Genomic DNA, 113628 nt, shown 5'->3' with positions numbered 1-113628 from the left:
CTGAAGACGGCAGCGTCGATCGTCGCCGCACAGGCGGTGTAGGCGGCTGGATTGATGGTGTTGATCTTTCGATCGGATCTTTGGCCGGCGTTTGGGCCGAAGAAAACACGCGCGCGTCTATCTGGGACGCAATGAAACGGCGTGAGACCTTTGCCACGTCGGGGCCGCGCATCAAAGTGCGAATGTTTGGGGGCGTTGGGTTAGGCGCGACAGACCCCCGCGAGATGGTTGAAGAGGGGTACACCAATGGCGTTCCCATGGGAGGTGTTCTGCCGCATTCGGACAAAGCTCCGACATTTACTGTCTATGCAGAAAAAGACGCTTTGGGTGCCAACCTGGATCGAATCCAGATCATCAAAGGGTGGGTGGACGCGGCCGGCGAAGTCCATGAAAAGATTATCGACGTGACATGGTCGGGTGATCGTTCTCCTGGAGAAGACGGAAAGCTGCCACCGATTGGAAACACTGTCGATCTGGAAACGGCTCTCTACACCAACGAAATTGGTGCCACGTCTCTTTTTGGTCGTTGGACTGACGCGGAATTTGAACCTGAAAATGGTGCATTCTATTATGCACGGGCAATTGAAATTCCGACACCTCGTTGGACAACTTATGATGCCGTTCGCAACAACTTGCCTCTTTTGAACGAGGTCGCACCAGTTATCCAAGAACGTGCGTGGGGTTCACCCATTTGGGTGTCGCCCAAGTCATAAATAGACCAATTTTGAAGGGGCCGCCCTGTGTTCACAAAGATTAGGATCACATTAGCAGCATTGTCTTTTGCAACATTTGGCTCGCCTTCGCTCGCTGTCGAAGGGGGGGCAGGTGCATATTTGTTGGGGTCACGAGAGGGGTTTGCGGGCATTGTGCCGGGGCCCGGTACGTATGTTGGCATTGATCTTGTGCATTCCGAAGGAGTGGTCGAGGGGCTCTCGCTGGCAGGCTTACCGATCAAGGCGGAATCCGATCTCAAAGTGTCTTTTGCCAAGCTGAGTGTGACACAAGTTTTAGACACCCAATTATGGGGCGGCACTCCGGCGCTCAATATAAACGTGCCCTTCGTCTTGGATGCCAAGCTTTCCTTTATAGGGCAAACACCCCCCCTCGTCGGTATTCCAGTTGAGGACACAACATCAGGCATTGGAGATATTACTCTCACGTCCTTGGTTGGCTGGCACCGCGGCAACTTGCACTACAGCGCGGCCTTTTCCGTTTTTGCACCCACGGGCAGCTACAATACCGCCTCGATTGATGTGCCAAACCGAACTATTAATGCGCTCAACACCGGCAAGAATATCTGGTCATTTCAACCCGTGTTTGCCGCCACGTATTTCGATCCATCCCGAGGTTTAGAGTTCTCAGGAGCCGCGAGCCTGTTGTTCAGCACACGCAACTCAGCCACGGATTATCAGAATGCTCCTGCTTTGAACCTTGAGGCAGCGGTTGTGCAACACACCAAGTCTGGATGGGCATTGGGACTGGCAGGTTATGCTTATGCGCAAATTGGCGATGATTCAGGTTCGGGTGCTGACGCGACTCGTGCGTTTCTTGGTGCTGACAGCCTCCGGGCCCAAGTGTTCGGAGCCGGGCCAGTCATCAACTATTCCGGGGCCACGATGTTTGGCAAAGACGTAACATTCAAGGTTAAGTACTTTACCGAGTTTGGCGCAAAACGTCGGTTTGAAAGTGATACTCTCTGGTTCAACGCAGCATTCACCTTCTAAGGGGTTGGCTAATTTTTTGAAGGGGCCCATCACCACCCAAGTCTCTGAGAAACAGCCACAGCTCACGTTTGTAATTGATCACAAACCCCGTTTTGGTCTAATCGCGGTCTTATGGATCACTTTCTGTATCGCGACGGCGCGCTGTACGCCGAGGATGTCCCCATCTCCGAGATCGCCGCGGCGGTGGGTACTCCGTTTTATGCATATTCAACTGCAACGCTTCAAAGGCACTTCAAGCTGTTTGATGATGCGCTCGAAGGTATGGATCACCTTGTCTGCTACGCGATGAAAGCGGCCAGCAATCAGGCCATCTTACGCACATTGGCGCAGGTCGGGGCTGGGATGGATGTAGTGTCCGAAGGGGAATATCTGCGCGCCAAGGCGGCCGGTGTGCCTGGCGAGAAAATCGTATTCTCAGGTGTCGGCAAAACCGCACGCGAAATCCGCACCGCGCTGTCCGGGGGTATTCGCCAGTTCAATGTCGAATCCGAACCCGAGATGGAAGTGATCAACGCTGTCGCTCTAGAATTGGGCGTAGTTGCACCGATCACCGTGCGGGTGAACCCGGATGTGGATGCAAAAACACATGCTAAAATCGCAACTGGGAAATCCGAAAACAAATTTGGCATCCCGATTGCCCGCGCATCCGAGGTTTACGCCCGCGCCGCTGCGTTGCCGGGGCTAGATGTCATTGGCATCGACGTACATATCGGGTCACAATTGACCGAGCTGGAGCCGTTCGAGCTTGCCTATCAAAAGGTTGCGGAACTGACTGAACAGCTGCGCAATGAGGGCCACAATATCCGCCGTCTCGATCTGGGCGGCGGCTTGGGTATTCCTTACACCCGCTCGAACGAGGCGCCACCATTGCCGGTGGAATATGGTGCGCTGATCAAAAAAACCCTTGGTCATCTGGGCTGCGAAATTGAAATCGAACCCGGTCGCCTGATCGCTGGGAACGCCGGCATTCTGGTATCGGACGTGATTTATGTGAAATCGGGCGAAGGTCGTGATTTCTTAATCGTAGATGCGGCGATGAATGACCTGATCCGCCCCGCGATGTATGAAGCACATCATGACATCGTGGCGGTAAACGAGCCGGCTCCGGGTACCGAGATGCAAGCCTATGATATCGTCGGTCCCGTTTGCGAGTCTGGCGATACCTTTGCCAAGCAACGCAACATGCCACCGCTGGCGTCGGGTGATTTGATCGCCTTTCGCAGTGCGGGAGCCTACGGTGCGGTCATGTCCAGCGAATACAACACGCGCCCCCTGATCCCCGAAGTTCTGGTCAATGGGGATCAATTTGCGGTTATTCGCCCACGTCCCACCTTTGACGAAATGATAAACCGCGATACCATACCTGAGTGGCTCTGACGCGATCCCCGCGTCTGACCAACCCGGAGTGACGCTTTGACCGCCAAACCACCCGTGCCTTCGCAAATTCCGCGCCTGTCCTTTTGGCTGACCGGCGCGGGCATTGTCGCTGAACGGGTATTGCGCAGCTTTTGGCTATTTTTTTCCGTTGTGATGCTCGTGCTTGCGGCCCTGATGTTAGGTCTGCAGGATCTCATAGCTGTTGAATTTGTTTGGGGCCTTGCCGGTCTCAGTGCTCTGGCCGGGCTGGCAACACTTGCCTTTGGCGCGCGCAACATGCGCTTTCCCACGCGTACTGATGTTCTGATCCGTTTGGATGCATCATTGCCGGGACGCCCCATTCAGGCGTTGATCGATACGCAAACTGTGGGTGCTCAGGATGCCGCATCGGTGGCGCTTTGGCAGGCGCATCAGGCGCGGATGGCACAGCGGGTGGCCGAAGCGAGCCCAGTTGAACCTGACCTGAAGCTGTCCACGCGAGATCCATATGCCGTGCGCTATATGGCTCTTTTGGCTTTTGTCGTGGCTGTGGTGTTTGGTTCGATTTCACGCGTCGAAACCGTCGCAGGTCTGGCACCAGGCGTGGGTGCAGGGGCGGGGGGGCCAACATGGGAAGGGTGGATCGAGCCACCACGTTATACCGGCTTGCCGACGCTGTATTTGAATGACCAGGCCCTCGAGACGCTGACCTTGCCCGTAAACAGCCGCATTTCCTTGCGGTTTTATGGCGAAGTGGGCGCCTTGACACTGAATGAAACGATCTCAGGGCAAGTGATCCCGGACCCGAGTGCGCCAGAGCAGTCTCTTGTAGTCACCAAAGCCGGATCACTGTCCATCGCAGGGCCCAATGGCCAGTCGTGGCTGGTGCAAATCCTACAAGATATGCCCCCGCAGATCTCAGTCAGCGGTCTTGCAGAAACGCGGGCTGAAGGGCGTATGGCGCTGCCTTTCACGGCGCAGGATGACTATGGTATTTCTGGTGGGCAGGTGACGGTTGAACTGGATCTCCTTGCGGTCGACCGCCGTCATGGTCTGAGCGTAGCCCCTGATTCACGTGCCGCTCTTGTTCTGGATTTGCCCATTCCGATTACGGGTGACCGAAGCGATTTTGTCGAAACCCTGATTGAGGATTTTTCACAACATCCCTGGGCGCACTTGCCGGTCAGGATTACGCTGACCGCAAACGATGCCGCCGGCCAAACCGGGGAGGCAGCCCCGTTTGGAACGGCGTTACTTGCCCGCGGTTTCTTTGACCCCTTGGCGGCGGCGATTGTCGAGCAGCGTCGCGACCTGTTGTGGGCCCGAGCCAATGCAGCGCGCGTGGCCCAGTTTATGCGCGCCATCTCTCACCGGCCTGAGGATCTGTTCCGTTCGTCAACTGGATACCTGCGCTACCGGATCATTTTGCGGCGTCTCGAAGTGTACACTCAGGCAGGTTTGACGCCGGAGTGGCAGACCGAAATTGCAGCCGCTCTATGGGATCTGGCGATCCTGCTCGAAGACGGAAATCTGGGCGACGCCCTGGAACGGTTGCGCCGGGCGCAGGAACGCTTGAGTGAGGCGATGAAGAACGGCGCGACGGACGAAGAAATCGCGGAGCTGATGCAAGATCTCCGCGAAGCAACCGAGGATTATTTACGCCAACTGTCCCGCCAAGCCCAACAAGAGGGGGGTGATCAGCCTCAGGGGCAAAGTGGCGAGTCGATGCAGATGACACAGGATGATCTGCAAAAGATGATGGACAAAATTCAAGAGCTGATGGAGCAGGGCCGTATGGCCGAGGCTCAGCAGGCGCTGGATGAGCTCCAGCAAATGATGGAAAACATGCGCGTAACTCAAGGCCAACAGGGGCAGTCCGAAGGTCAGCGCGCGATGGAAGGGTTGGCAGATACGCTGCGCAATCAACAAGGTCTTTCGGATCAGGCGTTCCGGGACTTGCAGGAGCAATTCAATCCCGGCGCACAGGCGGGAGAGAGCCAAGAAAACCAAGGGCGTGATGGTGGGCAAGGCCGTGGGCAAAGTCATAGTGGCCAAGGTGGCACCGGTGCAGGCGACGGGGAAGACGGTCAGCAAGGTGCGGGGTCGCTGGCAGACCGGCAGCAAGCTTTGCGCGAAGAACTCCGCCGCCAGCAAGAGAACATGCCAGGTGCAGGCACACCCGAGGGGGATGCCACCCGTGAGTCGCTAGATCGGGCTGGGCGCGCGATGGAGGGGGCAGAACAGGCGCTCAGGGAAAACGACATGGCAGAGGCCTTGGATCAGCAATCTTCGGCAATGGAGGCCTTGCGTGAAGGAATGCGTTCCCTTGGCGAGGCTATGGCCCAAGAACAGCAAAACCAACCGGGCCAAGGCACGCAAGAGGGTGACGCACAGGCGCAGAACCGTGATCCGTTGGGCCGTCAGCCCGGATCACAGGGGTCGATCGGAACAGACGAAAATCTGTTGCAGGGGCAGGATGTTTACCGCCGCGCGCGGGAATTGCTTGATGAAATCCGCCGCCGCTCTGGTGAGGGTGAGCGTCCAGAGATCGAGCTGGACTACTTAAAGCGCCTGCTCGATCGGTTCTGAAACATGGTGGCAGAGCTTTGAAAGGGGTTTACTGCCCCACAAAGCCTGCAGCCTGAGCATCCAGCCACAGCCGGGCCTGATCGACCAACGCGACATAAGCGCTGAGCATCGGGTCGGCTTGCGGAACGCTTTGGGCGATAGTCGGGGCGTTGATATACAAACCAGCCAAGATCACCCCAATAATCACAATCACCGAGAATCCGCGCAGGAACCCTCCGGATTTGCGGGGTTTTGCGGGCCCCGGTTGTGGTAAATTGGCTCCCTGATCGGCGGCTTTATCTGTCGAGTTGCGCAGGGTGGAATTGATCTCTTCGATGTCGGGCAACAATCCACGGCGTGATCCGGCATCTTGTGTGGCAACTTCGGTTGATGGTGTTTCGCCGCGAATACGCGCCATCCGATTTTGGGCTTCGCGGGCCCGCCGTTCTGGTTCTTCATTGCCATGCGCGTCCAATCCCAGTTCGGGTTGGCTTTCCAAACTCTGGGTTTCAGTAGCCCGCAAATCGGCTTCGCGTGACGCCTCTTCGCGCAAAATTTCCGACACGTCCGGGGACAGATCACGGCGCACAGGTTCCGGGTCTTCGGTTATCGTTGTGTCAACTGCGGGTTCTGGCGAAGCCTCTTGCGGGGCAGGGTCCGGTTCGGTTTGGGGAATGTCCTGCCCAGTGACTGCGGCTCGCAGACCGTCATCATCAGGGATGGATGCAACAGGGTCCGGCGTGCTGTGTGTCTCTTCAGAGATCACTTTATCTGGATGCTCCTGAAACCACGTGTCACCGCAGTTGGAACACTGAACGTCCCGGCCATCTTGCGGGATCACTTCTATTGGCACTTCGTATTGAGCACCGCAATTAGGACATGTCAGACGCATTCGGCCTCCCGGTGTTTTGTTCTGCCTGAATATTATTTTTTAATGACCATAGGCTGTTAAGCCCCACACGAAAAGAGAGTTTTATCTGACCCAGCGATAAGTGGTGTATCAGGATCGTCTCGAGGCATTGAAACTATATCCATGCTGAGGCAAGAAGACAGTCAAAGCGACAGGGGATACAACTGTGATCGAGCTGGATAACGTGGGCTATAGCTATGGCGGTGGGGAATTGTTGAGCAATTTGTCAGTACGCCTGACGCCTGGTTCCTTTCATTTCCTGACCGGCCCGTCCGGGGCGGGCAAGACAACGTTGCTGAAACTGTGCTACGGGGCCCTGCATCCGACGGCGGGACAGGTGCGCGCCTTTGAAACGGACATGCGCAAGCTCGACCGGGATCAAACTGCGCTGCTGCGTCGCCGAATTGGCGTTGTGCATCAGGATTGCCGGTTCTTGGATCATTTAACTTTAACCGAAAACGTTGCTCTGCCTTTGCTGGTTTCGGGGCGTGACCTGTCCTCTGAGACGGACAACCTGAATGAATTGATGCAGTGGGTTGGCCTGTCTGGTCGGGCAGACGCACGGCCACCCGAATTATCGGGCGGGGAACGTCAACGGGCCGCTCTTGCGCGGGCTGTTATCATGTCTCCTGATGTCGTCATCGCGGACGAGCCAACCGGTAACGTGGATTGGGAAATGTCACAGCGCCTGTTGCAACTGTTGGTCGAATTGAACCGCATGGGCAAAACCGTGCTGATCGCAACCCACGATCTTAGCTTGATCCGGGCCGCCAAAAGTCAGGTGCAGGCTCGCGTTCTGCGCATTGCCAACCGCCAACTGCAAACAGCGGGGGCGGACCTATGAATACAGCCAACCTGCGCACCTTGTTGATGGGGGACAAACAAGCCGATCGTGTTGTCCCGCCCACTGGATTTACCGCCCAGTTGACGTTGTTTGTTTCTGGCGCCATGGGGTTTCTGGCCGTGTTTGCCTTGGCTTTGTCTTTAGCATCCGGACGCTTGGCGGATCGCTGGGCAGATGAACTGGCACGCTCTGCGACCTTGCGGATCAATGCGCCAACAGATCAACGCGCGGACCAGACTAAAGCAGCCCTGGATATTCTGGCACAGACGCCCGGCGTTGCCTCTGCGCGCGCGCTGTCTGTCGAAGAGCAGGTTGCTCTGCTGACCCCATGGTTTGGCCCGGATCTGCCATTGGACACCCTGCCGATCCCACAGCTGATCGAGGTCATTGCGGGCGAGCCCGGATACGATCTGGCCGGGTTGCGCTTGCGTCTGGTGGCCGAGGTCCCGGGCGCGGTGTTTGACGACCATACCCGCTGGCGCGAGCCGCTTGTTGATGCGGCCAATTCGCTGCGTCGGCTAGCACTGGTTTCGACCCTTTTGATCGGTGGTGCACTGGCTGGCATGATTACACTGGCCGCCAACGCGGCCTTGGCCGCAAATGCGCAGGTGATTGAAGTTTTGCGGTTGGTTGGGGCGCGGGACCGCTATATCGCTGGAGCGTTTGTACGCCGGTTTACGATGCGCGCGCTCATTGGGTCGGCCATTGGTGTTGGCATCGGGATGGGCGGTGTCATGCTGCTCCCCGAGGCCTCAAACGAGGGCGGCTTTTTAACCGGCCTTGGCTTTCAGGGCCTTGGCTGGGGCGTGCCCCTTTTGCTACCGCTGCTCAGCGGCGTCGTCGCCTTTTTTGCCACCTGGAACGCCGCGCGGCGCACGCTAAAGGAACTCACGTAATGGCCAACGCAATTCAATGGCTCCGTTCACTGGTGTTTGTGGTTGTCATCTATGCTTGGATGGCGATCCTGGGTATTTTGTTCTTCCCCTATGCCCTGTTGACGAAACGCGGCGCCCTCAGCGCGTGCAAGCTCTATGCCCGATCGGTGATCTGGATGGCCGGTTGGATGGTCGGCATCAAAGGCGAAGTGCGCGGCATCGTTCCCAAAGATGAGGTGATGATCGCGGCCAAACATCAGTCCTTTTTTGATATCCTGTTGATCTTTAACGCCATTCCCCATGGTAAGTTCATCATGAAGCGAGAGCTGCTGTGGACGCCCGTTATTGGCCTTTACGCCAAGCGCCTTGGCTGTATTCCAGTAGATCGCGGCAGAAAGGGAACCGCGATTGCCAAAATGGTCAAAGACGTCGCGACTGAATTCTCTGAGCCAGGCCAATTGGTGATCTATCCGCAGGGTACGCGGGTCGCGCCAGGGGCCAAGAAACCTTACAAGGTTGGCAGTGCCATTTTGTATGATGGCTTGGGCATGCCCTGTGTCCCTGTGGCCGCAAATGTTGGCGTGTTCTGGCCGCGGACTGGTATTATGCGAAAGCCCGGTCGGGCTGTTGTTGAGTTCCTTGACCCGATTGCCCCCGGAGTGCCCCGGTCTGACTTCATGGCCCAACTCGAACAGGCGATTGAAAGCCAGTCAAATTTGTTGATGAAAGAAGCAGGGTTTGATCCCAGCTAACCCATCAAGAGGCGTGTTGGAGGATATGGCTAGATCTGACGTTACCTATTCAGATCGGTATCTTTCCAATATTTCGTACCGGTGGCGTTTGCATTCACGCGCCACCCTTTTTTGTCGAGCACAAAGAACGATCGACCATCGATAAATTGGACGGCTTCTGTGGTTCGGCTATCCCCTGTCATCGCTCCAGCGTTGGCAGAGGCATCGTAGCCATATTCAGTGAACGCATCAAAGTCGGCTTGGGTTTCGAACATGATCACAAACTGGCTTTCGAACCCGCCAATCCCAAACGCCGCCCCAACTCCGCCCGTTCCCATCTGCATATAGGTCCGTGCGCCGGCCTCTGTAGAAATGGCAACGCCACGACCATACCCGGCAGATAGCGGGAAAATGGTCAGGCTGCGAGTGTCAAAGGCAGCGTATCCCGCGCTGATGTCATACATATTGTTGGCATCTGGGTTTTCCGCGCGCAGGCGAGATATCACACCGTCAGCCATCGTATCCAATTTGGCACGCATAGCCTCGGGCGTCTCTTCCTCGCGCAACAGCTCGTTGGTAGATTTAATCGACTGATCGACCGCGTCCACGCCTTTGCCAACTGCATCTCCGACACTGTTCGCCCCGCGTTCAGCTGCGCTGACAGCACTATCCGCACCGCGCTTCACCTTGTCGAACAACCCCTCGGCAAAGGTGGGGCTGGCGAAACTAACGACAGCAGTCAGGATGAGGATGCGTTTCAATTCTCTTGCTCCCAGTGGTGTATGGCCTGTGCAGCGAACCGATGACACGCCGTATTGGCGATTGGCTATCAGCTCAAAAATCGCGTTAATCTGGATAAGACATATCAAGCTTTCCCAAAAAAAGAAGAGGCGACCAATTGGCCGCCTCTCATGAACCCGCGTAAAGGAGGGCGCTTTAGCTGTGAATTGCGCCATCACCACAGGCCAGAGCGGCCTCACGGACCGCCTCAGAATAGGTGGGGTGGGCGTGGCAGGTTAGCGCGATATCTTCGGCTGAGGCGCCGAATTCCATGGCAACACAGATTTCGTGGATTATGTCACCGGCACCCGGGCCGATGATGGAACAGCCCAGAATGCGATCTGTTTCCGCATCTACGACCAGTTTCACAAAGCCATCGCCCTGATGAACCGCTTTGGCGCGTGCGTTGCCCATGAACATAAACTTGCCGACCTTGATCTTACGACCCTCAGCCTTCAGCGCATCCTCGGTCTGACCAACCGTAGCGACCTCTGGGGCGGTGTAGACCACGCCGGGGATCACGCCATAGTTCACGTGCCCATGCTTGCCCGCGATGACTTCAGCGACGGCCATGCCTTCGTCTTCGGCCTTGTGCGCCAGCATCGGACCTTCGATTGCATCACCGATGGCGTAGATGCCCGGAATATTGGTCGCCCAATGTGCGTCGGTTGCAACCTGACCACGCTCGGTCATCTTAACACCCAACGCATCCAGACCCAGCCCATCAACATAGGGTTTACGGCCGGTTGCAACCAAGACCACATCGGCGTCGATGGTTTCGGCGTCGCCACCCTTTTTCAACTGATAGGTCACTTTGGCTTTGTTTTTGGCGGTTTCAACGCCCTGAACAGCCGCGCCCATGATGAATTTCAGGCCCTGCTTTTCCAAGATCCGCTTGAACGTGCGTTGTACGTCTTTGTCCATGCCGGGGCATACCGCATCCATGTATTCGACCACGGTCACTTCGGACCCAAGGCGCGCGTAAACCGACCCGAGTTCCAGACCGATAACACCGGCCCCGATCACAACCATCCGCTTGGGCACCTTGGGTAATTCCAAACCGCCGGTCGAGGTCACCACGATTTTTTCGTCCACCTCAACACCGGGCAACGACGACGATACCGACCCCGATGCAATCACGATATTCTTGGCCTCGTGCACATCGTCGCCAACCTGCACCTTGCCCGCTGCCGGGATCGAGGCCCAGCCTTTGATCCATTCGATCTTGTTCTTCTTGAACAGGAATTCGATACCGCCAGTGTTCTGGCTGATCACGTCGTCCTTATAGGCCTTCATCTGTGGCCAATCGACGGACGGGGTTTTCCCCTTCAGGCCCATGTCGGCAAAGTTATGCTCGGCTTCGTGCAGCATATGGCTGGCGTGCAGCAATGCCTTGGATGGGATACAGCCCACGTTCAGGCAGGTGCCGCCCAATGTTTCGCGGCCTTCGACCACGGCTGTTTTCAGACCCAGCTGTGCGCAGCGGATGGCTGATACATAGCCGCCAGGGCCTGCGCCGATGATGATGACGTCATATTGAGCCATTTCGGTCTCCTGTTTTTGGTCAGACATGTCAGCGTGACATGTATTAAAAGTCAGTGGATGGGCGTGGCGTCGTCCGTTGCCGCGCTTTTTCGGCAGACAAATAGCGTATCGTCCCACAACCCATGGGTTTCAATCTCTTCGGGTTTGAACAGGTCAGAGGGCGTCATGAGGGTGACATGCAGCCCATTGTTTGCGAGACGATCTGCCAGATCGCGGCCATAAACGCGCACGTGATCGAACTGTCCAAACCGCTTTTCTCGCTCCGCCGGATCCGTAACACTCGGGTCCTCGTCGGTTTCAGCGCTTTCCCGCTTGTAGGGGACCTGAACAAGGGCCGTTCCATTGGCGGACAAACTGCGCGACAGCTCTGCAATCGCCGCTTTGTCATCTGGAACGTGCTCCAAAACGTGCGAGCACATGATCAAATCAAACGATTCATCTGCACATGGGAGCGCGGTGATATCCCAGTGAAAATCAACCTTTGGCGCGCTGTAATCCGTTGTCGTCACATCAAGGGATGGCTGAGCATCCAACAACTGCAAGGTCGAAAAGTCAGGAGCAAACAACAGCGCTTTTGCCCGCTGCCCCGGAGCGGTTGGATAGGTTCGAAGGTATCTTGCCAAGATGCGCTGACGCGCGAGCGAGCCACAATACGGACAGGCATCACCACTGTCCTTTCGCCACGCAGAAAAGCTCTTGCCGCAACAGTCACATCGAACTGCGTTGCCAGAATACTGAACCAAACTCACCAGTCGGCGCAGGGATCGGTACATCTCTGACAGGACTGGAATGTGGCGATAGGGTGTAGACATTAGGTTGTCCTTATCAGCGATCGAAAAACAGGTGCGGTGTCCTGATCAGACCCCGCACCATTGTCGCTTACAGGTCCATCAACAGACGGCGTGGATCTTCCAGAGCTTCTTTGACACGCACCAAGAAGGTAACAGCGCCCTTACCGTCAACAATACGGTGATCGTAGCTCAGCGCCAGATACATCATCGGGCGGATCACAACCTGTCCATTGATTGCCATAGGGCGATCCTGGATCTTGTGCATGCCAAGGATGCCTGACTGTGGTGGGTTCAGGATCGGTGAAGACATCAACGACCCATACACACCGCCGTTCGAGATGGTGAATGTGCCGCCCTGCATTTCTGCCATCGACAGTTTGCCATCACGGGCGCGCTTGCCCTTTTCCGAGATCGCTTTTTCGATACCTGCAAAAGACATCGCATCGGCATCCCGGATCACTGGAACAACCAGACCTGATGGCGTACCCGCCGCAACACCCATGTGTACAAAGTTTTTATACACAACATCGGTGCCGTCGATCTCGGCGTTGACTTCAGGCACTTCTTTTAGGGCGTGACAGCAGGCTTTGGTGAAGAAGGACATAAAGCCCAAGCGGACGCCATGCTTTTTCTCAAACTGGTCTTTGTACTGATTCCGCAGCGCCATAACCTCGGTCATATCGACCTCGTTATAAGTGGTCAGCATCGCGGCAGTGTTCTGGCTGTCCTTCAGGCGCTTGGCAATGGTTTGACGCAGGCGGGTCATCTTCACCCGCTCTTCGCGCGCAGCATCATCTGCCGATACCGGGCCACGTGGGGCTTGGGCAACAGGGGCAGCGGGGGCCACAGCCACGGCGGCGGCACTGCCGGCTGCAACCGCGCGGGCCACATCGTCCTTCATGATCCGACCATCACGACCGGTGCCTGTTACGTTGGCGGCACTGATACCGGCCTCGGCCATTGCTTTTTCAGCCGAAGGGGCGTTCGCAACATCTCTACCAGATGCAGCAGCCGCTGCCGCAGGGGCAGCCACAGCAGGTGCTGCAGCAGCGCCAGAACCGGAAATCACACCGAGCTTGGCAGTTGCATCGACGGTTGCGCCTTCGGCAGCGGTGATTTCTGCCAGAACGCCAGCAACAGGGGCGGGCACTTCGACCGACACCTTGTCTGTTTCCAACTCACACAGCATTTCATCTTGTGCGACGGTATCACCTACGGCCTTGAACCAGGTCGAAACCGTGGCTTCGGTGACCGATTCACCTAAAGTGGGCACCATCACATCGGTGCTGCCACCCGCGGCTGCGGGTGCTTCGCTTGACGCGGCCGCAGGCGCTGGGGCAGGTGCGGCGCCTTCACCGGCAAGGATTGTTGCCAACAGAGCGTCAACACCTACGGTTTCACCTTCGGCGGCAACGATTTCACCCATGACACCAGCAGACGGTGAGGGGACCTCAACTGTTACCTTGTCAGTTTCCAGTTCACACAGCATTTCATCCACTGCCACTGCATCGCCGGGTTTCTTGAACCAGGTGGCAACCGTGGCTTCGGTCACGGATTCGCCAAGCGTGGGGACACGAACTTCGATTGTCATGTTTTAGTTTCCTTCGATGCTCAGCGCTTCGTTCACGAGCGCCGCTTGTTGTGCTTTGTGTTGGCTGGCCAGACCCGTTGCGGGCGAGGCAGAGGTGGCGCGTCCCACATAACGGGGACGCGAGTGTTTTGCGTCAATACGGCTCAGGACCCACTCGATGTTAGGTTCGATGAAGTGCCATGCGCCTTGGTTCTTGGGCTCTTCCTGACACCAGATGACTTCGGCGCCTTTGAACCGCTCAAGCTCGTTGATCAACGAGTGGGCCGGGAAGGGGTAGAACTGTTCGACACGCAGCAGATAGACGTCGTCAATGCCACGGGCATCGCGCTCTTCCAGCAGGTCATAGTAGACCTTGCCGGAACACATCACGACGCGCTTGATCTTGTCATCCGTAACCAGTTGCGTGTCAGAATTGCCTTTTTGCGCATCATCCCACAGAACTCGGTGGAAACTGGAACCGGTGGTGAAATCCTCGGCTGTGCTGACGGCCATCTTGTGACGCAGCAGGGACTTAGGTGTGACCAAGATCAGCGGCTTGCGGAAGGTCCGGTGCAACTGACGGCGCAAAATGTGGAAGTAGTTCGCAGGCGTTGTACAGTTTGCCACGATCCAGTTGTCCTGACCACACATCTGCAGGAACCGCTCCAGACGCGCGGACGAGTGTTCGGGGCCTTGGCCTTCGAACCCGTGCGGCAACAGACAGACCAAACCGGACATCCGCAACCATTTGCTTTCGCCCGAGCTGATGAACTGATCGAACATGATCTGCGCGCCGTTGGCGAAATCGCCAAACTGGGCTTCCCACAGAGTCAGGGCGTTAGGCTCAGCCAGTGAATAGCCATACTCAAAACCCAACACAGCATATTCAGACAGCATCGAGTCGATGACGTCATACTGCGACTGACCCGCGCGGATATTGTTCAGAGGGTAATAGCGTTCTTCGGTTTCCTGATTGATCAGTCCCGAATGACGCTGGCTAAATGTACCCCGTGTGGCGTCCTGCCCAGACAAACGTACCGGGTAGCCTTCGGTTAACAACGAGCCAAAGGCGAGCGCCTCGCCCGTGGCCCAGTCAAACCCTTTGCCTTCTTCAAACATCTTGCCGCGGGTTGCCAAAAGCCGGCCCACGGTTTTGTGCAGGGCAAACCCATCCGGTGCCCGGCTCAATGAGGTACCGATTTCTGTCAGAGTATCGGGCGAAATAGCGGTTTCGCCACGCACGTATTCTTCTTTGTTTTTGTCCAGGTGCGACCAGCGCCCATCCAGCCAGTCGGCTTTGTTGGGCTTATAGTCTTTTCCAGCTTCAAACTCATCGTTCAGATGGGCTTGGAATGCGGCCTTCATGTCCTCGATCTCGCCCTCGGGGATGAGGCCATCTTTGACCAGACGCTCGGTGTACAGCGACAGCGTGGTTTTGTGGGTCTTGATCCTTTTGTACATGATCGGGTTGGTGAACATGGGCTCGTCGCCCTCGTTGTGTCCAAACCGACGGTAGCAAAAGATGTCGATGACCACGTCTTTGTGGAACTTCTGACGGAATTCAGTGGCCACCTTGGCCGCATGAACAACCGCTTCGGGGTCATCACCGTTCACGTGGAAAATCGGCGCTTCGACCATCAGCGCGATATCTGTGGGATAAGGGCTCGACCGGCTGAAATGCGGCGCGGTGGTAAAGCCAATCTGGTTGTTGACCACGATGTGCATGGTACCGCCGGTTTTATGTCCTTTCAGACCCGACAGGCCAAAACCTTCGGCCACAACACCCTGACCCGCAAAGGCCGCATCACCATGCAACAGGATCGGCAGAACCTGCGTGCGATCCGTATCACCCAGTTGGTCCTGCTTGGCGCGGGCCTTGCCCAGAACCACAGGGTTTACCGCCTCAAGGTGGCTGGGGTTGGCAGTCAGCGAAAGGTGGACCGAGTTGTTGTCGAATTCACGATCGCTGGACGCGCCGAGGTGATATTTCACATCGCCTGATCCATCCACATCTTCGGGCTTAAAGCTGCCGCCCTGGAATTCGTTGAAAATGGCGCGATATGGTTTGCGCATCACGTTCGCCAGAACGCTTAGACGCCCACGGTGCGGCATGCCGATGATGATGTCGCGCACACCCAGATTGCCACCGCGTTTGATGATCTGCTCCATCGCGGGGATCAGGCTTTCGCCGCCATCCAGACCAAAACGTTTGGTGCCCATGTATTTCACATGCAGGAACTTTTCGAACCCTTCGGCCTCGACCATCTTGTTCAGGATCGCCTTGCGGCCCTCACGGGTGAACGAGATTTCTTTGCCGAACCCCTCGATTCGCTCTTTCAGCCAAGCAGCCTCTTCCGGGTTGGAAATATGCATGTACTGCAACGCAAAGGTGCCACAATAGGTGCGTTTTACGATCTCAACGATCTGCCGCATCGAGGCAACCTGCAGTCCCAGCACGTTGTCGATAAAGATCGGGCGATCCATGTCCGCTTCGGTAAAGCCATATGTCTTGGGGTCCAGCTCAGGATGCTTGGACCCTTCGCGCATGCCCAGTGGGTCCAGATCAGCAGCCAAATGGCCCCGGATCCTGTAGGCCCGGATGATCATAAGCGCGCGGATCGAATCCAGAACGGCCCGTTTGATGGCCTCATCGCTGACCTCAACACCTTTGCTTGCGGCTTTGTCGGCGATCTTTTTGCCAGCTGCTTTGGTCTCACCCGCAGGCCATTCGCCCGTCAGTGCAGCTGTCAGATCATCGCCCGGAACCGGTGGCCAGTCATTGCGCGCCCAAGAGGGGCCACTTGCCTCGGCCTTCACGTCCAGTTCTGCGTCTCCCATTTGTCTGAAAAACTCAGCCCAGGCGGCATCCACCGCATTTGGATCACCGGCGTATTGAGCATACAGTTGCTCAAGATACTCGGCGTTATGCCCTTGCATAAAGCTGGAGGCGTGGAACACGTCGTTGGGCGAATGTTCGGTCATGATTGTACCTCATATGGGTTGGGACCGTATTGGTTAGTACCCGGCTGGCTGGGGCGGGTGAGCCACCACAAAACCAACAGGGGAGAGACGATAAGAACGATCATCGTCGGGATCATCACAAGCAGCGTGGCCCGTGTGAACAAAAGATCCAGCGATCCGCCGGGGGCGAAGCTGGAGGCGACGCCAATGCCAAATACCATGACAAGGCCCGCACCAACCATCAGCAGGATCGGGAACAGGGCATAAAACCCGCTACGACCTGTGTCCTGCATGCGTCGCCATGCGACGGCCAGATGGGGAAAGAAAACGATAAGACCAACCAGACTTTGCACCGGTTGAGAAGACGTGGCTGTGATGGATTTCACGCCATTCGCCTCGGTCTCTACAACCTGTGTGAACAGCTGCCAGTCGATGAGACCAGCCAACGCATTCCACAGCACGATGAACAGGAAGAAAAACCAGTACTCAGAACGAGAGGCCCGCCCTGAAAACGAAAGGAATTTTGAGAAACACGTTCTGACGGCTTGCGAAAAGGTCATGTGATTCGATCTCCTCAAAAAAGTGCCCCGGACATCACGCCCGGGGCTCGGGTGTATTACCCGATCGCTTTCAGCACAGCTTCGCCCAGACCGGCGGGGCTTTCGGCCACGACGATACCAGCGGCTTGCATGGCTTCGATCTTATCTTCGGCGCCACCTTTGCCGCCGGCGACGATTGCGCCCGCGTGACCCATGCGACGGCCCGGAGGGGCGGTGCGGCCTGCGATGAAACCAGCCGTGGGCTTCCAACGGCCTTTTTTCTTTTCATCGGCTAGGAACTGTGCCGCTTCTTCTTCGGCCGAGCCACCGATTTCACCGATCATGATGATGGATTCGGTTTCGTCGTCCGCGAGGAACCACTCCAGCACGTCGATGTGCTCGGTGCCCTTGATCGGGTCGCCGCCAATGCCCACACAGGTGGACTGGCCCAGTCCTACGTCAGTTGTCTGTTTCACAGCTTCGTATGTAAGCGTACCTGAGCGTGAAACGACACCCACGCTCCCGCGTTTGTGAATGTGACCGGGCATAATGCCGATTTTGCAGGCGTCAGGCGTGATCACGCCGGGGCAGTTGGGGCCGATCAAACGCGATTTGGAACCTTCCAGTGCGCGCTGCACTTTCATCATGTCCAGAACCGGGATGCCTTCGGTGATACAAACGATCACTTCCATCTCGGCGTCAATCGCTTCGAGGATCGAATCCGCCGCAAAGGGGGGCGGAACATAGATGACGGACGCGTTCGCTTCGGTCACGTGCTTGGCTTCGTGGACCGAGTTGAAAACCGGCAGGTTCAGGTGGGTCATGCCACCTTTGCCGGGGGTCACACCACCAACCATCTTGGTGCCATAGGCGATGGCCTGTTCGGTGTGGAATGTACCCTGCGAGCCGGTCAGGCCCTGACAGATAACTTTGGTATTTTCGTCGATGAGGACTGCCATTTGGCGTTCTCCTTAATAAGTCTTCATGGGGGAAGGTGGGTAGTCACCCACCCCAGGATTAGCCTTTGACGGCCTTAACGATCTTTTCGGCACCATCTTTCAGGTTGTCCGCCGCGATCACATCCAGACCAGAGTTGTTGATGATGGCCTTGCCCTGCTCAACGTTGGTACCTTCTAGGCGCACAACCAGCGGAACTTTCAGACCAACCTCTTTCACTGCGGCAACAACGCCCTCGGCGATGACGTCACAGCGCATGATGCCACCAAAGATGTTGACTAAGATGCCTTTGACCTTGGAATCCGAGGTGATGATCTTGAACGCTTCGGTGACTTTTTCTTTGGTCGCGCCGCCACCTACGTCAAGGAAGTTGGCAGGCTCGGCACCGTACAGCTTGATGATGTCCATGGTGGCCATCGCCAGACCCGCACCGTTCACCATGCAGCCGATTTCACCGTCAAGCGTGATGTAGTTCAAATCGTATTTACTGGCTTCCAGCTCGTTTGGGTCTTCTTCGGTTTCGTCGCGCAGTTCCGCGATGTCCGCATGGCGGTACAGCGCGTTGCCGTCGAATGATACCTTGGCGTCCAGCACCTTGAGATCGCCGCCGTCGGTGACGATCAGCGGGTTGATCTCCAGCATTTCCATGTCTTTTTCCAGGAACGCTTTGTACAGGATGCCCATCAGCGCAACGCACTGCTTGACCAGCTTGCCTTCGAGACCCAGCGCAAATGCGATGCGGCGGCCGTGGAATGCCTGATACCCGGATGCAGGATCAACGCTGAAGCTCAGGATCTTTTCGGGGGTTGCGGCTGCAACCTCTTCAATATCCATGCCACCCTCGGTCGAGCATACGAAAGATACGCGGCTGGTTTGACGATCAACAAGCAGAGCCAGATACATTTCTGTCTCGATGCCGGAACCGTCTTCGATGTAGATGCGGTTGACCTGCTTGCCGACTGGGCCGGTCTGATGCGTGACCAATGTACGGCCCAGCATCTTCTTGGCTTCTTCGGCGGCTTCTTCTACCGACTTGGCAAGGCGGACACCGCCTTTTTCACCAGCGTCGGCTTCTTTGAAAGAACCTTTGCCCCGGCCACCTGCGTGGATCTGCGCTTTGACAACCCACAGTGGGCCGTCCATTTCACCAGCTGCGGTTTTTGCGTCTTCGGCCTTGAGAACGATGCGGCCGTCCGACACGGGCGCCCCATAGCTGCGAAGAAGCGCTTTGGCCTGGTATTCGTGGATGTTCATTGAAACTGTCCCGTCTGACTACGATTGCACCGATATAGGCGTGTCTAGGGCCAATCCTTAAAGGTTTTTTTGACGCAGTTGGGGAATTACACAGAGAATTGTCCATTTTGTGATCACACATTTTTAACGTGTGATCACAAAATGGAAAAATTCCAAAGTCTGGTGATTCGTTGAAACCCAACAGTCTTGCAATCGAAATACCGTGGGATGTTCACGTCAAATCATGTGCCGGGTGCGACTTTGACCTTCCGTAACGTCAGATATGTCACCGAGAAACAGTTACAACTTTATGACCCAGACACGAAAAAAGCCGCCGGGCGCGCCGACGGCTTTCTCTCAATCTCGTGGTTAGCGGCTTAGACCAGCGAGGGGTCGATCGCCTGACACGCTTCGATCAGGCCTTTGACAGCGTTGACCGAGTTGTCAAAGCCAGCCTGCTCTTCTTTGTTCAGTTTGATGTCGACAACACGCTCGACGCCACCGGCACCGATCACCGTTGGAACACCAACGTACATGCCTTTAACACCCAGCTCGCCGTCGCAATATGCGGCACAAGGCAAAACGCGCTTCTGGTCTTTCAGATAGGCTTCGGCCATTTCGATTGCCGATGTGGCAGGCGCGTAGAACGCGGAACCGGTTTTCAGCAGGCCAACGATTTCGGCGCCGCCATCACGGGTGCGTTGAACGATTGCGTCCAGTTTGTCCTGTGTGGTCCAGCCCATGTCGACCAGATCAGGCAATGGAATGCCTGCAACGGTCGAATAACGAACCGAAGGAACCATGGTGTCGCCGTGGCCGCCCAGAACAAACGCGGTAACGTCGCGCATGGACACGTTGAACTCTTCCGACAGGAAGTGTGCGAAACGTGCGGAATCCAGAACGCCAGCCATGCCGCAGACTTTGTGGTGGGGCAGGCCCGAGAACTCGCGCAGAGCCCAAACCATCGCGTCCAGCGGGTTGGTGATGCAGATAACAAATGCGTCGGGTGCGTGGGCTGCAATGCCTTCGCCAACCGATTTCATGACCTTAAGGTTGATGCCCAGCAGGTCATCACGGCTCATGCCGGGTTTGCGTGCAACACCTGCGGTTACGATGCAAACGTCTGCGCCGGCAATGTCAGCGTAATCGCTGGTGCCGGACATGTTGGCATCAAAGCCTTCGGACGGGCCGGATTCTGCGATATCCAGCGCCTTGCCCTGAGGCAGACCGTCTGCAATGTCGAACAGGACAACATCGCCCAATTCTTTTACAGCAGCGAGATGTGCAAGCGTGCCACCGATGTTACCTGCGCCGATAAGGGCGATCTTGGGTCTGGCCATTGGAAAGTACTCCGATCCGATGAAAATTTGCGCGTTTGCTAGTCGCTAATGCGTCATCGTGCAAGTCTTCTGCGACGCGGCATAGTTGCTTAGGTGTGCAGGTTGGGGTTGGTTGGTTGCGCTAAAGGCGTTAAGAATAAGGGTGTTACAGGGTGAGTGGATGCTAGAACTCAACTTATTGTTTTTCGCAGTTGCGATCCCCGCGACGGTTTTTGCGGGCGTTTCCAAGGGTGGGTTCGGCTCCGGAGCGGCGTTTGCATCCTCTGCGATTCTGGCAATTTTTCTTGAACCGGGGCAAGCGCTTGCTGTGATGTTGCCAGTTTTGATGATGATCGACGCGGCAACCCTGAAACCCTATTGGCGCAAATGGAGTTGGCCGGACGCGCGCTTGTTAATCTTGGGCGGACTGCCCGGTGTAGCTGCCGGAGCGTGGCTTTTTCGCGCGACAGATGCGGACCTGCTGCGGCTGCTGATCGGCGGAATTTCGGTGGCTTTTGTGGCGTGGCATCTGGCGCAATCTCGGGGCTGGATTAAACGTGTCACGCATCAACTGCCCGCCTGGGCCGGGCTGTTGGCCGGGGTTGTGACTGGCTTCACCAGTTTTGTCAGCCATGCAGGTGGCCCCCCGGCGGCGGTCTATCTGTTGTCGCAGGGGCTGGATAAATCGCGCTTTCAAGCCACCACCGTGATCACCTTTTGGGCGATCAATATTGCGAAATTCATTCCTTACGCGTTTCTCGGCATGTTTACCTTGCAAACCGCTTGGGCCAACGTGCTGCTTGCTCCTTTTGCGGTGCTTGGGGCCTGGCTGGGGGTCCGGGCGCATCGGTTGATGTCGGAACGGGTCTTTTTTGCCATCGCACACAGCTTGCTCACCCTGACGGGCCTTAAACTGATTTGGGATGCTTTGACATGATCCTCCGGCAGGCAACACAGTCCGATTATGCTAGGCTGCACGCGCTTTTTTCAGAACTGGTCGGAACGATTCCGGTGATTGACGGCCCACAAGGGCAGGCGCGGTTTGCCGAAATCCTCAACCATCCCGGCACGGAAATCATCGTGGCTGACGTTGCTGGTCAACCCGTTTCGACTGCCACGCTGCATGTAATGCCTAATATGACCTTTGGCGGACGCCCCTATGCGCTGATCGAAAATGTCGTCACACTAAAGGCCCATCAGGGCAGGGGGCTTGGACAGGCGGTCATGAAGCATGCCGCCGACCAGGCATGGGCCGCCAATTGCTATAAAATCATGCTTCTCACTGGTACGGCCCTAGGTGCACGCGGCTTTTACGAGAAGCTAGGATATGACGGCGACAGCAAACACGCCATGATCCTGCGCCGGGCACCGCAACGCCAACCGCTGCTTTGATCCCAAAAACCGCCCGCTCCCTTGGTATGAGGGAGGCGGGCAATCGCGCGCGGGGTCACTGCTCGACAGGCCTCACACGTCTTTACCGCCGGCTGGCAACAATTCGGCCAGTGTTTCAAAGGATTGCCCAGCAGCAATCAAGCACGACATGCCGTTGGGCAATGTCACGATAATGGTCCAGCTGCCCGTATCCGCCGAGGCAAAGACCTCCACAACCGACCCCTGTGCCGCCAACCCAATGCTCTGCCGGGTCTCGCCAAATTGATCGGTCAGTTTCGCCAAAACCGCCGGTCGTGGCGCGCAATTTTGTTCCTGTGCCTGTAGCTGCTGTGCCATCAGCAGACCAAACCCTAGGCTCAAGGCCATCGTATGTAGTGTCTTCATCATGGGTCTTACCCCTTTGCCCCTAGGCTGAGCGTACCCGGTCAGGCCCTCCAGACTTGCTCTGGTGCGCCGGGGAGACAGCCGATGTTGATCGTGTTAGCGGTTGGGTGAGTATCGGAGGGCCTTGCGCCGCGACCACCTGTCCAAATCTGACCCTTAGTAGCTTGCCCGCGTGACCCTGAAATGAGGTTAACCCGCCGTTCGGTGACCCCGCACCAGTCATCCTATGCACCCAAATGCTGCGTCGCGGCGATTTACCCTTGAACTTTCCGGCTAAAAATGCCCCTTTCTGCGCAACTTTATTACACGCAAGGAAATCGCCATGGACCCGCGCCAACGCCCGTACCGCTCTGTTCTCTACATCCCCGGCTCCAAGGAACGCGCCCTTGAAAAGGCGAAAACCCTGCCTGTGGACGCGATCATCTTTGATCTCGAAGACGCGGTTTCCGTCGATGAAAAAGAGAACGCCCGCGAAACGCTCAAGGCAGCGTTGGCGGCGGGTGGCTATGGCGACCGGATCAAGATCGTGCGCATCAACGGCTTTGACACCCCATGGGGCAAGGACGACGCAGCGGCCGTGTGTGAGATGGACGCCGACGTTGTTCTGTTGCCCAAGGTTGGCTCGACCGATGATTTGGACGCGCTCGCGGCCATCACAGGCGACCTGCCTATCTGGGCGATGATGGAAACGCCACGCGGCATGCTGAACGCGCCTTCGATTGCGGCACATCCCCTGATGGCTGGTTTTGTCATGGGCACCAATGATTTGGCGAAAGAGCTGCAAACCCGATTCCGCCCTGATCGTCTGCCACTCCAGACCTCACTGGGTCTCTGCCTGCTCGCCGCCAAAGCCGAGGGCCTGATCATCGTTGATGGCGTTTATAACGCCTTCAAAGACGACGAAGGTCTGCGCGCTGAATGTGAACAGGGCCGCGATATGGGCTTTGACGGCAAAACCCTGATCCATCCGGCACAGGTTGCCGTCACCAACGACGCCTTCGCTCCGTCCGACGCGGAAATCGATCTCGCCCGCCGCCAGATCGTGGCGTTCGAAGAAACCGAAGCCGCCGGTCAGGGCGTTGCGGTGGTCGACGGAAAGATCGTTGAAAACCTACACGTTGCCACCGCACGTGAAATTCTGGCAAAAGCAGAGGCAATATCAGCTTTGCAAGCGGGGTAAGCCAGCATGGGCTTTGGTCTTCTGATTCTCGGTGTGGTCCTATGGTGGGCCGCACATTTCTTTAAACGCGTCGCACCGGCGCAACGCGCTGCCATGGGCAATGCCGGCAAGGGCGCCGTCACGGCCGTTCTGCTGGTGTCCATCGTCCTGATGATCGTGGGCTATCGCGCCACGGATTTCATCCACATCTGGTCACCGCCCAGCTTTATGGTTCACATCAACAATCTGTTGGTGCTGATCGCGATCTGGATGATGAGCCCAGCCGCCAAAAAGGGCCTGCTGCTGAACAAGGTGCGCCATCCTATGCTGGCCGGGTTCAAGGCATGGGCCACCGCCCACCTGTTGGTGAATGGGGATCTGGCCTCGATCATCCTGTTTGGCGGATTGCTGGGCTGGGCCGTTGTGCAAGTTATCGTGATCAACAAATCAGAACCCAACTGGACCCCCGGCAAACCGGGAACCTTGGCCAAAGACGGCATGTTCTTTGTCGCCTCTATCGTTTTGATGGCGATAATCGGCTACATCCACGGGCTGGTCGGTCCGTCTCCATTCCCGATGTAAGGACAGCGTTATGCCCAAACTCTATCGCCTCCTCACCGAGGAAGACACATCCGCCTTCTGTCACAAAGTCAGCGAGGCGCTTTCTAAAGGCTGGGATCTCTACGGAGACCCCACCTATGCCTTTGACGGTATCAACAACGTCATGCGTTGCGGTCAGGCGGTCACCAAAGAGGTCGACGCCGAGTACACGCCGGACATGAAATTAGGACAACAGTAATGGCTAAAACCAACTCCGGCCGGTTTTTTGAAGACTACTCTATCGGTCAAATCCTGACTCATGCGGTGCCTCGTACCGTATCGGGCGGCGAACGTGCGCTTTATCACGCGCTGTATCCGGCCCGTCACGCGCTTTATTCTTCGAACAGCTTTGCACAGGCCTCGGGCCTGCCTGCCAGCCCGATTGATGATCTGGCCGCGTTCCATGTTGTCTTTGGTAAAACCGTCCCTGATGTGTCGTTGAACGCGGTTGCCAATCTTGGTTATGCCGAAGGGCGCTGGTTGCTGCCCGTCTACCCCGGCGACACGCTGCGCTCTGAATCCGAGGTGATTGGCCTCAAGCAGAATTCCAACGGCAAAACCGGTGTGGTCTATGTCCGCACTCGCGGGCTGAATCAGCGCGACGAAGTCGTGATGGAATACGTGCGCTGGGTGATGGTGCGCAAAAACAATCTGGATTCGCCTGCGCCTGAAACCGTTGTGCCAGATCTGAACAAAGTGGTTCCCGTGGACCAGCTGGCCATTCCTGCAGGCCTAGATTTCAGCAACTACAACTTTGATCTGGCCGGTGATCCGCACCGCTGGGGCGATTACGAGATCGGTGAACAGATCGACCACGTCGATGGCGTCACCATCGAAGAAGCCGAACACATGATCGCTACGCGCTTGTGGCAGAACACCGCCAAGGTGCATTTCGACCTGACCTTCCGCCCCGACGGGCGCCTGATCTATGGCGGTCACGTGATTTCCATGGCGCGCGCACTGTCCTTTAACGGTCTGGCCAATGCGCAGATGATCGTGGGCCTGAACGGCGGCGCCCATGCGAACCCGTGTTTCGCTGGCACCACGATCAAAGCTTGGACCGAAGTTCTGGACAAAGCAGACACCGACGCTCCCGGCGTTGGCGCGATTCGCCTGCGTTTGGTCGCGACCAAAGGCGGTGCACCGTTTGAATTGAAAGACGAAAATGGCAAATACAAACCTGATGTCTTGCTTGATCTCGACTATTGGGCACTGATGCCACAATAATCAGACTGGGCCGGATCGATCATGATCCGGCCCATTTTTTATGGACGTTCACCATGCCGTTACGCCTCGCCACACTGTCTGATGCCCCCGGCTTGGCGGCCCTTTCCATCGAAGTTTGGCTGGGCACCTACATCAAAGACGGAGTCACCCCGTTTTTCGCCAGCTATGCGCTTGATGCTTTCACGGCCGAGCGGTTCACAAAGGTTTTGCAAGATCCCGACGAGCATATCCTTGTTTCTGAACGGGGGCAGGGGATTGATGGCTTTGTCCGCATCACCCAGAACAAACCGGCACCCGCACCGGGGTGTTCGGATGTCGAAATCTCCACACTTTATGTGCAGCCGCGCCACCACGGACACGGCACTGGTTTGGCCCTTCTTGATGCTGGTTTGCGGATCTGTGCCACCCTTGGGGCCACGTCCCCTTGGTTAACGACAAACTCTGAAAATACACCAGCGCTGGGCTTTTATCGGGCGCAAGGGTTCGAAACCATCGGGCAAACCCACTTTCGGATCGAGGATCAAGCCTACTTAAACGACGTCCTGACCCGGAAACTGACCCTTTCGTGAGGTGACATTAAGCAATCAGACGATACTCTGGTTGAATGTTACGGTCCCTGTTCCTCTCCGCGCTCTTTGTCCTCAGCGCTCCATTAGCCAAAGCCTGCGATCTGGCTCTGGCCTTGGCCGTCGATGTATCCGGCTCTGTTGATGCCAAAGAATTCCGCATTCAGATGGATGGACTGGCCGAAGGGCTGCGTGACCCCCTCGTGTCCGAGGCTTTGGTGCGCGGCAAAGCTCATCTGATGCTGGTGCAATGGACCGGCACATCGCGCCAACAGATCTCGCTCCCGTGGACCGGCATCACCTCCTTTTCCGACATTGATCGCTTCGCCGATCAAGTAGCCACAAGCCCCCGTGTTTGGCGCAACTTTTCCACCGCCATAGGCGAGGCGCTGTTGGTTACCATGGATGCTTTTGCGGACGCACCAGACTGCACCCGCAATCTCATTGACTTGTCCGGTGACGGTTTTTCCAATGAAGGGGTGGAACCGATCCGCCTCCACCCTGCGCTGCGTGCCAAAGGGATCACCGTCAACGCCATCGCGATTGAAGAGAGCGAACCGGAATTGACCGCCTACTTTTTTGAAAACGTCATCGTGGGTGAGGGGGCATTTGTCGTCTCTGCGACAGGTTTTGCAGATTACCCGTCACGAATCCGCAAAAAACTGCTGCGCGAAGTCACGCAACAGACAGCTGCATTGCAATGAGGCCAAGATTCGTGATCACAGGTCTCACCGAATGAAAGGCAGGGGTTTGGCGATCTATCGCTATTTTTGTGATCACAGCAAACAAAAGTGTGATCACATTTGATGCCAAACTGCCCTACCGCGCCAAAAAACCGCGCTTTTTAACCGTTGGGACAGGTGACACACCGAAAAAAAGCGGTAAAACCAAGCGCAGCCAACCGCAAAGGAGCCACCATGGCCGATGTTAATCGGGGCAACCGCCCACTTTCGCCGCACCTATCGATCTACCGTCCGCAAATGACGTCTTTCTCATCGATTATGGTCCGTCTTACCGGAATTGCGGCTCTGTTTTTGTTCGTACTGGTGGTTTGGTGGTTGCTTGCCGCCGCAACGTCCGAAAGCGCGTTCAACTTTATCGATGGTCTGCTGACCAGCTGGGTGGGCACCGTTGTGATGCTCGGCGCGGCTTGGGCGCTGTTCTATCACATGCTGGGGCGCTTGCGTCACCTCGTCTGGGATCTGGGCTACTGCCTGAATGTCGAAACGGCTGAGAAGCTGGGCGTTGGCATGTTCGTTATGGCCACGGTCCTGACCGTCGTCGCGGCACTTGTGGTATAAGGAGCGAAACCATGAAATATCTCACAGATCGCAAACGTGCCCAAGGTTTGGGTGCTGGGCGTCAGGGAACGCATCACCACTGGCAGATGATGGTCAGCTCGGCTGCGCTGGTTATCCTTGTTCCTCTTTTTGTCCTAACATTCGGCTACGGCTTGGGTGGCACCTACGAAGAAGTGCTCGCCTATTACAGCCAGCCCTTTCCGGCAATCGTATCGGGCCTGACCCTGATTGTGGTTGTCCTCCACCTCATGCACGAAGCGCAGGTCGCAATCGAAGATTACGTGCACGGTGTCGCAGAAAAACTGACCCTCATGGGAGTGGCCGGATTTTCCTACACGTTGATTGCCGTGGGTCTCTTCGCCCTCGCTAAGCTCGCCCTGTAATATGCGCGGTAAGGAATAAAACGATGACAGCTGCATATGAATATGAAACCCACGAATATGATGTCGTGGTTGTCGGGGCTGGCGGCGCAGGTTTGCGCGCCACACTCGGTATGGCGGAACAGGGCCTGCGCACTGCCTGCGTAACCAAAGTGTTCCCAACCCGCTCGCACACAGTTGCGGCACAGGGTGGCATTGCCGCCTCGCTGTCCAACATGGGTCCGGATCACTGGCAGTGGCACATGTATGACACCGTCAAAGGCTCTGACTGGTTGGGTGACACCGATGCGATGGAATACCTAGCGCGCGAAGCCCCCAAAGCGGTTTATGAACTGGAACACTACGGCGTGCCATTCTCGCGCACCGAAGAAGGCAAAATTTACCAGCGCCCCTTTGGTGGTCACACCACCGAATTTGGTGAAGGTCCCGCAGTACAGCGAACCTGTGCCGCTGCGGACCGGACCGGCCACGCGATCCTGCACACGCTTTATGGGCAGTCGCTCAAGAACAACGCTGAATTTTACGTTGAATATTTCGCTATCGACCTGATCATGTCCGAAGACGGCCAGTGTCAGGGTGTTGTCTGCTGGAAACTCGACGACGGCACCATGCACGTGTTCAACGCCAAGATGGTCGTTCTGGCCACCGGCGGTTACGGACGTGCCTATTTCTCGGCAACCTCGGCTCACACCTGCACCGGCGATGGTGGCGGTATGGTGGCGCGCGCAGGTCTCGCCCTGCAGGATATGGAGTTTGTTCAGTTCCACCCCACCGGCATCTACGGGTCAGGCTGCCTGATCACCGAAGGTGCACGCGGTGAGGGCGGCTATCTGACCAACTCCGAAGGCGAACGGTTCATGGAGCGTTACGCGCCCCAGTACAAAGACCTTGCGCCGCGTGACTACGTTTCACGCTCCATGACAATGGAAATCCGCGAAGGTCGCGGTGTTGGCAAAGACGGGGATCACATCCACCTGAACCTGTCACACCTGCCACCCGAAGCTCTGGCAGAACGCCTGCCGGGCATTTCGGAAAGCGCTAAGATCTTTGCCGGCGTTGACGTCAACAAAGAGCCGATCCCGGTTATCCCGACCGTGCACTACAACATGGGCGGCATTCCAACCAACTATTGGGGCGAAGTGATGAACCCCACCGCCGAAGACCAGAACAAAACCGTTCCCGGTCTGATGGCTGTTGGTGAAGCAGGCTGTGCCTCTGTGCATGGTGCCAACCGTCTGGGCTCGAACTCGCTGATCGATCTTGTGGTCTTTGGCCGCGCCGCTGCAATCCGCGCGGGCAAGGTTGTGGACGCCGAGGCGCCCAACCCTGTGCTGAACCAAGCCTCCGTAGATGCTGCGTTCGACCGGTTCGACAACCTGCGCAATGCCAATGGCAACGTGGCGACTGCCGAACTGCGCCTTGAGATGCAGAAAACCATGCAGGCAGACGCGGCCGTTTTCCGCACCGCCAAAACCATGGCCGAAGGCGTCGAAAAGATGACCGCAATCGCTGCCAAAATGGACGATCTCAAAGTCACCGACCGCTCGCTGGTCTGGAACAGTGATCTGATGGAAACACTGGAACTCGACAACCTGATGCCCAACGCCTTGGCCACCATCCACGGCGCCGAAGCACGCAAGGAATCTCGCGGGGCCCACGCCCACGAAGATTTCTCGACACGGGACGACGAAAACTGGCGGGTCCACACCATCAGCCGCGTCGACGGCAACAAGGTCGAACTGACCCACCGCCCCGTCGTGGTTGATCCCCTCACCACAGAAGAGCAAGGCGGCATCGCCCTAGCCAAAATCGCGCCCAAAGCGCGGACTTTCTAAGGAGAGAGAGCATGGTACAACTGACCCTCCCCAAGAACAGCCGCATCAAGGTTGGCAAAACCTGGCCTAAGCCGGAAGGTGCGACCAACATCCGTAAGTTCAGCATCTACCGCTGGAACCCGGATGACGGCAAAAACCCATCGGTCGACACGTATTTCCTCGATATGGATGCGTGCGGCCCGATGGTTCTGGATGCGCTGATCAAGATCAAGAACGAGATCGACCCGACGCTGACCTTCCGCCGGTCCTGCCGCGAAGGCATCTGTGGATCCTGCGCGATGAACATCGATGGCATCAACACGCTGGCCTGTATCTACGGCATGGATGAAATCAAGGGCGATGTGAAAATCTATCCGTTGCCCCACATGGAAGTTGTCAAGGATCTGATCCCTGACCTGACCCACTTCTATGCGCAGCATGCGTCGATCATGCCGTGGTTGGAAACCAAAACCAACCGCCCGGCCAAAGAGTGGAAGCAGTCGATTGAGGACCGCAAGAAACTGGATGGCCTGTATGAATGCGTGATGTGTGCGTCCTGCTCAACATCCTGCCCCAGCTACTGGTGGAACAGCGATCGCTACCTCGGCCCCGCGGCCCTGTTGCACGCTTACCGCTGGATCATCGACTCGCGCGATGAAGCAACAGGGGAGCGTCTGGACGAGCTCGAAGATCCCTTCAAGCTCTATCGCTGTCACACCATCATGAACTGCGCCAAAACCTGCCCCAAGGGTCTGAACCCGGCCAAGGCAATCGCTGAAATCAAACAAATGATGGTTGAACGCACAGTTTGAGTTAAATAGGGTCGGCACATCTTTAGATAGTAATAAGCTGTTTCCGTGCCGGCCCTTTCCGACCTAAAATCCATCTCTTCTCTGGCGAGCCGTGGTCTTGTTCTTGCGGGTCCCCAAAATGCGCCACTGTCCGACGGGTGCCAAGTTGCGATATGGGAAACAACTTCTAATAAAGTCAGGTTCAAGCTTCTCGAAGCTGATGGGTCTTTAGCAGGTTCAGCGCGTACTGTTGCCTCTTCAAGTGGCACCATTGGCGAGGCTGATGTGGCCGTGTTGTCGGATGGTGGCTTCATTATTTCCTATGTGCACGTGGAAAGCGGCAACAGCGAAATTCGCGCCATTCGTTATTCTGACACAGGCGCGCAGCTCGGGTCGGAAATGCGTCTGTTCACCCCTGCTTTGAAGAAAATGTTCTCCCCTCAAGTGGCGACGCTTGAAGATGGTGGTTTCGCTGTTGTTGCCAGGATGTACCAATCGAGTGGCGCAGAGCATTCTACCGTTCTTAAAACCTTTGATCTAGACGGCACGCCACGCGGAATTTTGGTTCAATTGGAGCAAAACACTGCAGGCATTCAGAAATTCCCAATGGTTCAAGCCCTTGAGAATGGAAACCTTATCGCAGTCCGGAGATGGCTCCGGAAATGCTCTGATGTCGCGGGTTTTCAACGCCAGTGGCGTCCCGCAAGGGAATGAAATTCGCATAAATCAATTCACGCGCGGCAATCAGGAAGAGGTGGCGATTACACGTCTAGGAGACGGCAGCCTGATCACCGTGTGGATGTCAGAAGGTCAAGATGGCAGCGAAGAAGGGATTGTAGCTCGTCAGTTGACAGCTGAGGGCGTTCCTCAGGGGAATGAGTTTGTCGTGAACGTGACCAGAGTCGGTGAGCAAAATCTCCCCTCGGTTGCGGCACTGAAGGACGGCGGCTTCATTGTTGCTTGGTCAAATGTTGACCCGAATCCAGATACAATGGCTCGCGAATACGATGCAGACCTGAATCTTGTCACTGGGGAAGTGCAGCTGACACCGAACAGCAGTACGGGGTTTCTCGGGCCAGAGCTCGTTTCGTTATCCAATGAGGGCGTTGGTGCGGTTTGGATGACGCTTCGTGTCTTGGGCTTTTTCCCGACGGTGGGGGCTGAAGTCCGAACCACAAGATCGGAGGTTCCTGTTTCGACAGACAACAACGACACTCTTACTTATGAGGGCGAAAGCTCTAACATCCTAGCACTCGGCGGCAACGACTGGATCACTCCGGGGGGCGGGTCCGACACGATCGACGGTGGCACTGGATTTGACATGGTTAGCTTTATCAACCAGTCGCAAGCCGTGCGTGTCGATCTGTCCACGGGGCGAGCGACCTCAGGAAATGGTGTTAATCTGCTCTCAAACATTGAAGGCATCACAGGGTCCTCGTTCGGCGATTACATCGTCGGAGACGACGGCAACAACCGCCTGCGTGGAGCCGGAAGCTATGACTGGTTTGTTGGATCCGAAGGGGCCGACTTCTATGATGGTGGCACTGGGCGTGACATGATCAGCTATGTCTCGTCTGACAGCGCTGTTCAGGTCAATCTGGAACGTGGTCGTGGCGGTGCAGGGCAAGCAGATGGCGACCGGTATCAAAACATCGAACGTGTCACTGGCTCTTCCTATCAGGACCATCTGACGGGCGATGCAGGGGACAATGATCTGCGAGGGTTGGGCAGCTATGACTGGCTTGTCGGCTCTGCTGGGCGCGACCGATATGATGGCGGGTCGGGTTTGGACATGATCAGCTATTCGGCGTCAACCTCAGCTGTATCGGTCTTCCTATCACAGGGGCGCGGTACTCAAGGCGACGCCGCGCGCAACAGCTACACCAGTGTAGAGCGCGTTACCGGCTAGTAGCTACGACGATACTCTGCACGGCGATGAAGGGAGAAATGTTCTTCGTGGCCTTTACGGCGAAGACACCCTGAGAGGAAACGGTGGGGTGGATCGCTTGGCCGGCGGCGGGTCAGATGACTTTCTGGATGGCGGTGCAGGCTGGGGTTACGCGATTTTCCAAGGCAACCGAGACGATTACAAGGTATCGACCCAAGGCGATCAGACAAGGGTGGAGCGCGTAACTTCCGGGAACGAAGGAACAGACACGCTGGTCAATATCGAAGTCATCCAATTCGCAGACGACTTCCTGTTCCTGTACGCCTTTTAGAACGCAACCTACGCCTCATCGCTTACGGTTTATTAAAATGAGAAATGGCAAGAAGCGCGTCATTTTTCCCCCTTGTCAATATCGACACAAAAGGCGAACACGCAGCATGACACGTCTGATTTGCGCGCAAGCGTGAATGCAGCGTGACCAAAAGCAGATCCCATCGCCACGGATCCCTCGTACGGGGCGGTGGGATCTCGCCCTTAACTTCCTTTCCCTTCCTCAATCCGCCTGACGATTGTCTAATGCCAGACAGCTGTATGAGCGAACGCCTCTTGCATCCGTGATCCCGCTCGTGCCCTGTGTGGGCAAAGAGGAGAAACGCGCATGATTTCACAATCAAACCCACCCGCCGACGCTGCAGAGCGGCGCGCCATTCAACCTGTTATTTGTTATCCCAACGACACGCTGCCCCCGGCAGATCTGGCGCTCTATCGCGCGGCTCGTGCAACGGCCACCAAAACGGACGAGATTCTTGTCCCCGCTCGGGACGCTCGGTGCTTTACTGTCCCCGCCGGACACTTCTTTCGTATCAGTTCAGTCGAGGGGCCGCAGGTGGGTGACCTCAACCTTTGGAACACAGATGACCTGACCGAGCGTTTCTATTCCGGGAAAACCCGTGCGCTGCATGGTACCCACATCACCACGGGCGAGCGGATGTGGAGCAGCTTCCCACATCTGCGACCCATGGCGACGATCATCGAAGACACGCTTGGATGGTATGGGATGGATGCCTTTGGCGGATCGGTGCACGATGTCATCGGGACCCGCTGCGATCCCTACACGGGCAATCTGCTCGCTGCTGGGACACAGTATCACTATTGCTGCCATTCCAACCTGACGCGCGCTTTGGCTGATCATATGGGGGTTCCATTGGCTGAGGCGGAGCCGCTGGTTCATGATGTCTTGAACGTCTTCATGTGCACAGGGTTCACCCGTGACACGGGGCAGTACTTTATGAAAGCTTCGCCTGTCCGTCCCGGTGATTATCTGGAGTTCTTTGCTGAGATCAACGTGACTGGCGGGCTCAGCGCGTGCCCGGGTGGGGATTGCTCCTCCGAGCACACCAGTGATGTGGCGTCTTGCCATCCGCTCTTAGTCGAAGTCTTCGCCCCCGCTGAGGGAGCATTGGGGAATTGGCAGACGCCCGGGGTAAATGGGTATGATCGCAGCCACGGGCGGTAACCTGCAACGCTCGGTATAGGTAGGGTAAATAAAACGGGCGGAGGATTAACCTCCGCCCGTTTTATTGTGAGTTTTATAAGTCGGTGCCGGGGGGTGCACAGGGGGTGCACAAAAGGTGCACGGACGTCACTCCCGGAAAGCTACCGGTCAGAATCGGTTAATCCTGATCGGCAAAGGCCGCTTCCAATGCGATTTCAACCATGTCACCAAAGCTGGATTCGCGTTGATCACTCGGAAGAGCTTCGCCGGTTAACAAATGATCCGAGACGGTTAACACCGCCAATGCCCGGCATTTGTAACGGGCCGCAAGAATGTAAAGCTCTGCCGCTTCCATCTCGACGCCCAAAATGCCGTGCCGCACCATTTGTTCGTTCAGATCAGGTCTCTCGTCATAAAACACATCCGAGGAATAGATCCCGCCCACATGAGTCGGGGTCCCTTTGGCTTGCGCGGCGTGAAATGCCTTGTGCAACAAACCATAGTCGGCGCTAGGGGCAAAATTCAATTCTTTGAATATTCCGCGTGACGGCGTGCTAAGGGTGCTTGCTGTCATTGCCAGGATAATATCCCGAACGCCGACATTCTCTTGCATTCCGCCACATGATCCAATTCGGATCAGCGTTTTCGCGCCATATTCTTTGATCAGCTCGTTTACATAGATAGAGAGTGAGGGCATCCCCATTCCGCTACCTTGAATTGTAACGCGGTGACCGTTCCAAAATCCGGTAAACCCAAGCATTCCCCGAACGTTGTTGACTTGCTGAACCTCGGTGAGAAAGGTTTCGGCAGCCCATTTCGCTCTATAGGGATCGCCCGGCAGCAGAACTGTTTCTGCGATTTGTCCGGTTTCTGCTCCGATGTGAATTGTCATTTTGAGACTTAATTCCGATTAGATTTCGAGATCGGTGATATCGGCGCCTGCGGCCAATGAATCGTGGATCCACTGTGGCTTGCGCCCGCGACCGGTCCAGGTCTGCTCAGGGTTGGCCGGATTGCGATATTTCGCAGCGGCTTTTGTACCCTTCGTGCTTTTTCTGTTGTCACCGGACAAATCAGCCAGGCTAAACCCATATTCGGCTGCCGCTTTTTCAACGGCTGCCAGGGCCTCCTGACGCTCACGCACTTCAGCCGCTTTCAACGCGTCTTCAACGCCTATTTGCAGTTCAAGTAACTCTTTGCGAGACATCTCGCTTAGATTCATACCCATCTTTTACTCCATTCTTTATCACAAACGCCAATTAATGCAGCGCTGATCGCGCTACATTAACGAAGTTTGAGACGCTTTTCAGCACCAATTTTCATTAGTGCACGGAGTTATTACTTATACTTCGGCTTTTTCCGCAACAAGTGAGACAATATCTTTCATTATTGCATTCAATTCAAAATCTTTTGGGGTATATACTTTTGCGATGCCCATGTTTTTTAGTTTTTCGGCGTCGTCATCGGGAATAATGCCACCTACGATAATTGGAATATGAGATAACCCGGCATTCTTCATTCTAATTGCGACATCTTCCACCAAAGGCAAATGGCTACCAGAAAGAATAGACAGCCCAACTACATGCGCTTCGTCTTCAACTGCGGCGTTCACAATTTCCTCGGGAGTCAGGCGGATACCCTCATAGGCGATATCCATGCCGCAATCCCGTGCTCGGAATGCAATTTGTTCAGCCCCATTCGAGTGGCCATCCAACCCTGGCTTACCAACAAGGAACTTCAGGCGCCGACCCAGTTTGTCGCTGACGGCATCCACGGAACCACGAATATCGTCGAGTCCTTCAGTTTTATTTGAAACGGACCCTGAAACACCCGTTGGTCCACGATATGTGCCATAGGCTTTGCGCATCTCTTCAGCCCACTCGCCAGTGGTCACACCTGCTTTTGCGGCTTTTATCGACGGTTGCATGATGTTCGTGCCGGTTTTGGCAGCATTACGAAGCGCGACCAGTGCAGCAGCGACTGCTGCGTCATCACGGGCAGCACGCCATTCGTTCAGGCGATCAATCTGCTCTTTTTCAGCGGCGGGATCGACGACCATGATGCCCCCGTCCTCGGTTTGCAGGGGAGACGCTTCGCCTTCTGTCCAGCGGTTTACACCAACGACCACAGTTTCATTCCGCTCAATACGATTCAGGCGTTCAGCGTTTGAATCGACGAGCCGGGACTTCATGTATTCGATCGATGCGACCGCACCACCCATGCCGTCTAGGTTGGCCAGCTCAGCGCGTGCGCCCTCTTTCAACTCTTCAACTTTGGCATCGACAGCTGGATTGCCATCAAACAGGTCGCCAAACTCAAGCAAGTCGGTTTCATAGGCCAGAATTTGCTGCATCCGCATCGACCACTGCTGATCCCAAGGGCGTGGCAAACCAAGTGCTTCGTTCCAAGCGGGCAGCTGAACCGCCCGTGCCCGTGCTTTTTTCGACAGGGTCACGGCCAGCATTTCAATCAAAATGCGATAAACATTATTTTCCGGCTGCTGTTCGGTCAAACCAAGCGAGTTCACCTGAACCCCATACCGGAACCGGCGCATTTTCGCATCGGTGATTCCATAGCGGGTCTCGCAGATCTCATCCCAAAGATCGACAAATGCGCGCATTTTGCACATTTCGGTGACAAAGCGGATGCCCGCATTCACAAAGAATGAGATCCGACCAACCAGCGTTGGGAAATCTTCGGCAGGAACGCGAGGACGCAGTTCATCCAGTACGGCCTGGGCCGTCGCCAAAGCAAAGGCCAATTCCTGTTCCGGTGTCGCTCCTGCCTCTTGCAGGTGATAGGAACAGACGTTCATCGGATTCCACTTAGGCACATTCGTATAGCAGAACTCGGCCACATCCGCGATCATCTTAAGCGATGGTTTGGGGGGGCAAATATAAGTGCCGCGAGACAGATATTCTTTGATCAGGTCGTTTTGCACGGTGCCCTGAAGCTTGGACACATCGGCACCCTGCTCTTCGGCAACGGCAATATACAGCGACAACAGCCAAGGCGCGGTCGCGTTGATTGTCATCGATGTGTTCATTTGCTCAAGCGGGATTTCGTCGAACAAGGCCCGCATGTCGCCCAGGTGAGATACAGGAACCCCAACTTTTCCCACTTCACCACGTGCCAATGTGTGGTCGCTGTCGTACCCGGTTTGAGTTGGCAGGTCGAAAGCCACTGAAAGGCCGGTTTGCCCTTTGGCCAAATTGCCACGGTAAAGAGCGTTAGACGCCTTGGCAGTAGAGTGACCGGCATATGTCCGGATCAACCAAGGGCGGTCTTTTTGCGACTGTGTCATGTTGGGCCTCGCGAGTCAGGGTGAGCAACAATATTTCAATGAGGGGTTCTAAAGCGCAATTTTCAGCGCGTGTCAATTCGCTGCGTTGCGGCAAATTCTGTCAGATGTGAATGGATTGTGGCTGACGGTGTTTGATGGCAGTTTGCGGCCATGTCGCAGACTATTGAACTTCCTCTCTGGCTCTTTGTTTTGATCGTGCTGTTTGCGACGGTCACTTTTGCGTCGCATTTTCTGTTCCCTTCTGTGCGATGGTTCTTTCGCCGCCGTTTAGAGCGTGCCGTGGCACGATTGAACACGCGTTTGGAGCGTCCGATCCAGCCATTCAAGTTGGCGCGACGCCACGACATGATCCAACGATTGATCTACGATCCACAGGTTGGGCATGCGGTGCAGGCGCACGCGCAATCAGAAGGTGTGCCAGAAGCCGTCGCCTTTGAAGAGGCCAAGCGGTACGCCCGTGAAATCGTTCCTTCATTTTCGGCGTTTGCATATTTCAGCTTTGCTATCCGGCTCGCGCGTTTTCTAAGCAATGCGTTTTATCATGTCCGCCTGAGCCACTTGGATGAGAATACGCTGCGCAATATTGACCCTAATGCCACCGTGGTTTTTGTCATGAACCACCGCAGCAATATGGATTATGTTCTGATCACCTACTTGGCGGCCCAACGATCGGCGCTGTCTTATGCGGTTGGGGAATGGGCGCGTGTCTGGCCACTTAGCCGGTTGATCCGGGCAATGGGGGCCTATTTTATTCGGCGTAAGTCTGGCAGCGAGCTCTACCGCCAAGTTTTGGCCAGTTACGTGCGCCATGCAACGGATGCCGGCGTGACACAGGCGATGTTCCCAGAGGGTGGGCTTAGTCTAACAGGGGCTTTGGGGCGGCCAAAATTGGGTCTGTTAAAATATATTGTGGATGGTGCTGATCCCGACGGGCGTGATGTGGTTTTTGTTCCTGTGGCCTTGAACTATGATCGGGTCTTGGAAGACACGACTTTGACGGCGGCTGCACATCGAAATGAACGTCGATTTAGGGCCCGTATCGGTGTTGTTATGCTTTGGATCGTCAAACAGTTGTTTCGGCGGATCGTTGGTCGCTATCACCGTCTTGGATACGCGGCAGTAAGTTTCGGAGATCCAGTATCTCTAAAGGGGTTTCGTGCTGAAAATGAGGGGGATGTCACTATTCCTCTGGCGCGTCATCTGATGGCAAATATCGGGGAGATCATCCCTGTTCTACCGATACCGCTAATCGCGTGGCTTGTGCTGCGGGATAATATGGCTATTTCGCGTAATGCCTTAGAGCGCCAAATGGAAGCTGTAGCGGCTGGGCTGGCTTCGAATGGGATCCACTTGTCCGCTGATGCGTTTATCGAGGCGCTGGACAGCAGCCTGATGCAGTTAAAACAGCGTGAAGTCCTGATCGAAGAGCAGGACATGTTCCGCGCAAACCCACAGCGCGTTGACTTGCTAAGGTATTACGCCGAGTCGGTCGATGATACTTTGAAGCAAATCACCTGAGAATTGCTGCGACAGCGAAGTATCTTTCTGCGACTGCTGGGTCATAAAGTTTCAAAAAAGAGATAAATGATGTTGCAATGTTGCGCGACAGTTCATATTCCATCCTCAGCGCCGCGATTCTGCATTGCGGCAAGAAACCTAGACATAGGAGGCTGACATGGCTTTGGACACCAACGGCGGTATCGCGTCGTACGAGGCACCTGAAAAAGATCTGTACGAGATGGGTGAAATCCCCCCAATGGGTTATGTCCCTAAGCAGATGTATGCTTGGGCTATCCGTAGAGAGCGCCACGGCGAACCAGATACTGCAATGTTGCAGGAAGTGGTGGATGTTCCTGTCTTGGACAGCCACGAAGTTCTCGTTCTGGTGATGGCTGCAGGCGTTAACTATAACGGTGTCTGGGCTGGCTTGGGTAAGCCGATTTCTCCGTTTGATGGCCACAAGGCTCCTTACCATATCGCAGGTTCGGATGCTGCCGGTATCGTTTGGGCCGTTGGATCCAAAGTGACCCGTTGGAAAGTTGGCGATGAAGTTGTCATTCACTGTAATCAGGATGATGGCGACGATGAAGAGTGCAACGGTGGCGATCCGATGTTCTCGACCAGCCAGCGGATTTGGGGGTATGAAACTCCTGATGGGTCCTTTGCGCAGTTCACCAATGTTCAGGCACAGCAGTTGATGCCACGTCCCAAGCACCTGACTTGGGAAGAAGCGGCCTGCTACACGCTGACACTTGCCACGGCATACCGGATGCTTTTCGGCCACGAGCCGCATGACCTGAAACCTGGTCAGAACGTTCTGGTTTGGGGCGCGTCGGGTGGTCTGGGATCTTATGCGATCCAGCTGATCAACACTGCAGGTGCAAACGCGATCGGTGTGATTTCGGACGAAAGCAAGCGTGACTTTGTTATGGGTCTAGGGGCCAAAGGCGTCTTGAACCGTAAGGATTTCAATTGCTGGGGGCAAATGCCCACCGTGAACACGCCGGAATACGGCGCCTGGTTCAAGGAAGCGCGTAAGTTCGGCGCAGCGATCTGGGAAATCACCGGCAAAGGCGTGAACGTCGACATGGTGTTCGAACACCCAGGTGAATCAACTTTCCCTGTGTCGACATTTGTCTGCAAAAAGGGTGGCATGGTTGTAATCTGCGCCGGGACCACCGGCTTTAACCTGACACTGGACGTGCGCTACATGTGGATGCACCAGAAGCGGTTGCAGGGCTCGCACTTTGCGCACCTCAAGCAAGCGGCATCCGCTAACAAGCTGATGCTAGAACGTCGTCTTGATCCTTGCATGTCCGAAGTATTTGCTTGGAACGATCTGCCCGAAGCACACATGAAAATGCTGCGGAACGAGCACAAACCCGGCAACATGTCCGTTCTGGTACAGGCGCCTAAGACTGGTCTGCGGACACTCGAAGAAGTTCTGGACGCACGCGGTTAACCATAACCGAAGTTTCTAGCTGACAAATACGCCCGCGAATCACCAATGTGGTTCGCGGGCGTTTTCGTTGGAACCGGGGCTTCTAGAGGTATCAATCAGTTAGAAATGCTGCCCTCACTGTTTATGGGGAGGGGAAAGAAGTGAATATTCGCAACCAATGGATGCATGCTATAGTTATGTTAACCTTTCGTTAACTGTTTCGGAGAGACTCTGATGCCACAAAATGAGTGGATACTGGACGTTCTGGCTGACCTCAAAACCTTCGCCTCGACGAATGGAATGAGGGTGCTCGCAGAGCAGCTTGATGACACCAAGCTGATTGCGGCCGCCGAGATAGCGTCCCAGAAAGAAGAGGCGCGTTCGCTGGGGCATGGGGAATCAAGTCAATTTGGAAAGCATACTGGAGGACTTGGACGCCACCAGCGCGCTTGAAGACCTTCAGGAGATCTCGGTTGCGTTACGGGACACCCTAAAGATAAACCACATTGTTTATCATTGGGTGGACAGCGCCGGGGATCAATACGGGTGTGGGACCTATTCAGACGACTGGGTTGAGCGATATGTAGAGCAAAACTACCATCGTACAGATCCGGTTATCTTGGGGTGTTTTCAACGTTTCCATCCTGTGGACTGGAAACGTATGGATTGGTCCACCAAAGCTGCCAAGGTGTTTTTAAAAGATGCATTGGATCACGGCGTTGGCAATCAAGGCTACTCGATCCCGATTCGGGGGCCCAAAGGGCAATTTGCACTGTTTACCGCGAACCATGTTTGTTCTGATGAAGAATGGGCAGAATTTACTCAGGCCTTTGGTCGCGATCTGATTTTGATCGCGCACTATTTCAACCGTAAGGCGTTAGAGTTTGAAACGAATCGACAGCCCGAACAATCCCGGTCTCTGTCACCTCGCGAAGTGGATGCTATGACCTTGTTGGCATTGGGCTATAACCGTGCTCAAATCGCTCACTCTTTATCGATTTCAGAGCACACGTTGCGCGTCTACATCGAAAGCGCCCGTTTCAAGCTTGGGGCTCTCAATACAACCCATGCGATTGCACGCGCTCTAAGCAGAGGTTTGATAGTGGTTTAAGGGGCGAACGCTGTCCTGACTAAAAATTAACCAATGTGCCGTACTCCTTTTGTTCTATCGCTGGACGACAAGGGGACACATTATGTTGCGTTACATTTATGCTGATGAACTGCACCAATATCCGGAACTGGCCAAGGCTATGTTTCAGGACCGCGCCGATCAATTCAAGACGCGTCTGGGGTGGGAAGTTTCTGTTGATGAGAATGGGGAAGAGCGGGATCAGTACGATGCGCTCAATCCGCTTTATGTGATTTGGGAAGAAGCAGACGGCAGCCACGGCGGATCGATGCGGTTCTTGCCGACGACTGGGCCGGTTATGGTCAATGAAATCTTCGGGCACCTCACGGGGGGATCGCCGATTTCCAGCCCGCTGATTTGGGAATGCACTCGATTTTGCCTAGCACGTGGTGCAGGATCACATGTCGCCGCTGCGCTGATGTTGGGGGGCGGTGAAATTATGACCGCGTTTGGCATTCGTCACTTTGCCGGTGTCTTTGATGCGCGCATGGTGCGTATCTACAAGGCGATTGGATCATCGCCTGAAATCCTGGGATCCGAGGGAACGGGACGTGATCGCATTTCTGTTGGATTGTGGGAATTCAGCCAAGAGGCACGTGATAAAGTGGCTGCCCGGGCAGGGGTATCACAAGAGCTGTCGCGCCTATGGTTCAACCGGGCTTTTGGCAGTGCCAGAGACAACCGCTTTGCAATGACCGGGTAAGACGAGAAAAGACACCTAGCTCTCTGGCAGTGTCCGGCGTGCCCCTGTAGGGTCGCGCCATGACCAATTCTCCTGTAGTTTTTTCCGATGATCAGGCCACTGCGTTTGACAGTGTCACTGAGATGCTTCGATTTGCCGGTGTGCATTTGGACGACGATGCGCTGCTTACGCCCCCTGCGGGCAGTAAGTCGGGCGTCATGGCCGTTATTGGGAAAGCGGGGTCTGGCAAAACCTTGCTTCTGGCTGAATTGTACAAGGCGCTGGAAGGGGCTGGTGTACAGATCGTTTCTGGGGACTACGAAAGCCGAAAAAAAAAAGATCGCAGGACGTTAGCGATTCTCGCTCCAACCAACAAAGCGGCTAGCGTCCTCAGGTTGCGTGGTGTACCCGCTACTACGATCCACCGAATTCTCTATACGCCAGTGTACGACCCGGAATATGAGCGGATCGCAGAATGGTTGGCAGGAAATGGTGACCGCCCTGAGATAGAGGGCCTTACTGACGAGGCATTAGATCGCGCTGCCGCCTTTTACGAAGGCAATAAGTCGATCCCGGGTGCACTCGCGATTGCCGGTCTGAGGGGGTCTGATTTCATCACAGGGTGGAAACGGCGGGACGAGCCGTTGGATATCGGTTTTGTTGATGAATCGTCGATGCTGGATGACCGCCAGTTTGATGATCTGAAAGAGATTTTCCCGACCCTTGTTGTGTTCGGAGATCCTGCTCAGCTAGCGCCGGTGAACCAGTCTGGATCAATGGTCTTTGATGACCTAGAGCCACCGCGTAAAATCGAGCTCAAGCGTATCCATCGGCAAGAGGCAGATAACCCGATTCTGGATTTGGCCCATGCACTTGCTGATCCTCAATTGGAGTTCCATCACTTCGAGAGGATGATTGAAGACACGGCCAAGCGTGACGACCGTGTCGTTTGGGGCCAAAGGGTCGAGGTCGACCTCATGGCGCGCAGTCCGGTCCTGGTTTGGCGCAACGCGACTCGTATTCGATTGATCAATGCCTTTCGCTCTGTTCACGGCGCACCAGCCGAAGAGCTGCTAGAAGGGGAACCCTTGATCTGTGACGGTATCGAATTGCCACTCAAGCATCGCAAGAAAAGGTTGGATCTAGAAGCCCGCGGCCTGATCAAAGGGGCACAGGTGGTCTATTTAGGACCGGGGCGCAAACCAGGGTTTTCTCGCTTGCATGTCATGGGCGCCGAAGATCCGCAGGTGAGCGCGGCCTCGATCGTCAAAATCGAAATGCCCGACGAAGAAGAACCTTTTATTCCCTTTGCTGCGCGCATGGGGGCGACCTTTTTGCATGGCGCCGCGGTGACAATTCACAAGGCGCAGGGCTCTCAATGGAATACGGTACAGGTCTTTGCCCCGGATATCTATGTAGCGGCCAAAATGGGGCGCGTAGAGGCGGGGCAGCCGCTGTGGAAACGTTTGGCCTATGTTGCAATCACGCGTGCACAAGAGCGGCTTATTTGGGTCGTGCGCAATCGCTTGTCCAAACCAACATATGGCTTGCAGGTTGATGATTTGAAGCAAGCCCCAGCCGCCGTGTTGACGTTGGAAGGAGAACAGGCATGAAAAGCATCATTGTGACTGGTGCCAGTTCCGGTATTGGGCGCGCAACCGCCGATTTGTTTCTGAAAGAGGGATGGGTCGTCGGCTTGTTGGCACGCCGCCAAAAGGTGTTGGAAGATATCGCCGTAGGCCATTCTAGGGCCGTGCCCTTGGTTGCTGACGTTACAGATCCAGAGGCGGTCACCAATGCGTTCTCATTGTTTCAGAGCCATGCAGGCCATCTGGATGTTTTGTTTAATAACGCGGGGATTTTTGCCCCGGGTGGAACGATTGATGAAATCGCGCTGGATGATTGGTTTCAGACCGTCAATGTGAACCTGAATGGTATGTTTCTGTCGGCCCGCGCTGCGTTTGGCATTATGCGGCGACAGACGCCTCAGGGCGGACGGATCATCAATAACGGCTCAATCGCGGCCCATGTGCCTCGCCCAAGCTCAATACACTATACCACAACCAAACACGCCATAACTGGCCTGACACGCAGCCTGTCGTTGGACGGTCGCCCCTTCAATGTCGCATGTGGGCAGATTGATATTGGGAATGCACGCACGCCAATGGTCGAAGGATTAAACGCTTCCGCCATTGCGCAAGGCGAAGAGCCGCAGCCGTCGATGGCGGTTGAGGATGCCGCGCGGTCCGTTCTTCACATGGCAAACCTACCGCTTGAGGCGAACGTGCAATTCATGACCGTTATGGCGACAACTATGCCGTATATCGGGCGGGGTTAGACCCCACCCAAATCAATCTTAGTTGCGGCGCAGCGCGCTGAAGACCGCAGAAGCCCCCCAGCCCGCAAAAATAGCGATGGCGAGAGACATCAGGCCATACCAGATAGGCTGTTGGCGAGACATGTTAAACAGGAACCGTTCCAACCCGACCTTGCGCACATCAATTGTCGTTTCATAGTTCGACACAATTTTGCCGTTCCGGGTGAGGAAAATACGGGTCAGGTAGTCGCCCTCGGTCAGATCTGCAGGCATGTCGATCCGGGTGCGAAACAGGGTTTGTTGATCCAGTGCAACTTGCCCTTCGAGCAATTGGTACAGATTCTTTTCTTGGCGGATCCGAATAACCGCTTCGGTAAAGCGACCCGCATCGATGATTCCTGCAGGGGCCCCAACTGAACGAATGGCCCGGTCAATTGTCACTTTTTCGCGCAGATCTTCGGTCTCGCTCAGGACCTGAGCGATGGGACCCGTGGTTGCAACCGCGTAAAAGCTGGGCGCGGAATCGACTTCCAATGCTTCGGTGTTGACCCAAATGCCAAACTTTTTCTCTTTGCTGCGTACAACAACTGGTTCGGATGGGCCGGCGATGGTCATCACCACCTCCAGGGGTTCAGCGGTGTTGATCGCTTCTTCGCGCTTTACCGCCCCAAAAATGAGGATCTCAGAGCCATCAAAGCTTGTCGTAATGGCAACGTTATCCTTGCTAAGGCCCAGAACAACTTCTTCACTCTGGGCTGCAACGGGCGCGGTGAGCATCATAAGTGCACAAATCAAACGGCGCATGATCAGTGTCCCCCAGCGGCGCCAAGCGAATAGAGCTCGGCGGGTTGCAACAACAGATCAAGGGCAAGTTTGCCGCAGACGGCGAGGACCATCAGGGCCAATAGGACGCGCAATTGCTCGGCCTTAAGTTTGACACCAATTCTAGTGCCGATCTGAGCGCCAATAACGCCGCCGACAAGCAACAGCACAGCCAGAACCACATCGACTGTAAAGTTCGTGGTGGCGTGCAACATGGTGGTGAACGCGGTGACAAAAATGATCTGGAACAGCGATGTCCCAACAACCACTTTGGTTGGCATGCCCAGGATATAGATCATTGCTGGCACCATCACAAAGCCGCCGCCGACACCCATGATCGCGGCCAATACACCAACGACAAGTCCAACGATGATTGGTGGCAGGACCGAGATGTACAAGCCCGAGGTGCGAAAGCGCATTTTGAATGGCAGGGCGTGTACCCAGCTGCGCTGACGCCGCTTTGCGGGGGCACCACCAGCCGCGCCGCGTGACTTGCGAATTGCGTTGACGCTTTCGATGAACATAAGCCCACCGATGACACCAAGGAAGCCAACATAGCAAAGTTTGACCAGCAGATCGACCTGGCCAAGGCTTTTCAAGTGGTTAAAGACGACAACACCAAGGGCGGCCCCGGCGAGACCGCCGATAAGAAGGACAAACCCCATCCTGAAATCAACGGTTTTTCGTCGAAAATGCGCAAGCACGCCGGAAAACGAAGATGCAACAATCTGGTTGGCTTCGGTGGCAACAGCGACAGCGGGCGGAATGCCGATGAAGAACAGGAGGGGCGTCATAAGAAACCCCCCGCCGACACCAAACATGCCCGAAAGGATCCCGACCAACCCGCCAAGTCCTAACAAAAGGAACGCATTGACGGAGACTTCAGCTATGGGGAGGTAAATTTGCATAGTCTCTGTTAGACCGTAGCGGCACCCAAAATCAACTCTGGATGCCGCTCTGCAGAAATCAGGACTGACTTCTGGGTCTAAACTGGACTTATTATCGTTCTTTCACGTAGGGATCGCCGCCTGCGCGTGGTGGAATTGCCTTGCCGACAAAGCCCGCAAGGATCACCACGGTCAGGATATAAGGCAGCGCATCCATCACCTGCACGGGAATCACCACGCCACCCAGATCGATATTCTGGAACCGCAACGCGACGGCCTGCAACAAGCCAAACAGCAGGCAGGCCCACATGGCCTGCCACGGGCGCCATTTGGCAAAGATCAATGCCGCAAGTGCGATGAAGCCACGCCCAGCTGTCATGTCTTTGACAAAACCTGCTTGCAACGCAGTGGCCAGATAAGCCCCGGCAATGCCACAGAGCAGTCCACAGATCGCTACCGCAGCATAGCGCAGTCCAACGACGGAAACGCCAGCTGTGTCGACAGCTGCCGGATTTTCGCCAACGGCGCGCAACCGCAGCCCAAACCGGGTTCGATACAAGATCCACCATGTTGCGGGGACGGCCAGAAAGGCAAAATAGACCAAGATCGAATGCCCAGATAGCAGTTCCGAATAAATCGGCCCCAAGACGGGCACCTCTGCCAGGCTTTCAGCAAACGGAAGGGTGATCGCGTTAAAGCGCCCTCCACCCATCAACGACGGCGTTCTGCCGCCTTGCTGAAACCAGTCTTGCGCGATCAGGACAGTTAAACCCGCCGCCAAAAAGTTGATCGCGACGCCTGAGATCAATTGATTGCCCCTAAAGGTGATCGAGGCCAACCCGTGCAGTCCGCTCAGAGCCAATGAGGACGCGATTCCTGCGAGCAGGCCCAGCCAGACCGACCCTGTCACAGCGGCGACCGCGGCTGAGAAAAATGCCGCCATCAACATCTTGCCCTCAAGGCCGATGTCAAAGATGCCCGCTCGCTCGGAATAGAGTCCAGCTAGACAGGCAAGCAGCAGTGGGGTTGCGAGGCGTACGGTGCTGTCCAGCACTTGGATTAGGGTCAGGAAATCCATCATGCTTTTCCTTTCCGCAGCACCAGAAAGATTTTTTCAAGCGGCATTCGAACCATATTGTCCAGCGCACCTGTGAACAGGATGACCAAGGCTTGGATCACAACGATCAACTCACGTGGGATCTTGGTCCACAGAGCCAGTTCGGCGCCCCCTTGGTACAGAAATCCAAACAAAAGCGCGGCCAGAAATACACCAAACGGATGATTGCGCCCCATCAGCGCCACAGCGATTCCGATAAACCCAGCGCCCTCGGTCGAGTTCAGAACCAACCGCTCTGCTTCACCCATCACGTTATTGGTCGCCATCATTCCGGCCAAAGCACCAGAAATCAGCATCGCAACGACGATGATTTTGACAGAGGAGATACCAGCGTAGCGTGCCGCGGGTTCTGATTTGCCAAAAGCACGAATTTCATAGCCTAGGGACGTGCGCCAGATCAGGGCCCAGATCACCACACAAGCACCGATCGCAACCAACAAGCTCACGTTTGCAGGCGCTGCTTTGGAAAAGCTGATACCGATTGGGGCCAACAACTCGTGCAGGTTGGGCAGGTGCACCGCCTCCGGGAACCGTGCTGATGCAGGGTCCATAGACCCTTTGGGCCGGAGCACATTGACCAATACGTAGTTGAGCACAGCTGCTGCGATAAAGTTGAACATGATCGTCGTGATCACGATATGGCTGCCGCGTTTAGCTTGCAGATATGCTGGTATAAGGGCCCAGGCCGCGCCGAACAAACCTGCCCCAAGGGCGGCAAAGATCAAAGCCAAAGACCAATGTGGCCAGGGGATCAGCAAACAGATCAGCGCGACACCCAAGCCACCCAACATGGCTTGGCCTTCACCACCGATGTTGAACAATCCGGCATGGGCGGCGACGGCGACGGCCAAGCCCGTGAACATAAAGTTGGTGGCATAATAAAGGGTATAACCCCATCCATACGTGGACCCCAAAGCGCCAGATACCATCAATTTGACGGCAGCAATCGGGTCTTCTCCGATGGCTAGAATCACAAGCGCGGATAAGGCGGCGGCCAGAATAAGGCTGATCACTGGGATCAGGATTACATCGGCCCATTTTGGCATTTTTTCCATGGCTTAGGCGACCTCCCCGGTAACTCCGGCCATCATCAAGCCTAGTTCTTTTTCGTTCGTTTCTTGGGGCAATCGTTCGCCCATGATATGTCCATCAAACATCACCGCGATCCGATCCGAGAGTGAAAATATCTCCTCCAATTCGACCGAAACCAATAGGATGGCTTTGCCTTGATCCCTCAGGGCGACGATTTGCTTGTGGATGAATTCAATGGCGCCAATGTCGACACCACGTGTCGGTTGTCCTACGAGCAGCAGATTTGGATTGCGCTCAATTTCACGGGCCACCACGATCTTTTGCTGGTTCCCGCCTGAGAAGTTCTTGGCGGCAAGCCAACCATCTGCCGGGCGCACATCGAATTTCTCGATTTTGCGTTCGGTGTCTGCACGCAGGGCTGCGTTGTTCATGAACAGGCCGTTCCGATAAGCCGGGTCATGATGATAGCCAAAGGCGACGTTTTCCCAAGCGTGAAAATCCATGATCAGACCTTCGCGCTGGCGGTCTTCGGGGACGTGGGCCACGTGTTGGGCCCGCCGCGCTTGTCCATCCGATCCCGGACCGCTCAGCGCCAGAGGCTCGCCATTTAGCTTGATCAGCCCTGCGCCAGTGCGCATGCCACCCAGAACTTCAAGCAATTCGGATTGCCCATTGCCTGCAACGCCCGCAATGCCAACGATTTCGCCCGCATTTACCGTCAGGTCGATGCCTTTGACGCGTTCTACACCTTGTTCATCAACAACCCTTAGGTTTTCGATTTCAAGCACGGGCTTGCCGGGTTTTGCCGGAACTTTGTCGACCTGCAACAGAACCTTACGACCCACCATCAGCTCTGCTAGATGCTGGGGGCTGGTTTCAGCAGTCTTGACCGTCGCAGTCATCTGGCCGCGCCGCATGACAGAAACGGTGTCCGTGGCTTCCATGATCTCACGCAGTTTGTGCGTGATCAGGATGATCGTTTTACCCTCTTCGCGCAGTCGATGCAGGATGCGGAACAACTGGTCGGCCTCGGCGGGGGTCAAAACGCCGGTGGGTTCGTCGAGGATTAGAATATCAGCCTGACGATACAAGGCCTTTAGAATCTCAACACGCTGCTGCATGCCAACACCGATTTGATCGATTTGGGCATCAGGGTCCACGTTGAGCTCGTATTCTTTGGCCAGTTCTTTCAGGATCTTTCGGGCCTTGCCAAGGGATGGCTTGAGCAATGCACCATCTTCGGCACCTAGGATAATATTTTCCAGAACTGTAAAGTTTTCAACCAGCTTGAAATGCTGAAACACCATCCCGATACCCGCAGTGATGGCCGCTTGGCTGTCAGGGATTTCGGTTTTGGTGCCGTTGATCCAGATCTCACCTTTATCGGCTTTGTAGAAACCGTAAAGGATACTCATCAGCGTGGATTTGCCCGCGCCGTTTTCACCGATGATCCCATGGATGGTCCCGGGGGCGACGCTGATAGAGATGTCTTTGTTTGCTTGTACTGGCCCAAAGGATTTGGAAATCCCTTTAAGCTCAATTGCGGGGATGGTCATGTTTAGTCCTCAATAACCGAGAGGGGCGCATCAGCTTGTTTGAAATCTGCCAATAGTTGGTCCAACAGGCTGACGAAAATGCGCAGGTAGTGTACAAGGACGCCCTTTGGGACGCCCTTGTACAGGGATTAAATCAGAACTTCACCGCTGGGCAGCTATCGTTTTCATAGTAGCTGACAACTTTCAGATCACCGCTGATGATTTTTTCACGCGCCGCGTCAACTGCCGCTTTCATGTCGGCCGAAACCAATGCAGCGTTGTTGTCGTCCAGAGCGTAGCCAACACCGTCTTCTGCCAGACCCATCGTGAATACACCTGTTTCCACCTCTGTGCCTGCCTTCATGGCGTCATAGACCGCGACATCAACACGCTTGAGCATCGAAGTCAGAACTTTGCCCGGGTGCAGGTGGTTCTGGTTGCTGTCAACGCCGATGGACAGGATGCCTTCGTCAGCGGCGGTTTGCAAAACGCCAACGCCCGTGCCGCCCGCCGCAGCAAAGACAACATCAGCGCCTTGGCTGATCTGTGCTTTTGTCAGCTCAGAGCCCTTTACCGGGTCATTCCACGCCGCAGGGGTCGTGCCTGTCATGTTCGCAACGATATTGATGTCAGGATTGACCGCTTTGGCACCTTGCGCATAGCCACAGCCAAAATGGCGGATCAGAGGGATGTCCATGCCGCCGACAAAGCCGACCGTACCGGATTTCGAAGCCGCAGCAGCCATCATGCCGACAAGGTAAGACCCTTCGTGCTCAGCAAAGGCGATTTGGCGAATGTTGGGTGTGTCCAACCAATTCACGTCCACCGCGACAAATTTGGTGTCCGGATAATCTGGCGCAACGGCGCTGAGCGGATCAGCCATCGCAAAACCCATGGTGATCACGGGGTTGGCACCAGCTTCGGCAAAACGGCGCAGCGCCTGTTCGCGCTGTGCTTCGGATTGCAGTTCGATCTCGCGGAAGGTGCCGCCGGTTTCTTCGGCCCAACGTGTGGCGCCGCCAAATGCCGCTTCGTTAAACGATTTGTCGAATTTCCCACCCAGATCAAAGATCAGCGCGGGTTCGGCCAGAGCAGCACCAGCTGTCAGTGCAACAGAGGCTGCGGCACCCATCAGGGATTTCATGAGGGTCATTGTCGTCTCCCATAGATTTTTTATATTGGCCCGGCCGTCCAAAGGGGTATACCACCATAGATACGGGCAGAGCAGTTTAGATGCTGGCAATTAAGGCCGGAGCCAGTGCAAAGCGTCAACCGCTTTTTTGACCGAATGGTCCGAGTTTTCCAAGTTTGCCCTTAGGGTAACCTACGTTCCAAGACGATTGCGTCCACTGGGTCAGCGCCCTGACGCTGATAGTAGCCGCGCCGTTGACCGCACGGCGTGTATCCCTGGTTTTCATAAAGGGCGATGGCCGCAGGATTATCCGCAGCAACTTCAAGGAACGCCCGAGTCGCCCCTCGCTTCACAGCTTCACCCTGCCAGATGTCCATACAGTGACGCGCCAAGCCTTTGCGTTGATGTGCCGGTTGTGTCGCGATGGTCAAAAGTTCAGCTTCGCCTGCAATTGTCTGCACCAAGGCAAAGCATCGGGAATCACCGCAAGCGAACGTGAATGCATTGGCCAGAAGATCTGCGAACTCTTCTGCGCTCCAAGGACGGGATTGGTCAAAGGCGGCCGCGTGACAGGCCGCCATGTCCTCTGGTGTCATGCGTCAAGCAATGTTGGGGGCACATCTCGCGACGGTGCTGCATCTGCAGGACGCACATAAAGCGGGGCAGGGGCCTCGTCTGTGTCTTCCCACGAAACAGCGGCAATGCGGGCGATTGCCTGGATCATGTCCGGTGCGGATTCGGTGAAATACAGTGATCCCAGGGCTTCTGCCTCGGCGCGGGGCATCAATGCTGGGTCCTGATCCGGGGCCTCGACATAGACTTGGTCGCGCGGTGCAGGAATTGCGGGCAATTGATCATCCTCGGCTCCAAGAGCCGCAACCTCAAACCCACTGACACCCACTGCCGGGATCTCTAACCCTAAGGCTAGTCCACGTGCCGCAGAAACGGAAATGCGTATGCCGGTAAAATTCCCCGGCCCGATGCCAACACCCAGTGCTGTCAAATCTTTCCACTTTAGATCGGCTTCAGTCAGAATCTCTTCGAGAAGGGGCATCAGGCGTTCGGCCTGCCCTATGGACATTTCTTCGACGCGCGTGGTGACAATCTCATCTCCGCGTAACAAAGCGGCCGCGCAATGCGCGGCCGATGTGTCGAATGCCAGAATGATTTGATCAGACTGCAACGGGACGCACCTCGGTCACTTCGGGGATGTAGTGACGCAACAGGTTTTCAATTCCCATTTTCAACGTCAGGGTCGAAGACGGACAGCCTGCGCAAGCACCTTGCATGTGCAGGTAGACGACGCCGCGATCAAAGCCGTGAAAGGTAATGTCGCCGCCGTCTTGGGCCACGGCAGGACGCACGCGGCTGTCCAGAAGTTCTTTGATTTGGCCAACGATTTCAGCATCTTCACCAGTATGTTCAGCATGTCCGGAACTAGTTTCCGCATCATCCGCCATCAAGGCCTGACCGGATTGGTAATGCTCCATGACGGCGCCCAATATCGCAGGCTTGATATGGTCCCATTCAACGGTGTCTGTTTTGGTCACGGTTACAAAGTCATTGCCAAAGAACACGCCAGCAACGCCGTTTACCGCAAAGATGCGAGTCGCCAGCGGGGATGCCGCAGCCGCGTCTGAGGTTGGGAAATCAGCAGTTCCAACTTCCATGACAGTCTGTCCGGGCAGGAATTTCAAAGTTGCTGGGTTTGGCGTAGATTCGGTCTGGATGAACATGTGAGTCTCCGTGATGCTTGGTATTGATATGCGGCCAAGACCTCAGGAAGTCAATAATTGGAACGGTTCTAAATTGACGCCGCCCAGTTCAAGGCCTCATCGAGGCGGTCATCACCCCAAAACAATTCCCCACCTGCGACAAAGCTGGGCGCGCCGAACAGATCCAGCGCCTGTGCCTTTGCGGTTTGTTCAAACAGGGCGGTTTTGATTGCTGGAGCAGTGGCTCGGGTCATCAGATCGGGTGACAAACCAGCCTCAGCCCAACATTGGGCCAATACAGCTGAATCAGAGATATCCTGACCTAAACAAAACTCCGAAACATAAACTGATCTCACAAATGCCGCTGCGGCACCGGCATCCCGTGCCACCAAGGCCAACCGTGCCGCTTTCAGTCCGTTTTGCGGAAAGGGATCAGGAGGATGGAATTGCAGCCCGCGAGAAATACAGAGCCGTTCCATATCCCGCCACATATATCGGCCTTTAGCGGGATAAAGGTTGAACGGAGAAGTCGTCCAGCCCTGTGCCGCAAAGATGGGCCCCAAGAGAAAAGGCTGCCACTCAACGGTTATTCCGCGTGCTGTCGCAGCCTCTTCGATGCGCATGGCGCTGAGAAAAGAATAGGTCGAGGCGAATTCGAACCAGAATTGAAGACGCCCAGCCATTGTCCGCCCTCAGGTGATCGCTTCCAGCTGTTCCTTGCTCAGATCGCCCGGAACAATGGTAAAGGGAATCGGCAGCGACCCAGAAGCACGGCTAAGTTGTGTGATCAACGGCCCGGGGCCTTTTTTGTCTGTTCCAGCGCCCAGAACAAGAACGCCGATTTCTTTGTCTTCCTGAACCTGAGCGATGATTTCAGAGACGGCCTCACCCTCTCGAATAATCAGTTCAGGCTCGATCTGTTGTTTGTCGCGCATCCACTTGGCAAAAACTTCGAAATGGGCATGTATTCGTTCGCGGGTTTCTTCCCGCATGACTTCGCCAACGCCAATCCAATGGTTGAATTCATCTGGCGGGATGATCGACAAAATGGCCACGCCGCCCCCTGTATGAGACGCCCGCAACGCAGCGAAACGCATCGCGTTCAAACACTCGCGGCTGTCATCCAGGACGACAAGAAACTTACGCATGGTTATCTTTCCTCTTTCACCGGATCATGCATCACGGCGCAGCAACTGGCAACCAATGGGGTTTAATGATGTCCCAGAGGGTTAGCTGGCGGATGCGGCCCAATCCCAGTAAAGCGTGCGCGCGCGTTTCGCGATAGGGCCAATCTGAAATTGTGTATCGTCCAGCGCGGTCACCGGGGTCACTTTGTTCATGTTTCCGGACATGAAAATTTCATCCGCGGCATGGAAATCCGCAAAACTCAGCACAGACTCATGGACTTTAACACCGTCTGCACGCAGGTTTGCGATGTGCCGCGCGCGAGTGATACCCGCCAAGAATGTGCCATTTGGGATCGGGGTAAACACTTCGCCGTCTTTCACCATAAAGATGTTGGCGGTGGCGGTTTCCGCCACGTTCCCCATCGCATCCGCTACCAGCGCGTTGGAGAACCCTTTTGATTTGGCTTCTTTCAGCATCCGCGCATTGTTTGGATACAGACACCCTGCCTTGGCATTCACCACGGCATCTTCGATGACGGGGCGGCGAAACCGCGTTGTCGTCAGCGTTGCCGATGCTGTTGCCGGGGCCATCGGGATCTGTTCCAAACAGAGCGCAAAACCAGTCGAGTCAGCCTTTGGAACAATGGCCGTTGGGTCCCCATCAATGCCCCAATACATCGGTCGAATGTAAACAGCGTCTTCGGGGCGATATGCTTTGAGACCCTCAAGCGCGATCTCAACCATCTCGTCAGTGGTAACAGTTGGCGTCAGCATCAGGGCCTCGGCAGAGCGGTTCGTCCGGGCACAATGCGCTTCTAGATCTGGGGTGAGACCATCAAAAAATCGAGCACCATCGAACACGCTGGAGCCAAGCCAGGATCCGTGGTCCGCAGCTCGCATGATTGGGGCGTTGCCCTCGTGCCAGCTGCCTTCGAAATAGGTTCGGATGTTGGTGCCAGTTGCCATGACTTGCTCTCCCTCAATGCCACGCGGCAGAGGGTGCGCTCAAAAGGGTCAGAAGTCCATACCCTTTCAGATGCGAAACCGGCCCAAGTGGATGCTGGGCCGGTTCAAAAGATGCATCGCTTTGCGATCAGACGACAGGCGGGATCATCCCAACTATGTCATATGTTTTGCGCAAGATTGGTGATGTGATTTCCCGCGCCCGTTCGGACCCGCGTGTCAAAATGCGGTCAATCTCAGCCGTATCGTTCATCAAACGACCCATCTCAGTCGAGATGGGTGCCATCTTGGCAACCGCCAGATCGGCCAGCATCGGTTTGAAGTCACCAAATTGTTTGCCACCAACGTCGGTCAAAACCTGATCCACAGTCTGATCATTCAGGGCTGCATAGATGTTGACCAGATTGCGCGCTTCGGGGCGCTCATCCAAACCTTTGGCCTCGGAAGGCAAGGCGTCAGGGTCGGTTTTTGCTTTGCGGATCTTCTTGGCAATGGCATCCGCATCGTCCGTCATGTTGATCCGGCTCGCATCCGAAGGATCTGACTTGGACATTTTCTTGGACCCGTCGCGCAACGACATAACCCGCGTGGCGGCTCCTTCGATCACCGGCTCGGTCATCGGAAAGAAATCAACACCATAGTCATGGTTGAACTTGGCAGCGATATCCCGGGTTAATTCAAGATGCTGTTTCTGATCTTCGCCCACAGGAACATGGGTCGCGTGGTAGATCAGAATGTCCGCCGCCATCAGGGCAGGATAAGCAAACAGACCAAGCGAAGCATTTTGCGCATTCTTACCCGCTTTGTCTTTGAACTGGGTCATTCGCTGCATCCAGCCCATGCGGGCAACACAGTTGAAGATCCACGCCAATTGGGCATGCTCGGGAACCTGGCTTTGGTTGATCAGGATCGACTTTTCGGGATCAATGCCTGCTGCAATGAACCCAGCGCACAATTCACGGGTCGAATGCATCAGATCCTTGGGGTCTTGCCAGACCGTGATCGCGTGGAGATCGACCATACAATAGACCGTCTCGACATCTTTGCTTTGCCAGTCGACAAAACGCTTCAAGGCACCAAGGTAGTTACCCAGGTGCAGGTCCCCCGAAGGCTGGATGCCGGAAAACACGCGCGGCGTGAATTGGGTCTCGGTCATAGCGACAACTCCCGTCTGGAATAATAGGCTCATGTCGCTTACCCATGGGGTCAAGAGACGTCAACAGGCGGCGTCGACATAGACCAGTCAGGAGCCGAGGCCATGAGCAGTCCGTCCAATCCCCCCGCAGTCAATCCTTTGCCCCCCGTAGTGGTGGCCCTGTTCCTGTTTATCATGGGGATCGAACTTATCTTTACACTGGGTGCACGCGGATTGGTGGGTGACGCCAGCGCCGTTGGGTGGCGTTTGTCGGCGATCCAGACCTATTCGTTCTCCAGCGATATCGTGCACTGGATGTGGGAAACGGGCCGCTGGCGGCTGGAACATGTGATGCGGTTTGTCACCTATCCCTTTGTTCACGCCTCTTTCACACAAGCGCTGTTCGTCTGTGTTTTTGTCTTGGCGATGGGCAAAATGGTGGCCGAGGTGTTTGGTGGTGTCGCCATGTTGGTGATCTTTGTTCTGTCGGGCACAGGGGGGGCGTTGGCCTATGCTTTGATCGTCAGCGTTTCATATCCGCTGGTCGGTGGGTTTCCTGCTGTGTACGGGCTGATCGGCGCTTTTACATTTCTGCTTTGGGTCAAGCTGTCGCTTGTCGGTGAGCACCAAAGCCGCGCGTTTACCCTGATCGCATTCTTGATGGGGATTCAGTTGATTTTTGGCCTGGTGTTTGGCGGCACCAAAGATTGGGTCGCGGACCTAGGCGGATTTGCAACCGGGTTTGGATTGTCGTTTCTACTCGCCCCCGGAGGTTGGGCGCGCCTGCGTAGATTGATGCAGCGGGACTAAGGCTTAACGCCCTCGTCTCAGGGCTTGTTTGAATTCCGAAAAGTGAAAAGCGCCGATCATCTGCCCAGTGGCGAAATAGATGATCGCGCCCAGAACAATCAGCAAGGCCAGTGCTAAATAACGCAGCCCGCTTGTCACGAGCATTTCCGCCCCGAGTGCGGACAGACCTGCAAGGCCCACCCCCATCACGACAGCGGCTACGGTGATACGCCAAACCCGTTGCTTGAACCGGTCATCAAATCGGGCAACATCTCCCATTGGGCGGGCGCCCCACATTAACAGGGCGACCATGGCCCAGCCGGACAGGCTGGCAGCGACTGCAGGCGCAATCCAGCCAAGAATGGGATGTAAGCCAACGGCCAACCCGGCATTTACAATCATGGAAAACACGGCGAACCGGAAAGGAGATCGCGTATCTTCGCGTGCAAAATAAAGCGGTTGCAGCAGCTTTTGCAGCACAAACGCAGGCAGGCCCACGCCGTAAATCGCTACTGCTATCGCTATGGCAGCTGCGTCGTCAGATGTTGTCGCGCCACGCTCGTACAAGACCGAAACCAAAGGAAACGGGATGACAAGGAACGCAACGGCCGACGGAATCGTCAGCAACAGGGCAAATTCACCAGCGCGTGAATAGGCATCACGGGCACCGGTGTCATCCCCAGCCCGCAACCGGCGGGACAGATCGGGCAACAACACGACGCCAATGGCAATTCCAACCACGCCTAAGGGCAATTGGTACAGTCGATCTGCCACAAACAGCCAGCTCACGGCCTTTTCTGTTCCGGATGCAACCAGCTGCCCAACGACCAGATTGATTTGCATAACGCCAGAGGCCAGCGCAGCAGGGACTGCGATCTTGACCAGCTTGGACATTTCTGGCGTCCACCGGGGCAGCGCGGGGCGAATACGTATTCCAGCCCGTTCTGTAGCAACCCAGACCAGACCAAGTTGAGCAACGCCCGCCACAGGGATGGTCCAAATCAACCAATCGATCACCTGACCACCCAATGCAGCCCCTGCAATCATGGCCGAACAGGCGAAAATATTAAGAAGAACGGGGGCCGCAGCCGCCGCCGCAAATCGGTTGCTTGAATTCAGGACCCCTGAAAAAAGGGCTGCCAGTGACATGAATAAAATATAGGGAAAAACGATGTAGCCAAACCCGACTGTCAGATCAAACCGGGCGTCTCCTTGGAACCCTTTGGCGGTGATCCAGACCAAGGCAGGCATTGCAACCATACCCAAACCGACCAAGACAAGCACGGCCATGCCCAACACATTGAACGCGTTATTTGCAAAACCTTCTGGATCGTCCCCGGATTCGAGCTTTTTGGAAAACATCGGTACGAAAGCTGCGTTAAACGCACCCTCCGCGAAAAAGCGGCGAAACATGTTTGGTAAGCGAAAGGCGGCTACAAACGCGTCCATGACTGGCCCGGGGCCAATATAGGCTGTGATCAGAATTTCTCGGACGAACCCCAAGACACGGCTGGCCAAGGTCCAGAATCCAACGGTCAGAAACCCTGACATCAAACGGACTGGCTTCATGTGTTTGCGCGCTTGGCGCCCTCTGTGATTGCGGCCCGCAGTTTTGTTTCAAGGGTGCGTTGTTTGCTTTCGGAATAATATTTCAACCCGAACATATCCTTGACATAAAAGGTGTCGACGACCTGTTCGCCGTATGTCGCGATTACCGCATTTGCGATGTACACGTTGGTTGCGGCTAAGGCGCGTGCAAGATCATGGAGCAAGCCAGGGCGGTCGCGCGTATCAACCTCGATAATCGTGTAGATTTCAGAGCCGTCGTTATCAAAGGTGATATGGGTCGGTACGTTAAAGGCGCGTTCCCGTTTTTTGATCTTGTCCCGGGATTTGAACGCATCGCGGGCGACAACCTCGCCGTTTAGCGTTTTGGTGATCATTTGCGTCAATCGGGGCAGACGTGAGGCTTCGAATGGGCGCCCATCAGCATCCTGAATCCAGAAGGCATCGGTGACGTAGCCGTCTTTTGTTGTATAGCTGCGCGCATCCACAACATTGGCGCCAACCAAAGCCAGCGCCCCAGCCACGCGCGCAAAAATGCCGGGATGGTCGCCCATCGCAAAAAAGGCACTGGTGGCATCGCGATCCTCGTCCGGGTGCAACCGGATCAAGATTTCGCCGGGGTCTCCGTTTGCTTCCAGCTCTTGCAGCATCTCTGCAAAATCAACATGGGCGCTGACATGCAGACCCTGCCAATAGGGCGCATAGTGACGAGATGTTTCCTGCTTGAGCTGTGTTTTGCTCCACTCGGGCAAAGCCTTGCGCAGGGCCTTTTTCGCTTCTGTTCCGCGGTTCTCACGGTTCAGATCTTCCATCCCGGTTTCCAGCGCACGCTTGGTTTCACTGTGCAGTGCTCGCAGCAGTGTGGCTTTCCAGTTGTTCCACGTGTCTGGCCCAACTCCGCGAATGTCACAGACCGTAAGCACAGTCAGCAAATCCAGCCGTTTGACGGTTTGCACGGCCTTGGCAAAGCCACGCACCGTGCGTGGATCTGAAATGTCACGCTTCTGCGCCATGTCTGACATCAGCAAGTGATAGCGGACAAGCCATTCAGCGGTTTCGGCCTCAGACTTCGTCAGACCAAGGCGAGGCGCAACTTTGCGGGTGATCTTTGCACCAAGGATCGAGTGGTCCTCTGGCCGACCCTTGCCGATATCATGTAACAGCAAAGCTGCATAAAGAACCTTGCGATTCACACCTTCTTTGAGGATGCCGGACGCCAGCGGCAGCTCCTCCGTCAACTCGCCGCGTTCGATCTGCGCCAAGGTGGTGATACACTGAATCGTATGCTCGTCGACGGTATAGCTGTGGTACATGTTGAACTGCATCATCGCGACGATGGGTTCAAATTCAGGAACAAAGGCGGACAAAACCCCCAACTCGTTCATCCGCCTCAGCGCGCGTTCGGGGTTGCCGTGTTTCAGCATCAAATCCAGAAAGATGCGCCGCGCTTCTTTGTTGTTGCGCATATCGTCATCGATCAAAGCCAGATTGGCCGTAACCAGCCGCATCGCGTCAGGATGGATCAACATCCCTGTGCGCAAGCCCTCCTCGAACAGGCGCAGCATATTGACCTTGTCCGCAAGGAACGATTCAGGATCGGCCACATCTAGCCGCCCGTGCACGACCTTGTATCCGGGTTTGATCCGGGGTCGACGGCGAAAAATACGCTCCAATAAAGGCGCGCTTTTCATGTGCGACGCTTCAAGTTTGGTCAGTAAAATGCGCGTCAATTCCCCCACACGGGTGGCTTCGCGAAAATACTTCTGCATGAAGACTTCTACGCCACGACGACCAGCACGATCCTGATAGCCCATGCGCGCCGCGACTTCGACTTGCATATCAAAGGTCAGCTGTTCGGTCGCGCGTTTGGTGGCCAGATGGAGATGCGACCGCACCGCCCATAAGAAGTTCTCGGCTTGGGCAAAGGTGTCAAATTCTTCGTTGGTGAACAGGCCAAGCGGGACCAACTCGGCAACATCCTGAACCTGATGCACATATTTGGCGATCCAAAACAGGGATTGCAAATCGCGCAGACCGCCTTTGCCCTCTTTCACATTGGGTTCGACCATGTAACGCTGGCCTTGCTTGCGATGGCGTTGATCGCGTTCTTGCAGTTTGGCTTCGATGAATTCGCGCTCTGTTCCGTGGAACAAATCGGTTTTCAGCGTTTGGTCCAGCTCTTCTGCCAACGGTGAGTAACCCGCAATAAAGCGCTGCTCCAGCATTGCGGTCCGGATAGTGAAATCTTCGGTCCCCAGACGAATGCAATCTTTGATCGTACGAGAGGAATGCCCGACTTTGAGCCGAAGATCCCACAGGATATACAGCATCGATTCAATGACGCTTTCGGCCCAAGCCGTGATCTTGTACGGGGTCAGAAATAGCAAATCCACATCCGAAGAGGGCGCCATTTCACCACGTCCATATCCGCCAACAGCAAGCACGGCGATACGCTCGCCCTGCGTTGGGGTCGACAACGGATGCAGGATCTCGCTCGCCACATACATTGCCGTCTTGACCAACCCATCTGTCAAATAGGTGTAAGACCGGGTAAGGGGCCGTGCCGCAAACGGGGCCTTTGCAAAACTTTCAGCAATGGCGGCCCGCCCGGTTTTCTGGGTTTCGCGCAGGATGCGCACGACCTCACCGCGCATAGCCGCATTGGCTATGTCAGCAGTGGATAACGCGTCAATCTGTTGGCGGACAGAAACGGGATCAAAGATCTCTGTCGGTTCACAAATGAGAGGGCCGGCAAGAACCGGAGACAGCGGAGTAGCGTTGGCCGGACTAGAATCCGACACCGCCAAAGCTTTGTGGGGCAGAGTCAATTACGACCACCTGTTTGTTTTGAATTGTTGCAACCGCCAGCCCGCGTTCGTTGGTTCCGTCTGGGCGCAGACGAAAGATACCGCCAACGCCTTGAAAACCAGCGCTTTGGGTCAGTGCTGCACCGGTTAGGGCATCTGATTTTCCAGCCCCGACAAGGGCGCCGATTGCGGCGATACCGTCATAGGCGAGACCACCGATTGGATGCGGTGCGCCACCATATGCGCCTTGATACCGAGCGCGGAATTGTTGTGATTTGCTTGGGTCAGGAAGGGCAAACCAACCGCCTTGAACACCGGGTAGCTCCAGCGTTTGCGCAGGAATGTCCCAACGCGTTAGGCCGATGTATTGGATGTCGGTGGTGCTAACGCCTGCCTCGGGCAGAAGTTGCGTATAAAGCGGCAACGCACCAGCTGTGGTTGCCGTGAGAAAGATAGAGTTGGCTCCGGTCGCATCAACCGTGGCTTTGACCTGGGGAATACTGCTGATTACCCCCTGTTGCGAGCGATCAAAGGCGACAGTTCCGGCAAGGCTGGCACTGGTTCCAGCAATCGCCTGTTCGATTGCAGAACGCCCCAGTTGGCCAGCAGCATCGTTGCTGTGCACCATGACAATGTTGCCTTTGCCTTGGCTGGCCGCGAAACTGGCAAGTCGATTTGCCGTATTGTTAAAGGTGGGCCCCAATACAAAGACGTTGCCCCCCGCAATGCTGGTGTTGTTTGAGAACGAAAGAACATTCACCTTGTTGCCCAGAACAGCCAGACCGGCAGCATTGGCCGCTTGGGCGTATACCGGACCAAGAATGATCTTGGCCCCGTCGCCAACCGCTTGTTTGGCTACGGCTGCCGCCGTGTTCGCATCGCCTGCGGTGTCATAAACACGCAGGTCGATTTGCACGTTTTGCAAGTCTCCGATTGCCAACCGGGCGGCATTTTCAAGGCTTTGTGCCAACACGGCATCCCCGGATTGTGCGGACCCTTTGGGCACCAACAATGCAACCGGAACTGGTTTGCTTGTATTGATCGATGGGCCGCCACCGCCAATCGGAACCGGATCACAGGCGGTCAGGAAAGCTGCCGACGCCAAAGCGAGCGTGGAGAGGACAATCTTGCGAGTGGGCTTGAAAACGGCAAACATCTAAATCAAAACTCCCTGATCCGGCTTTTGATAAGCCGTGTTGTATCAAACACCGATCATAAACGTACCAGAGGACGGGTCCAGCGTTGAATTACCTAAAGGTCAGATTGTCGCCGGGATTGTATTTTCTCGCGACACCGATTGGCACCGCGCGCGACATTACGCTGCGGGCCTTAGATGTTCTGGCCTCAGCGGATATGATCGCTGCCGAGGATACGCGGAGCCTGCGCCGGTTGATGGAAATCCACGGTGTGCCTCTCGAAGGGCGCCGTATTCTTGCCTATCATGATCATAGCGGGGCGGGTGCTCGTGGTAAAATCCTTGATGCGATCGCTGCTGGGCAATCTGTTGCTTATGCATCCGAAGCAGGGATGCCGCTCATTGCGGATCCCGGGTATGATCTGAGTGTGGCTGCGGCAGATGCCGGGCATATGGTGACCGCGGCCCCCGGACCGTCGGCGGTTTTGACGGCTTTGACACTGGGTGGCCTGCCAACAGATTCGTTTTTCTTTGCGGGTTTTTTACCAAATGCCAAATCGGCTCGCCGGTCACGGCTGGAATCACTCCGGGATGTGCCAGGCACTTTGGTGTTTTACGAATCCCCCAAACGGATCGCTGCCAGCGTCGCTGATATGGCCGGTGTCCTCGGGGGTGAACGCCCCGCTGCGATGTGCCGCGAGTTGACAAAACGGTTCGAAGAAGTGCGCCGCGGTTCATTGCAAGAGTTGGCCGAGGGTCTGGAGGGCCAAGGTGTCAAAGGTGAAATCGTGATGCTTGTTGATCGCCGCAGAACCGAAGCGGTGAGCGATGAAGATATCGAAACCGCCTTGGCCAAGGCGTTGGAAACGCATTCGGTCAAAGATGCGGCCGATATCGTGTCCAACATGTACGAAATTCCGCGACGGCCGGTGTATCAATTGGCGCTCAAGTTGGGAAAAGGCTGAGATGACCGCCCGCTCCACACGCAGCGCAATGGCGTACCATGCGGGCGAGGCAGCCGAACGGCAGGTCTGTGATGATTATCTAAGGCGGGGCTATGAACTGGCTGCGCGGCGTTGGCGGGGGCAGGGCGGAGAGATCGACCTGATCTTTCGAGATATCGCCGGCGTTGTGTTTGTCGAGGTAAAGAAAAGCCGCGATTTTGCCCGCGCGGCGGAACAACTTGGCCAACGTCAGATGGGCCGGATCTATGCCACCGCTGCCGAGTTTTTGGCCGGTGAACCCAAAGGTGAATTGACTGAAAGCCGCTTTGACGTGGCGCTTGTGGATGGCACCGGGCGCATTCAAATCATCGAGAATGCGTTCGGATTGGGGTGATCGTCATTGAACACGCGCGATCTGTACGCCATGTATCGGTCAACAGGTAAAGGACCGTGTCATGAAAATCGCCTTTCAGATGGACCCGATCGGGGCCGTGGACATCAACGCTGACAGCTCATTCCGCCTTGCGGAAGAGGCGCAGGCCCGTGGGCATGACCTATTTTTCTACGGGCCAGATCAGCTGGCTTATCAACAAGGGCGCATAACCGCGCGCGGGCATGACATGACCGTACAGCGGGTTGCAGGCGATCCGGCGGTTCTTGGACCCCTGCGCGAGGTGGATTTGGCAGATTTTGATGTGGTGTGGCTGCGTCAGGATCCGCCCTTTGACATGCATTACATTACATCAACCCATCTGCTGGATCGGCTCAAAGGGCAGGCGCTGGTGGTGAATGATCCGTTCTGGGTGCGCAATTATCCTGAAAAACTGTTGGTGCTTGATTTCCCAGATCTGACGCCCCCGACCACGATTGCGCGTGATCTTGAAACGATCAAAGCCTTCAAAGCCAAGCATGGCGATATCATTCTAAAGCCACTTTATGGAAACGGCGGGGCTGGCGTTTTCCGGTTGGATGCCAACGATCGCAACCTGTCGTCCCTGCACGAGCTGTTCACCGGCTTTTCGCGAGAGCCGTTGATCGTACAAAAATTCCTGCCAGATGTACGAAATGGCGACAAACGGGTGATCTTGGTGGACGGCGAACCTGTCGGGGCCATCAACCGCGTTCCCGCCGAGGGCGAAACACGATCAAACATGCATGTTGGCGGTCGCCCCGAAAAGATTGGCCTGAGCGAGCGGGATTTGGAAATCTGTGCGGCCATTGGTCCGTTGTTGCGTGAAAAAGGCCAGATCTTCGTCGGCATTGACGTGATCGGGGACTATCTGACAGAGATCAACGTGACCTCGCCCACGGGTATCCAAGAGCTGGAGCGTTTTGACGGTGTGAACATCGCATCCAAGATCTGGGACGCGATTGAGGCCAAAGTTTAAGCCGTCACTTTGGTTGTGATCCGAAAACTCAGGGCTTCGGCGATATGATGGCGAAGCACAGCATCGCTCTGTTCCAGATCTGCAATCGTGCGCGCCACGCGCAAAATGCGGTGATAGGCGCGCGCAGATAGCCCAAAGCGGTCCGCCGCTTTGAGCAATAGTGCCTTTCCCTCGGCATCGGGGGTTGCGCAATGATCCAAAACGGCCCCTTCGGCATCCGCGTTCTGATGGACATCGACCAGATCGTGGAATCGATCCGCCTGCACGCCGCGGGCGGCGCTCACCCGCGCCGCAACAGTTTCCGAACTGTCCCCAGAGGGTGGCAGATCAAGGTCGGTAAAAGCCACGGGCGGCACCTCGATCCTGAGGTCGAACCGATCCATCAGTGGGCCAGAAATACGGCCTAAATAGTCGTCCCCACAGTTTGGCGCCCGCGAACAGGCTCGTCCTGGGTCCGTCAGGTATCCGCATTTGCAGGGGTTTGCCGCCGCCACCAACATGAACCGACAGGGGTATTTGATATGCGCGTTGGCCCGCGCCACCATGACCTCTCCGGTTTCGATGGGCTGGCGGAGGGTTTCTAATACCGTGCGCGCAAATTCAGGAAACTCATCCATGAACAGAACCCCGTTGTGGGCAAGTGAGATTTCGCCGGGTTTCGCTCCTTTGCCGCCGCCAACAATGGCCGCCATTGACGCAGTGTGATGGGGTTCCCGAAACGGACGCGTCATTGAAATCCCACCTTCGTCCAGTAGACCACAGAGCGATTGGATCATTGATGTGCTGAGGGCCTCGTTTGGGGTGAGAGGCGGCAGGATGCCCGGAATGCGCGCGGCCAGCATAGATTTGCCGGATCCGGGTGTTCCGATCATGATCATGTGGTGGCGTCCTGCTGCGGCGATTTCCAAAGCCCGCTTTGCCCGCTCTTGTCCTTTGACGTCACGCAGGTCTTTGGCGAACGGATCAGAGTGAATTTGACCGGCCTGTGCCGGTTGAAGCGGGGATTGCCCTGTATAATGCCGCACCACATCGCTGAGCGTTTCTGCACCCAACACCAACGCCTCTCCCACCCAAGCGGCCTCGGCACTGGAGGGTTTGGGACAAAGAAGCGTGCGATCTTCGTCGGCAGCGGTCATTGCCGCAGGCAGAGCTCCGACCACAGGCACCAACGATCCGTCCAACGAAAGCTCGCCCAAGGCGACGGTTTGCTCAGCCGTGTCGGCAGGGATGATTTCCAAGGCAGCGAGCAAAGCCAGCGCGATGGGCAGATCAAAATGACTGCCTTCCTTTGGCAGGTCGGCAGGTGAAAGGTTGATCGTGATCCGTTTCGAGGGCAGCGCGATCGCCATAGAGTTCAAGGCGCTGCGAACACGATCGCGGGCCTCAGAAACGGTTTTGTCTGGCAACCCAACGATCGAGAATGCGGGCAAACCGGGGGTGACGGCGCATTGAACTTCGACAAGGCGGGCGTCGACCCCCTGAAACGCAACGGTATAGGCGCGAGCGACCATGGGCTTCCTGCTTTTGGTTAACAGAATATTGCTAACCAAGCAGGCGTTTAAGAATGGTTAACGCAGGTTGTCAAAACTATGGCCACGGCGTTTGTTCCAAATCCAACACGTAAGGGAAGGGGTCATAGGTCACTTCCAAAGCTTGGTCCCGCCATGTTTTGACCGCTGAATCCGCCAGCAATTCCTCGCAATACGCGCGACTTTCGGCGCTCACAGGCAGGCCATAGCCGATGATCCGGGCCGCGACAGGCGTGTAAAACACATCCGCCAAAGAATAGTCCCCAAACAGCGGACCAGTTTCAGCCCCGGAAACCTGACGGGCATGGGCCCACAAGGCTTCGATCCGCCCAAGATCTGCCAGAGTGCCGTCAGAGGGTTCAAACCCCACAAAACAATGGGACAACTGCATCGGGCATTGGCCGCGCAAAGCGGTGAAGCCAGCGACCATTTCCGCGCACAGCCATCGCGCCGTTGCGCGCGATGCCGGGTCCGCAGGCCACAATCCTGCATCGGGGTGACGTTCCGCGAGGGTTTCAGCCATGGCGAGGCTTTCGCCCACAACGATCCCATCCGGGGTGAGCAACGTCGGCACCAATCGAGCAGGGGCAAGCGACGTCATGTCGGCAGCCATAGTCCCAGAATACAGGCCAATCAAGTGAGTCTGGTGGGGGATGCCGAACTTCTCAAGCATCAGCCACCCGCGCAAGGACCAGCTGGAAAACAAGCGGTCCCCGATATAGAGATCATAAGTCATGCCATCAGCGTAAGGTCAGATGATCCATCTCGTAAAACAGAGATTTGTGCGCTGCCTCATCACGGGAGATGATTGATCAGGCCGACGTCCCATTTGGTAGGGGAATGGGTGATCTGCGTGACGGATAGATTATCGATCCGATGGCCAAACGCCTGTTCCGCGTCCAATTGCAGGGCGCGTTGGACTTGCGTCAGGATGACTCCAAAGTGGGCCACGATAATCAAATCCGCACCCGTATGCTGGGCTATCAATGCATCGACGGCTGCATCCACGCGGGCGCAGACCTCATTCCAGCTTTCACCATTCGGGGGGCGCACATCGCCGGGTGTTTCCCAATAGGCGCGAATACGGTCCGGATCTTCGGCTTCGATCTCAGCAAAGCGCCGCAGCTCCCAATCTCCGAAATTGATTTCGCGTAAATCCAGATGATGGGGCAGGCGAGTGCGTGCCCCTTGAATGGCGCTGGCGGTGTCTGCCGCCCGTGACAGATCCGAAGAGATTACTATTGCGGGATGGGGCAGGTGATCGTGCAAACGCGCAATCGCAGCGGTGTCGCTCAGATCTGCTGGCAGGTCGGACCACCCGACCATGGATTTTGCATGGGTCGGACCATGGCGAACCAAGTGGAGACGGGTCATGGCAGAGTTCCTTTTAATGCGAGCGGAAGACCCGCAGTTACGAGCACAGCCAAATCAGCTTCGGCAGCCAAAGCAATGTTCAACCGACCTTGGGCTTCGCGGAATTGGCGCGACAGTGCATTGTCGGGAACGATTCCGTGCCCCACTTCGTTGGACACGATCACCACATGCGCCGGACAAGCCCGCAGGGCAGAAATAAGATCAGATTGGGCGGTTTCCAGATCATTTTCAGCGAGCATATGATTGGTAAGCCACATCGTGGCACAATCCAGTAAACAGGTTTGATCCGCGGTCATTCCAGCCAATGCAGGAGCAAGATCCAGAGGCTCTTCTATGGTGGTCCAGTTTGTGCCACGCTGGTCTAAATGGCGATTAATTTTGGTGCGCATCTCGTCATCAAAAATTTGTGATGTCGCGAGATAAATGCGTTTTTTCCCAAGTCTACCAACAAGTTGTTCGGCAAAGAGCGACTTTCCCGAAGCCGCGCCGCCGAGGACTAAGGTGAATTTTGGAAACACGTTATTACCTTTCAAGTGATCCATCTGCCGACCCCCTGCGTAATGATAGCATTAAGGTATGACAAGCCACGGCAGATGAGCCGAACATTTGGGGAGAGATGTATGGCACTGGATGCACAAAATGACAGGCTAATGTCGCGCAAGGCGATGAAGGCCGAATTATTGGATGCGGAGACCGAATTGAAACTTGCCTATGCTTGGCGGGACCAACGGGATGAAGCTGCTCTGCACCGACTTGTAACAGCCTACATGCGTTTGGCGATCTCGATGGCGGCAAAATACAAACGCTATGGCGCTTCGATGAATGACCTCATTCAAGAGGCAGGCGTCGGCTTGATGAAAGCGGCTGACAAATTCGATCCGGATCGCGGTGTCCGCTTTTCCACGTATGCGGTTTGGTGGATCAAGGCGAGCATTCAGGACTATGTCATGCGCAATTGGTCGATGGTGCGAACTGGCTCGACATCGTCACAGAAATCGCTGTTCTTCAACATGCGTCGGGTGCAAGCACAGCTTGAGCGCGAGGCATCTTCGGAAGGGGTTGCCCTTGACCGGTTCCAGTTGCACCAAATGATTGCCTCTGAAATCGGTGTGCCGCTGCGCGACGTGGAAATGATGGATGGTCGGTTGGCTGGTTCGGACTTTTCTCTGAATGCCGTGCAATCTGCTGATGAAGACGGCCGCGAATGGATTGATGCGTTAGAAGACGACAGCGTCCAAGCGGCGGAACAGGTCGAAAACAGTCATGATCAGGAACAATTGCGCACTTGGCTGCTAGCCGCCATGAAAGCCCTGACCGAACGCGAAAGCTTTATTGTGCAAGAGCGCAAGCTCCGAGACGTGCCGCGCACTCTCGAAAGCCTTGGCAAAGAGCTGGGTATTTCCAAGGAACGCGTTCGGCAATTAGAAGCCACTGCATTCGTCAAGATGCGTAAAAGCCTTGAAGCGCAGTCACGCGAGGTGCATCACTTTCTTTTATGAGACACTTTTCGATTCTGTTGTGCGCCTGTGCGGCGTTGATTGTCACCCCAGTGATGGCGGCGGACATCCCGGCGGACATACTGTCTGAAATGAAACAGGCAGATGTCGTTATCTTGGGTGAAGACCACGAAAACGCTGTGCACCATCAACGGCAGGCGCAGGTTGTGTCTGACCTGTCCCCAAGTGCGATGGTTTGGGAAATGATGACAGAGCAAAGCGCGTCCTTGGTGACGGCGCAATTGATTTCAGAACCGGAAAAGATGGCGGAAACGATCCGGTGGGTGGAAATGGGTTGGCCCCCATTGGCGATGTATTTACCGATCTTTGCTGCTGCCCCTGATGCGCCGATTTATGGTGCGATGGTTCCTCGTAAAGCTTTGCAAGCTGCATTGAAAAGCGGGGCTGCTGCAGCCTTGGGAGCGGACGCGGCACGATACGGTTTGAATGTGTCGTTGCCTTTGGAAGAACAGGCCGCACGAGAGCTTGGCCAACAGGCGGCCCATTGCGGGGCACTGCCTGACGATCAGTTGGCGAATTTTGTTCAGATGCAGCGTTTGCGCGATGCTGTTTTGGCGCGTGCCGTATTGCGGGCCATCGACGAAACGGATGGTCCAGTTGTTGTGATCACCGGCAACGGGCATGCCCGCTCTGATTGGGGTGTGCCAAGGTTGCTTGCCCGGCTCGCACCGGGTCTCAAGGTGGTGTCTCTGGGACAATCTCAGGATGGGCAGATCGAAGGCGAGTTTGATTTCGTGATTGATAGCCCTGCGGTCGAACGCGATGATCCGTGCGCGGTTTTTTCTCAACAGGATTGACCGGTTTGGATTATACGCTGGAACAACTTGGCGGGCTTGCCTAAACTCGGGCGGACCCTGAAGGAAAAGGCCAGGCCATGCTCGAATCCAAGCGTATTCTGCTGATTATTGGGGGCGGTATTGCTGCCTATAAGTCACTTGAACTAATCCGCCGGTTACGGGAACGGGGGGCCTCGGTCACACCTGTTCTAACTCGCGCCGCCGAAGAGTTTGTGACGCCTCTGTCAGTGGCCGCGTTGGCGGGCAGCAAAGTGCATCAGGACCTGTTTGATCTCACGAGCGAAGCTGAGATGGGTCATATTCAGCTGTCGCGGTCGGCAGATCTGGTGGTGGTGGCGCCTGCAACTGCGGATTTGATGGGGAAAATGGCCGCTGGTCTAGCAAATGATCTCGCGTCAACACTGTTGATGGCGACGGACACGCCAGTTCTAATCGCCCCCGCAATGAATGTTAGAATGTGGGATCACCCTGCCACGCAACGAAATCAGGAACAGCTCAAGGCAGATGGGATCCGGTTTGTTGGTCCCAACCAAGGCGATATGGCCTGTGGTGAATATGGTCCGGGGCGCATGGCTGAGCCTTTGGAGATCGTGGCCGCAATCGAAGCTGAGCTGGGGCAGGGGCCATTACTAGGCAAACGTATTCTGGTGACGTCTGGCCCAACACATGAGCCCATTGACCCGGTGCGCTATATTGCGAACCGTTCCTCTGGGGCACAGGGGGCTGCTGTTGCGCGGGCACTGGTCAACCTTGGGGCCGACGTGGTGTTTGTGACAGGTCCGGCTGATGTTCCGCCCCCCGCAGGGGTCGAGGTCGTGCGTGTGCACAGCGCGCTTGAGATGTCGAACGCTGTTGATGCTGCGTTGCCTGTGGATGCCGGGGTTTTTGCTGCGGCAGTGGCAGATTGGCGGGTGGCGTCAGCCTCGGACCGCAAATTGAAGAAGAGCAAAGACGGGCTGCCAGTTTTGGAATTCGCGGAAAACCCGGATATCCTCAAACGGGTGTCGCGATTGGAAAAGGGCCGCCCCGGTCTGGTGGTTGGCTTTGCGGCGGAAACCAATGATGTGGTTGAAAACGCGACCGCCAAGCGGCTTCGCAAGGGGTGTGACTGGATCGTAGCGAATGACGTGAGCCCGGCAACCGGGATCATGGGCGGCAGCGAAAACGCGGTGATCTTGATTTCTGACACCGGGGCCGAGGAATGGCCGCGTATGGCCAAAGATCAAGTTGCCGCGCAATTGGCGCAACGGATTGCCTCAGCGCTGAGCTGAGGGTCCGATGTCCTTAAAAAAAGAAGAACCAGAGGATGCACAAATGGTAGCGATCCGGGTCGTCCGCGACAAAGATGCTGATCCACAAATTGCCTTGCCCAGTTATGAAACAACAGGGGCGGCCGGCGCGGATGTCAGGGCAAATTTTGCTGACGGTCGTTCGAGTGTTGTGCCGCCGGGGGAACGCGCATTGATCCCAACTGGCTTGCGCATTGAAATCCCGTCTGGGTACGAGGTGCAGGTGCGTCCGCGATCTGGGTTGGCACTGAAGCATGGCGTCACAATTCCCAATGCACCCGGCACTATCGACAGCGATTATCGCGGCCCTCTTGGTGTGATCCTGCTTAACACAGGTTCAGAGCCGTTTACCGTCGGTCACGGGGATCGGATTGCGCAGCTGGTCGTTGCGCCTGTTGTTCAGGCGCAGTTCGACCTTAGCGATGATCTCGGATCTACCACGCGTGGGGCTGGTGGCTTTGGCTCCACCGGGAAAAGCTGATGTTTCTTGTTTTCTTCATGGCTGCGGTTCTCTGGGTCCTTGGGCTGATCATGGGGGTATCCCGCAATGCCCGCCTCAGTACAGTTGGGACGGTGTTTGGTGTTGTCCTGATGTTGCAGCTGGTACTGCCGGATGGACATCCGCTCCGTGAGGCAACTGGCCAATCTCCGGCACTGTGGCTGATGCTGGCCGGGGCCTTTGTGCTGGCTTTGATCTATGGTCAGGGTCTTAAGGCGTTGCGCCAGCGGGCGAACAAAAAGGAACCTGAAATGCCAGAAAAAACGGGGACTTTCTCTGAAACCGAACTCGACCGATATGCGCGCCACATCGTTTTGCATGAGCTTGGTGGAGTTGGGCAGAAACGCCTGAAACAGGCCAAGGTTCTGGTAATCGGTGCAGGGGGCTTGGGGTCTCCAGCCTTGCAATACCTGGCCGCCGCTGGTGTCGGAACTATCGGGGTTATCGATGATGATGAGGTCGAAAATGCGAATCTGCAGCGGCAAGTCATTCATCGTGATGCGGATATCGGAGTGCCCAAGGTATTTTCCGCAATGCAGGCGATGGAGGCACAGAACCCAAATGTGGTTGTGCACCCATATCATCGTCGCTTAACCGACGAAATCGCAACGGACCTGTTTGCCGACTATGATCTGATCTTGGATGGGACCGATAATTTCGAAACTCGGTATCTGGTGAATAAAACTGCTGTCGAGACAGGTAAGCCGCTGATTTCAGGGGCGCTGTCTCAATGGGAGGGTCAGCTTAGCCTGTTTGAACCCGCCAAGGGCGCTCCCTGTTATCAGTGTATTTTCCCTGAGGCCCCAGCCGCCGGACTGGCCCCATCCTGTTCCGAATCTGGTGTTGTCGGGCCCTTGCCGGGGGTGGTTGGCGCGATGATGGCGGTTGAAGCTGTGAAAGTGATCACAGGGGCCGGCATGCCCTTGCGAGGTGAAATGCTGATTTACGATGCGCTCTATGGCGAAAGCCGCAAGATCACACTGTCTAAGCGTGCGGACTGTCCCACCTGCGGGTCTATCGCTGGATAGACCGACCGCCGTGCGCCGATAGGCGCGCGGCCACGCCCAACCTCTCTAAGGGGCATCTTTGATGCACCCGAGAGGACGGGAGAGCGCTGGCTTACGACAGGGCCAGGTCCAGATCTGCAATCACATCGGGGGCCTCTTCCAATCCCACTGACAGCCTGAAAACCCCGTCCCCGGCATAGGCACGATATGCCTCCAGATGAGCTCCGTTCAGATGGAAAGATGTGTCCATCAAGCCAGCTGTTTCCATCCAGAAAATTAAGCTGCGATGATGTCCCAAAGACACCGCGTAGTGCACGATTTGTAACCGATCAATCATCTGTTGCGCGATGCGTTGTCCGGTTGCGGCATCTCCGACCTGAAACGAAATCATGCCCGATGTATTGCGCATCTGGGTTGCTGCCAGATCTGCTTGTGGATGAGAGGCCAGACCGGGATAGATGACCTTGGTCACTTGGGGGTGCGTTTCCAACCACTCGGCAACGGTCTGTGCCCCCTGTTGGTGGGCTTTCATGCGCAAGGGCAGCGTTGCCGCACCGCGCGAAATCAGCCACGCGTTAAAAGGCGAAAGGATGCCACCGTGATGGATCGAAGCTTCGGCGCGCATGCGGGCGATCAAATCCGCGCGCCCCGCTACAGCTCCGCCAACCGCATCGCCGTGTCCGCCAATGTATTTGGTGATTGAATGCATGGTCAGGTCCACGCCCAATGCAACCGTATCCATGCCAAGGGGCGAGGCAAAAGTTGCATCGCTACTGTGCAACGCGCCAGCGGCCCGCGCCAACGCAGACACCGCAGCCAGATCGGTCAAGCGTCCAATGGGATTCACCGGGGATTCGGTGTGTATCAGCCGTGTGTTTGGTCTGATCGCGGCCGCCACGGCGGTTAGGTCGGACATATTGACTACGCTGACCTCGACCCCAAATCGGGGCAAGGTTTCGCGGGCCAATTCGGCAACCCCGGCATAGGAGACATCCGAAACAATCACATGATCCCCGGCAGACAAAAACGTCAAAAAGATCGCAGTCGCGGCCGCCATGCCTGAGGCCGTGCACAAACAGGCTTCGGTGCTTTGTAGGGCTGCGATCTTTTTCTCCAGCATTGCAACAGTCGGATTGTCCCACCGGGCGTAGAGGAATCCGTTGTCGCCCCCTTCAAGGTCATGTGCTGAGAACCCGGCGACTTGGTCTGTCACAAAAGTTGATGACATATGCAGCGGCGGGGCAGACGCCCCGGTTGCCGGATCTGGCGCTTCTCCAGCGTGAATTGCAGTTGTCATCGGGCCCATAGGCCGGTTTTTTTGCGTCGTCATTGCGCCCTCCCGTTTTGAACACATTGCGGGGGGCGCTCTTGTCCTGCAAGGGGCTTCACCACAGGGGCGTTCAATTTACGACCTCCCCTCTGGACCATTCCTGTCTGCGCTCCTAGCTTGTGCTCCAAAGGAGATCTTTATGACAAATCCGATCCTCGCCGACTGGCAGACCCCGTTCGAAATCGCGCCGTTTGCCGACATCAAAGATGATGATTTCGCGCCAGCGCTGGAACAGGCGTTGGCTGCCCATAAGGCCGAGATTGAAGCGATCCGAGACAACGCAGATGCCCCGACTTTTGCCAACACGATCGAAGCCGAAGAAGCCGTTGGCGAGGCGCTGAACAAGGTGTTGTCGGTGTTCTTCACCGTGGCAGGTGCAGATAGCAATCCCAAGCGCGAGGAACTGCAACGCGCGTTTTCCCCGCTTATTGCGGCACATTTTGCTGAAATCTCATCCGACAAGGTTTTGTTTAACCGTGTCAAAGCGGTGTGGGATCAACGCGATGCGCTAGACCTCACGCCCGAGCAGGACCGCATTCTGATGCTGGCGTATCGAAACTTTGTGCGCTCAGGTGGAGCCCTCGAGGGGAACGACGAAGTGCGGATGAAAGAGATCAAAGGGCGTTTGGCAACACTGGGCACTTCTTTCACCCAGAATTTGCTGGCCGACGAACGGGACTGGTTCATGGAGCTGTCCGAAGATGATCTCGAAGGTCTGCCGCAATTCGCGATAGAGGCCGCGCGGGCGGCAGGTGCAGAAAAGGGGGCGGCGGGACCCGTTGTGACGTTGTCACGGTCCATTATTGTGCCCTTTTTGCAATTTTCACCACGCCGGGATCTGAGAGAGATTGCCTATCACGCTTGGGCGGCACGCGGGGCCAATGGCGCAGAGACAGACAACCGCGCGATTGCCGCAGAAATCCTTGCCCTGCGTGAAGAACGCGCCAAGCTGCTCGGCTATGCCAATTTTGCGGACTATAAGCTGGAAACAGAGATGGCCAAAGAACCCGCAAAAGTGCGGGAGTTGTTGATGGCTGTCTGGGGTCCTGCCAAAGCACAGGCCGACGCGGATGCGGATGTGCTGACCGCAATGATGCAAAGTGACGGAGTAAACGGCCCGTTGGCGGCTTGGGACTGGCGCTATTATGCGGAAAAACGGCGCAAGGCCGAGCATGACTTGGACGAGGCCGAGCTGAAACCGTACCTGCAATTGGATCGGATGATCGAAGCTTCGTTTGATTGTGCGAACCGGTTGTTCGGGTTGGAGTTCAGCCCGCTCGATATTCCGCTTTATCATGAAGATTGCCGGGCGTGGGACGTGACCCGCAATGGCAAACATATCGCAGTGTTCATTGGCGACTACTTTGCGCGGGGGTCCAAACGGTCGGGGGCGTGGTGCAGTGCAATGCGCGCGCAGGCCAAATTTCCCAAAGTACAGTCCCCGATTGTGATCAACGTGTGTAACTTTGCTAAGGGCGATCCCGCTTTGCTGTCCTATGATGATGCGCGCACCCTGTTTCATGAATTCGGGCACGCGCTGCATCAGATGCTTTCTGATGTGACATATGAGAGCATTTCTGGAACCTCGGTCGCGCGGGACTTTGTGGAATTGCCCAGTCAATTGTACGAACATTGGCTCGAAGTGCCCGAAGTGCTGGCCAAATTCGCGACCCATGCCGAAACAGGCGAAACCATGCCCAAGGCAATGTTGGACAAAGTGTTGAAAGCAGCGAATTTCGATATGGGTTTTCAAACGGTTGAATACGTCGCTTCGGCTTTGGTTGATTTGGCGTTTCACGATGGGGATGCTCCAGCTGATCCAATGGCGAAACAAGCCGAGGTTCTGTCAGAGATTGGGATGCCCGATGCAATTGGCATGCGTCATGCAACGCCGCATTTTGCGCACGTTTTTGCAGGCGATGGATATAGCTCTGGGTATTACAGTTACATGTGGTCCGAAGTGATGGATGCAGATGCGTTTTCTGCATTTGAAGAAACGGGTGACGCCTTTGATCCAGAACGCGCGCAAGCTTTGGAAGAGCACATTCTCTCGACTGGCGGTTCACAGGACGCAGAAGCATTGTTTTTGGCGTTCCGAGGGCGTTTGCCCGGGGTCGAGGCCCTGCTTAAAGGGCGGGGATTAACTCCGGCCTGAACGATGTTTGCCACGGCGTAATCCTGCAACACCCCATGACTGTATGTCGTGGGGTGCTTTGTTTTCTTGCACTGCACGCGCTCTGTGATTCAATAAATTAAAAAACAATTAAAATTGAGCAGAGGGCAGGCGAAAATGAATAATATGACGCTTATTGCAGAAGAAGACATTGCTCAGGGTGGGTATGATCCCGTTCTGGATATGTACGTTGAATTAATGGCGAATTGTTTAACTGACATGATCTATGGCGGTGAGCGCCCCATTATTCGACGCGGTCAGAAAGTTAAATTTGACGCCGGAAAGCGCGCAGCCGGCCGGGATTGGCCTGTTGTTGGCCATTCGATGGCTGGTTTGAAACGCTTGGCGAATTGCGCGTATCTGACGGATCGTGTTCTGATGGACAACATTCCCGGCGACATCATCGAAACCGGTGTCTGGAAGGGTGGCGCCTCGGCGATGATGCGCGGGGTTCTTAAGGCGCGTGGTATCACAGATCGCAAGGTGTATCTGGCGGACAGTTTTGAGGGTCTACCGCCCCCAAACGAAGAAGAATTCCCCGCAGATTCCGGCAGCCGCTTTCATACCCGTGGTCGTTTACGGGTTGGCACGGACATGGTGCGCAAGACGTTTGAAGCGTATAACCTGATGGATGATCAGGTCGAATTCATCGTTGGCTGGTTCAAAGATACATTGCACAAGCTAGAGGTTGAACAGTTCGCGCTCGTTCGGTTGGACGGGGACATGTATGAATCCACCATTCAGGCTATCGAAGCGCTCTATCCGAAATTGTCGACGGGCGGTTTCTTGATTGTCGATGACTACGGCGGAATCGAAGCTTGCCGGACAGCGATCCACGATTATCGCGACGAGCATGGGATCACCGACCCAATTCATAAGATCGACCACACAGGGGTTTGGTGGCGCAAAAGCTAATCGCCATGTCAGTGAATAAATTAGAAAGGGTATCCATCGGGATGCCCTTTTTCAGTTTCAGTACCCTAAGGCACGATCAACAACGTGCAGCAGCGGCTGGCCTGTTTCTGATCGCTGGATGTTGTCCGCAACAATTTGGCTGGCGGTCGTCGGACGTGTTTCTGAAGCAATGTGCGGCGTGACCGTCACGTTTGGATGCGCCCAATAGGGATCTTCGGTGGGCAAGGGTTCGACGCGAAACACATCCAAAGTGGCATGCGCAATCTGCCCGGAATTGAGCGCCTGTAAGAGATCATGATCATTGATCAAGGGGCCGCGCCCCGGGTTGATGATACATGCTCCCTTGGGCATGATTTCTAACGTTTCCGCCCGCAGTGTGTTTTCGGTTGCTTGGGTGTTGGGCAGCAAAAGGATTAAGATTTCTGCGGTTTCCAAAGCTGCTGTAAGACCTGCTGGACCATGTAAGCAATTGACGCCCTCCACGGTTTTGGCCGAACGGCTCCACCCGGTCACATCAAACCCCAATCCAACAAGAGCTTGCGAAACTGCTGCGCCCAAGGCGCCAAGCCCCAGAACGGTGACCTTGCGGTCCTGTGCGAGGGGGGGGATATCCTTTCGCCATACACCGTCTTGGCCATTGATGTGCGCGTCGATACCCAGATGATAACGCAGCGTATGCCCGGTTACCCATTCCACCATGCCCTGCGTTAAGCCGTGATCGACCATGCGGGTGAGCGGGACAGTCAGGGTCGCATTCCCAACCACATCTTCGACACCGGCCCATAGATTGAGAACGGCTTTTAGCCGGGTATAGGGCGTGAAATCCTGCACATCACTGTTTGGGGCGTAGACGATGTAATCGACCTCAGCCGGTGGGAAATCTGTCCGCAGATCGAACTCAAGCCCGGCGGCCTTTAGGGCCTCTGTCAACGGAGCTTGGTATGTTGTCCAGCGTTCTGCCTTGGCAGCAAACAGGATGTTGATTGTCATCTGGGGGCTCCTCGGGGGCGGTGAATGTGGGCACTTTGAACCAAGCCAAAAGCGAGCATCAAAACCAGCATGGCTGACCCGCCATAGCTGACCATTGGCAATGGAACCCCGACAACCGGTGCCAGGCCCATGACCATCGACATGTTGACGGCAAAGAACAGAAAGAAATTGATCGAAACACCAAGCGTGACAAGCGAAGAAAAACGATCCTTTGTGGCGATTGCGGTCGCGATGCAAAACACGATGATGAGGGTATAAAGCCCGAGCAGGGAGAACCCCCCGACGAATCCAAACTCTTCGGCTAATGTGGTAAAGATGAAATCGGTGTGTTTTTCGGGCAGAAAATTCAAGCGGGATTGAGTGCCTTGCATAAACCCCCGACCTGTCCATCCGCCAGAGCCCAATGCGATTTTGGACTGTGTGATATGATAGCCCGCGCCCAAGGGGTCGGACGATGGGTCAAGAAAGGTATCAATCCGGCGATATTGATAGTTTTTGAGCAGTTGCCAGTCCGTACCGCGCCCTTGGAACACGGCTGTGATCAGGCCAACTCCTGCTGCAATGACGGCGGCAAAGTACGCCCAATGGACGCCAGCAAGGAACATCAAACCCCCACCGGCCATCAACAACAGGATCGAGGTGCCAAGATCGGGTTGCCGTAAGACCATAAAGGTCGGAAGCAAGATGATAAGCACAGGTACCAGAACCCACAGCGGGCGCGAGGTTTTGTTGCCGGGAAGCCAGTCGTAATAGGCGGCCAAAACCATGATCAGGGTGATTTTCATCAGTTCAGAAGGTTGCAGGCGCATAAAGCCAATGTCGATCCAACGCTGCGCCCCCATGCCAACCGTTCCAAACAGCTCAACCGCAATCAGCAGCATGATAGAGACAGCGTAGGCCAGAACAGCCATGTTCCGCCAGAACCAGATCGGAACCAACGCGACCACGGTCATAACGCCCAAGCCCAAAACAAACCGTTTCATCTGGGGTTCTGCCCAGGGGGTGAACGACCCGCCAGCGACGGAATAGAGCATCAGAAAACCAACACACGCAACGCTGATTAGCAACAGTGTCAGGGGCCAGTTCATAAACAAGATCTTGCGCAGGCCCGTTGGCGTGGATTTGACCGAATACTCGAGATAGCTCATGCGCGGTCTTTGCCATCTGGGCGGGCTTTGGGGCGACGTCCGCCCTGCAATCGCTCTTGCTGTGCCTTTATGCGGCTGCGGTCTTTTTTGGGGTAAGCTTCGAGCGGTGGCTGGCCGTTGTAGAGCGCTTGCAGCATGACATCGCGGGCAATTGGGGCCGCCGCCTTTGATCCACCACCGCCATGTTCAACAACAACCGACACGGCGTATTTGGGATTGTCAAACGGCGCAAACCCAACAAACAGTGCGTGATCTCGGCGTTCCCATGGCAGGTCTTTGTTTCTGATGACGCCGGCGGCCCGTTCGGCGGCTGTAATGTTGCGAACCTGACTGGTTCCGGTTTTACCCGCCATCCGAAAGGCATCTGCGATAATGCGAGACCCATATGCAGTGCCGCGTCGTTCATTGCTGACCGCATACATGCCCCGACGCAGCCTGCGCAGATTGTTCTCGTTCAGATCCATAACCTCACCCGCGCCGGTTGGTTGTTCAACCCCGTTGGCGGATTTCACAAGGCGGGGCGACACACTGCGTCCTGTCGCAATACGGGCTGTCATAACGGCAAGTTGCATTGGGGACGCCAGCATGAACCCTTGGCCGATCGAGGCGTTTGCCGTGTCACCCACAAGCCAGTCCTGCCCGTGAACGCGCGATTTCCAATCCCGGTTGGGGGCAAGGCCGCGGGCAACGGCAGACATCGGGATATTGTGCTTTACTCCAAGCCCGAATTTTTGCGCCATTGCGGAGATCTTATCGATACCGACTTTGAGTGCCATTTCGTAATAATAGACGTCGCAGCTCTGCTTGAGCGAATTCAGCAAATCCACATGCCCGTGACCGCCGCGCCGCCAGCAATGGAACCTGCGGCTACCAACTTCGAGGTAGCCGGGGCAATACACGGTATCATCCGGTCCGGTAACACCGGCTTCAAGCGCGGCCAGCGCTGTGATCATTTTAAAGGTCGATCCGGGGGGATAGGTGCCCTGCACGGTTTTGTTGGCCAGTGGGCGATAGGTGTTCTCAGTCAGCCCGCGGTAATCGGCTAACGAAATACCCCGCACAAACAAATTTGGATCGAAAGAAGGGGCCGAAGCGATAGCTCTGAGATCGCCAGTTTCGCAATCGACGATAACGGCTGCTGCACTTTCGTCACCCAGTCGGGCCTGAACGTATTCCTGCAATTCGGCATCAACGGTGAGTTGCAGGTCAGCCCCTTGCTGACCTTCGCGTCGGTCCAATTCGCGCATGACGCGGCCGGTAGCATTGACCTCGACGCGTTTGGCGCCTGCTTTTCCCCGCAACAGGTCCTCACGTTTGGCTTCTAATCCGACCTTCCCGATTTGAAAGCGAGGGATCCGAAGCACCGGTTCGGGATCTGTGATCTGGCTGAGGTCATAGTCACTGACCGGTCCCACGTATCCAACCACATGGGCGAAATCATCGCTTTGTGGGTAAACGCGGGTCAGACCAACCTCTGGGGTGATGCCGGGAAGCGCGGGGGCATTCACCGCCACCTTTGAGATATCTTCCCACGTGATACGGTCCGCTAGTGTGACAGGTAAAAACGGAGCAGACCGCCGCATTTCAGTGCGGGCGCGGGCCAGCTCTTCATCGTTGAGGGGGATCAGACGGGTCAGGTTTTCAATGACTTTTTCGACGTCGCCCGCATCTTCGCGCACGATCACAACCCGATAAGACGGAATATTTTGCCCGATGATCTTGCCATTGCGATCAAAAATTTCGCCACGCTTCGGCGGGATCAGGCGGATGTTGATCCGGTTTTCTTCGGCAAGCAGACGGAACTGGTCGGCCTGATCAACCTGCATATAGCGCATGCGCATTGCCAAGCCGCCGACAAAAGCGGCCTGAATGCCACCCACCAGCAAGGTGCGCCGGCTCAATTTTCTATGTGTCGTTTCTAACTCACGAGGATTGCGTTTCATGCGCGCGCTCCCAAGACGTCTGCGTCAGCGGGGGTAAGCTTGCGCACACCCATCAGGGTCTGACTGATCAGGGCTACGATCGGATAAACGACAATCGTCAACAGAAGCTGGCAGAACACCAACCAAAGTGAGGTCAATTCGACCGCAGTGATGCCCAAGATGAGCCGATTGAAAACGGTGATTGCGATCAGAACCAATCCAACCGAGGCCCATTCGCCAACAAAGCTGATTTCCCCTTGGCCCGATACCCGGCTCTTGAGAAAGGCGCAGCCCGCAACCACCAAAGCCGCCCATAATCCGGGCGGGCGCTGCAGCAACAGGTCGGTTAAAAGAAGGGCCGCCGCGATGCTGAGCAGGGGCACATAATCCGGACGTCGCAACATCCAAGCAAACGTGATCGCAACAAGCAGATCAGGTGGGGCCCAACCCCGAGGCAGCGTTTCAAGCGGCAACAGCTGGAAAAAGAGCAGGGTCATGGCCAACCCAAGATATACGAAACGCATCCACCACACGCGAGACAGCCCAAGATTATCCATCTCCAGCCTCCGTCGGCGGCTCGAGCGTGAGGTTAATTGGACCAGCCGGCGTTACAATTGTTCCGGGGTCAGATACGGACTCGGTCCCATGATGGCGCAGCACTCGCAGGAACTCGAGCCGTTCATAGTCGGCTGACAAGCGCACCCGCATGCGGCCAGACGGATCTGCAGCGACCTGTCCAATCAGCAAACCGGCAGGAAAAACCCCACCATCGCCTGAACTGATAACCCGATCTCCGGGGCGAACCAGATCGGGGTTTTCCAGAAAATCAATGATCGGCGCGATGGTGTTGTCCCCCGCGATCAGCGCGGTCTGTCCAGACGGCTGGATCGTTGCTGGGACAGAGCTGGCGGCATCCGTCAACAGGATCACGCGCGCAGTGTTTCGCCCGGTTCCTGAAATACGCCCAACCAAGCCAATCCCATCCACTGCGGCCCAGCCATCAACGATGCCATCGCGCGCGCCCACGTTCAGCAAAACGGATTGCCGGAACGGAGAGCCACTGTCGGCCATCACGACGCCAGTGATATAAGTCAGACGCGGATCCAAGCGCACGTTGTTGAGATCCAACAGACGAGCATTTTCCTGTTCAAGCTGCAGGGCGGCTTCTTTCCAGGCCCGCATTTGGCGCAATTCGCTGCGCAACTCTCGGTTTTGGTCGCTGAGACGTTGATAGCTTTGAAAATCACGGAGCAGGTTGATGGCCCCGGTCACAGGCACCATGGCCCAGTTCATCGAGGGTACGACCTGATCTGTAATTTGAGAGCGGAACCGTTCTACACGCGGGCTATCGATACGCCAAACAAGGAATATACCCAACAAGCACAACAGGATAACACCCAGCAGCAGGCGGCGCAGGGGGGCGGCGTAATCCTCACGTTGTGATCGGTCGTTGGCCACGCGGGTCCTTTCGTCAAACGGGTCTAGGCACGCAGGTGCCTATGTTTTGACCAGGTGCTCTAAAATTGCGTGCCTTAGCTGTCGTAGTCAATCGCGTGGCGAAGTTGCTTTTCGTACTCCAACGCTTTGCCGGTGCCCAGAGCCACACAATTCAAACTTTCGTCAGCGATCGAGACGGCCAGGCCAGTTGATTCACGCAGGGCCAGATCCAGATCACCCAACAGCGCGCCACCACCAGTCAGCATAACACCCCGGTCGACAATATCTGCCGCCAGATCAGGCGGAGTGGTTTCCAGCGCGGTCATGACAGCTTCGCAAATTTGCTGAACAGGCTCGGCCAGAGCTTCGGCAACCTGCGCTTGGCTGATTTCGATTTCCTTGGGAACGCCGTTCAACAGATCGCGACCACGAATTTGCATTGATTGGCCGCGCCCGTCATCGGGCATGCGTGCGGTACCGATCGAGGTCTTGATGCGTTCGGCGGTTGATTCCCCAACCAGCAGGTTCTGTTGACGACGCAGGTAAGAAATGATCGCCTCATCCATGCGGTCGCCACCAACCCGGACAGAACGGGCATAAACAATATCGCCAAGCGACAGAACCGCGACTTCGGTTGTTCCGCCGCCGATATCGACAACCATGTTCCCGGTGGGGTCGGTTATCGGCATGCCTGCGCCAATTGCAGCGGCAATTGGTTCGGCAATCAGGCCGGCGCGACGGGCGCCTGCAGACAGAACCGACTGGCGAATCGCTCTTTTTTCGACAGGGGTTGCGCCATGCGGGACGCAGACGATGATCTTGGGCTTGGAAAAGGTCGACCGTTTGTGCACCTTGCGAATAAAATGCTTGATCATTTCTTCGGCCGTGTCGAAATCAGCGATAACGCCTTCGCGCATCGGGCGGATGGCCTCGATGGAACCGGGGGTCCGGCCCAACATCAATTTCGCATCTTCACCAACGGCCAAGACCTTTTTGACGCCGTCCTTGACGTGATAGGCCACCACCGACGGTTCAGACAGAATGACACCGCGCCCTTTGACATAAACCAGCGTATTCGCCGTTCCGAGGTCGATTGCCATGTCCGATGTGAACAAGCCGCCAAGATTTCCAAACCACGACATATACGCATTTTCCTGTTGAGAACTGCCATTTGGTCCTGCGACTCTCATAAGGCGCTGGACCCCCGTCTTATAGTCGGCAGGAGGGGAGGGGGGAAGGGTCGAATCTGCGGAAACAGCGCGTTTCCGCCCTTTCATTGTAATACGGGCTTCAGAGAGCACGAGAAAACGCTGGTGTACCTTGGTTTTTTGGGCTGCTTTGAGTGTTTGCCTAAAAGTGCGCCGAACTGACCGAGGGAATAACCAAATATTCCTTGCGTTGTTGCATTCTGGTGAAGGGGTGCTATTTAATCTGTCAAGATAGACAATAAACTTCTGAAAAGATGAGGTCCAGATGGAATTCTTGAATCGCCACATCAGCGATTTTCAACTCAATCACTGGGAAACCTTGGTTGATGATTGGTTCTTTGTGTTTGCGCTTGCGTTCCTTGCATTTGAGTTGATCCGGTATGCGGTTGGCAAAAAGTTAAATTGGGAAATGACAGGGGACACTGTAACCAATTTCGTTACCCTCGCATTTTTTATCGGGATCACCTTTGTCTTTATGGGGGCGTTCTACGTCGGGGCCTATGTTTGGGCTTCGCAGTTTGCTGTGTTTGATATCCCAACCACTTGGGCGTCCTTCCTGATCGTGCTGGTCCTTGCTGATCTCGCCTATTACTGGGAACACCGGATTTTGCATCGGATCAACTTTCTCTGGGCAACGCACTCGGTGCATCATAGTTCGCCGTTCTTCAATATTTCGGTGGCTTATCGGCACGGTCCCCTTGATGGATTCTGGCCGTTGTTCTTTCATCTGCCGTTGGTTTTACTGGGCTTCAATCCCTTCATGGTTCTGGTCGTGGAGCTGCTGGTTCAGCTGTATCAGACTGCGTTGCATACCGAAGTTGTTGGCAAGCTGTGGAAGCCGATCGAATGGATTATGAACACGCCCTCGCACCACCGGGTTCACCACGGGTCGAACCGCAAGTATCTGGATAAAAACTATGCTGGCATTTTCATCATCTGGGACCGGATGTTCGGCACCTTTGCTGAAGAAAAGGAAGAGGTCGTGTATGGTCTGGTCACGCCGATCAATTCGGTAAACCCCTTTGTGGCCTTCTTTCACGGGTTCCAACGTCTCGCAGTGGATGTTTGGAAAATGCCTGGGTTCGGGAACAAAATGGGGGTGATCTTTGGCCCTCCGGGATGGCGCCCAAAGAAAAAAACCTCCGCTTCATCCGCGAAATAAGACCTGAGGATCTGACAGATGCCATCTTATTCCAAACGCATCGCCGCAGCCTTTGCCACCGCAGTTCTTTTTGTGGGCGGGGCTTGGGTTGCGTCGCAAGTCAAAACGGACATCCCCGTGGCAACGGCCTCGTCTACGGGCACACAGTCCGATGATGGGTTGGTCATTAACATGCATGGGGCCCGCAATGACACCGGCAAGCTGATTGTCATGGCTTTTGACCAACAAGAGTCGTTTGACAGGATGGATATCCAGCGGGCTGCCAGCTATGTCGAGCTTCCGGCTAAAACGACCTCTCAGCGGGTGGATTTCCCGGACCTGAACAATGCCTATTATTCAGTCATCGCGTTTCATGACGAAAATGGGGATTACCAATTGAACTATGACGCAAATGGGGTGCCTACCGAAGGGTACGCTGTATCTGGGATGAACGATCTCGAGAGTGATCCGGTCTTTTACTATTCACTGATCGAGCCCGGGCGCCGTGTTGATTTAAGTTTGTTTTATTGGTGATCTCACCAACTTGAGATGTAAAAAGGGCGGCCTGAGATCAAGCCGCCCTACTTTATTGTACCGTGATCAGCGATCAGGTTGCGTCTTTGTACGAGATTTCGCGCGTATCAATGCCTGGGCCCGTTTTTTCCCGGCGCACGATTAACCGGTTCAGCGCTTTGACATAGGCCTTGGCCGAGGCAAGCACTGTGTCTGTATCTGCCGATTCACCGGTGGCAATCACACCATCTTCTTCCAGACGCACGGTGACGGTTGCCTGCGCATCTGTGCCTTCGGTGACCGCATGGACTTGATACAGCTGAAGCCGTGCCTTGTTGGGGTGCAGAACGCGGATCGCTTTGAAGGTTGCATCAACGGGCCCATCGCCGTGTTCTGTCGCGATGACATCTTTGCCGTCGATTTCCATCTCAACCGTCGATTCTGCCGGGCCACCTGTGCCACAGACAACCTTCATCGACACGATCTGCAGGGCATCATTTCCTGCGTCTTCCCCGGTCCGCATCAAGGCAACGATGTCGTCGTCGAACACCTCTTTCTTGCGATCCGCCAAATCTTTGAAGCGAACAAAAATGTCCTTGAGCTGGTTGTCGCCAACCTCGTGGCCGAGAGTGTTCAGCTTGTCCCGCAACGCGGCGCGCCCTGAGTGCTTACCAAGGGGGAGGGATGTGCCAGAAAGGCCCACGTCCTCGGGACGCATGATCTCGAATGTTTCTTTGTTCTTGAGCATGCCATCCTGATGGATGCCAGATTCATGGGCAAAGGCATTTTTACCAACAATGGCTTTGTTGAACTGCACCGGGAAACCAGACACGGTCGCCACACGACGTGAGATGTGCATGATCTTTTTGGTGTCCACGCCCGTGTGCCAAGGCATGATGTCGTTGCGCACCTTGAGGGCCATAACGACCTCTTCGAGCGCAGTATTGCCTGCGCGCTCACCCAAGCCGTTGATGGTGCATTCGATCTGACGTGCGCCGCCGGCAACAGCCGCCAAAGAGTTCGCAGTCGCCATGCCAAGGTCGTTGTGACAATGGGTGGCAAAAATCACTTCATCCGCACCGGGAACCGTTTCGATCAATTTCTTGATCAGATCGGCCGATTCCACAGGGGCGGTATAGCCCACGGTATCCGGGATGTTGATCGTTGTTGCGCCTGCTTTGATCGCAATCTCTATTACGCGACACAGATAGTCCCATTCGGTCCGGGTGGCATCCATCGGAGACCACTGCACATTGTCGCAAAGGTTGCGGGCGTGGGTGACCGTATCATGGATCTTGTCAGCCATCTCATCCATGGTGAGATTTGGAATGGCGCGGTGCAGGGCCGAGGTGCCGATAAAGGTGTGAATGCGGTTCTTTTCCGCGTGCTTCACCGCGTCCCAACACCGGTCGATGTCAGCAAAGTTCGCGCGCGCAAGGCCACAGATGCGGCTGTTCTTAGAGTTCCGTGCGATCTCTGATACGGCGTTGAAATCGCCCTCAGACGCGATAGGGAAACCAGCCTCGATAATATCGACGCCCATTTCATCCAAAAGCCCGGCAATCTCGAGCTTTTCATCATGTGTCATCGTGGCACCGGGGCTTTGTTCGCCGTCACGGAGCGTGGTGTCAAAGATCAAGACGCGGTCTTGGTCAAATGCATTGGTCATTTTGTGGGTCACTTTCGTATCTGTCCTAAAGCCGTTTGGTGCGATGGCTATCTCCTCTGAGCGGACGCACCGGATGGCACGCTCAGAGGCGAGTTAGGATCAGTAGGCCGCGCAGAGCTGCGCTGCGCAGGGCAGCGGGCGATGCAATGATATGTGCGCGGTTCAACATAAGACGATTTTATACATGCGTTTGTGGGAATGGAAAGGGTGAATTTTCAATCTCCACCCTTCGATTGCGCGTTTGGGAAAGGCGGGATTATCCGTCCGAGGGGCTGTCGGATTTCAGCGCGCCGTTTTCCCAGTCACCTTTTTCCTGTGAGCCGCTGGCGTATCGCATCGTGCCTTCGCCCTGACGCTTGCCATTACGGAAATTACCCTCGTAAACATCGCCATTTGCATAGGTCGCGACACCGGTGCCGCTGATTTTTCCGTTTTGCCAAGCACCTGCGTATTTGAACCCATCGGACATCACGATTTCGCCCTGTCCTTCGCGTTGACCTCTGACATATTGGCCTGTGTATATGGCGCCGTCAGGATAAGTGGCTTTGCCCGTTCCGTGACGCAGGCCATCTTGCCAATCCCCTTCGTAGCGATACCCATCCGCATAGGTCATGACGCCTGTGCCGTGGTTCTTGGCGTTCTTGAAGTCGCCTTTGTAAACGATGCCGTTTGCGTAGATCGCTGTTCCCGTGCCATCGATGACACCCGCGACCCATTCACCCTCATAGCTTGAATTGTCGGGATAGGTGATCTTGCCGGTTCCATCCGCCAAATCCGCCCGAAAGCTGCCGGTGTAGACAGATCCGTCTGGGTAGGTGACGGTTCCTTGGCCTTCGATTTGGCCTGCAACCCAATTGCCGGTGTAGAGATAGCCATCAGTCCCGGTGAACGTGCCCTGACCATCACGCCGATCGTCGGTAAAGGCCCCTTCGTAAATGTCCCCGTTGGCATAAACCACGCGCCCTTGGCCTTCGCGGCGGCCTGCGATCAGCTCACCTTCGTAGACATCTCCGTTGGCTTGGGTCAGGCGGCCAGTGCCGTTGATCTGACCATCCGCCCAAAAACCGACATAGATCAGCCCGTCAGGCAGGGCGAGGGTACCTTCCCCGTGGCGCTGACCTGCTAGGATTTCACCGTCGTACTGCGCCCCGTCAGGGTAGGAAATCTTACCGACACCTTGCTTTTGACCATCGACCCAATCGCCGTCGTAAATATATCCGCCGGGGCTTTGCATGACGCCTTTGCCATGATGCTGCGCGTTTTGGAAACCGCCTTCGTAACGGACTCCGTTGGCATAGATGGCGGTGCCTTGGCCATTGATGACGCCATTGGCCCATTCCCCGTCATAGGTGCCGCCGTCTGAAAAGGTAATCTTGCCGATGCCTTCGGGTTTGCCTTTGGAAAACTCACCCTCATAGATCGAGCCGTTGGGGAAGCGCGCCACACCGCGTCCTTTGATCTCTCCGTCGGTCCAGTTGCCGGTGTATTCATAGCCGTTGGGCAAACGGTAGGTCCCGGTCCCGTGCTGCAAACCGCCGCGAAACGTACCTTCGTACACGCCGCCGATGTCATCCTGAGTGGTCAGAACCTGATCGGTTTGGGCCTGCGCAGTGCTGGCTACGGCCAAAGTCGACGCAATTGCGATCGTCTTGCGGATCTTGTTCATGAGTGCCTCAGTCTGCCCAATTTGCCGCAACATTGCGGTCGGTAACGTAAAATTAGGACAGGTGAGCGCGCGGAGCAACGTCTTTTGATGGGTTTGTCTGTTCCTTGCGGGGGTATCTGCTAAATGAGATGGGAAAGAGCGGGACAAGAGGGCAGAATGGCGGAACAATTTCGGATTACTTTGGCGCAACTGAACCCGGTTGTGGGGGATTTGACAGGAAATGCGGCCAAGGCTCGCGAGGCTTGGGAGCAAGGGCGCTCGGCAAAGGCCGATCTGGTCGCTTTACCCGAGATGTTCATCACCGGATACAACACGCAGGATCTGGTCCGTAAACCTGCGTTTCAACAGGCCGCGATGGCTGAAATTCAGGCGCTTGCAGTCGCGTGTTCTGATGGTCCGGCCTTGGCTATTGGTGCGCCTTGGGTCGAACAGGGCAAGCTGTTCAATGCCTATCTCAACCTTCAGAGGGGGCAGATTTCGGCGCAGGTTCTAAAGCATCATTTGCCCAATGAAGCTGTGTTTGACGAAGTGCGTGTGTTTGAATCCGGCCCGATGAGTGGACCCTATGTCGTTGGCGGTGTGCGGATCGGTAGCCCGATTTGTGAGGACGCCTGGCACGAAGACGTTGTGGAAACGCAAGCGGAAACCGGGGCAGAGTTTTTGCTCATCCCGAACGGGTCGCCATATTATCGCGGTAAAGCGGATGCGCGGCTGAATCAGATGGTGTCGCGGGTGGTCGAAACGGGTCTGCCGCTGATCTATTTGAACATGGTTGGCGGGCAGGATGACCAGGTTTTTGATGGCGGCAGTTTTGCGCTGAACCCGGGGGGGGCTTTGGCCTTGCGGATGCCACTGTTCGACGAGACGGTCAGCCATGTTGATCTTGAGCGTGGCTCTGATGGGTGGCGCATTGTGCCCGGCGAAATTGCGCCACACCCCGATGATTGGGAGCAGGATTATCGCGTCATGGTGCAGTCCTTGCGCGACTACGCGGCCAAAGCGGGATTTCAAAAGGTTCTGTTGGGCTTGTCTGGCGGCGTCGATTCGGCACTTGTGGCGACCATCGCTGTGGATGCTTTGGGGGCCGACAATGTGCGGTGTGTCATGTTGCCCTCAGAGTTTACGTCGCAAAATTCCCTGAACGATGCCGAAGCTGTCGCCAAGGCGCTGGGTGTTTCGTACGATTTGGTGCCGATTTCGTACGGTCGCGCCGCGATCACGCAGACTTTGGCGCCACTTTTCGAGGGGCTTGCGCCGGGGCTGGCCGAGGAAAACATTCAATCGCGATTGCGTGGACTTTTGTTGATGGCGATGTCCAACAAGTTTGGGGAAATGCTGCTAACCACCGGCAATAAATCCGAAGTCGCAGTGGGGTATGCGACGATTTACGGCGATATGGCGGGCGGGTATAACCCGATCAAAGACCTGTATAAAACGCGGGTGTTTGAAACCTGCCGGTGGCGCAATGCCAATCATCGCAATTGGATGATGGGACCGGCGGGCACGGTGATCCCTACATCCGTCATCGATAAGCCGCCCAGTGCTGAGTTGCGCGAAGATCAGAAAGACAGCGACAGTTTGCCTGACTATCCTGAGCTGGATGCGATTTTGAATATTCTGGTGGATCAGGACGGGTCTATTGCGGATTGCGTCGCGGCTGGTTTTGATCGTGCAACGGCAAAGCAGATCGAACATCTGATCTACATCAGCGAGCACAAACGCTTTCAATCGGCCCCCGGCGCGCGGTTGACGGATCGGGCCTTTTGGTTGGACCGCAGGTATCCGATTGTGAACCGATGGCGAGATCCGAACTAAGGGCTGGACGCCTTTGATAACTCGTGGTTCGGTGCGCATATGCCCGGACCTACACCCACCCCGTTTCATTCTGATGTAACTGTTCCCACGCAGGTTGATGTTGTTGTCATCGGTGGGGGGATCATCGGCGTTTCAACCGCGTTAGAGCTGGCTGAGCGCGGACGATCTGTTCTGTTGTGCGAAAAAGGGGACATCGGGGCCGAACAGAGTTCACGAAACTGGGGATGGGTGCGCCTTGGGATGCGCGATCCACGCGAAATTCCGTTGATGGTCGAAGCCATCCGTTTGTGGAAGGGTCTTGATGCCCGGATCGGTCGGACGACCGGATATACCCAATCAGGCATTGCGTTCGGGGCTTCGGGCGCGCGAGATGCAGACAATCTTGAACGTTGGTCGCAGAATTTGAATGGCTATCAATCTGGCGCGTGGATGGTTGCGGACACGGATTTGCAAGCGCTGTTGCCCCAGCATGCAGTCCCGTTGGAGTGCGCGTTTCACATGCCCCAAGATGGACGGGCAGAACCGCAGCTGGCGGCCCCGGCGATTGCTGAAGGTGCCCGTGATCGTGGCGCGACAATTCTGACGCTATGCGCGGTTCGCAGTGTCGAAAGCAAAGCAGGTAAGGTTACCGGAGTCGTGACAGAACGCGGCCGGGTCAGGTGTGATCAGGTGGTGCTGGCAGGCGGTGCGTGGTCTCGGTTGTTTGCCGGGAATGCAGGGATCGAGCTGCCACAGCTCAAAGTCATGAATTCGGTTTTGCGCACGTCGCCAGTAGAAGACGGCCCCGAGGTTGCGCTGTGGTCGGATGACTTTGCGATCCGCAAGCGGGCGGATGGGGGGTATTCCATTGCGTCGGGGCATGAAAATACGGTTGATCTGGTGCCCGATAGTTTTCGGCTGGCACAGGCTTTTTTGCCGGCATTTCGACAAGAATGGAGGTCGCTGCGGTTCCGGCTGACCAAGCGGTGGTCTGTTGAGTCTGCTGAGCGCCGAAAATGGAGCCCCGATGATGTGACACCGTTCGAAGCCTGTCGCATTCTGGACCCGGTACCATCAGAAAAGGCGATCCAAAATGCTTGGAAAACCGCGCGTGCGGGTTTTCCTGTGTTGCAGGGGGCTAAGATACTCCAGACGTGGGCTGGCATGATAGACGTCACGCCGGATGCTATTCCTGTCATGTCAGAAATCGACAGCTTGCCAGGACTGTTCATTGCGACGGGGTTTTCAGGGCACGGATTTGGGATCGGACCCGGGGCAGGGCGGCTGATGGCCGATCTGGTGATGGGGGCGGCCCCAATCGTAGATCCTTATGAGTTTCGCTTTTCTCGGTTTAGCGATGGCTCCCGGGTTGCGCCGAACCCGGGATATTAAGCGTGTCAGTGAATGGTCACGACATCATCTGATAGCTGACCGGCACATAGCGGAACCCGTCACCGCGGCCTTCGACAAACCCGGCGGCTGGAAATGGCATGTGATACCCAATCATCGGCACTTTATCCGCTGCAAGCATACCAAGGATCTTGCGACGCGACGCGGCAGCATCTTCGGGGGATGCGTCAAAGCTAAAGGCCCAATCCGGGCGGGCGAAACTCCAGACATAGTGGTTGGCGACGTCGGCTGTCAGCACCAGCTGTCGCCCACCGCTTTCCAGCATGTAACACATGTGGCCGGGCGTATGGCCAAAGCTGGACACCGCTGTAATACCCGATGCAACACTGCCACCATCGTCAAGAAAACTCATCTTTTCGGCCAGTGGTTTCACCAGATTTGTCACCATGTCCCCGACACGATTTCCAGCGTCCATTTTTGACCAGAAATTGTACTCGGTTGACCCCGTCACATATTTGGCATTTGCAAAGGTCGGTTTGCCATCGGTCATCAAGCCGCCAATGTGATCGGGATGCATGTGCGTGATCACAACAGTATCAATCGCGTCAGGAGAAACACCAGCAGCAGCTAGAGCCTTGGGTAAACCACCTTGACCGAGACCAGTATCAAAGAGGATCAATTCGGACCCGGTATCGATAAGTGTTGGGGTGAAGTAAAACTGAAGCGTGTCATGTGGAATGAAGTTTTCTTCAGATACCTGAGCAAACTCCTCATCTGTGGCAGCTGCCCCAAACATTGGCTTGGGCCCTTCGCGCATCGCGCTGCCGTCTAGCAACGTTGTAACGCTCATCTCACCCAGCTTGAAATTGTGGGCGATTGGGGCGTGAACGCCGGAGCTATGTGCTGCGGCTAAAAGCGGGGTCGTTGCCGCAGCCAAAGGCAAAGCTGCCGCCCCGGTTAAGGCGGCTCGACGGGTTAGGTTGAAGGTCATGGATGGTTTCCTCTCTAATGCGTCTCAAAAAAGGGAACTAGTGCGAATGAACGCTGTGGCCAGTTTCTTTTCGTAGAGTTAACCTATCAGACTTTTGGATGAGATATTTGGTTAACGCACTGCAGTAGATGTCTAAGCGGCCTTTTGCTGGACAAAACGCCCCCCATATGACATGTGCCGCCGCAACAGGAGACACCCATGACAACCACTCGTTTTGCCCCGTCGCCCACCGGTTACATACACGTGGGCAACCTGCGCACCGCGCTGATGAACTATCTTATCGCTCGTAAAGCAGGCGGCACGTTTATTCTTAGGATCGATGATACCGACCCTGTACGGTCCAAAGAAGAATATGTTGATGCCATCAAGCAAGACCTTGAATGGCTGGGCCTGCATTGGGACAAGGTCGAGCGTCAATCAGAGCGTTTGGACCAGTATGCCGAAGCGGCTGACAAGCTGCGCGAGATGGGCCGGTTTTATGAGGCCTTTGAAACGCCGACCGAGTTGGACCTGAAGCGTAAGAAGCAACTGAATATGGGCAAACCACCGGTTTATGACCGCGCGGCGCTCAACCTGTCAGCGGACGAACGGGAAGCGTTGCGTGCGGAGCGTGGCAACGGTGTTTGGCGGTTCAAGCTGGATCACGAGCGGATCGAGTGGAACGATGGCGTTCTCGGCGATATCTCGATTGATGCGGCATCAGTGTCTGATCCGGTTCTGATCCGTGGCGACGGTCAGGTGCTGTACACGATTGCGTCGGTTGTTGATGACACCGAAATGGGCGTGACCAATGTTGTGCGAGGATCGGATCACGTGACCAACACGGCAACGCAGATCCAGATCATCAAGGCCTTGGGCGGAACCTGCCCGGACTTTGCGCATCACTCGTTGCTGACAGGTCCGCAGGGCGAGGCATTGTCCAAGCGTTTGGGGACATTGGCCTTGCGCGATTTGCGTGAAGCCGGCGTTCAGCCGTTTGCCTTGCTAAGCCTGATGGCGCGTCTTGGATCGTCTGATCCGGTTGAGTTGCGTACTGACATGTCCGAGCTGGTTGATGGTTTTGATATTGAACGTTTCGGGGCGGCACCAACCAAATTTGACGTGCAGGATCTGTATCCGCTGACGGCACATTATCTGCAAACCCTGCCTTTGGCGGATGTGGCTGATACCGTGGCAAACGTGGGAGTGCCCGCTGAGCTGGCCGAAGATTTCTGGTTGATGGCACGCGGCAACATTACCACCTTGAAAGATCTGGGCGGATGGTGGGAGCTGTGCCGAGACGGTGCAGAACCCATGATTGACGACGATGATCGTGCGTTCATTGCTGAAGCAATGGCATTGTTGCCCGAAGGATCGTTGGACGGCGACACTTGGGGCACCTGGACGAAGGCTGTGAAAGAGGCCACTGGCCGCAAAGGCAAGGGTCTGTTCATGCCGCTGCGCAAGGCGCTGACCGGGCAAGAACGCGGACCAGAAATGGCAACATTGCTGCCCTTGCTGCAGGTTATTCGCGCCAAGGGCTAAACGCTTTGGAGTGTCGAGAATGAAGAGAGGCGGAACCCCAGCGGTTTCGCCTTTCTTTTATGTTAGCTGAAATGTTTGGGCGCCTAAGCGCATCAGATATTCATCGACCAAGGCGTGTTCGTCCGTGCCCATGGGTTGATGGCGGGGATAACGGGGGGCTGCCCTGTCATCCAGAATGGGGGCATCCCAGCCGCCTGTGGTGGCAAAGAAATGGTCAACGCCCTCTGGCCCGAAGACGCGGGCATAGCCTTGCACAACCACATCCAGATAGCTGAGCAGGATCGGGTGTTGGGTGTCTGGTGCGGACTGTCGATGCTCGGGCACAGAATAAACCGCGATTTCAACTTCGTGTATTACAGGGTGTTCGGTGGCATGCGTGACGGAGATCCGATCATAAGCCCATTCGCGTTCATCCAAGGCTTCCCAATCGTCATTTGGAACATGGGCAATTAGACCTTGGATCGCACAAGTTGGGTCCGGTATCGCCGTCAGAAAGGCAACCGGCCGCAGATCCGTATGCCGCCAGACCCGCCGCCATCCGCTGAGTGTGGCGGGACGAGGTTCAGGAAAATCGTGGGTGGCGGTGTTCACCAAACTGCCGTAGCCAAAGAAATATGGGTCTGCCATCAGGTCCTCTGCCCCTCGTGTTCTATTGATGTATGTCAAACCGCTTTTTGCGCCAATGTGCAACAAAGCGTTATTGCAACACCAATCGGAGGAGCCGTCATGCGCATTACCAAGAGGACGAATATCGCGATCCGTTTGCTGATGTATTGTGCGGCCCATCCCGATCGATTGGTGACAAAGGCGGAAATCGCCGAAGTCTGTAATATCTCGGAAAATCATCTGGCTCAGGTCATCAACCAATTGAGCCAGCTTAACTTTCTCAGCACACAGCGCGGTCGAAATGGTGGGATGAACCTTGCCTTGCCAGCCGACAAAATTAAGATTGGCGAAGTGTTTCGCCACATCGAAGGCGGATTACCAATCGCCGAGTGTTTTGCGGACGCGGATAACACATGCCCGCTGACCAAGGCATGTCGCTTGCGAATCGCCCTGCAAGACGCAGCACACGCCTTTTATGCATCGCTGGACGAAATTACGCTGGACGCGCTGGTTTGTGACAATGTTGATCTGCTCAAGATTCTTCAGCCTGTGGTGTCCTGCGGGCGCTGATTTACTCACGCGCCCTTAGAACTTGTGCAGGTCGCGACGCCAAGGGACGCCACGCAAAGAGCAATCCAGCGAGCAATGTTGCCAACACGCCGCCAACAACAATTCCAATTGCCGAGGGCCAGATGATCGAGAAGCTGGTGTCCAGTACATAGGTGCTGACGGCCCATCCCCCTGCAATACCTGCAGCCAATGCCACGAGACCCGCGGCGGCCCCAAGTAGGGCGGCGCGAATGGCAAAGCTAAGCAAAATCTGCCGCCGAGGTGCGCCGACGGTTTTCAAAATTGCGGCCTCGTAAGTGCGTGCGCCTTCGCCCGCTGCGGCTGCTCCGATCAGAACAAGAAACCCGGTGAGCAGGGATGCGCCCGCCCCATAGGAGGTGGCAGCGGCAAGGCCTGCCAGAACGTCAGACACTCGGTCAATGGCGTCGCGGACTCGGATTGCAGTGATGTTTGGAAACTGGTTGGCAAGGTCACGCAGGATGGCAGCCTCGGCGTGTTCTTCGGCATAGACGGTCGAGATAAAGCTGTGCGGTGCCCCGGCGATGGCAGAAGCATTCATCGCCATGACAAACCCCATGCCACCGGTTGAGAAGTCGACATCGCGGAACGAGGTGATTTCTGCTTTGATATCTCGACCAAGGATGTTGATGGTCAGTGTATCGCCCAGCGACAGGCCAATCTCGGCGGCCTCTTCGGCGGCAAAGCTGATTTGTGGCGGGCCCGTGTAATCACTCGGCCACCATTCACCGGCTGTCAGTGTGGTAGTTTCGGGCATCTCGGCATTATATGTGAGGCCCCGATCACCTTGCACAACCCAGTGATCCCCGGCGACGTCGCTCGCTGTAATTCCATTGATACGGGTAATGACGCCGCGCAGCATTGGCGCGCTTTCGACGCGGCTGACGGCTGGGTCTTCGGCCAGACGGGCGTTGAACCCGGGCATTTGGTCTTTTTGGATATCGACAAAGAAATAAGAGGGCGCGACGTCGGGCAGGTTGCCTGAAATGGCATTGCGCAATGTTCCGTCGATCTGCCCCACAGCGGCGAGCACGGTTAAGCCAAGGCCCAGTGACAAGACAACAGAGGCTGCCCCCTCTCTCGGGCCGGAAATCGCCGCCAATGCCCATCTGAGGGCGGGGCGTTTGCGCGCAGCACGTGTTCCTGCGCGGGCAATCGATCGGATCGCAATCGCCGAGACTGCCAACAGAACAAGGGCGCCGGCCAAGCCGCCCGTTGTCATCAGGGTCAAGGTTGCAGAGCCACTGAACCACGCCGCCAAACCCACCAACGCGACCAAACCAACCGCAATGGCAATGAGATAGCGGAGGGGAGGAAGCAGTTTGGCCGTGGACAAAGCATCGCGAAACAGGGTCGCCGCGCGCACTTCTTCGGTGCGTGCCAAAGGCCAAAGCGTAAAGATCAGCGCGGTGAGCAACCCGTAAAGGGCTGCCTCGAACAGGGGTTTAGGATACAGCGCGAATTCAGCTGGAATGGGTAGGCGGTCTTCGATCAGGGGGGCGAGCAGGACCGGAGTCATGCCGCCAAGGATCAATCCCAGCGTAATGCCAACAATCGACAGTGCGCCAATTTGAAGGAAATAGGTTTGGAAAATGGTGCGCCGGTCTGCACCCATTGTGCGCAGGGTGGCAATCGTGCTGGTTTTCTCAGCAAGATAGGCCCGAACAGCCGCCGACACCCCAACACCGCCAACGGCGAGGCCCGAAAGACCAACAAGGATCAGAAATGCACCCAACCGGCGGACGAACTCAGCCACTCCGGGGGCGCCATTTCGCGCATCTGTCCATCGCAGGCCCGAACTGTCGAACTGTTCTTTGGCCGAGGCTGCTGTGGCGACAAGGTCTGTGTTGGCTGGAAGATCCAGCCGGTATTTCGTGGAAAACAACGTGCCTGCAGCCAACAAGCCTGAGTCCGTCAGGGAATCAGTCAACACGATCGTGCGTGGGCCAAGGCCGAACCCGCCGGTCGCACCATCTGGTTCCCGCACAAGCGTCGCCATCAGAACGAAGTCTTGGGTGCCAAGGCGGAAGGTTTGGCCCGGGGTGATACCCAGCCGGTCCATCAGGACACGTTCCATGACCGCGCCGGGTTGTCCGTTTTGACCGGCAAGAGCGGTATCCAAACCGATCGCGGGATCAAGCTGCACTGAACCAATCAAAGGATAAGCGGAATCAATAGATTTGATTTGTGTAAGCGCGCGTTCAGATTGATCGTTGCGATCAACCACAGCCATCGAACGGAAATCTACGATCTCAGAAACACGGTCAGCGTTCCGGGACATCCAAGCGCGTTCTGCGTCGTCCGCAAATCGGAAGGTGAATTCCATCTCGGCGTCGCCGCCGAGCAGGGCAGCCCCTTCTCGCGCCAGCCCAGCCTCGATGCCTGAGCGGACGGACCCTACAGCAGCAATGGCCGCGACTCCGAGGGCCAGACAGGCGAGAAAAATCCGAAAGCCGCGCAGTCCCCCACGCAATTCACGACGGGCAAAGCGGGCGGCAAGACGCAGGCTCATTCAGCGGCTCGCTGATCAGCGTCTACAGCGATACGACCGTCTCTCAGGCGGATGGTTCTGTCGCAGCGCGCAGCCAAGGCATGGCTGTGGGTGACGAGAATTAGGGTTGCGCCGTGGCGATCCCGCAAATCAAACAAGAGATCCATGATTGCGGCGCCATTGGTTTCATCTAGATTCCCGGTTGGCTCGTCCGCCAGCAGGATATGCGGCCGAGGGGCCGAGGCTCGCGCCAAAGCGACCCGCTGTTGTTCGCCACCCGACAGTTGCGCCGGATAGTGATCGCCACGATGACCCAGACCGACGGCCTCAAGCTCGGCTTCGGCGCGCTCAAAGGCATCTTTGTGTCCGGCCAGTTCTAGCGGGGTCGCCACGTTTTCCAGCGCCGTCATGGTGGGGATCAGGTGAAAGCTTTGAAACACCACACCCATATGATCGCGGCGGAACCGGGCAAGCGCATCTTCGTTCATGGCTGTCAGATCTTGGTCCAGCGCTGTGATGGTGCCCGTCGTGACCTGCTCGAGCCCGCCCATCAGCATCAAAAGCGAGGACTTCCCCGACCCTGATGGCCCGATCATGCCAAGTGTTTCGCCTTTTTGAACATCTAGTGACACCCCATGCAGGATATCAACGCGTCCGGCATTGCCATCTAGTGACAAAGTCACATCTTGGAGCGAAAGTATGGGATCAGTCATGGGCCGGTCCTATTGTGTCTGGTGAAAGGGATATGGAGTGGTGAGCAGATTGCGCAAGGTTTTATTGAGTGGTGTTTTCAGCTTGTGCGGTTTTGCTGCAACGGCCGAACCTGTTGTGATCGCTGCTTTGGGGGATTCTCTGACCCAAGGATACGGGTTGTTACCCGAGCAAGGGTTCGTCGCGCAAATGCAGCGCTGGCTGGATACGCAGGGGGCTGACGTGCGTTTGATCAATGCGGGTGTGTCCGGGGACACCACGGCTGGCGGCGCCGCACGGGTCGCGTGGACGCTGACGCCTGATGTTGACGGAATGATCGTCGCCCTAGGGGGGAACGACCTGCTGCGCGGTCTTGATCCGGCCATGTCGCGGGGGAATCTGACGCAGATCATGGAAGCTGCAAAATCTAGCGATGTGGCTGTTTTGCTGGTCGGAATGCAAGCGCCGGGAAACTTCGGGGCGGAGTACAAAGCGGAATTTGATACAATTTACCCGGATCTAGCAGGGCAATATCAAAGCCTGTTTTTCCCAAGCTTCTTTGAAGGTCTATCGGACGAACCTGATCCCGCAGCAGTGCGTAAGTGGATGCAACATGACGGCATCCATCCAAACCCCGAAGGGGTCGCACGTATCGTCTCGGCCATGGGGCCGCATGTGATCGAATTGGCGCAAAGCGTGCGTTAGACGCAGTGCTTCATTGTGCTCGTTCCTGATTGAGCAGTTCTTGGCGCGTGTAGTGCAACGCAATAATTCCGTCGTCGCCGGGTTGAAATTCCGGATCTTGGGGCAGGCATTTTGAATTGCAGAGTTGGTGCACGGTCAGGGCGGCGCTATCAACATACCACAACCGCCCACCGGGAGTTGCAATGTAGCCATTCACGCCCTCGCGTCGGTCGCTGTCGATATCCATTACTGTGGGGAATTCGGCGGGAACGAGGGGGTCATAAGCGCCATGCGTGTGCACCGAGGCGATCAATTCTACTTCCGGCGATGGAACCAAGGGTGTGCATCCATCCGGCCCACCCCGGACGATTTCGGTAAAGGTCAATTTGCCTTGCGGATTGCGCACCAAGTACCCGCAATATTCAAACCCGGCTGCAAAGGAGAGCAATTGTATAGGCGCAAACCGTTCCAGAACCGTTTGAACCTCGATTTCGCTGGGTGTGCTGGTTTGTGCCACACAGGGGCTGGCGGTGGCAGCCGCAAGCAATACAGATAAGAAATGCAAAATAGAAAACTGCACAGGTGGTCGGTTCTTTCCCGCTGCGGGGGGCCTAGTATCGTGGTTGAGTGCGGTATCTGAAGAGAAATGCTCAGAGAACGGTCACGACAGTTCCAAGCGGAACCCGATTGTAAAGATCGATGACATGTTCATTCAACATTCTGATGCATCCGTTCGAAGCAGCTTGGCCAATTGTTTCGGGTTGGGTCGTGCCATGAATTCGGAAATAAGTATCGACCCCATTCTGAAACAGATACAACGCGCGCGCACCCAGTGGGTTTTCGGGGCCACCCGGCTCGACGTAGGAATTGTTGGCGAAACGGGCATAAGTTTTAGGAGACCGGTCGATCATCTCTTGGGTCGGGCGCCAAGTTGGCCATTCCTTTTTTACCTGAATAACGGCAGTGCCGGTGAATTCGAGGCCCGCTTTCCCGACGCCGCAGCCATATCGCAGGGCCTTTCGGGGCTCTGTCACGAAATACAGGTAAAAGGAGCGCGGCAAGATAAGCAACTGGCCAGGTAAAAAATCCTTTTTGATCCGAACCGGTTGTGGGGTTGGATCATAATTCGCGGATGAATTGGCCTGCGTGATTTGAGGCAGCGCGGTGGCTGCTGTTGCCGTAGTTAGGAAGGTGCGGCGTGAGAACATGCTTGGGCTCACTTTTGAGTTGGGATGCCCTATCTTTTGCCTTTGAATTCATTGGGTCAATGCTTTTGGCGTGTGGGCCAGAAAATTGAGATCAAAGTTGCTGCGCAGAAGGCACAGGTGGCGACCCAACCGAAATACCACATTTGTCCGGCGAACATGTCCTCGGCGTAGGACGCGGCAAACCGAGACTTGCCAATATGAGCCAGCGAAAAAGACAGTATTGTAAATGCGCCAAAGCCAATTAGGCGCGGCAGTCGCGCAACATGGAGTCCCCAGGTGAGCAGGGAAAGGAGCGCTCCGATGGGGATTCCAATCCATATAACCTTGCCCGACCACCAAGGGTGGGCACCCAAGTATTGGGTCACGTTGAATGTCATGGCGAGGCCGACAAGCATGGCGAGGCCGAGTAGTGAGAGCGTAAGGCGCTTAATGTGGGTCATTCTTCAGATCTAGGGAAATGATGTGTGTGGCGAAACCCGTGTGACGCCTTCGTGAAGTGGATTGCAGTCAATGCTGTGACAGGTTCTAGTGTGTGCGATGCCGCGATGCGGCAAAGTCGGAGAAATGTGATGGAAAACGAAACACCGCAAGGGGAATTGACCCTGCGCACATTGGCGATGCCCAAAGATGTGAACGTGAATGGCGATATCTTTGGGGGCTGGGTTCTGAGCCAAATGGACATCGCTGCTGGGATCATGGCCGGGGCACGGGCCAAAGGACGCGTCGCAACAGTGGCAGTGGATGCCATGAAGTTCATTCGCCCGGTCGGGGTGGGGGATGTGTTGTGCATTTATTGCCACGTTGCGCGGGTGGGGCGGAGTTCTATGGGGATTGAGATTGAGGCTTGGGTGTTGCGGGACCGGAGTGGGGATCGAGAAAAGGTGACCGAGGCGGTGTTTACCTTTGTGGCGATTGACCCGGATGGGCGGCCGCGGGTTGTACCGGCGCAGTAGGGACCCTTATCTGAGGGGAAATGGAATAGGATTTCGAAGATGGGCGATAAGACGCTGACCTGCCTGAGCTGCGGGCAATTGAACCGGGTGCCGGATTCCAAGCTGGATGCGGGGGCGAAATGTGGCAAGTGCAGCAAGGCGCTGGTGCCCAAAGAAGCGATCGAAGTGAGTCCGGCTATTTTGGAAAAGGCGAGCAAAAACGACGACTTGCCGCTGGTGGTCGATTTTTGGGCGCCGTGGTGTGGCCCCTGTAAGATGATGGCACCTGAGTTTTCCAAAGCGGCCAAAAAGCTGAATGGCAAGGCGCGGCTGGTCAAGCTGAACACGCAATCGCATCAATCCACGGGGGCGCGGTATCGGATCAAAGGCATCCCGACCATGGTCGCGTTCGAGCGGGGCAAGGAAAAGAAACGCCAGTCTGGAGCGCTGCGCGAAGGGCAGATTGTGGGCTGGGTTCGGGGCTGACGTTAACCTTTGAGTCCGCCTAAAGCTGCCAGCGAACGGTGCGTTCATGCCCTTTGACTTGGGCCAAAACAGGGGGGTGACTTGCGTGCACCGGGCGTGCACCCGCTGTGCACCGGCGTATGTCGGCAGCAAAACAGGGGCAAAGGTTCACCCACCCCAGAACAAAGACTTCATTTTCAGGATTTAGTGCGCGTGACGCAGGGGGGCGGCAGGCACAGGTGCGGCGTGCGGTGGACGCGGCGGACGGTTGGACCAGATCGCCAAGGCGATGGTGGCGAACACCACCAGTGTTCCAACCAGCGGGTACAAAGCGAGGGACAGCCACAAGGGTAAGGACCAGACGGTGTAGCCCAGCACGGATGCGAGCATTCCGCCAAAGACCCCACATATCAGACCAAACCAAGCCATAATATTAGACGACTCCAAGCCAAAGTATCAGACCAAACCAAGCCAAATCATTCCCCTTTCGTGCAGCCCATTTGCACACTTGTTAGTTGAGTGTGCACGATTCCCCGGAGCGTGCAACCTTAGGTTACACCTAATTGTGTTCAAACTGTGTCTATTGAGGGAATATAGCCAATTTCAGCTGTTTCCTGCCGGTTATTCGTTAACCTTTTCCTTACCTTGAGTTGTGAGGTATGGAATTCCATACCATTTTCATCAGCCTTTTGATCCGTGGCGGAACATCGCTTGTTTTGCTGCTCTTTGCCGGAACGCGAGTCGCATCGGTGGCGGGGATGGGTCGGTAAATCAGTGACAAGGGGCTGTTGTGGGGGGGCGATTCCCGGTTTTGGGTAGGTCGCGGATTGGGATGTGCTGCACCCGAGGTTGGTCTGGGCACTCGCTGGATTTTGGTGGGGGCAGAGTTGGGAGGGGCGAGCGTGCCACGGAGTGTCGCAACTCGTACCTGACCTCAGCTTGGGGGATCAAACCGGTTTGCGAAGTGGCAAACGCGGCGGGTCGGGAGTGAGGGTTGGACAGGCGGAGCCCTTCTCACCGGGGTTTGCGAATTGAAGAGGGGCGTTGGTCGGATTGCGGTTTTGGGTGCGTCTTGCTGGGGGGTGTCACGGAGTGGCACGACCCGCGCCTGACCTTCCCCTTGGGAGTTCACGCCGGTTCCCGGAGGGACAAACAGTCTGGGGGACTGTTTGAGGTTTGAACGGGCGGAGCCCTGCGCGCCGTGGTTTGCGGATTGAAGAGGGGCGGTGGCCGGATTGCGGTTTGGGTGCGTCTTTTGGGGTGTGACGCGTAGCGGCACGACCCGCGCCTGACCTTCCCCCCGGGAAGGCGCTTTGCACCTCCCCAAGGTCAGGCGCGGGTCTTTTGTTGGGCTTTCTGGAACTGAATTTCGAATAAGCCGTCTGGTGATCGTGGGCCAGCGAAGGGGAGGCCAATCCCGGCTTTGCGTAGTATGTGCTTTTGAAGCATGGGGGATAATCCTTCGACCCAATCCGGCGAAAGGAAAATGTTCTCCAAGTAATCAAGGCCTAAGTTGATCGCAAAATCTAGTGTATCGAACTCCTTTTCCTCAACACTCTTAAACCACCGCTCTATTTGTTCCGGGTTCTGCTGCCCGGTCGAGGCCAGAAGTAGGAGGTTTTGACCCCCGACATTTCCACAAAACGCAAAAATAATTCCCCAATCGTCTTTGCTATCAGGAAGTATTTTGGTTCCATGAAGGTCAAATTCTGGAGAAAAAGAACCTGAATAAGCACAAGGTAGATTGTCTTCAAAAAGGAATAGTTGTGAGATGAAGTTTTCAAAGCTATCAGTATGCAGCATTTCTTCTAGTTGAGACTTTGCACCTTCTAGCTCAGCTTTTGCGACGACAGCGTTTTGGATGTATTCATCGTAGTAGCTCTCGCCATGAGTCTTTATCATGCTGGTTCTGAAGCGATCTGAAGTGTGCATGCGTATCTGTGCTAATTTAGTGAATAGCTCTTTTGAAACAGACCGGTATGCTAGCAATGTCAGAGCTTTTGGAGATAGCTCCTCGAATTGATCTTCGATTTCTGAAAAGATTTCTTTGTCGTGTTTTTTGCAAAAAACTGGGAACGTCGATGCCTTGGAGTGACCCACTTTTTTCAGATCAATTTTGAAGGTTTTTGGAGTGAATGAAGGTTGCGGCGAAATTACATGCCCATTGCTTTGTATTCTTTTCAAAGCCATAGATTTTTGGAGTGAATGCGAGGATATAGGTTTGTTTTTGCACCGTTCTCCAGATTTTGAGATGCTCATACACGTGCAGACGGGTTTTTTAAAACGCTTCATTTCTTTCTGAAAGTCGGAAAAATCCATGATTCCACTCAAAACTGGGGGGGCGGGAGCAATAATTAGATTGCCCCCGCCTTACAACCTTAACGCACAAACTTCTTATGCTTCAACCGCTTGGGCTCCAGAGCATCCGCTCCCAACCGGCGTTTCTTGTCTTCTTCGTAGTCTTCAAAGTTGCCCTCGAACCATTCCACGTGGGCGTCGCCCTCGAAGGCAAGAATGTGGGTACAGATCCGGTCGAGGAAGAAACGGTCGTGCGAGATGACCACGGCGCAGCCGGCGAAGTCGACGAGGGCGTCCTCGAGAGCGCGGAGGGTTTCGACGTCGAGGTCGTTGGTCGGTTCATCGAGGAGGAGGACATTGCCGCCTTCTTTCAGCAAACGGGCCATGTGGACGCGGTTGCGTTCGCCACCTGACAGCAGGTTCAGCGGTTTTTGCTGATCGCCGCCTTTGAAGTTGAACGAGGAGCAGTAGGCGCGGGAGTTGACCTGCGCGTCGCCCAGTTCAATGATCTCGGCCCCACCAGAAATGGATTCCCAGACGGTCTCTTTATCGTTCAGGTCATCACGCGACTGATCGACGTAGGACAGTTTGACGGTATCGCCATAGGTGACAGAGCCGGTGTCGGGCTGTTCCTGACCGGTCAACATGCGGAACAGGGTCGATTTACCGGCACCGTTGGGGCCGATGACGCCGACAATGCCGCCGGGGGGCAGGGCAAACGTGAGACCCTCGACCAGTTGTTTGTCGCCGTAGTGCTTGGCGATGTTGTCGACCTCGATCACTTTGCCGCCCAGACGGGGGCCGTTGGGGATGACGATCTGGGCGCGGGTGAGTTTTTCGCGCTCGGACTGTTGGGCGAGGTCGTTATAGGCGTTGATCCGGGCCTTGGATTTGGCCTGACGGGCTTTGGCGCCCTGACGCATCCAGTCGAGTTCGCGCTGGAGGGTCTGTTGCTTGGATTTGTCTTCGCGGGCTTCTTGCTCCAGACGTTTGGCTTTCTGTTCCAGCCATGCAGAATAGTTGCCCTCGTAAGGGATGCCTTTGCCGCGGTCGAGTTCGAGAATCCAGCCGGTGATGTCATCGAGGAAATAGCGGTCGTGGGTGACGCAGAGGATGGTGCCTTTGTAGTCGATCAGGTGCTGTTGCAGCCAAGCGATGGTTTCAGCGTCGAGGTGGTTGGTGGGTTCGTCGAGCAGCAGCATTTCGGGGGCTTCGAGCAGCAGTTTGCACAGCGCGACGCGGCGCTTTTCACCGCCCGAGAGGTTGGCGATTTCAGCATCATCAGGGGGGCAGCGCAAGGCCTCCATCGAGATGTCGATCTGGCTGTCGAGATCCCAGAGGTTTTCGGCGTCGATGGAATCCTGAAGGGTGGTCATTTCCTCCATCAGCTCGTCGGTGTAGTTCTCGGCCATCTCGATTGCGATGGCGTTGAAGCGGTCGACTTTGGCCTTTTTCTCGGCGACGCCCAGCATGACGTTTTCGCGCACGGTGAGGGTCTCGTCGAGCTTGGGTTCCTGTGGCAGGTAGCCGACTTTGGCCCCTTCGGCGCACCAGGCTTCGCCGGTGAAATCTTTGTCGAGGCCGGCCATGATCTTCATCAGGGTCGATTTACCGGCGCCGTTGACGCCGACCACACCGATTTTCACGCCGGGCAAAAAGCTCAGGTGGATGTTTTCAAAGCATTTCTTGCCACCGGGATAGGTCTTGGAGACCCCTTGCATGTGGTAGACGTATTGATAGGCAGCCATGGTGCGTCCTCTGGATACAGGGAATTCGGGTTGGGCGGTGTGATAGCGGAAGGTGCGGGGCGGGGCAATGGAGGTTGCAAGGGGGAAATCCTGCCCCGCGCACGCCCTGAAGGGGCTGTTCTGGCGTTACTCACGGGATGTGGAGTTCCAATCGCGCATTGGCGATCCGTTGAATGATCATAACTATGTCCGCGCGAAATGGGCTTGCTGATGAGCTGCAACATTGCGCGGCTTTCTAAATCTTTTTATTGCACCACGGCACTCATCCATTCTTTGATGAACGTTCGCCGTTTCAAACCGTCGAGGTATGTCATGAGTGCTGGTTCAAGCGAGATAACGGAAGGGTTTGTCCCCTGTAGGGATTTGTCCAAAGGCGGCAGACGGGAAGAGCCCGTGCTGCCATCAGTGGACTGGATATCAATCATTTTTTGGATGAATCGTTCCGAGGCATCGACGTGTTGTGTTGCTTTTGAGACAAATCCGGTCCGCATCATCGTGGTCGGGAAATCCGACGGCAGGATGATCTCAAAACGCGGGTCTTTTTGTCGGCGCGCCGCAGCATAACTGCCCAGCACATTGTAGGCGACCAGCAATTTTCCGGATGCCACATCATCAATCATTTCACCCGAGCAGCAATAAAGCCGCGCGTTGAGGCTGCCCATGACTTCCATCAGACGCCAATAGGTTTCGGATACGCGTGCATCCTGTGTCGCGAACAGATAGCCCACGCCCGATTGCCGAACATCATATGTCCCCAATTTGCCGCGAAACAGGTCGGGCTGCTGGCGTAGTGCATGGATCAGCTCTTGTCTTGTCTGGGGAATGGTTTTGTCTTTGAACGCGCGGCTGTTGATCACAATAGCTGCGGGTTCGGTCGTGAATGCAAATAGGCGCTGGCGCCATTGTGCCCATTCCGGGTGGTCAATGCCGGACAGTTCAAGCGCGAAACCGTCATTGACGAGTTTCAACTGCAGATCCATCGCACTGGAAATGATAATGTCGAATTGGTCAGGATTTTCGCGAAATTTCCGATCTATATCAGACGTCGTAGTCACCAGATATTCGACCGACCATGCCGGGGTGTCAGAAAGAAATTGCTCGATTATCGGCGCAAAAAAAGAGGTGTCTGTGCTGGAAAGGATACGCAGGGTCTGTGCGGTGTTGCCGGCTTGAAACAGTTGCCGGTCTTCCCAGTCCTGCGCCCCTGACACAAACGGCCAAAGGCTAAGGATTAAAGCGAAAAGGTAACGCATGCGCCGCCTCCGTTGGGGTTGGACAGGGTGAGTGTTCCGCCGTGGGCCTGGGCGACATCCTGCGCGATGGTCAAGCCCAGTCCCGAACCAATGATCCCTTTGACGTTGTCCCCACGCGAGAACCGCGACACCAACTTGTCCATGTCGCTTTCTGGAAAGCCCGGCCCTTGGTCACGGATTTCAATTTGCGGTGTCGGGAGCGCGGTCACATGTATCGTGATGTCGCTTTCTGCGGGCGAGTATTTGAGGGCGTTGTCGATCAAGTTGCGAATACCGTTTTGCAAAAGAATACTGTCACCGGCAACGATCACCTGCCTGTCCCCCGTGATTATCAGGTTGATATCCCGCATATCGGCGACTGGCGTCAGACGCAGAACAAGTTCGTGCAGCAGATCGACCAGATCAACCTCGGACCGTTCCAGATGGTCGGCGCGAAAGGTGATCATTGCGTGATCCAGCAATTGCCCCGCAGCGCGGGAGCTTTCGTCGATGGCGCGGATCATCGCCCGCAGCGCCTGCCTGTTTTCGTCGCGATCGACGCGCTGCAATGTCGCTTCGGCATGAGAGCGCACAGTCGCCAGCGGGGTGCGGACACGATGGGCGGCTTCGGCGATGAAATCTTCGGATTGCTTCAGCGATGTATCAAGCCGCCCCATCAGGCGATTGAGAGACGAGACAAGCGCGGCCATCTCGACGGGGACAGGGCTGGCGACGGGGCTGAGATCCTTGGGGCCCCTTTTGGTCACGGACGTGGTCAGGCGCTGTAGTGGCCGGATCGTCGTGGCGGTTGCCCAGAAAGACAGCAGCACCGACAGCAGGAAGAACACTGTACCGAACAGGGCAACATTGCGGGAAATGCGCGCCAGCGTCACTTGCAAGGCGTCCTGTGTTTGAGCGACGGAAACCGAAATAGTGGTGCGCGTGTCCGCCCCGACCAACATCCGCGATGCGGTTGCCATGCGAACGGTGACATCGTCGAATTGGGTGGTTTTGTGGGCCATTCGATCCCTCAGTTGGCCTGTGTCATGGGGCAGATCCCCATAGCCGGACAGCAAGCTATCATCTTGATAGATAGAATAAAAAACCCGGTCGTCCGCCGCAGTGCTGAGCATCGACAGCGACGCATAGGGAAAATCGACTTCGACGTCACCATTGCGCAGGATCGCGGCATCCAGAATGGACATCACCGAGGCTTCGAGAATGCTGTCCTGCCCTTGCTGGGCAATCTGGGCGGCGTAGCCACGCACGACGAAAAATAGCAAGGCGGCCAGCATCGCGGCCCCACCGATCAACGTGAGTGTCAGACGGTTTCGCAACGAACCCGAGACATTGACAGTGTCAGTCATGATCAAGCCTGTAGCCAAGGCCGCGGAGCGTCGTAATTCTCAAGTCAGAGGGTTCCAAGTGTTTGCGCAGCCGCCCGATATAGACTTCGATGGCGTTTTCGGAGACGTCTTCGTCATATGAAAACAAGCGGTCGAACAGTTTGTGTTTCGGGAAAATTTGGCCGGGTGCATTGATCAGCAGTTCTAACAGGCGCAATTCCCGGTTTCGCAGATTGATAGCGGTGCCGTCTATGGTCAGGCTGCCAGCCACCGGATCAAAAGCGACGTTGCCAAGCCGGGTCGTCGTCTGGGCAGTGCCGGAATTGCGGCGCAAAACGGCGCGGCATCTGGCCTGCAACTCTTCGTGGTCGAAGGGTTTCGTCACGTAGTCATCCGCCCCCAAATCCAACATGCTGATTCTGTCAGACACCTGCGAGCGTGCTGTCAAAACGATGACAGGCGTGTCCTTTTTCCCGGCGCGGTGCTGTTTCAGAAACATGCGTCCGTCCCCGTCAGGCAGCATTATATCCAGCAAGATAAGATCGTATTCTCCGATCTCGACGAAGGCGAGGGCATCTTCAATTTTACCCGCATGATCAACAACATGACCATCAATTTGCAACCGTGTGCAAATTGCATTCGCCAGCTCTGTGTTGTCCTCGATCAATAGGAATTTCATGCGCTTTGCTCAGTTGGAGACGGCCGTGACAGGTCCGTGTCAGGTTGTTGTGGTTACTTCAGTCAACTGAGCCACCTTTCGGACAGTTGTCAAATTTGGAGGAGATCATGATGAGTTTTTCACTGGGCCGTCGCACCCTGATGGCGACCGCCGCTGCCGCCTTGGCCTTTGCTTCACCGGTGCTGGCCGATGGGCACAAAGCGCTCGAGAGCCTGCACTTTCTGATCCCAGGTGGCGCCGGTGGCGGATGGGACGGGACCGCACGCGGAACCGGTGAGGCGCTGACCAAAGCCGGTATCGTTGGCAACGCGTCCTATGAAAACATGTCAGGCGGCGGGGGCGGCAAAGCCATTGGTTTTCTGATTGAAAACGCAGACAGCAACCATGGCACCCTGATGGTCAACTCGACCCCCATCGTAATCCGATCCCTGACCGGTGTGTTTCCGCATAACTTCCGCGACCTGACGCTTGTTGCTGGCACCATCGGTGATTATGCCGCGATCGTTGTGGGCAAGGACAGCCCCATCAATTCTATGGATGACTTGATGGCGGCTTTTGACGCTGATCCACGTGGCACTGCGATCGGTGGCGGATCTGTACCCGGAGGCATGGACCACCTTGTTGCTGCCATGACGTTTGAGGCTGCTGGTAAAGATGCGCTTGCGGTCAAATACATCCCCTATGATGCGGGAGGCAAAGCCATGGCGGCGCTGCTGTCAGGCGAGATTGCCGCCCTGTCGACAGGGTTCTCAGAAGCGGTGGATCTGGCTGGCGCAGGTGAGGTTAAAATCATCGGTGTGACCTCGGACGAGCGCGTACCCGCTGCGCCGGATGCCCAGACCATGAAGGAACAGGGGATCGATACAACCTTTGTGAACTGGCGCGGGTTTTTCGCGGCGCCGGGCCTGCCCGAAGACAAGCTTGCCATGTACCAAACCGCACTGGCGAGCATGTACGACACCCCTGAGTGGGAAGAGGTGCGCGCCCGTAACGGTTGGGTCAACATCCATAACTCGGGTGATGATTTCAAAACGTTCCTGGAAGAGCAAGAACAGGTCATTGGTGACCTCATGAAGAAACTGGGTTTCCTCTAAAGTTAACCTGTTCGGGCAGAGCGGTGTGCCGCTCTGCCTCTATTCTGTGAGGGAGAGGGTCATGGCACTCGATCGTTGGATCGCACTCATTCTTGTCGGTATCTGCCTGGCCTATGGATACGCGGCCTGGTTTACGATGGACGGCGGGTTGGCTCCGTTTATGAAACGCAACCCAATCTGGCCCAGCACCTTTCCCAAGGTTCTATCGGTGATCGGATTGCTTTTATCGCTTGTCATTCTGCTGGGGCTCGAAAAGTCGGAACTCAAGGTTGCGGATATCGATTACCGACGTCTGGGCGAGTACAAGTTGGGGCAGGCGCTGATGCTTCTGGCGCTGATGGTTGGCTATGCGTTGTGTCTGCGCCCGATGGGGTTCATTTTTTCCACGTGTGCATTTCTTATCCTCGGGTCGTTCATTCTAGGCGAACGCAAATGGCTTGTGATGGTGTCTGTTTCGCTGATTGCAACATTGATTGTCTGGTATCTCGTGCAGCAGGTTCTTGGCATTTATCTGCGCCCACTACCCGGATTTATAGGAGGGTAATGCCATGCTCGAAGGACTTTTAATCGGCCTGCAAACGGCTCTGTCCCTACAAAACCTTCTCATGGTGATTGGCGGCTGCCTTATCGGCACGTTCATTGGCATGTTGCCGGGTCTTGGACCGATGTCGATCATCGCGATCATGATCCCGGTTGCGATTTCGATGGGGGATCCGTCGGCTGCGCTCATCTTGTTGGCGGGTGTCTATTATGGTGCCATTTTCGGTGGCTCGACATCCTCGATCCTGCTGAATGCACCGGGCGTTGCAGGCACGGTGGCGTCAAGTTTTGACGGATATCCGATGGCCAAACAGGGCAAAGCAGGCAAGGCGCTGACTATCGCCGCCATTGCCAGCTTTGCCGGTGGCAGCATTGGTGCGCTGTTGTTGATGGTTTTTGCGCCAGCGCTGTCTTCTGTCGCTTTGCTATTCCATTCCGCCGAGTATTTCGCGCTGATGGTCGTGGGGCTTTCGGCCATCGCGGCCTTTGCTGGCACCGGACAAGTTGCCAAGGCATTGATGATGACGATCCTTGGGCTGATCATGGCAACCGTAGGCGAAGGGGCTTTGTTCAACTTGCCGCGCTTCACGATGGGGATCATGGATCTTCAGTCTGGTTTTGGTTTTGTTACTCTTGCGATGGCAATGTTCGCGCTGCCCGAAGCCTTGTTTCTTGTCCTCAAACCCAAAACTGCTCAAGCTGAGCAAGACGGGGAAATCAAAGACCTGCGCATCACCAAAGCGGAAGCCAAGGCCATTGCCCCCGTCATCGGGCGCCAATCGTTTCAGGGTTTTTTCATCGGCGTTTTACCGGGCGCCGGCGCGACGATTGCCAGTTTCCTGGGCTACGCAGTCGAACGCAATATCGCCACCAAGGAAGAGCAGGAGGAGTTTGGTAAGGGATCTATCAAAGGTCTCGCGGCACCTGAGACCGCCAACAATGCGGCTTGTACCGGATCGTTTGTGCCGTTGTTGACGCTGGGCATTCCTGGCTCGGGGACAACGGCGATCCTGCTGGGGGCGTTAATCGCGCTTAACGTCACCCCCGGTCCGCGTCTGATGATTGATGAGCCACAGATTTTTTGGGCCGTCATCATGTCGATGTTCATTGGTAATCTGGTACTACTAATCCTGAACCTGCCACTGATCCCCTACATCGCCAAAGTGCTCTCTATCCCGCGCAATTACCTGATCCCGTTTATCCTCTTCTTTACGCTGATGGGGGCCTATATCGGGCAGAACAACGCCACTGAATTGTTATTGTTGGTTGGCTTTGGGGTTTGTGCAACGGCATTGCGCTTTGCCGATTATCCGCTTGCGCCCCTGCTGATCGGGTTCATTCTGGGCGGTATGCTGGAAGATAACTTTGCCCGGTCGATGCAGCTTTATGATGGTGTTGGCTTTATTTGGGAACGCCCGATGACGCTTGGCCTACTTGTGATCGCAGGCTTGTTGGTTGTTCTGCCAAGCTATCGGGCGCGCCGTGCCCGGCTGCGTGCTGAAGGGGTTGCGGACGGGGATTAAAGGGTCGTGGCAGTCTGGGGATTTATCCCCTCGGGCTGCCATTGCCTATTTTGGTTGTAATGATGCTTGCCTACCTGATCGTTGCACATTTGGACGTCGATCATGCGGCCGCATACATATGAGCCAATCCCGAGACCGTGTGGGAACTCGGTTACGAAGAGCACCCGGTTCCTACGTCGTTTTTTTCCATATGGTCTGGGTCACGTAGGCAACGCTTTCGTCAACGCTGACCATCACATCCCCATCCTGAATATTGACCTGCAGTTTCATGGAACGACTTGCAAGATTCCCAAGATCGCGGGTGTCTGACTCTGAAAAGTTGACGACCTGAAGGTTGTCAAAACGGGTGGTGCTGTTTTTGATTTTTTCCCACCACACATCAGCCGCCCGACCATAACTGTAGACGATGACCTCTTTGGCTTTGCCGCAAGATTGACGCACAATCTTTTCGCTTGGAAGCCCCAAGGCCACCCACAAATCAAGCTCTCCACTCAGGCTTTTCTGCCAAATATCTGGCTCATCATCTGTTGAAAGACCCTTGGTGAGTTCCAATTGTTCATGGGCATTCAGAGCAAAAGCAAGAAGACGCACCATCATCCGCTCATCCGTCTCCGAAGGGTGCTTGGCAACGGTCAGCTTGTGGGTCTCATAATAGTGGCGATCCATATCGGACACGGATAGCTCAACTTTATAGATGGTGGCTTTTTGCGCCATGATTTTTCCTGAACTAGCGAAGATAGAGCTGTTTAGAGCGTGGCGTGGTTTTGTGAAAGTGGAATGTGCCGGGCAGCAGGGTCCGGTTGGGCGATGCTGTGTGGCCTGTTGATTGACAACATCTGCGTGGCGGGTCACTCAGAGGGATTATGAGATACTCCATTCCATATGCGCGGTCAGGTCAGGTGATTGGGTTGCTGGGCGGCTCGTTTGATCCGCCACATGCGGGGCATGTGCATGTGACGCGCGAGGCGATCAAGGCCTTTGGGCTGGATCGGGTGTGGTGGTTGGTAAGCCCCGGTAATGTGTTGAAAAAGCGCGGGCCTGCGCCTTTGGCGCGCCGGATGGCAGCGGCGCGGGCGATGATGGATCACCCTCGGGTCGAGATTACAGATATTGAGGCGCAGATTGGCACGCGAGCGACGGTGGATACGTTGGAGGTGCTGCAGCGGCTGTATCCCGGCGTGCGGTTTGTCTGGTTGATGGGCGCGGATAATCTGGCGCAGCTGCATCGTTGGCAACGCTGGCGCAGTATCATGGAACGGGTGCCGGTGGGCGTTGTGGCGCGACCGGGGGATCGGATCTCGGCAAGGATGTCACCGGCGGCGCGGGCCTTCGCCAAGTATCGTCTGGACGGGCAGGCGCGTCAGTTATTGGGGCAGGCCGAGGCCCCGGCGTGGTGTTTTGCGAATGTGCCGATGGTTGATGTCAGCTCGACCCAGATCCGGGCGCGAGGTGGGTGGTCAACGCCAACGTCAACATCAGCGTCGGAGCAGGGCTGAGGTCAGACCCGACCCAAGCACCAACGCCAGACCGGCCCACGTGTAGGCGTCAGGCAAG

Annotated in this window: 111 protein-coding genes and 1 pseudogene (2 of these 112 running past the window's edge); 54 read left to right on the top strand and 58 right to left on the bottom strand. The window is 55.8% G+C overall.

Annotation, left to right across the window (positions count from 1 at the left end; translation table 11 throughout):
* The 4 genes from ABWV33_RS08255 to ABWV33_RS08240 form a co-directional block, all read left to right on the top strand.
* Window positions 1–713, top strand: partial view of a DUF3604 domain-containing protein gene (locus ABWV33_RS08255; protein WP_353329991.1) — the 3' end only. 1072 nt of this gene lie to the left of the window's left edge; the window shows 713 of its 1785 coding nt (coding positions 1073–1785); the start codon falls outside the window, past its left edge; the stop codon is at window positions 711–713.
* Between the two features lie 27 nt (window positions 714–740).
* Window positions 741–1724, top strand: a complete 984-nt coding sequence (locus ABWV33_RS08250) for a SphA family protein (RefSeq protein WP_353329990.1) — start codon at window positions 741–743, stop codon at window positions 1722–1724.
* 111 nt (window positions 1725–1835) lie between these two features.
* Window positions 1836–3101 carry a diaminopimelate decarboxylase gene (gene lysA / locus ABWV33_RS08245; protein ID WP_353329988.1) on the top strand — a complete coding sequence of 422 codons (1266 nt, stop codon included), beginning with the start codon at window positions 1836–1838 and terminating at the stop codon, window positions 3099–3101.
* Between the two features lie 36 nt (window positions 3102–3137).
* Window positions 3138–5669: a TIGR02302 family protein gene (locus ABWV33_RS08240; RefSeq protein ID WP_353329986.1), complete on the top strand. Its 2532-nt coding sequence runs from the start codon at window positions 3138–3140 to the stop codon at window positions 5667–5669.
* 28 nt (window positions 5670–5697) lie between these two features.
* On the opposite strand, the gene ABWV33_RS08235 is transcribed toward ABWV33_RS08240, so the two are convergent.
* On the bottom strand, window positions 5698–6540 hold the full coding sequence (locus tag ABWV33_RS08235) for a zinc-ribbon domain-containing protein (protein ID WP_353329984.1): 843 nt from the start codon (window positions 6538–6540) through the stop codon (window positions 5698–5700).
* Between the two features lie 184 nt (window positions 6541–6724).
* Between ABWV33_RS08235 and ABWV33_RS08230 the strand changes: the two genes are divergently transcribed.
* From ABWV33_RS08230 to ABWV33_RS08220, 3 genes are read left to right on the top strand one after another with little or no spacing between them, the layout of a single operon-like run.
* On the top strand, window positions 6725–7402 hold the full coding sequence (locus ABWV33_RS08230; protein ID WP_113825445.1) for a cell division ATP-binding protein FtsE: 678 nt from the start codon (window positions 6725–6727) through the stop codon (window positions 7400–7402).
* Complete coding sequence (locus ABWV33_RS08225; RefSeq protein ID WP_164618324.1) at window positions 7399–8298, top strand: cell division protein FtsX; 900 nt, start codon at window positions 7399–7401, stop codon at window positions 8296–8298. The genes ABWV33_RS08230 and ABWV33_RS08225 overlap by 4 nt, the downstream gene beginning before the upstream one ends.
* The gene (locus ABWV33_RS08220; protein WP_113825443.1) at window positions 8298–9029 is read left to right on the top strand and encodes a lysophospholipid acyltransferase family protein; all 732 of its coding nucleotides are present in this window, start codon (window positions 8298–8300) and stop codon (window positions 9027–9029) included. Before ABWV33_RS08225 ends, ABWV33_RS08220 begins: the two co-directional genes overlap by 1 nt.
* A gap of 41 nt (window positions 9030–9070) precedes the next feature.
* Here the strand turns inward: ABWV33_RS08220 and ABWV33_RS08215 are convergent, their stop codons facing one another.
* The 9 genes from ABWV33_RS08215 to mdh all read right to left on the bottom strand — a co-directional run bounded on the left by ABWV33_RS08215 (window position 9071) and on the right by mdh (window position 20724).
* Window positions 9071–9769 (bottom strand): lipid-binding SYLF domain-containing protein, encoded by a 699-nt coding sequence (locus ABWV33_RS08215; RefSeq protein ID WP_353329981.1) that lies wholly within the window; start codon window positions 9767–9769, stop codon window positions 9071–9073.
* A gap of 175 nt (window positions 9770–9944) precedes the next feature.
* Window positions 9945–11333 (bottom strand): dihydrolipoyl dehydrogenase, encoded by a 1389-nt coding sequence (lpdA, locus tag ABWV33_RS08210; RefSeq protein WP_353329976.1) that lies wholly within the window; start codon window positions 11331–11333, stop codon window positions 9945–9947.
* A gap of 50 nt (window positions 11334–11383) precedes the next feature.
* Entirely contained in the window at window positions 11384–12145 is a 762-nt protein-coding gene (locus ABWV33_RS08205) for a methyltransferase domain-containing protein (RefSeq protein WP_113825440.1), read from the bottom strand.
* A gap of 67 nt (window positions 12146–12212) precedes the next feature.
* Window positions 12213–13715: a 2-oxoglutarate dehydrogenase complex dihydrolipoyllysine-residue succinyltransferase gene (odhB, locus tag ABWV33_RS08200; protein WP_353329974.1), complete on the bottom strand. Its 1503-nt coding sequence runs from the start codon at window positions 13713–13715 to the stop codon at window positions 12213–12215.
* A 3-nt stretch (window positions 13716–13718) separates the two neighbouring features.
* Complete coding sequence (locus ABWV33_RS08195) at window positions 13719–16676, bottom strand: 2-oxoglutarate dehydrogenase E1 component (RefSeq protein ID WP_113825438.1); 2958 nt, start codon at window positions 16674–16676, stop codon at window positions 13719–13721.
* Complete coding sequence (locus tag ABWV33_RS08190; protein WP_353329972.1) at window positions 16673–17215, bottom strand: DUF805 domain-containing protein; 543 nt, start codon at window positions 17213–17215, stop codon at window positions 16673–16675. Before ABWV33_RS08190 ends, ABWV33_RS08195 begins: the two co-directional genes overlap by 4 nt.
* A gap of 56 nt (window positions 17216–17271) precedes the next feature.
* Entirely contained in the window at window positions 17272–18153 is an 882-nt protein-coding gene (gene sucD, locus ABWV33_RS08185; RefSeq protein ID WP_353329970.1) for a succinate--CoA ligase subunit alpha, read from the bottom strand.
* Between the two features lie 58 nt (window positions 18154–18211).
* Complete coding sequence (sucC, locus tag ABWV33_RS08180) at window positions 18212–19405, bottom strand: ADP-forming succinate--CoA ligase subunit beta (RefSeq protein WP_113825435.1); 1194 nt, start codon at window positions 19403–19405, stop codon at window positions 18212–18214.
* Window positions 19406–19761: 356 nt separating this feature from the next.
* On the bottom strand, window positions 19762–20724 hold the full coding sequence (gene mdh, locus ABWV33_RS08175) for a malate dehydrogenase (protein WP_113825434.1): 963 nt from the start codon (window positions 20722–20724) through the stop codon (window positions 19762–19764).
* Window positions 20725–20884: 160 nt separating this feature from the next.
* Here mdh and ABWV33_RS08170 point away from each other — a divergent pair, with 160 nt between their 5' ends.
* Both ABWV33_RS08170 and ABWV33_RS08165 read left to right on the top strand, forming a co-directional pair.
* Window positions 20885–21640 (top strand): sulfite exporter TauE/SafE family protein, encoded by a 756-nt coding sequence (locus tag ABWV33_RS08170; protein WP_353329968.1) that lies wholly within the window; start codon window positions 20885–20887, stop codon window positions 21638–21640.
* Entirely contained in the window at window positions 21637–22095 is a 459-nt protein-coding gene (locus ABWV33_RS08165) for a GNAT family N-acetyltransferase (protein ID WP_164618304.1), read from the top strand. Before ABWV33_RS08170 ends, ABWV33_RS08165 begins: the two co-directional genes overlap by 4 nt.
* Before the next feature lie 72 nt (window positions 22096–22167).
* Here the strand turns inward: ABWV33_RS08165 and ABWV33_RS08160 are convergent, their stop codons facing one another.
* The gene (locus tag ABWV33_RS08160; protein WP_353329966.1) at window positions 22168–22482 is read right to left on the bottom strand and encodes a hypothetical protein; all 315 of its coding nucleotides are present in this window, start codon (window positions 22480–22482) and stop codon (window positions 22168–22170) included.
* A gap of 319 nt (window positions 22483–22801) precedes the next feature.
* Between ABWV33_RS08160 and ABWV33_RS08155 the strand changes: the two genes are divergently transcribed.
* The 14 genes and pseudogenes from ABWV33_RS08155 to ABWV33_RS08090 all read left to right on the top strand — a co-directional run bounded on the left by ABWV33_RS08155 (window position 22802) and on the right by ABWV33_RS08090 (window position 33721).
* Window positions 22802–23659, top strand: a complete 858-nt coding sequence (locus tag ABWV33_RS08155; protein ID WP_353329964.1) for an HpcH/HpaI aldolase/citrate lyase family protein — start codon at window positions 22802–22804, stop codon at window positions 23657–23659.
* A gap of 6 nt (window positions 23660–23665) precedes the next feature.
* On the top strand, window positions 23666–24220 hold the full coding sequence (locus ABWV33_RS08150) for an NnrU family protein (RefSeq protein WP_353329962.1): 555 nt from the start codon (window positions 23666–23668) through the stop codon (window positions 24218–24220).
* A gap of 10 nt (window positions 24221–24230) precedes the next feature.
* Entirely contained in the window at window positions 24231–24437 is a 207-nt protein-coding gene (locus tag ABWV33_RS08145) for a DUF1737 domain-containing protein (RefSeq protein WP_113825428.1), read from the top strand.
* Complete coding sequence (locus ABWV33_RS08140; RefSeq protein WP_353329960.1) at window positions 24437–25465, top strand: MaoC family dehydratase; 1029 nt, start codon at window positions 24437–24439, stop codon at window positions 25463–25465. The genes ABWV33_RS08145 and ABWV33_RS08140 overlap by 1 nt, the downstream gene beginning before the upstream one ends.
* 53 nt (window positions 25466–25518) lie before the next feature.
* On the top strand, window positions 25519–26034 hold the full coding sequence (locus ABWV33_RS08135) for a GNAT family N-acetyltransferase (RefSeq protein WP_353329958.1): 516 nt from the start codon (window positions 25519–25521) through the stop codon (window positions 26032–26034).
* A gap of 35 nt (window positions 26035–26069) precedes the next feature.
* A complete protein-coding gene (locus tag ABWV33_RS08130) occupies window positions 26070–26735 on the top strand; it encodes a DUF1194 domain-containing protein (protein ID WP_215193827.1) in 666 nt (221 codons plus the stop codon).
* Between the two features lie 213 nt (window positions 26736–26948).
* Complete coding sequence (gene sdhC, locus ABWV33_RS08125) at window positions 26949–27332, top strand: succinate dehydrogenase, cytochrome b556 subunit (RefSeq protein WP_113825424.1); 384 nt, start codon at window positions 26949–26951, stop codon at window positions 27330–27332.
* An 11-nt stretch (window positions 27333–27343) separates the two neighbouring features.
* Window positions 27344–27715 carry a succinate dehydrogenase, hydrophobic membrane anchor protein gene (gene sdhD / locus ABWV33_RS08120; RefSeq protein WP_113825423.1) on the top strand — a complete coding sequence of 124 codons (372 nt, stop codon included), beginning with the start codon at window positions 27344–27346 and terminating at the stop codon, window positions 27713–27715.
* Between the two features lie 23 nt (window positions 27716–27738).
* Complete coding sequence (gene sdhA / locus ABWV33_RS08115; RefSeq protein ID WP_121998354.1) at window positions 27739–29547, top strand: succinate dehydrogenase flavoprotein subunit; 1809 nt, start codon at window positions 27739–27741, stop codon at window positions 29545–29547.
* An 11-nt stretch (window positions 29548–29558) separates the two neighbouring features.
* On the top strand, window positions 29559–30338 hold the full coding sequence (locus ABWV33_RS08110) for a succinate dehydrogenase iron-sulfur subunit (RefSeq protein ID WP_113825421.1): 780 nt from the start codon (window positions 29559–29561) through the stop codon (window positions 30336–30338).
* Between the two features lie 45 nt (window positions 30339–30383).
* Window positions 30384–31031: a hypothetical protein gene (locus ABWV33_RS08105; protein WP_353329955.1), complete on the top strand. Its 648-nt coding sequence runs from the start codon at window positions 30384–30386 to the stop codon at window positions 31029–31031.
* A complete protein-coding gene (locus tag ABWV33_RS08100; protein WP_353329953.1) occupies window positions 30988–32226 on the top strand; it encodes a calcium-binding protein in 1239 nt (412 codons plus the stop codon). Before ABWV33_RS08105 ends, ABWV33_RS08100 begins: the two co-directional genes overlap by 44 nt.
* A 10-nt stretch (window positions 32227–32236) precedes the next feature.
* A pseudogene (locus ABWV33_RS08095) lies at window positions 32237–32536 on the top strand (hypothetical protein); the annotation flags it as partial.
* A gap of 327 nt (window positions 32537–32863) precedes the next feature.
* Window positions 32864–33721 carry an urea carboxylase-associated family protein gene (locus ABWV33_RS08090; RefSeq protein WP_353329951.1) on the top strand — a complete coding sequence of 286 codons (858 nt, stop codon included), beginning with the start codon at window positions 32864–32866 and terminating at the stop codon, window positions 33719–33721.
* A 157-nt stretch (window positions 33722–33878) separates the two neighbouring features.
* On the opposite strand, the gene deoD is transcribed toward ABWV33_RS08090, so the two are convergent.
* From deoD to ABWV33_RS08075, 3 genes are all read right to left on the bottom strand, one after another.
* Complete coding sequence (gene deoD, locus ABWV33_RS08085) at window positions 33879–34592, bottom strand: purine-nucleoside phosphorylase (protein ID WP_353329949.1); 714 nt, start codon at window positions 34590–34592, stop codon at window positions 33879–33881.
* Window positions 34593–34610: 18 nt separating this feature from the next.
* Complete coding sequence (locus ABWV33_RS08080) at window positions 34611–34928, bottom strand: H-NS histone family protein (protein ID WP_113825415.1); 318 nt, start codon at window positions 34926–34928, stop codon at window positions 34611–34613.
* Window positions 34929–35042: 114 nt separating this feature from the next.
* Window positions 35043–37004, bottom strand: coding sequence for a methylmalonyl-CoA mutase family protein (locus tag ABWV33_RS08075; protein ID WP_353329947.1), 1962 nt, complete (start codon window positions 37002–37004; stop codon window positions 35043–35045).
* A gap of 150 nt (window positions 37005–37154) precedes the next feature.
* Between ABWV33_RS08075 and ABWV33_RS08070 the strand changes: the two genes are divergently transcribed.
* From ABWV33_RS08070 to ABWV33_RS08040, 7 genes are all read left to right on the top strand, one after another.
* Entirely contained in the window at window positions 37155–38522 is a 1368-nt protein-coding gene (locus ABWV33_RS08070; protein WP_353329945.1) for a 1-acyl-sn-glycerol-3-phosphate acyltransferase, read from the top strand.
* 157 nt (window positions 38523–38679) lie between these two features.
* Window positions 38680–39966 (top strand): crotonyl-CoA carboxylase/reductase, encoded by a 1287-nt coding sequence (ccrA, locus tag ABWV33_RS08065; protein ID WP_113825412.1) that lies wholly within the window; start codon window positions 38680–38682, stop codon window positions 39964–39966.
* A 213-nt stretch (window positions 39967–40179) separates the two neighbouring features.
* Window positions 40180–40398, top strand: coding sequence for a hypothetical protein (locus ABWV33_RS08060; RefSeq protein ID WP_215193875.1), 219 nt, complete (start codon window positions 40180–40182; stop codon window positions 40396–40398).
* Window positions 40337–41056 carry a helix-turn-helix transcriptional regulator gene (locus ABWV33_RS08055; protein WP_353329942.1) on the top strand — a complete coding sequence of 240 codons (720 nt, stop codon included), beginning with the start codon at window positions 40337–40339 and terminating at the stop codon, window positions 41054–41056. Before ABWV33_RS08060 ends, ABWV33_RS08055 begins: the two co-directional genes overlap by 62 nt.
* 82 nt (window positions 41057–41138) lie before the next feature.
* Entirely contained in the window at window positions 41139–41777 is a 639-nt protein-coding gene (locus ABWV33_RS08050) for an acyl-homoserine-lactone synthase (protein WP_121998364.1), read from the top strand.
* A 59-nt stretch (window positions 41778–41836) separates the two neighbouring features.
* Entirely contained in the window at window positions 41837–43369 is a 1533-nt protein-coding gene (locus ABWV33_RS08045) for an ATP-dependent DNA helicase (protein WP_353329940.1), read from the top strand.
* The gene (locus ABWV33_RS08040; RefSeq protein WP_353329938.1) at window positions 43366–44094 is read left to right on the top strand and encodes an SDR family oxidoreductase; all 729 of its coding nucleotides are present in this window, start codon (window positions 43366–43368) and stop codon (window positions 44092–44094) included. The genes ABWV33_RS08045 and ABWV33_RS08040 overlap by 4 nt, the downstream gene beginning before the upstream one ends.
* Before the next feature lie 18 nt (window positions 44095–44112).
* Here ABWV33_RS08040 and ABWV33_RS08035 read toward each other — a convergent pair whose 3' ends face one another.
* The 13 genes from ABWV33_RS08035 to trpS form a co-directional block, all read right to left on the bottom strand.
* On the bottom strand, window positions 44113–44877 hold the full coding sequence (locus ABWV33_RS08035) for a TIGR02186 family protein (protein WP_353329936.1): 765 nt from the start codon (window positions 44875–44877) through the stop codon (window positions 44113–44115).
* Window positions 44878–44879: 2 nt separating this feature from the next.
* Window positions 44880–45803, bottom strand: coding sequence for a sulfite exporter TauE/SafE family protein (locus ABWV33_RS08030; protein WP_113825406.1), 924 nt, complete (start codon window positions 45801–45803; stop codon window positions 44880–44882).
* Window positions 45804–45894: 91 nt separating this feature from the next.
* On the bottom strand, window positions 45895–46860 hold the full coding sequence (locus ABWV33_RS08025) for an ABC transporter permease (protein ID WP_113825405.1): 966 nt from the start codon (window positions 46858–46860) through the stop codon (window positions 45895–45897).
* Entirely contained in the window at window positions 46860–47954 is a 1095-nt protein-coding gene (locus ABWV33_RS08020) for an ABC transporter permease (RefSeq protein WP_353329933.1), read from the bottom strand. The genes ABWV33_RS08025 and ABWV33_RS08020 overlap by 1 nt, the downstream gene beginning before the upstream one ends.
* Before the next feature lie 3 nt (window positions 47955–47957).
* Window positions 47958–49487, bottom strand: a complete 1530-nt coding sequence (locus ABWV33_RS08015; RefSeq protein WP_113825403.1) for an ABC transporter ATP-binding protein — start codon at window positions 49485–49487, stop codon at window positions 47958–47960.
* Between the two features lie 133 nt (window positions 49488–49620).
* Window positions 49621–50619, bottom strand: coding sequence for a BMP family lipoprotein (locus tag ABWV33_RS08010; protein WP_113825402.1), 999 nt, complete (start codon window positions 50617–50619; stop codon window positions 49621–49623).
* Window positions 50620–50780: 161 nt separating this feature from the next.
* Window positions 50781–51194 (bottom strand): GNAT family N-acetyltransferase, encoded by a 414-nt coding sequence (locus tag ABWV33_RS08005; RefSeq protein WP_181824731.1) that lies wholly within the window; start codon window positions 51192–51194, stop codon window positions 50781–50783.
* Entirely contained in the window at window positions 51191–51781 is a 591-nt protein-coding gene (gene tsaB, locus ABWV33_RS08000; protein WP_353329930.1) for a tRNA (adenosine(37)-N6)-threonylcarbamoyltransferase complex dimerization subunit type 1 TsaB, read from the bottom strand. The genes ABWV33_RS08005 and tsaB overlap by 4 nt, the downstream gene beginning before the upstream one ends.
* The gene (locus ABWV33_RS07995) at window positions 51771–52334 is read right to left on the bottom strand and encodes a NifU family protein (protein WP_113825399.1); all 564 of its coding nucleotides are present in this window, start codon (window positions 52332–52334) and stop codon (window positions 51771–51773) included. The genes tsaB and ABWV33_RS07995 overlap by 11 nt, the downstream gene beginning before the upstream one ends.
* Before the next feature lie 68 nt (window positions 52335–52402).
* Window positions 52403–52996, bottom strand: coding sequence for a 2-hydroxychromene-2-carboxylate isomerase (locus tag ABWV33_RS07990; protein ID WP_113825398.1), 594 nt, complete (start codon window positions 52994–52996; stop codon window positions 52403–52405).
* 9 nt (window positions 52997–53005) lie between these two features.
* Window positions 53006–53461, bottom strand: a complete 456-nt coding sequence (locus ABWV33_RS07985) for a universal stress protein (RefSeq protein WP_113825397.1) — start codon at window positions 53459–53461, stop codon at window positions 53006–53008.
* 81 nt (window positions 53462–53542) lie between these two features.
* Complete coding sequence (locus ABWV33_RS07980) at window positions 53543–54406, bottom strand: branched-chain amino acid aminotransferase (RefSeq protein ID WP_121998375.1); 864 nt, start codon at window positions 54404–54406, stop codon at window positions 53543–53545.
* Between the two features lie 127 nt (window positions 54407–54533).
* Window positions 54534–55559: a tryptophan--tRNA ligase gene (trpS, locus tag ABWV33_RS07975; protein ID WP_353329927.1), complete on the bottom strand. Its 1026-nt coding sequence runs from the start codon at window positions 55557–55559 to the stop codon at window positions 54534–54536.
* A 102-nt stretch (window positions 55560–55661) separates the two neighbouring features.
* Between trpS and ABWV33_RS07970 the strand changes: the two genes are divergently transcribed.
* Window positions 55662–56348 (top strand): rhomboid family intramembrane serine protease, encoded by a 687-nt coding sequence (locus tag ABWV33_RS07970; RefSeq protein WP_353329925.1) that lies wholly within the window; start codon window positions 55662–55664, stop codon window positions 56346–56348.
* Between the two features lie 3 nt (window positions 56349–56351).
* Here ABWV33_RS07970 and murJ read toward each other — a convergent pair whose 3' ends face one another.
* From murJ to ABWV33_RS07955, 3 genes are read right to left on the bottom strand one after another with little or no spacing between them, the layout of a single operon-like run.
* On the bottom strand, window positions 56352–57896 hold the full coding sequence (murJ, locus tag ABWV33_RS07965; RefSeq protein WP_353329923.1) for a murein biosynthesis integral membrane protein MurJ: 1545 nt from the start codon (window positions 57894–57896) through the stop codon (window positions 56352–56354).
* Window positions 57893–60721, bottom strand: a complete 2829-nt coding sequence (locus ABWV33_RS07960; RefSeq protein ID WP_502930901.1) for a [protein-PII] uridylyltransferase — start codon at window positions 60719–60721, stop codon at window positions 57893–57895. Before ABWV33_RS07960 ends, murJ begins: the two co-directional genes overlap by 4 nt.
* Complete coding sequence (locus ABWV33_RS07955; RefSeq protein ID WP_353329921.1) at window positions 60681–61856, bottom strand: penicillin-binding protein activator; 1176 nt, start codon at window positions 61854–61856, stop codon at window positions 60681–60683. The genes ABWV33_RS07960 and ABWV33_RS07955 overlap by 41 nt, the downstream gene beginning before the upstream one ends.
* An 86-nt stretch (window positions 61857–61942) precedes the next feature.
* Between ABWV33_RS07955 and rsmI the strand changes: the two genes are divergently transcribed.
* The 3 genes from rsmI (at window position 61943) to gshB (ending at window position 64167) form a co-directional block, all read left to right on the top strand.
* A complete protein-coding gene (gene rsmI, locus ABWV33_RS07950; protein WP_353329919.1) occupies window positions 61943–62800 on the top strand; it encodes a 16S rRNA (cytidine(1402)-2'-O)-methyltransferase in 858 nt (285 codons plus the stop codon).
* A 1-nt stretch (window position 62801) separates the two neighbouring features.
* Window positions 62802–63173, top strand: a complete 372-nt coding sequence (locus ABWV33_RS07945; protein ID WP_353329917.1) for a YraN family protein — start codon at window positions 62802–62804, stop codon at window positions 63171–63173.
* Window positions 63174–63234: 61 nt separating this feature from the next.
* Complete coding sequence (gshB, locus tag ABWV33_RS07940) at window positions 63235–64167, top strand: glutathione synthase (RefSeq protein WP_113825389.1); 933 nt, start codon at window positions 63235–63237, stop codon at window positions 64165–64167.
* Here the strand turns inward: gshB and ABWV33_RS07935 are convergent.
* The 4 genes from ABWV33_RS07935 to cobU all read right to left on the bottom strand — a co-directional run bounded on the left by ABWV33_RS07935 (window position 64164) and on the right by cobU (window position 67612).
* Window positions 64164–65678: a YifB family Mg chelatase-like AAA ATPase gene (locus ABWV33_RS07935; RefSeq protein WP_113825388.1), complete on the bottom strand. Its 1515-nt coding sequence runs from the start codon at window positions 65676–65678 to the stop codon at window positions 64164–64166. The two genes, gshB and ABWV33_RS07935, sit on opposite strands and share 4 nt — an antisense overlap.
* 76 nt (window positions 65679–65754) lie before the next feature.
* On the bottom strand, window positions 65755–66432 hold the full coding sequence (locus ABWV33_RS07930) for a glutathione S-transferase (protein WP_353329914.1): 678 nt from the start codon (window positions 66430–66432) through the stop codon (window positions 65755–65757).
* 59 nt (window positions 66433–66491) lie between these two features.
* Window positions 66492–67070 carry a histidine phosphatase family protein gene (locus ABWV33_RS07925; RefSeq protein ID WP_353329912.1) on the bottom strand — a complete coding sequence of 193 codons (579 nt, stop codon included), beginning with the start codon at window positions 67068–67070 and terminating at the stop codon, window positions 66492–66494.
* On the bottom strand, window positions 67067–67612 hold the full coding sequence (gene cobU, locus ABWV33_RS07920) for a bifunctional adenosylcobinamide kinase/adenosylcobinamide-phosphate guanylyltransferase (RefSeq protein WP_353329910.1): 546 nt from the start codon (window positions 67610–67612) through the stop codon (window positions 67067–67069). The genes ABWV33_RS07925 and cobU overlap by 4 nt, the downstream gene beginning before the upstream one ends.
* 78 nt (window positions 67613–67690) lie before the next feature.
* Between cobU and ABWV33_RS07915 the strand changes: the two genes are divergently transcribed.
* The 5 genes from ABWV33_RS07915 (at window position 67691) to ABWV33_RS07895 (ending at window position 72200) form a co-directional block, all read left to right on the top strand.
* A complete protein-coding gene (locus ABWV33_RS07915; RefSeq protein ID WP_113825384.1) occupies window positions 67691–68569 on the top strand; it encodes an RNA polymerase factor sigma-32 in 879 nt (292 codons plus the stop codon).
* Window positions 68566–69384 (top strand): ChaN family lipoprotein, encoded by an 819-nt coding sequence (locus ABWV33_RS07910; RefSeq protein WP_353329908.1) that lies wholly within the window; start codon window positions 68566–68568, stop codon window positions 69382–69384. The genes ABWV33_RS07915 and ABWV33_RS07910 overlap by 4 nt, the downstream gene beginning before the upstream one ends.
* Before the next feature lie 77 nt (window positions 69385–69461).
* On the top strand, window positions 69462–70655 hold the full coding sequence (gene coaBC, locus ABWV33_RS07905; protein ID WP_353329906.1) for a bifunctional phosphopantothenoylcysteine decarboxylase/phosphopantothenate--cysteine ligase CoaBC: 1194 nt from the start codon (window positions 69462–69464) through the stop codon (window positions 70653–70655).
* A 43-nt stretch (window positions 70656–70698) separates the two neighbouring features.
* Window positions 70699–71154: a dUTP diphosphatase gene (gene dut / locus ABWV33_RS07900; RefSeq protein WP_113825381.1), complete on the top strand. Its 456-nt coding sequence runs from the start codon at window positions 70699–70701 to the stop codon at window positions 71152–71154.
* Entirely contained in the window at window positions 71154–72200 is a 1047-nt protein-coding gene (locus ABWV33_RS07895) for a HesA/MoeB/ThiF family protein (protein ID WP_353329904.1), read from the top strand. Before dut ends, ABWV33_RS07895 begins: the two co-directional genes overlap by 1 nt.
* A gap of 91 nt (window positions 72201–72291) precedes the next feature.
* Here the strand turns inward: ABWV33_RS07895 and ABWV33_RS07890 are convergent, their stop codons facing one another.
* Window positions 72292–73509 (bottom strand): trans-sulfuration enzyme family protein, encoded by a 1218-nt coding sequence (locus ABWV33_RS07890; RefSeq protein WP_353329902.1) that lies wholly within the window; start codon window positions 73507–73509, stop codon window positions 72292–72294.
* A gap of 139 nt (window positions 73510–73648) precedes the next feature.
* Here ABWV33_RS07890 and ABWV33_RS07885 point away from each other — a divergent pair, with 139 nt between their 5' ends.
* Both ABWV33_RS07885 and ABWV33_RS07880 read left to right on the top strand, forming a co-directional pair.
* Complete coding sequence (locus tag ABWV33_RS07885) at window positions 73649–75664, top strand: M3 family metallopeptidase (protein WP_353329900.1); 2016 nt, start codon at window positions 73649–73651, stop codon at window positions 75662–75664.
* A 135-nt stretch (window positions 75665–75799) separates the two neighbouring features.
* Complete coding sequence (locus ABWV33_RS07880) at window positions 75800–76597, top strand: TylF/MycF/NovP-related O-methyltransferase (protein ID WP_215193834.1); 798 nt, start codon at window positions 75800–75802, stop codon at window positions 76595–76597.
* A gap of 57 nt (window positions 76598–76654) precedes the next feature.
* Here the strand turns inward: ABWV33_RS07880 and ABWV33_RS07875 are convergent, their stop codons facing one another.
* The 6 genes from ABWV33_RS07875 to ABWV33_RS07850 all read right to left on the bottom strand — a co-directional run bounded on the left by ABWV33_RS07875 (window position 76655) and on the right by ABWV33_RS07850 (window position 83236).
* A complete protein-coding gene (locus tag ABWV33_RS07875; protein ID WP_353329898.1) occupies window positions 76655–77587 on the bottom strand; it encodes a 2-hydroxyacid dehydrogenase in 933 nt (310 codons plus the stop codon).
* A complete protein-coding gene (gene rodA / locus ABWV33_RS07870) occupies window positions 77584–78735 on the bottom strand; it encodes a rod shape-determining protein RodA (protein ID WP_113825376.1) in 1152 nt (383 codons plus the stop codon). Before rodA ends, ABWV33_RS07875 begins: the two co-directional genes overlap by 4 nt.
* Window positions 78732–80678 carry a penicillin-binding protein 2 gene (gene mrdA / locus ABWV33_RS07865; RefSeq protein WP_353329896.1) on the bottom strand — a complete coding sequence of 649 codons (1947 nt, stop codon included), beginning with the start codon at window positions 80676–80678 and terminating at the stop codon, window positions 78732–78734. The genes rodA and mrdA overlap by 4 nt, the downstream gene beginning before the upstream one ends.
* The gene (locus ABWV33_RS07860; RefSeq protein WP_121998395.1) at window positions 80675–81214 is read right to left on the bottom strand and encodes a rod shape-determining protein MreD; all 540 of its coding nucleotides are present in this window, start codon (window positions 81212–81214) and stop codon (window positions 80675–80677) included. Before ABWV33_RS07860 ends, mrdA begins: the two co-directional genes overlap by 4 nt.
* Entirely contained in the window at window positions 81207–82115 is a 909-nt protein-coding gene (gene mreC, locus ABWV33_RS07855) for a rod shape-determining protein MreC (protein WP_353329894.1), read from the bottom strand. Before mreC ends, ABWV33_RS07860 begins: the two co-directional genes overlap by 8 nt.
* A gap of 74 nt (window positions 82116–82189) precedes the next feature.
* The gene (locus tag ABWV33_RS07850) at window positions 82190–83236 is read right to left on the bottom strand and encodes a rod shape-determining protein (RefSeq protein WP_113825372.1); all 1047 of its coding nucleotides are present in this window, start codon (window positions 83234–83236) and stop codon (window positions 82190–82192) included.
* Between the two features lie 331 nt (window positions 83237–83567).
* Between ABWV33_RS07850 and ABWV33_RS07845 the strand changes: the two genes are divergently transcribed.
* Together ABWV33_RS07845 and ABWV33_RS07840 are read left to right on the top strand one after the other, a co-directional pair.
* Window positions 83568–84464: a sterol desaturase family protein gene (locus ABWV33_RS07845; RefSeq protein ID WP_353329892.1), complete on the top strand. Its 897-nt coding sequence runs from the start codon at window positions 83568–83570 to the stop codon at window positions 84462–84464.
* Between the two features lie 18 nt (window positions 84465–84482).
* Window positions 84483–84977, top strand: a complete 495-nt coding sequence (locus ABWV33_RS07840) for a DUF2141 domain-containing protein (RefSeq protein WP_353329890.1) — start codon at window positions 84483–84485, stop codon at window positions 84975–84977.
* Window positions 84978–85050: 73 nt separating this feature from the next.
* On the opposite strand, the gene ABWV33_RS07835 is transcribed toward ABWV33_RS07840, so the two are convergent.
* Both ABWV33_RS07835 and ABWV33_RS07830 read right to left on the bottom strand, forming a co-directional pair.
* Entirely contained in the window at window positions 85051–86625 is a 1575-nt protein-coding gene (locus tag ABWV33_RS07835) for a 2-isopropylmalate synthase (RefSeq protein ID WP_113825369.1), read from the bottom strand.
* A gap of 256 nt (window positions 86626–86881) precedes the next feature.
* Complete coding sequence (locus ABWV33_RS07830; RefSeq protein ID WP_353329888.1) at window positions 86882–88291, bottom strand: MORN repeat-containing protein; 1410 nt, start codon at window positions 88289–88291, stop codon at window positions 86882–86884.
* A 156-nt stretch (window positions 88292–88447) separates the two neighbouring features.
* Here ABWV33_RS07830 and ABWV33_RS07825 point away from each other — a divergent pair, with 156 nt between their 5' ends.
* Complete coding sequence (locus ABWV33_RS07825) at window positions 88448–90106, top strand: NAD+ synthase (protein WP_353329886.1); 1659 nt, start codon at window positions 88448–88450, stop codon at window positions 90104–90106.
* Window positions 90107–90145: 39 nt separating this feature from the next.
* The gene (locus tag ABWV33_RS07820) at window positions 90146–91477 is read left to right on the top strand and encodes an NAD(P)/FAD-dependent oxidoreductase (RefSeq protein ID WP_353329884.1); all 1332 of its coding nucleotides are present in this window, start codon (window positions 90146–90148) and stop codon (window positions 91475–91477) included.
* A gap of 16 nt (window positions 91478–91493) precedes the next feature.
* Here the strand turns inward: ABWV33_RS07820 and ABWV33_RS07815 are convergent, their stop codons facing one another.
* Window positions 91494–92426: an MBL fold metallo-hydrolase gene (locus tag ABWV33_RS07815; protein WP_113825365.1), complete on the bottom strand. Its 933-nt coding sequence runs from the start codon at window positions 92424–92426 to the stop codon at window positions 91494–91496.
* A 198-nt stretch (window positions 92427–92624) separates the two neighbouring features.
* Between ABWV33_RS07815 and gltX the strand changes: the two genes are divergently transcribed.
* Window positions 92625–93950 (top strand): glutamate--tRNA ligase, encoded by a 1326-nt coding sequence (gltX, locus tag ABWV33_RS07810; protein ID WP_113825364.1) that lies wholly within the window; start codon window positions 92625–92627, stop codon window positions 93948–93950.
* Window positions 93951–94007: 57 nt separating this feature from the next.
* Here gltX and ABWV33_RS07805 read toward each other — a convergent pair whose 3' ends face one another.
* Window positions 94008–94577 carry a gamma-glutamylcyclotransferase family protein gene (locus ABWV33_RS07805; RefSeq protein ID WP_353329881.1) on the bottom strand — a complete coding sequence of 190 codons (570 nt, stop codon included), beginning with the start codon at window positions 94575–94577 and terminating at the stop codon, window positions 94008–94010.
* Window positions 94578–94676: 99 nt separating this feature from the next.
* Here ABWV33_RS07805 and ABWV33_RS07800 point away from each other — a divergent pair, with 99 nt between their 5' ends.
* Window positions 94677–95126: an RrF2 family transcriptional regulator gene (locus ABWV33_RS07800; RefSeq protein WP_113825362.1), complete on the top strand. Its 450-nt coding sequence runs from the start codon at window positions 94677–94679 to the stop codon at window positions 95124–95126.
* 1 nt (window position 95127) lies between these two features.
* Here the strand turns inward: ABWV33_RS07800 and ABWV33_RS07795 are convergent, their stop codons facing one another.
* Both ABWV33_RS07795 and ABWV33_RS07790 read right to left on the bottom strand, forming a co-directional pair.
* The gene (locus tag ABWV33_RS07795) at window positions 95128–97656 is read right to left on the bottom strand and encodes an ABC transporter permease (RefSeq protein WP_353329879.1); all 2529 of its coding nucleotides are present in this window, start codon (window positions 97654–97656) and stop codon (window positions 95128–95130) included.
* Window positions 97653–98348: an ABC transporter ATP-binding protein gene (locus ABWV33_RS07790; protein WP_113825360.1), complete on the bottom strand. Its 696-nt coding sequence runs from the start codon at window positions 98346–98348 to the stop codon at window positions 97653–97655. The genes ABWV33_RS07795 and ABWV33_RS07790 overlap by 4 nt, the downstream gene beginning before the upstream one ends.
* Window positions 98349–98397: 49 nt before the next feature.
* Here ABWV33_RS07790 and ABWV33_RS07785 point away from each other — a divergent pair, with 49 nt between their 5' ends.
* Entirely contained in the window at window positions 98398–99030 is a 633-nt protein-coding gene (locus tag ABWV33_RS07785) for an arylesterase (RefSeq protein WP_353330297.1), read from the top strand.
* Between the two features lie 10 nt (window positions 99031–99040).
* Here ABWV33_RS07785 and ABWV33_RS07780 read toward each other — a convergent pair whose 3' ends face one another.
* The 3 genes from ABWV33_RS07780 to ABWV33_RS07770 form a co-directional block, all read right to left on the bottom strand.
* Window positions 99041–99589: a DUF4329 domain-containing protein gene (locus ABWV33_RS07780; RefSeq protein ID WP_353329877.1), complete on the bottom strand. Its 549-nt coding sequence runs from the start codon at window positions 99587–99589 to the stop codon at window positions 99041–99043.
* Window positions 99590–99659: 70 nt separating this feature from the next.
* On the bottom strand, window positions 99660–100217 hold the full coding sequence (locus ABWV33_RS07775; protein WP_113825357.1) for a L,D-transpeptidase: 558 nt from the start codon (window positions 100215–100217) through the stop codon (window positions 99660–99662).
* Window positions 100218–100273: 56 nt separating this feature from the next.
* Window positions 100274–100657: a hypothetical protein gene (locus ABWV33_RS07770; RefSeq protein ID WP_353329875.1), complete on the bottom strand. Its 384-nt coding sequence runs from the start codon at window positions 100655–100657 to the stop codon at window positions 100274–100276.
* A 129-nt stretch (window positions 100658–100786) separates the two neighbouring features.
* Between ABWV33_RS07770 and ABWV33_RS07765 the strand changes: the two genes are divergently transcribed.
* Window positions 100787–101170: an acyl-CoA thioesterase gene (locus tag ABWV33_RS07765; protein ID WP_113825355.1), complete on the top strand. Its 384-nt coding sequence runs from the start codon at window positions 100787–100789 to the stop codon at window positions 101168–101170.
* Between the two features lie 39 nt (window positions 101171–101209).
* Window positions 101210–101635 carry a thioredoxin TrxC gene (gene trxC / locus ABWV33_RS07760; protein ID WP_121998411.1) on the top strand — a complete coding sequence of 142 codons (426 nt, stop codon included), beginning with the start codon at window positions 101210–101212 and terminating at the stop codon, window positions 101633–101635.
* Window positions 101636–101818: 183 nt separating this feature from the next.
* Here trxC and ABWV33_RS07755 read toward each other — a convergent pair whose 3' ends face one another.
* The 6 genes from ABWV33_RS07755 to ABWV33_RS07730 form a co-directional block, all read right to left on the bottom strand.
* Window positions 101819–102043 carry a hypothetical protein gene (locus tag ABWV33_RS07755; protein WP_113825353.1) on the bottom strand — a complete coding sequence of 75 codons (225 nt, stop codon included), beginning with the start codon at window positions 102041–102043 and terminating at the stop codon, window positions 101819–101821.
* Between the two features lie 900 nt (window positions 102044–102943).
* Entirely contained in the window at window positions 102944–103933 is a 990-nt protein-coding gene (locus ABWV33_RS07750) for a hypothetical protein (protein WP_353329872.1), read from the bottom strand.
* A gap of 59 nt (window positions 103934–103992) precedes the next feature.
* Window positions 103993–105660 (bottom strand): energy-dependent translational throttle protein EttA, encoded by a 1668-nt coding sequence (ettA, locus tag ABWV33_RS07745; RefSeq protein WP_353329870.1) that lies wholly within the window; start codon window positions 105658–105660, stop codon window positions 103993–103995.
* Between the two features lie 245 nt (window positions 105661–105905).
* Window positions 105906–106913, bottom strand: coding sequence for an ABC transporter substrate-binding protein (locus ABWV33_RS07740; protein ID WP_113825350.1), 1008 nt, complete (start codon window positions 106911–106913; stop codon window positions 105906–105908).
* Entirely contained in the window at window positions 106892–108259 is a 1368-nt protein-coding gene (locus ABWV33_RS07735; RefSeq protein ID WP_353329868.1) for a sensor histidine kinase N-terminal domain-containing protein, read from the bottom strand. Before ABWV33_RS07735 ends, ABWV33_RS07740 begins: the two co-directional genes overlap by 22 nt.
* Window positions 108252–108917, bottom strand: a complete 666-nt coding sequence (locus tag ABWV33_RS07730) for a response regulator transcription factor (protein WP_353329866.1) — start codon at window positions 108915–108917, stop codon at window positions 108252–108254. The genes ABWV33_RS07735 and ABWV33_RS07730 overlap by 8 nt, the downstream gene beginning before the upstream one ends.
* 110 nt (window positions 108918–109027) lie before the next feature.
* Between ABWV33_RS07730 and ABWV33_RS07725 the strand changes: the two genes are divergently transcribed.
* From ABWV33_RS07725 to ABWV33_RS07715, 3 genes are all read left to right on the top strand, one after another.
* The gene (locus ABWV33_RS07725; protein ID WP_404932705.1) at window positions 109028–110011 is read left to right on the top strand and encodes a tripartite tricarboxylate transporter substrate binding protein; all 984 of its coding nucleotides are present in this window, start codon (window positions 109028–109030) and stop codon (window positions 110009–110011) included.
* Window positions 110012–110072: 61 nt separating this feature from the next.
* Window positions 110073–110555, top strand: a complete 483-nt coding sequence (locus tag ABWV33_RS07720) for a tripartite tricarboxylate transporter TctB family protein (RefSeq protein ID WP_353329864.1) — start codon at window positions 110073–110075, stop codon at window positions 110553–110555.
* Window positions 110556–110559: 4 nt separating this feature from the next.
* The gene (locus ABWV33_RS07715; protein WP_353329862.1) at window positions 110560–112074 is read left to right on the top strand and encodes a tripartite tricarboxylate transporter permease; all 1515 of its coding nucleotides are present in this window, start codon (window positions 110560–110562) and stop codon (window positions 112072–112074) included.
* A 171-nt stretch (window positions 112075–112245) separates the two neighbouring features.
* Here ABWV33_RS07715 and ABWV33_RS07710 read toward each other — a convergent pair whose 3' ends face one another.
* The gene (locus ABWV33_RS07710) at window positions 112246–112788 is read right to left on the bottom strand and encodes a YaeQ family protein (protein WP_121998418.1); all 543 of its coding nucleotides are present in this window, start codon (window positions 112786–112788) and stop codon (window positions 112246–112248) included.
* 149 nt (window positions 112789–112937) lie between these two features.
* Here ABWV33_RS07710 and ABWV33_RS07705 point away from each other — a divergent pair, with 149 nt between their 5' ends.
* The gene (locus tag ABWV33_RS07705; RefSeq protein ID WP_353329860.1) at window positions 112938–113570 is read left to right on the top strand and encodes a nicotinate-nucleotide adenylyltransferase; all 633 of its coding nucleotides are present in this window, start codon (window positions 112938–112940) and stop codon (window positions 113568–113570) included.
* Here the strand turns inward: ABWV33_RS07705 and ABWV33_RS07700 are convergent.
* On the bottom strand, window positions 113550–113628 hold the final stretch of the coding sequence (locus ABWV33_RS07700) for a DMT family transporter (protein ID WP_353329858.1). The gene runs 749 nt beyond the window's last position; the window shows 79 of its 828 coding nt (coding positions 750–828); its start codon lies beyond the right edge, outside the window; it ends in the stop codon at window positions 113550–113552. The two genes, ABWV33_RS07705 and ABWV33_RS07700, sit on opposite strands and share 21 nt — an antisense overlap.

Origin of the sequence: Phaeobacter sp. NW0010-22, assembly GCF_040365955.1 — a bacterium.
Taxonomy (GTDB): Bacteria; Pseudomonadota; Alphaproteobacteria; order Rhodobacterales; family Rhodobacteraceae; genus OMPR01.
The sequence above is the reverse complement of the archived record's forward strand: the minus strand, read 5'-3'. Positions and strand labels throughout refer to the sequence as shown.

What these genes read in the sequence shown, in the direction of transcription:
- ABWV33_RS07830 (WP_353329888.1), bottom strand. Translation starts at nt 88,291, where the DNA reads ATGAACAAGATCCGCAAGACGATCGCAATTGCGTCGACTTTGGCCGTA.
- ABWV33_RS08165 (WP_164618304.1), top strand. Translation starts at nt 21,637, where the DNA reads ATGATCCTCCGGCAGGCAACACAGTCCGATTATGCTAGGCTGCACGCG.
- ABWV33_RS07790 (WP_113825360.1), bottom strand. Translation starts at nt 98,348, where the DNA reads ATGACTGATCCCATACTTTCGCTCCAAGATGTGACTTTGTCACTAGAT.
- gltX (WP_113825364.1), top strand. Translation starts at nt 92,625, where the DNA reads ATGACAACCACTCGTTTTGCCCCGTCGCCCACCGGTTACATACACGTG.
- ABWV33_RS07845 (WP_353329892.1), top strand. Translation starts at nt 83,568, where the DNA reads ATGGAATTCTTGAATCGCCACATCAGCGATTTTCAACTCAATCACTGG.
- ABWV33_RS08235 (WP_353329984.1), bottom strand. Translation starts at nt 6,540, where the DNA reads ATGCGTCTGACATGTCCTAATTGCGGTGCTCAATACGAAGTGCCAATA.
- ABWV33_RS08055 (WP_353329942.1), top strand. Translation starts at nt 40,337, where the DNA reads ATGGGGAATCAAGTCAATTTGGAAAGCATACTGGAGGACTTGGACGCC.
- ABWV33_RS07935 (WP_113825388.1), bottom strand. Translation starts at nt 65,678, where the DNA reads ATGGTCGCTCGCGCCTATACCGTTGCGTTTCAGGGGGTCGACGCCCGC.
- ABWV33_RS07800 (WP_113825362.1), top strand. Translation starts at nt 94,677, where the DNA reads ATGCGCATTACCAAGAGGACGAATATCGCGATCCGTTTGCTGATGTAT.
- ABWV33_RS07775 (WP_113825357.1), bottom strand. Translation starts at nt 100,217, where the DNA reads ATGTTCTCACGCCGCACCTTCCTAACTACGGCAACAGCAGCCACCGCG.
- ABWV33_RS07875 (WP_353329898.1), bottom strand. Translation starts at nt 77,587, where the DNA reads ATGACAATCAACATCCTGTTTGCTGCCAAGGCAGAACGCTGGACAACA.
- deoD (WP_353329949.1), bottom strand. Translation starts at nt 34,592, where the DNA reads ATGACAATTCACATCGGAGCAGAAACCGGACAAATCGCAGAAACAGTT.
- coaBC (WP_353329906.1), top strand. Translation starts at nt 69,462, where the DNA reads ATGCTCGAATCCAAGCGTATTCTGCTGATTATTGGGGGCGGTATTGCT.
- ABWV33_RS07955 (WP_353329921.1), bottom strand. Translation starts at nt 61,856, where the DNA reads ATGTTTGCCGTTTTCAAGCCCACTCGCAAGATTGTCCTCTCCACGCTC.
- ABWV33_RS07945 (WP_353329917.1), top strand. Translation starts at nt 62,802, where the DNA reads ATGACCGCCCGCTCCACACGCAGCGCAATGGCGTACCATGCGGGCGAG.
- ABWV33_RS07925 (WP_353329912.1), bottom strand. Translation starts at nt 67,070, where the DNA reads ATGACCCGTCTCCACTTGGTTCGCCATGGTCCGACCCATGCAAAATCC.
- cobU (WP_353329910.1), bottom strand. Translation starts at nt 67,612, where the DNA reads ATGGATCACTTGAAAGGTAATAACGTGTTTCCAAAATTCACCTTAGTC.
- ABWV33_RS08070 (WP_353329945.1), top strand. Translation starts at nt 37,155, where the DNA reads ATGTCGCAGACTATTGAACTTCCTCTCTGGCTCTTTGTTTTGATCGTG.
- ABWV33_RS08090 (WP_353329951.1), top strand. Translation starts at nt 32,864, where the DNA reads ATGATTTCACAATCAAACCCACCCGCCGACGCTGCAGAGCGGCGCGCC.
- ABWV33_RS07995 (WP_113825399.1), bottom strand. Translation starts at nt 52,334, where the DNA reads ATGTTCATCCAGACCGAATCTACGCCAAACCCAGCAACTTTGAAATTC.
- lysA (WP_353329988.1), top strand. Translation starts at nt 1,836, where the DNA reads ATGGATCACTTTCTGTATCGCGACGGCGCGCTGTACGCCGAGGATGTC.
- ABWV33_RS07825 (WP_353329886.1), top strand. Translation starts at nt 88,448, where the DNA reads ATGGCGGAACAATTTCGGATTACTTTGGCGCAACTGAACCCGGTTGTG.
- ABWV33_RS08140 (WP_353329960.1), top strand. Translation starts at nt 24,437, where the DNA reads ATGGCTAAAACCAACTCCGGCCGGTTTTTTGAAGACTACTCTATCGGT.
- ABWV33_RS08025 (WP_113825405.1), bottom strand. Translation starts at nt 46,860, where the DNA reads ATGGATTTCCTGACCCTAATCCAAGTGCTGGACAGCACCGTACGCCTC.
- ABWV33_RS07980 (WP_121998375.1), bottom strand. Translation starts at nt 54,406, where the DNA reads ATGGCAACTGGCACCAACATCCGAACCTATTTCGAAGGCAGCTGGCAC.
- ABWV33_RS07985 (WP_113825397.1), bottom strand. Translation starts at nt 53,461, where the DNA reads ATGCGTAAGTTTCTTGTCGTCCTGGATGACAGCCGCGAGTGTTTGAAC.
- ABWV33_RS08060 (WP_215193875.1), top strand. Translation starts at nt 40,180, where the DNA reads ATGCCACAAAATGAGTGGATACTGGACGTTCTGGCTGACCTCAAAACC.
- sdhC (WP_113825424.1), top strand. Translation starts at nt 26,949, where the DNA reads ATGGCCGATGTTAATCGGGGCAACCGCCCACTTTCGCCGCACCTATCG.
- ABWV33_RS08005 (WP_181824731.1), bottom strand. Translation starts at nt 51,194, where the DNA reads ATGACACCAGAGGACATGGCGGCCTGTCACGCGGCCGCCTTTGACCAA.
- ABWV33_RS08035 (WP_353329936.1), bottom strand. Translation starts at nt 44,877, where the DNA reads ATGCGCCGTTTGATTTGTGCACTTATGATGCTCACCGCGCCCGTTGCA.
- ABWV33_RS08110 (WP_113825421.1), top strand. Translation starts at nt 29,559, where the DNA reads ATGGTACAACTGACCCTCCCCAAGAACAGCCGCATCAAGGTTGGCAAA.
- ABWV33_RS08150 (WP_353329962.1), top strand. Translation starts at nt 23,666, where the DNA reads ATGGGCTTTGGTCTTCTGATTCTCGGTGTGGTCCTATGGTGGGCCGCA.
- ABWV33_RS08130 (WP_215193827.1), top strand. Translation starts at nt 26,070, where the DNA reads ATGTTACGGTCCCTGTTCCTCTCCGCGCTCTTTGTCCTCAGCGCTCCA.
- ABWV33_RS07860 (WP_121998395.1), bottom strand. Translation starts at nt 81,214, where the DNA reads ATGGATAATCTTGGGCTGTCTCGCGTGTGGTGGATGCGTTTCGTATAT.
- ABWV33_RS07705 (WP_353329860.1), top strand. Translation starts at nt 112,938, where the DNA reads ATGAGATACTCCATTCCATATGCGCGGTCAGGTCAGGTGATTGGGTTG.
- ABWV33_RS08010 (WP_113825402.1), bottom strand. Translation starts at nt 50,619, where the DNA reads ATGACCCTCATGAAATCCCTGATGGGTGCCGCAGCCTCTGTTGCACTG.
- ABWV33_RS07755 (WP_113825353.1), bottom strand. Translation starts at nt 102,043, where the DNA reads ATGGCTTGGTTTGGTCTGATATGTGGGGTCTTTGGCGGAATGCTCGCA.
- ABWV33_RS07735 (WP_353329868.1), bottom strand. Translation starts at nt 108,259, where the DNA reads ATGACTGACACTGTCAATGTCTCGGGTTCGTTGCGAAACCGTCTGACA.
- ABWV33_RS08075 (WP_353329947.1), bottom strand. Translation starts at nt 37,004, where the DNA reads ATGACACAGTCGCAAAAAGACCGCCCTTGGTTGATCCGGACATATGCC.
- ABWV33_RS08160 (WP_353329966.1), bottom strand. Translation starts at nt 22,482, where the DNA reads ATGATGAAGACACTACATACGATGGCCTTGAGCCTAGGGTTTGGTCTG.
- ABWV33_RS07770 (WP_353329875.1), bottom strand. Translation starts at nt 100,657, where the DNA reads ATGACCCACATTAAGCGCCTTACGCTCTCACTACTCGGCCTCGCCATG.
- lpdA (WP_353329976.1), bottom strand. Translation starts at nt 11,333, where the DNA reads ATGGCTCAATATGACGTCATCATCATCGGCGCAGGCCCTGGCGGCTAT.
- ABWV33_RS08145 (WP_113825428.1), top strand. Translation starts at nt 24,231, where the DNA reads ATGCCCAAACTCTATCGCCTCCTCACCGAGGAAGACACATCCGCCTTC.
- ABWV33_RS08195 (WP_113825438.1), bottom strand. Translation starts at nt 16,676, where the DNA reads ATGACCGAACATTCGCCCAACGACGTGTTCCACGCCTCCAGCTTTATG.
- ABWV33_RS07895 (WP_353329904.1), top strand. Translation starts at nt 71,154, where the DNA reads ATGTTTCTTGTTTTCTTCATGGCTGCGGTTCTCTGGGTCCTTGGGCTG.
- ABWV33_RS07795 (WP_353329879.1), bottom strand. Translation starts at nt 97,656, where the DNA reads ATGAGCCTGCGTCTTGCCGCCCGCTTTGCCCGTCGTGAATTGCGTGGG.
- ABWV33_RS07835 (WP_113825369.1), bottom strand. Translation starts at nt 86,625, where the DNA reads ATGACCAATGCATTTGACCAAGACCGCGTCTTGATCTTTGACACCACG.
- ABWV33_RS07990 (WP_113825398.1), bottom strand. Translation starts at nt 52,996, where the DNA reads ATGGCTGGGCGTCTTCAATTCTGGTTCGAATTCGCCTCGACCTATTCT.
- sucC (WP_113825435.1), bottom strand. Translation starts at nt 19,405, where the DNA reads ATGAACATCCACGAATACCAGGCCAAAGCGCTTCTTCGCAGCTATGGG.
- ABWV33_RS07740 (WP_113825350.1), bottom strand. Translation starts at nt 106,913, where the DNA reads ATGCGTTACCTTTTCGCTTTAATCCTTAGCCTTTGGCCGTTTGTGTCA.
- ABWV33_RS08220 (WP_113825443.1), top strand. Translation starts at nt 8,298, where the DNA reads ATGGCCAACGCAATTCAATGGCTCCGTTCACTGGTGTTTGTGGTTGTC.
- sucD (WP_353329970.1), bottom strand. Translation starts at nt 18,153, where the DNA reads ATGGCAGTCCTCATCGACGAAAATACCAAAGTTATCTGTCAGGGCCTG.
- ABWV33_RS07850 (WP_113825372.1), bottom strand. Translation starts at nt 83,236, where the DNA reads ATGTCGTGGTTTGGAAATCTTGGCGGCTTGTTCACATCGGACATGGCA.
- ABWV33_RS07970 (WP_353329925.1), top strand. Translation starts at nt 55,662, where the DNA reads ATGAGCAGTCCGTCCAATCCCCCCGCAGTCAATCCTTTGCCCCCCGTA.
- ABWV33_RS08170 (WP_353329968.1), top strand. Translation starts at nt 20,885, where the DNA reads ATGCTAGAACTCAACTTATTGTTTTTCGCAGTTGCGATCCCCGCGACG.
- ABWV33_RS08040 (WP_353329938.1), top strand. Translation starts at nt 43,366, where the DNA reads ATGAAAAGCATCATTGTGACTGGTGCCAGTTCCGGTATTGGGCGCGCA.
- ABWV33_RS07820 (WP_353329884.1), top strand. Translation starts at nt 90,146, where the DNA reads ATGCCCGGACCTACACCCACCCCGTTTCATTCTGATGTAACTGTTCCC.
- dut (WP_113825381.1), top strand. Translation starts at nt 70,699, where the DNA reads ATGGTAGCGATCCGGGTCGTCCGCGACAAAGATGCTGATCCACAAATT.
- ABWV33_RS07765 (WP_113825355.1), top strand. Translation starts at nt 100,787, where the DNA reads ATGGAAAACGAAACACCGCAAGGGGAATTGACCCTGCGCACATTGGCG.
- ABWV33_RS08225 (WP_164618324.1), top strand. Translation starts at nt 7,399, where the DNA reads ATGAATACAGCCAACCTGCGCACCTTGTTGATGGGGGACAAACAAGCC.
- gshB (WP_113825389.1), top strand. Translation starts at nt 63,235, where the DNA reads ATGAAAATCGCCTTTCAGATGGACCCGATCGGGGCCGTGGACATCAAC.
- ABWV33_RS07710 (WP_121998418.1), bottom strand. Translation starts at nt 112,788, where the DNA reads ATGGCGCAAAAAGCCACCATCTATAAAGTTGAGCTATCCGTGTCCGAT.
- ABWV33_RS07805 (WP_353329881.1), bottom strand. Translation starts at nt 94,577, where the DNA reads ATGGCAGACCCATATTTCTTTGGCTACGGCAGTTTGGTGAACACCGCC.
- ABWV33_RS07890 (WP_353329902.1), bottom strand. Translation starts at nt 73,509, where the DNA reads ATGACGACGCAAAAAAACCGGCCTATGGGCCCGATGACAACTGCAATT.
- ABWV33_RS08020 (WP_353329933.1), bottom strand. Translation starts at nt 47,954, where the DNA reads ATGGAAAAAATGCCAAAATGGGCCGATGTAATCCTGATCCCAGTGATC.
- ABWV33_RS08080 (WP_113825415.1), bottom strand. Translation starts at nt 34,928, where the DNA reads ATGGGTATGAATCTAAGCGAGATGTCTCGCAAAGAGTTACTTGAACTG.
- ABWV33_RS08155 (WP_353329964.1), top strand. Translation starts at nt 22,802, where the DNA reads ATGGACCCGCGCCAACGCCCGTACCGCTCTGTTCTCTACATCCCCGGC.
- ABWV33_RS07815 (WP_113825365.1), bottom strand. Translation starts at nt 92,426, where the DNA reads ATGACCTTCAACCTAACCCGTCGAGCCGCCTTAACCGGGGCGGCAGCT.
- ABWV33_RS07750 (WP_353329872.1), bottom strand. Translation starts at nt 103,933, where the DNA reads ATGGATTTTTCCGACTTTCAGAAAGAAATGAAGCGTTTTAAAAAACCC.
- ABWV33_RS07885 (WP_353329900.1), top strand. Translation starts at nt 73,649, where the DNA reads ATGACAAATCCGATCCTCGCCGACTGGCAGACCCCGTTCGAAATCGCG.
- ABWV33_RS08135 (WP_353329958.1), top strand. Translation starts at nt 25,519, where the DNA reads ATGCCGTTACGCCTCGCCACACTGTCTGATGCCCCCGGCTTGGCGGCC.
- trxC (WP_121998411.1), top strand. Translation starts at nt 101,210, where the DNA reads ATGGGCGATAAGACGCTGACCTGCCTGAGCTGCGGGCAATTGAACCGG.
- ABWV33_RS07720 (WP_353329864.1), top strand. Translation starts at nt 110,073, where the DNA reads ATGGCACTCGATCGTTGGATCGCACTCATTCTTGTCGGTATCTGCCTG.
- ABWV33_RS08050 (WP_121998364.1), top strand. Translation starts at nt 41,139, where the DNA reads ATGTTGCGTTACATTTATGCTGATGAACTGCACCAATATCCGGAACTG.
- ettA (WP_353329870.1), bottom strand. Translation starts at nt 105,660, where the DNA reads ATGGCTGCCTATCAATACGTCTACCACATGCAAGGGGTCTCCAAGACC.
- ABWV33_RS08100 (WP_353329953.1), top strand. Translation starts at nt 30,988, where the DNA reads ATGTCGCGGGTTTTCAACGCCAGTGGCGTCCCGCAAGGGAATGAAATT.
- ABWV33_RS07725 (WP_404932705.1), top strand. Translation starts at nt 109,028, where the DNA reads ATGAGTTTTTCACTGGGCCGTCGCACCCTGATGGCGACCGCCGCTGCC.
- odhB (WP_353329974.1), bottom strand. Translation starts at nt 13,715, where the DNA reads ATGACAATCGAAGTTCGTGTCCCCACGCTTGGCGAATCCGTGACCGAA.
- ABWV33_RS08190 (WP_353329972.1), bottom strand. Translation starts at nt 17,215, where the DNA reads ATGACCTTTTCGCAAGCCGTCAGAACGTGTTTCTCAAAATTCCTTTCG.
- ABWV33_RS07930 (WP_353329914.1), bottom strand. Translation starts at nt 66,432, where the DNA reads ATGACTTATGATCTCTATATCGGGGACCGCTTGTTTTCCAGCTGGTCC.
- sdhA (WP_121998354.1), top strand. Translation starts at nt 27,739, where the DNA reads ATGACAGCTGCATATGAATATGAAACCCACGAATATGATGTCGTGGTT.
- ABWV33_RS07880 (WP_215193834.1), top strand. Translation starts at nt 75,800, where the DNA reads ATGAATAATATGACGCTTATTGCAGAAGAAGACATTGCTCAGGGTGGG.
- ABWV33_RS07840 (WP_353329890.1), top strand. Translation starts at nt 84,483, where the DNA reads ATGCCATCTTATTCCAAACGCATCGCCGCAGCCTTTGCCACCGCAGTT.
- ABWV33_RS07915 (WP_113825384.1), top strand. Translation starts at nt 67,691, where the DNA reads ATGGCACTGGATGCACAAAATGACAGGCTAATGTCGCGCAAGGCGATG.
- sdhD (WP_113825423.1), top strand. Translation starts at nt 27,344, where the DNA reads ATGAAATATCTCACAGATCGCAAACGTGCCCAAGGTTTGGGTGCTGGG.
- ABWV33_RS08045 (WP_353329940.1), top strand. Translation starts at nt 41,837, where the DNA reads ATGACCAATTCTCCTGTAGTTTTTTCCGATGATCAGGCCACTGCGTTT.
- rodA (WP_113825376.1), bottom strand. Translation starts at nt 78,735, where the DNA reads ATGAGCTATCTCGAGTATTCGGTCAAATCCACGCCAACGGGCCTGCGC.
- ccrA (WP_113825412.1), top strand. Translation starts at nt 38,680, where the DNA reads ATGGCTTTGGACACCAACGGCGGTATCGCGTCGTACGAGGCACCTGAA.
- ABWV33_RS08015 (WP_113825403.1), bottom strand. Translation starts at nt 49,487, where the DNA reads ATGACCATCCCCGCAATTGAGCTTAAAGGGATTTCCAAATCCTTTGGG.
- ABWV33_RS07715 (WP_353329862.1), top strand. Translation starts at nt 110,560, where the DNA reads ATGCTCGAAGGACTTTTAATCGGCCTGCAAACGGCTCTGTCCCTACAA.
- mdh (WP_113825434.1), bottom strand. Translation starts at nt 20,724, where the DNA reads ATGGCCAGACCCAAGATCGCCCTTATCGGCGCAGGTAACATCGGTGGC.
- ABWV33_RS08205 (WP_113825440.1), bottom strand. Translation starts at nt 12,145, where the DNA reads ATGTCTACACCCTATCGCCACATTCCAGTCCTGTCAGAGATGTACCGA.
- mrdA (WP_353329896.1), bottom strand. Translation starts at nt 80,678, where the DNA reads ATGAAACGCAATCCTCGTGAGTTAGAAACGACACATAGAAAATTGAGC.
- ABWV33_RS07730 (WP_353329866.1), bottom strand. Translation starts at nt 108,917, where the DNA reads ATGAAATTCCTATTGATCGAGGACAACACAGAGCTGGCGAATGCAATT.
- murJ (WP_353329923.1), bottom strand. Translation starts at nt 57,896, where the DNA reads ATGAAGCCAGTCCGTTTGATGTCAGGGTTTCTGACCGTTGGATTCTGG.
- ABWV33_RS07910 (WP_353329908.1), top strand. Translation starts at nt 68,566, where the DNA reads ATGAGACACTTTTCGATTCTGTTGTGCGCCTGTGCGGCGTTGATTGTC.
- ABWV33_RS08030 (WP_113825406.1), bottom strand. Translation starts at nt 45,803, where the DNA reads ATGCAAATTTACCTCCCCATAGCTGAAGTCTCCGTCAATGCGTTCCTT.
- trpS (WP_353329927.1), bottom strand. Translation starts at nt 55,559, where the DNA reads ATGACCGAGACCCAATTCACGCCGCGCGTGTTTTCCGGCATCCAGCCT.